At 30.4% G+C, this 115,343-nt stretch carries 97 protein-coding genes and 1 tRNA gene (2 of these 98 running past the window's edge); 36 read left to right on the plus strand and 62 right to left on the minus strand.

Going from position 1 to position 115,343, the window contains the following annotated elements; translation table 11 throughout:
• Both AC2D6T_RS00640 and AC2D6T_RS00645 read left to right on the plus strand, forming a co-directional pair.
• Positions 1-275: the 3' portion of a hypothetical protein gene (locus AC2D6T_RS00640; protein WP_438989304.1), read on the plus strand. The gene continues 43 nt to the left of window position 1, outside the view; 275 of the gene's 318 nt are visible here — the last part of the coding sequence; its start codon lies beyond the left edge, outside the window; it ends in the stop codon at positions 273-275.
• A 76-nt stretch (positions 276-351) separates the two neighbouring features.
• Positions 352-2,436 carry a TonB-dependent receptor domain-containing protein gene (locus AC2D6T_RS00645; protein WP_484680111.1) on the plus strand — a complete coding sequence of 695 codons (2,085 nt, stop codon included), beginning with the start codon at positions 352-354 and terminating at the stop codon, positions 2,434-2,436.
• Positions 2,437-2,523: 87 nt separating this feature from the next.
• Here AC2D6T_RS00645 and AC2D6T_RS00650 read toward each other — a convergent pair whose 3' ends face one another.
• The 3 genes from AC2D6T_RS00650 to AC2D6T_RS00660 form a co-directional block, all read right to left on the minus strand.
• Positions 2,524-4,134: a T9SS type A sorting domain-containing protein gene (locus AC2D6T_RS00650; protein ID WP_484680112.1), complete on the minus strand. Its 1,611-nt coding sequence runs from the start codon at positions 4,132-4,134 to the stop codon at positions 2,524-2,526.
• 151 nt (positions 4,135-4,285) lie between these two features.
• The gene (locus tag AC2D6T_RS00655; RefSeq protein WP_484680113.1) at positions 4,286-5,548 is read right to left on the minus strand and encodes an NAD(P)/FAD-dependent oxidoreductase; all 1,263 of its coding nucleotides are present in this window, start codon (positions 5,546-5,548) and stop codon (positions 4,286-4,288) included.
• A 160-nt stretch (positions 5,549-5,708) separates the two neighbouring features.
• Positions 5,709-6,302 carry a methyltransferase domain-containing protein gene (locus AC2D6T_RS00660; protein ID WP_484680114.1) on the minus strand — a complete coding sequence of 198 codons (594 nt, stop codon included), beginning with the start codon at positions 6,300-6,302 and terminating at the stop codon, positions 5,709-5,711.
• Between the two features lie 92 nt (positions 6,303-6,394).
• Between AC2D6T_RS00660 and nadA the strand changes: the two genes are divergently transcribed.
• Together nadA and nadB are read left to right on the plus strand one after the other, a co-directional pair.
• Positions 6,395-7,390 carry a quinolinate synthase NadA gene (nadA, locus tag AC2D6T_RS00665; RefSeq protein WP_484680115.1) on the plus strand — a complete coding sequence of 332 codons (996 nt, stop codon included), beginning with the start codon at positions 6,395-6,397 and terminating at the stop codon, positions 7,388-7,390.
• 4 nt (positions 7,391-7,394) lie between these two features.
• Positions 7,395-8,978 (plus strand): L-aspartate oxidase, encoded by a 1,584-nt coding sequence (gene nadB, locus AC2D6T_RS00670; RefSeq protein WP_438989301.1) that lies wholly within the window; start codon positions 7,395-7,397, stop codon positions 8,976-8,978.
• Positions 8,979-9,031: 53 nt separating this feature from the next.
• Here nadB and trxA read toward each other — a convergent pair whose 3' ends face one another.
• The 7 genes from trxA to AC2D6T_RS00705 form a co-directional block, all read right to left on the minus strand.
• Complete coding sequence (trxA, locus tag AC2D6T_RS00675) at positions 9,032-9,328, minus strand: thioredoxin (protein ID WP_484680116.1); 297 nt, start codon at positions 9,326-9,328, stop codon at positions 9,032-9,034.
• A 12-nt stretch (positions 9,329-9,340) separates the two neighbouring features.
• A complete protein-coding gene (locus tag AC2D6T_RS00680) occupies positions 9,341-10,324 on the minus strand; it encodes a c-type heme family protein (RefSeq protein ID WP_484680117.1) in 984 nt (327 codons plus the stop codon).
• Between the two features lie 50 nt (positions 10,325-10,374).
• Positions 10,375-11,007 carry a Crp/Fnr family transcriptional regulator gene (locus AC2D6T_RS00685; protein ID WP_298946066.1) on the minus strand — a complete coding sequence of 211 codons (633 nt, stop codon included), beginning with the start codon at positions 11,005-11,007 and terminating at the stop codon, positions 10,375-10,377.
• A 107-nt stretch (positions 11,008-11,114) separates the two neighbouring features.
• Complete coding sequence (locus tag AC2D6T_RS00690; protein WP_438989297.1) at positions 11,115-11,249, minus strand: hypothetical protein; 135 nt, start codon at positions 11,247-11,249, stop codon at positions 11,115-11,117.
• Between the two features lie 65 nt (positions 11,250-11,314).
• Positions 11,315-12,658, minus strand: a complete 1,344-nt coding sequence (locus tag AC2D6T_RS00695) for a TolC family protein (protein ID WP_484680118.1) — start codon at positions 12,656-12,658, stop codon at positions 11,315-11,317.
• A complete protein-coding gene (locus AC2D6T_RS00700; protein ID WP_484680119.1) occupies positions 12,645-15,908 on the minus strand; it encodes an efflux RND transporter permease subunit in 3,264 nt (1,087 codons plus the stop codon). The genes AC2D6T_RS00695 and AC2D6T_RS00700 overlap by 14 nt, the downstream gene beginning before the upstream one ends.
• A 4-nt stretch (positions 15,909-15,912) precedes the next feature.
• Complete coding sequence (locus AC2D6T_RS00705; protein WP_484680120.1) at positions 15,913-17,025, minus strand: efflux RND transporter periplasmic adaptor subunit; 1,113 nt, start codon at positions 17,023-17,025, stop codon at positions 15,913-15,915.
• 218 nt (positions 17,026-17,243) lie between these two features.
• On the opposite strand from AC2D6T_RS00705, the gene AC2D6T_RS00710 reads away from it, so the two are divergent.
• Genes AC2D6T_RS00710 through AC2D6T_RS00720 form a run of 3 tightly spaced genes read left to right on the plus strand, consistent with a single transcriptional unit; the run spans position 17,244 to position 19,678 of the window.
• Complete coding sequence (locus tag AC2D6T_RS00710; protein ID WP_484680121.1) at positions 17,244-18,410, plus strand: GNAT family N-acetyltransferase; 1,167 nt, start codon at positions 17,244-17,246, stop codon at positions 18,408-18,410.
• Between the two features lie 4 nt (positions 18,411-18,414).
• Positions 18,415-19,281, plus strand: coding sequence for an acyl-CoA thioesterase (locus AC2D6T_RS00715; protein WP_438989293.1), 867 nt, complete (start codon positions 18,415-18,417; stop codon positions 19,279-19,281).
• Positions 19,282-19,324: 43 nt separating this feature from the next.
• Positions 19,325-19,678 (plus strand): SdpI family protein, encoded by a 354-nt coding sequence (locus AC2D6T_RS00720; protein ID WP_484680122.1) that lies wholly within the window; start codon positions 19,325-19,327, stop codon positions 19,676-19,678.
• On the opposite strand, the gene AC2D6T_RS00725 is transcribed toward AC2D6T_RS00720, so the two are convergent.
• From AC2D6T_RS00725 to porZ, 3 genes are read right to left on the minus strand one after another with little or no spacing between them, the layout of a single operon-like run.
• A complete protein-coding gene (locus AC2D6T_RS00725; RefSeq protein WP_484680123.1) occupies positions 19,679-22,162 on the minus strand; it encodes a TonB-dependent receptor plug domain-containing protein in 2,484 nt (827 codons plus the stop codon).
• Positions 22,163-22,885 carry a DNA repair protein RecO gene (gene recO / locus AC2D6T_RS00730; RefSeq protein ID WP_484680124.1) on the minus strand — a complete coding sequence of 241 codons (723 nt, stop codon included), beginning with the start codon at positions 22,883-22,885 and terminating at the stop codon, positions 22,163-22,165. It abuts the gene before it with no gap.
• A complete protein-coding gene (gene porZ, locus AC2D6T_RS00735; RefSeq protein WP_484680125.1) occupies positions 22,886-25,219 on the minus strand; it encodes a type IX secretion system anionic LPS delivery protein PorZ in 2,334 nt (777 codons plus the stop codon).
• A 151-nt stretch (positions 25,220-25,370) separates the two neighbouring features.
• On the opposite strand from porZ, the gene AC2D6T_RS00740 reads away from it, so the two are divergent.
• Positions 25,371-26,348 carry a class I SAM-dependent methyltransferase gene (locus AC2D6T_RS00740; RefSeq protein WP_484680126.1) on the plus strand — a complete coding sequence of 326 codons (978 nt, stop codon included), beginning with the start codon at positions 25,371-25,373 and terminating at the stop codon, positions 26,346-26,348.
• A 5-nt stretch (positions 26,349-26,353) separates the two neighbouring features.
• Complete coding sequence (locus AC2D6T_RS00745; RefSeq protein ID WP_484680127.1) at positions 26,354-26,827, plus strand: CYTH domain-containing protein; 474 nt, start codon at positions 26,354-26,356, stop codon at positions 26,825-26,827.
• Positions 26,828-26,875: 48 nt separating this feature from the next.
• Here the strand turns inward: AC2D6T_RS00745 and trhA are convergent, their stop codons facing one another.
• Both trhA and AC2D6T_RS00755 read right to left on the minus strand, forming a co-directional pair.
• Positions 26,876-27,517 (minus strand): PAQR family membrane homeostasis protein TrhA, encoded by a 642-nt coding sequence (trhA, locus tag AC2D6T_RS00750; RefSeq protein WP_484680128.1) that lies wholly within the window; start codon positions 27,515-27,517, stop codon positions 26,876-26,878.
• The gene (locus AC2D6T_RS00755) at positions 27,495-28,280 is read right to left on the minus strand and encodes a lysophospholipid acyltransferase family protein (RefSeq protein WP_484680129.1); all 786 of its coding nucleotides are present in this window, start codon (positions 28,278-28,280) and stop codon (positions 27,495-27,497) included. Before AC2D6T_RS00755 ends, trhA begins: the two co-directional genes overlap by 23 nt.
• 174 nt (positions 28,281-28,454) lie before the next feature.
• Between AC2D6T_RS00755 and trpS the strand changes: the two genes are divergently transcribed.
• Positions 28,455-29,423 carry a tryptophan--tRNA ligase gene (gene trpS, locus AC2D6T_RS00760; RefSeq protein ID WP_484680130.1) on the plus strand — a complete coding sequence of 323 codons (969 nt, stop codon included), beginning with the start codon at positions 28,455-28,457 and terminating at the stop codon, positions 29,421-29,423.
• 49 nt (positions 29,424-29,472) lie between these two features.
• Here the strand turns inward: trpS and AC2D6T_RS00765 are convergent, their stop codons facing one another.
• The 10 genes from AC2D6T_RS00765 to trhO all read right to left on the minus strand — a co-directional run bounded on the left by AC2D6T_RS00765 (position 29,473) and on the right by trhO (position 40,934).
• Positions 29,473-29,877 carry a DUF1761 domain-containing protein gene (locus AC2D6T_RS00765; RefSeq protein ID WP_484680131.1) on the minus strand — a complete coding sequence of 135 codons (405 nt, stop codon included), beginning with the start codon at positions 29,875-29,877 and terminating at the stop codon, positions 29,473-29,475.
• Between the two features lie 220 nt (positions 29,878-30,097).
• Positions 30,098-31,081 carry a DUF4837 family protein gene (locus tag AC2D6T_RS00770; RefSeq protein WP_438989885.1) on the minus strand — a complete coding sequence of 328 codons (984 nt, stop codon included), beginning with the start codon at positions 31,079-31,081 and terminating at the stop codon, positions 30,098-30,100.
• A gap of 6 nt (positions 31,082-31,087) precedes the next feature.
• Positions 31,088-32,572 (minus strand): lytic transglycosylase domain-containing protein, encoded by a 1,485-nt coding sequence (locus AC2D6T_RS00775; RefSeq protein ID WP_484680132.1) that lies wholly within the window; start codon positions 32,570-32,572, stop codon positions 31,088-31,090.
• 41 nt (positions 32,573-32,613) lie between these two features.
• A complete protein-coding gene (locus AC2D6T_RS00780) occupies positions 32,614-33,375 on the minus strand; it encodes an exodeoxyribonuclease III (RefSeq protein WP_347186676.1) in 762 nt (253 codons plus the stop codon).
• Positions 33,376-33,418: 43 nt separating this feature from the next.
• A complete protein-coding gene (locus tag AC2D6T_RS00785; protein WP_484680133.1) occupies positions 33,419-33,649 on the minus strand; it encodes a hypothetical protein in 231 nt (76 codons plus the stop codon).
• Positions 33,650-33,654: 5 nt separating this feature from the next.
• Complete coding sequence (locus AC2D6T_RS00790; protein WP_484680134.1) at positions 33,655-35,460, minus strand: AMP-binding protein; 1,806 nt, start codon at positions 35,458-35,460, stop codon at positions 33,655-33,657.
• 12 nt (positions 35,461-35,472) lie between these two features.
• Positions 35,473-37,761, minus strand: coding sequence for a transglycosylase domain-containing protein (locus AC2D6T_RS00795; protein WP_298946111.1), 2,289 nt, complete (start codon positions 37,759-37,761; stop codon positions 35,473-35,475).
• 62 nt (positions 37,762-37,823) lie between these two features.
• Entirely contained in the window at positions 37,824-38,324 is a 501-nt protein-coding gene (locus tag AC2D6T_RS00800) for a gliding motility lipoprotein GldH (RefSeq protein ID WP_484680135.1), read from the minus strand.
• Entirely contained in the window at positions 38,302-39,672 is a 1,371-nt protein-coding gene (locus AC2D6T_RS00805; RefSeq protein WP_298946115.1) for a PSP1 domain-containing protein, read from the minus strand. The genes AC2D6T_RS00800 and AC2D6T_RS00805 overlap by 23 nt, the downstream gene beginning before the upstream one ends.
• 230 nt (positions 39,673-39,902) lie before the next feature.
• Complete coding sequence (gene trhO / locus AC2D6T_RS00810; RefSeq protein ID WP_484680136.1) at positions 39,903-40,934, minus strand: oxygen-dependent tRNA uridine(34) hydroxylase TrhO; 1,032 nt, start codon at positions 40,932-40,934, stop codon at positions 39,903-39,905.
• A gap of 236 nt (positions 40,935-41,170) precedes the next feature.
• On the opposite strand from trhO, the gene AC2D6T_RS00815 reads away from it, so the two are divergent.
• From AC2D6T_RS00815 to AC2D6T_RS00825, 3 genes are all read left to right on the plus strand, one after another.
• Positions 41,171-42,160: an aspartate-semialdehyde dehydrogenase gene (locus AC2D6T_RS00815; RefSeq protein WP_484680137.1), complete on the plus strand. Its 990-nt coding sequence runs from the start codon at positions 41,171-41,173 to the stop codon at positions 42,158-42,160.
• A 78-nt stretch (positions 42,161-42,238) separates the two neighbouring features.
• A complete protein-coding gene (locus tag AC2D6T_RS00820; RefSeq protein WP_484680138.1) occupies positions 42,239-43,282 on the plus strand; it encodes an FAD-binding oxidoreductase in 1,044 nt (347 codons plus the stop codon).
• Between the two features lie 21 nt (positions 43,283-43,303).
• Positions 43,304-43,969, plus strand: a complete 666-nt coding sequence (locus tag AC2D6T_RS00825) for a LysE family translocator (protein WP_484680139.1) — start codon at positions 43,304-43,306, stop codon at positions 43,967-43,969.
• A gap of 67 nt (positions 43,970-44,036) precedes the next feature.
• On the opposite strand, the gene AC2D6T_RS00830 is transcribed toward AC2D6T_RS00825, so the two are convergent.
• The 7 genes from AC2D6T_RS00830 to AC2D6T_RS00860 form a co-directional block, all read right to left on the minus strand.
• A complete protein-coding gene (locus AC2D6T_RS00830) occupies positions 44,037-45,881 on the minus strand; it encodes a M1 family metallopeptidase (protein ID WP_484680140.1) in 1,845 nt (614 codons plus the stop codon).
• 69 nt (positions 45,882-45,950) lie between these two features.
• The gene (locus AC2D6T_RS00835; protein WP_484680141.1) at positions 45,951-47,666 is read right to left on the minus strand and encodes a S8 family peptidase; all 1,716 of its coding nucleotides are present in this window, start codon (positions 47,664-47,666) and stop codon (positions 45,951-45,953) included.
• Positions 47,667-47,679: 13 nt separating this feature from the next.
• Entirely contained in the window at positions 47,680-48,525 is an 846-nt protein-coding gene (locus AC2D6T_RS00840; RefSeq protein WP_484680142.1) for an MBL fold metallo-hydrolase, read from the minus strand.
• Between the two features lie 371 nt (positions 48,526-48,896).
• Positions 48,897-48,967: transfer RNA gene (locus tag AC2D6T_RS00845), tRNA-Cys, on the minus strand.
• Positions 48,968-49,087: 120 nt separating this feature from the next.
• Positions 49,088-49,444 (minus strand): dihydroneopterin aldolase, encoded by a 357-nt coding sequence (folB, locus tag AC2D6T_RS00850; RefSeq protein ID WP_298946239.1) that lies wholly within the window; start codon positions 49,442-49,444, stop codon positions 49,088-49,090.
• A 69-nt stretch (positions 49,445-49,513) separates the two neighbouring features.
• A complete protein-coding gene (locus AC2D6T_RS00855) occupies positions 49,514-49,927 on the minus strand; it encodes a DUF2452 domain-containing protein (protein WP_298946242.1) in 414 nt (137 codons plus the stop codon).
• A 139-nt stretch (positions 49,928-50,066) separates the two neighbouring features.
• A complete protein-coding gene (locus tag AC2D6T_RS00860; protein WP_298946244.1) occupies positions 50,067-50,282 on the minus strand; it encodes a zinc ribbon domain-containing protein in 216 nt (71 codons plus the stop codon).
• Between the two features lie 273 nt (positions 50,283-50,555).
• Between AC2D6T_RS00860 and AC2D6T_RS00865 the strand changes: the two genes are divergently transcribed.
• On the plus strand, positions 50,556-52,241 hold the full coding sequence (locus AC2D6T_RS00865) for a glutamine--tRNA ligase/YqeY domain fusion protein (RefSeq protein WP_484680143.1): 1,686 nt from the start codon (positions 50,556-50,558) through the stop codon (positions 52,239-52,241).
• Positions 52,242-52,441: 200 nt separating this feature from the next.
• On the opposite strand, the gene AC2D6T_RS00870 is transcribed toward AC2D6T_RS00865, so the two are convergent.
• The 3 genes from AC2D6T_RS00870 to AC2D6T_RS00880 all read right to left on the minus strand — a co-directional run bounded on the left by AC2D6T_RS00870 (position 52,442) and on the right by AC2D6T_RS00880 (position 55,774).
• Complete coding sequence (locus AC2D6T_RS00870) at positions 52,442-53,482, minus strand: aldo/keto reductase (RefSeq protein WP_484680144.1); 1,041 nt, start codon at positions 53,480-53,482, stop codon at positions 52,442-52,444.
• Positions 53,483-53,708: 226 nt separating this feature from the next.
• Positions 53,709-54,896 (minus strand): phosphoglycerate kinase, encoded by a 1,188-nt coding sequence (locus tag AC2D6T_RS00875; RefSeq protein WP_484680145.1) that lies wholly within the window; start codon positions 54,894-54,896, stop codon positions 53,709-53,711.
• 107 nt (positions 54,897-55,003) lie between these two features.
• Complete coding sequence (locus AC2D6T_RS00880; protein ID WP_484680146.1) at positions 55,004-55,774, minus strand: tryptophan-rich sensory protein; 771 nt, start codon at positions 55,772-55,774, stop codon at positions 55,004-55,006.
• Between the two features lie 65 nt (positions 55,775-55,839).
• Between AC2D6T_RS00880 and AC2D6T_RS00885 the strand changes: the two genes are divergently transcribed.
• The gene (locus AC2D6T_RS00885) at positions 55,840-56,982 is read left to right on the plus strand and encodes a DNA polymerase III subunit (RefSeq protein ID WP_484680147.1); all 1,143 of its coding nucleotides are present in this window, start codon (positions 55,840-55,842) and stop codon (positions 56,980-56,982) included.
• A 77-nt stretch (positions 56,983-57,059) separates the two neighbouring features.
• Here the strand turns inward: AC2D6T_RS00885 and AC2D6T_RS00890 are convergent, their stop codons facing one another.
• The 3 genes from AC2D6T_RS00890 to AC2D6T_RS00900 form a co-directional block, all read right to left on the minus strand.
• Positions 57,060-57,617 (minus strand): MOSC domain-containing protein, encoded by a 558-nt coding sequence (locus AC2D6T_RS00890; RefSeq protein WP_484680148.1) that lies wholly within the window; start codon positions 57,615-57,617, stop codon positions 57,060-57,062.
• A gap of 4 nt (positions 57,618-57,621) precedes the next feature.
• Positions 57,622-58,389, minus strand: a complete 768-nt coding sequence (locus tag AC2D6T_RS00895; RefSeq protein ID WP_484680149.1) for an enoyl-CoA hydratase/isomerase family protein — start codon at positions 58,387-58,389, stop codon at positions 57,622-57,624.
• A 95-nt stretch (positions 58,390-58,484) separates the two neighbouring features.
• On the minus strand, positions 58,485-59,819 hold the full coding sequence (locus AC2D6T_RS00900; RefSeq protein ID WP_347186833.1) for an MATE family efflux transporter: 1,335 nt from the start codon (positions 59,817-59,819) through the stop codon (positions 58,485-58,487).
• 92 nt (positions 59,820-59,911) lie between these two features.
• On the opposite strand from AC2D6T_RS00900, the gene AC2D6T_RS00905 reads away from it, so the two are divergent.
• The gene (locus tag AC2D6T_RS00905; RefSeq protein WP_347186832.1) at positions 59,912-60,703 is read left to right on the plus strand and encodes a universal stress protein; all 792 of its coding nucleotides are present in this window, start codon (positions 59,912-59,914) and stop codon (positions 60,701-60,703) included.
• 261 nt (positions 60,704-60,964) lie between these two features.
• Here the strand turns inward: AC2D6T_RS00905 and AC2D6T_RS00910 are convergent, their stop codons facing one another.
• A complete protein-coding gene (locus tag AC2D6T_RS00910; RefSeq protein WP_484680150.1) occupies positions 60,965-63,718 on the minus strand; it encodes a PD-(D/E)XK nuclease family protein in 2,754 nt (917 codons plus the stop codon).
• A gap of 80 nt (positions 63,719-63,798) precedes the next feature.
• On the opposite strand from AC2D6T_RS00910, the gene AC2D6T_RS00915 reads away from it, so the two are divergent.
• Positions 63,799-64,578 carry an amidohydrolase gene (locus AC2D6T_RS00915; protein WP_347186830.1) on the plus strand — a complete coding sequence of 260 codons (780 nt, stop codon included), beginning with the start codon at positions 63,799-63,801 and terminating at the stop codon, positions 64,576-64,578.
• 54 nt (positions 64,579-64,632) lie between these two features.
• Here the strand turns inward: AC2D6T_RS00915 and AC2D6T_RS00920 are convergent, their stop codons facing one another.
• The 13 genes from AC2D6T_RS00920 to AC2D6T_RS00980 all read right to left on the minus strand — a co-directional run bounded on the left by AC2D6T_RS00920 (position 64,633) and on the right by AC2D6T_RS00980 (position 80,135).
• Positions 64,633-65,616 (minus strand): acyl-ACP desaturase, encoded by a 984-nt coding sequence (locus AC2D6T_RS00920; protein WP_484680151.1) that lies wholly within the window; start codon positions 65,614-65,616, stop codon positions 64,633-64,635.
• A gap of 4 nt (positions 65,617-65,620) precedes the next feature.
• Entirely contained in the window at positions 65,621-66,349 is a 729-nt protein-coding gene (locus AC2D6T_RS00925) for a lysophospholipid acyltransferase family protein (protein ID WP_347186828.1), read from the minus strand.
• A gap of 9 nt (positions 66,350-66,358) precedes the next feature.
• Complete coding sequence (locus AC2D6T_RS00930) at positions 66,359-66,781, minus strand: hypothetical protein (RefSeq protein ID WP_298946279.1); 423 nt, start codon at positions 66,779-66,781, stop codon at positions 66,359-66,361.
• A gap of 101 nt (positions 66,782-66,882) precedes the next feature.
• On the minus strand, positions 66,883-69,486 hold the full coding sequence (locus tag AC2D6T_RS00935; protein WP_484680152.1) for a TonB-dependent receptor: 2,604 nt from the start codon (positions 69,484-69,486) through the stop codon (positions 66,883-66,885).
• Between the two features lie 207 nt (positions 69,487-69,693).
• Positions 69,694-71,262 (minus strand): glucose-6-phosphate isomerase, encoded by a 1,569-nt coding sequence (pgi, locus tag AC2D6T_RS00940; RefSeq protein WP_298946282.1) that lies wholly within the window; start codon positions 71,260-71,262, stop codon positions 69,694-69,696.
• A 4-nt stretch (positions 71,263-71,266) separates the two neighbouring features.
• The gene (locus tag AC2D6T_RS00945) at positions 71,267-72,538 is read right to left on the minus strand and encodes a peptidoglycan DD-metalloendopeptidase family protein (RefSeq protein ID WP_484680153.1); all 1,272 of its coding nucleotides are present in this window, start codon (positions 72,536-72,538) and stop codon (positions 71,267-71,269) included.
• 124 nt (positions 72,539-72,662) lie between these two features.
• Positions 72,663-73,430, minus strand: a complete 768-nt coding sequence (locus tag AC2D6T_RS00950) for a DUF3108 domain-containing protein (RefSeq protein ID WP_484680154.1) — start codon at positions 73,428-73,430, stop codon at positions 72,663-72,665.
• Positions 73,431-73,526: 96 nt separating this feature from the next.
• Positions 73,527-74,444 carry a tryptophan 2,3-dioxygenase family protein gene (locus tag AC2D6T_RS00955; protein WP_484680155.1) on the minus strand — a complete coding sequence of 306 codons (918 nt, stop codon included), beginning with the start codon at positions 74,442-74,444 and terminating at the stop codon, positions 73,527-73,529.
• Positions 74,445-74,578: 134 nt separating this feature from the next.
• Positions 74,579-75,715 carry a 4-hydroxyphenylpyruvate dioxygenase gene (hppD, locus tag AC2D6T_RS00960; protein WP_438989622.1) on the minus strand — a complete coding sequence of 379 codons (1,137 nt, stop codon included), beginning with the start codon at positions 75,713-75,715 and terminating at the stop codon, positions 74,579-74,581.
• A gap of 251 nt (positions 75,716-75,966) precedes the next feature.
• A complete protein-coding gene (locus AC2D6T_RS00965; protein ID WP_484680156.1) occupies positions 75,967-77,121 on the minus strand; it encodes a homogentisate 1,2-dioxygenase in 1,155 nt (384 codons plus the stop codon).
• A 368-nt stretch (positions 77,122-77,489) separates the two neighbouring features.
• The gene (locus AC2D6T_RS00970; protein WP_298946294.1) at positions 77,490-78,545 is read right to left on the minus strand and encodes an NAD(P)/FAD-dependent oxidoreductase; all 1,056 of its coding nucleotides are present in this window, start codon (positions 78,543-78,545) and stop codon (positions 77,490-77,492) included.
• 73 nt (positions 78,546-78,618) lie between these two features.
• On the minus strand, positions 78,619-78,855 hold the full coding sequence (locus AC2D6T_RS00975) for a NifU family protein (protein WP_298946296.1): 237 nt from the start codon (positions 78,853-78,855) through the stop codon (positions 78,619-78,621).
• Between the two features lie 143 nt (positions 78,856-78,998).
• A complete protein-coding gene (locus AC2D6T_RS00980; protein ID WP_484680157.1) occupies positions 78,999-80,135 on the minus strand; it encodes an Mrp/NBP35 family ATP-binding protein in 1,137 nt (378 codons plus the stop codon).
• 189 nt (positions 80,136-80,324) lie between these two features.
• On the opposite strand from AC2D6T_RS00980, the gene AC2D6T_RS00985 reads away from it, so the two are divergent.
• A complete protein-coding gene (locus AC2D6T_RS00985; protein WP_484680158.1) occupies positions 80,325-80,597 on the plus strand; it encodes a DUF3817 domain-containing protein in 273 nt (90 codons plus the stop codon).
• Positions 80,598-80,685: 88 nt separating this feature from the next.
• On the opposite strand, the gene AC2D6T_RS00990 is transcribed toward AC2D6T_RS00985, so the two are convergent.
• The 3 genes from AC2D6T_RS00990 to AC2D6T_RS01000 all read right to left on the minus strand — a co-directional run bounded on the left by AC2D6T_RS00990 (position 80,686) and on the right by AC2D6T_RS01000 (position 84,561).
• Entirely contained in the window at positions 80,686-80,931 is a 246-nt protein-coding gene (locus AC2D6T_RS00990) for a MoaD/ThiS family protein (protein WP_298946302.1), read from the minus strand.
• A 9-nt stretch (positions 80,932-80,940) separates the two neighbouring features.
• Positions 80,941-83,406 (minus strand): DUF5686 and carboxypeptidase regulatory-like domain-containing protein, encoded by a 2,466-nt coding sequence (locus tag AC2D6T_RS00995; protein ID WP_484680159.1) that lies wholly within the window; start codon positions 83,404-83,406, stop codon positions 80,941-80,943.
• A gap of 141 nt (positions 83,407-83,547) precedes the next feature.
• Complete coding sequence (locus AC2D6T_RS01000; protein WP_298946307.1) at positions 83,548-84,561, minus strand: LacI family DNA-binding transcriptional regulator; 1,014 nt, start codon at positions 84,559-84,561, stop codon at positions 83,548-83,550.
• 186 nt (positions 84,562-84,747) lie between these two features.
• Between AC2D6T_RS01000 and AC2D6T_RS01005 the strand changes: the two genes are divergently transcribed.
• From AC2D6T_RS01005 to AC2D6T_RS01055, 11 genes are all read left to right on the plus strand, one after another.
• Complete coding sequence (locus AC2D6T_RS01005) at positions 84,748-87,372, plus strand: TonB-dependent receptor (RefSeq protein ID WP_484680160.1); 2,625 nt, start codon at positions 84,748-84,750, stop codon at positions 87,370-87,372.
• A gap of 115 nt (positions 87,373-87,487) precedes the next feature.
• Positions 87,488-87,853, plus strand: a complete 366-nt coding sequence (locus AC2D6T_RS01010; protein WP_298946310.1) for a glutaredoxin family protein — start codon at positions 87,488-87,490, stop codon at positions 87,851-87,853.
• Positions 87,843-89,159, plus strand: coding sequence for an MFS transporter (locus tag AC2D6T_RS01015; protein WP_484680161.1), 1,317 nt, complete (start codon positions 87,843-87,845; stop codon positions 89,157-89,159). Before AC2D6T_RS01010 ends, AC2D6T_RS01015 begins: the two co-directional genes overlap by 11 nt.
• A gap of 52 nt (positions 89,160-89,211) precedes the next feature.
• The gene (locus tag AC2D6T_RS01020; RefSeq protein WP_484680162.1) at positions 89,212-90,150 is read left to right on the plus strand and encodes a carbohydrate kinase family protein; all 939 of its coding nucleotides are present in this window, start codon (positions 89,212-89,214) and stop codon (positions 90,148-90,150) included.
• A gap of 24 nt (positions 90,151-90,174) precedes the next feature.
• A complete protein-coding gene (locus tag AC2D6T_RS01025; RefSeq protein WP_484680163.1) occupies positions 90,175-91,914 on the plus strand; it encodes an alpha-amylase family protein in 1,740 nt (579 codons plus the stop codon).
• A gap of 90 nt (positions 91,915-92,004) precedes the next feature.
• Entirely contained in the window at positions 92,005-94,287 is a 2,283-nt protein-coding gene (locus tag AC2D6T_RS01030) for an NADP-dependent malic enzyme (protein ID WP_484680164.1), read from the plus strand.
• Positions 94,288-94,447: 160 nt separating this feature from the next.
• Positions 94,448-95,029, plus strand: coding sequence for a Holliday junction branch migration protein RuvA (ruvA, locus tag AC2D6T_RS01035; RefSeq protein WP_298946320.1), 582 nt, complete (start codon positions 94,448-94,450; stop codon positions 95,027-95,029).
• Positions 95,030-95,033: 4 nt separating this feature from the next.
• The gene (gene sov, locus AC2D6T_RS01040) at positions 95,034-102,152 is read left to right on the plus strand and encodes a T9SS outer membrane translocon Sov/SprA (RefSeq protein ID WP_484680165.1); all 7,119 of its coding nucleotides are present in this window, start codon (positions 95,034-95,036) and stop codon (positions 102,150-102,152) included.
• A 22-nt stretch (positions 102,153-102,174) separates the two neighbouring features.
• The gene (gene gcvH / locus AC2D6T_RS01045; RefSeq protein ID WP_438989634.1) at positions 102,175-102,555 is read left to right on the plus strand and encodes a glycine cleavage system protein GcvH; all 381 of its coding nucleotides are present in this window, start codon (positions 102,175-102,177) and stop codon (positions 102,553-102,555) included.
• Positions 102,556-102,613: 58 nt separating this feature from the next.
• Positions 102,614-102,895, plus strand: coding sequence for a VanZ family protein (locus tag AC2D6T_RS01050; RefSeq protein WP_438989635.1), 282 nt, complete (start codon positions 102,614-102,616; stop codon positions 102,893-102,895).
• Positions 102,896-102,959: 64 nt separating this feature from the next.
• Positions 102,960-103,679, plus strand: a complete 720-nt coding sequence (locus AC2D6T_RS01055) for an energy transducer TonB (protein WP_438989636.1) — start codon at positions 102,960-102,962, stop codon at positions 103,677-103,679.
• 631 nt (positions 103,680-104,310) lie between these two features.
• Here AC2D6T_RS01055 and AC2D6T_RS01060 read toward each other — a convergent pair.
• The gene (locus AC2D6T_RS01060) at positions 104,311-104,664 is read right to left on the minus strand and encodes a toxin-antitoxin system YwqK family antitoxin (RefSeq protein ID WP_298946332.1); all 354 of its coding nucleotides are present in this window, start codon (positions 104,662-104,664) and stop codon (positions 104,311-104,313) included.
• A 465-nt stretch (positions 104,665-105,129) separates the two neighbouring features.
• Here AC2D6T_RS01060 and AC2D6T_RS01065 point away from each other — a divergent pair, with 465 nt between their 5' ends.
• From AC2D6T_RS01065 to kwaB, 7 genes are all read left to right on the plus strand, one after another.
• A complete protein-coding gene (locus AC2D6T_RS01065) occupies positions 105,130-105,672 on the plus strand; it encodes a toll/interleukin-1 receptor domain-containing protein (protein ID WP_484680166.1) in 543 nt (180 codons plus the stop codon).
• Positions 105,657-106,094 (plus strand): hypothetical protein, encoded by a 438-nt coding sequence (locus AC2D6T_RS01070; RefSeq protein WP_484680167.1) that lies wholly within the window; start codon positions 105,657-105,659, stop codon positions 106,092-106,094. Before AC2D6T_RS01065 ends, AC2D6T_RS01070 begins: the two co-directional genes overlap by 16 nt.
• A complete protein-coding gene (locus AC2D6T_RS01075; RefSeq protein WP_484680168.1) occupies positions 106,094-106,669 on the plus strand; it encodes a TIR domain-containing protein in 576 nt (191 codons plus the stop codon). The genes AC2D6T_RS01070 and AC2D6T_RS01075 overlap by 1 nt, the downstream gene beginning before the upstream one ends.
• Before the next feature lie 437 nt (positions 106,670-107,106).
• On the plus strand, positions 107,107-108,699 hold the full coding sequence (locus AC2D6T_RS01080; protein ID WP_484680169.1) for a hypothetical protein: 1,593 nt from the start codon (positions 107,107-107,109) through the stop codon (positions 108,697-108,699).
• Positions 108,700-108,711: 12 nt separating this feature from the next.
• Positions 108,712-109,293, plus strand: coding sequence for a hypothetical protein (locus AC2D6T_RS01085; protein WP_484680170.1), 582 nt, complete (start codon positions 108,712-108,714; stop codon positions 109,291-109,293).
• A 181-nt stretch (positions 109,294-109,474) separates the two neighbouring features.
• Positions 109,475-110,059 (plus strand): anti-phage protein KwaA, encoded by a 585-nt coding sequence (gene kwaA / locus AC2D6T_RS01090; RefSeq protein ID WP_484680171.1) that lies wholly within the window; start codon positions 109,475-109,477, stop codon positions 110,057-110,059.
• A complete protein-coding gene (gene kwaB / locus AC2D6T_RS01095; protein ID WP_484680172.1) occupies positions 110,052-111,032 on the plus strand; it encodes an anti-phage protein KwaB in 981 nt (326 codons plus the stop codon). Before kwaA ends, kwaB begins: the two co-directional genes overlap by 8 nt.
• A 218-nt stretch (positions 111,033-111,250) precedes the next feature.
• Here kwaB and tsaB read toward each other — a convergent pair whose 3' ends face one another.
• The 6 genes from tsaB to AC2D6T_RS01125 form a co-directional block, all read right to left on the minus strand.
• A complete protein-coding gene (gene tsaB, locus AC2D6T_RS01100) occupies positions 111,251-111,937 on the minus strand; it encodes a tRNA (adenosine(37)-N6)-threonylcarbamoyltransferase complex dimerization subunit type 1 TsaB (protein ID WP_484680173.1) in 687 nt (228 codons plus the stop codon).
• A gap of 92 nt (positions 111,938-112,029) precedes the next feature.
• A complete protein-coding gene (locus tag AC2D6T_RS01105) occupies positions 112,030-113,361 on the minus strand; it encodes a TolC family protein (protein ID WP_298949847.1) in 1,332 nt (443 codons plus the stop codon).
• A 182-nt stretch (positions 113,362-113,543) separates the two neighbouring features.
• Entirely contained in the window at positions 113,544-113,765 is a 222-nt protein-coding gene (locus AC2D6T_RS01110; RefSeq protein WP_438989384.1) for a hypothetical protein, read from the minus strand.
• Positions 113,758-114,321 (minus strand): DUF420 domain-containing protein, encoded by a 564-nt coding sequence (locus AC2D6T_RS01115; RefSeq protein WP_484680174.1) that lies wholly within the window; start codon positions 114,319-114,321, stop codon positions 113,758-113,760. Before AC2D6T_RS01115 ends, AC2D6T_RS01110 begins: the two co-directional genes overlap by 8 nt.
• Positions 114,314-114,961, minus strand: a complete 648-nt coding sequence (locus tag AC2D6T_RS01120; RefSeq protein WP_484680175.1) for an SCO family protein — start codon at positions 114,959-114,961, stop codon at positions 114,314-114,316. Before AC2D6T_RS01120 ends, AC2D6T_RS01115 begins: the two co-directional genes overlap by 8 nt.
• Positions 114,962-114,967: 6 nt before the next feature.
• On the minus strand, positions 114,968-115,343 hold the 3' portion of the coding sequence (locus AC2D6T_RS01125; RefSeq protein ID WP_484680176.1) for a hypothetical protein. Its footprint extends 278 nt past the window's final position; only the last 376 of its 654 coding nucleotides appear in the window; its start codon lies off the right edge, out of view; the stop codon is at positions 114,968-114,970.

Here is a 115,343-nt window from a genome sequence, read left to right on the forward strand (position 1 = left end):
CTATTGGTTTTATTGAAGAGTTGTGTGAAAACAAAGACCAACCCCAATTACAATGTAATGGTAAATGTCATTTAAAAAAAGTTACAGAAAGTAGTAAAAGTTCAGAGGAAGCTCCTCTTCAAATTATTGATTTTAAAGATATTTTATTGCAGCAAAATACAACTTTAGCAATAGATTTTAAGATAAAACCAACTACCAAAAAAACAGATTTTGGTTATCAAAATTATTACAAATACTTAGCTAGCCATTCCAGTTTCCATCCACCACGAGTTTAGTTTTTTTACTATTTAAAAAATCTCTTATTAAATAATTAAGAGTATACAATTTTATAAAAAAACTAAAAATTTAAAAATGAAAACAATTTGTAGTGTGCTTTTATGCGCACTTATTTCTACGATCTCTTTTTCTCAAGACAAAAAAGAGACTAAAAAAGACACCATAAAAAGAGTAAAACTAGATGAAGTAATCGTAACTGGAAAATTACAAAAAGACCCTATACATACTATTATTTCTAACAGATATGCTAAAAACGTTGTGCAGCCTAAAAACGTGGCAGATTTATTTAATAACATCAATGGTTTTTCTGTAATCAAGAGAGGAAATTATGCGATAGATCCCTCTTTTAGAGGAAGCCAGTATGAACAATTAAACATACAATATGATGGAGGAACCAAAGCAATGCACGCTTGCCCAAACAGAATGGATCCTATTACAACGCATATTATTCCTGAAGAAATTTCTAAAATAGAAATTATAAAAGGACCTTATACAGTGCGTTATGGAGCTACTTTTGGCGGTATTGTAAATATGGTTTCTAAACAAACTAATTATTTAGAAAATGGCTTTCATGGTAGGTTTTCTTCGGGTTTTGAAACCAACGGAAATGCTACCGTAAACATGCTGCAATTACAGTATGTGAAAGACAAATATGATGTGGTAGGTAATTTTGGTTACAGAGATTTTGGAAGTTATAAAGATGGGGATGGTACAGAAATTCCGTCTTCTTTTTTAAGCACAGATTATGGTGTAAAAATAGGTTATAATTTTACCGATTTTGAGCGTTTACAATTTCATTGGAGACAATCTTTTGGACGTGATGTTTTACACGCAGGTTTACCTATGGATACAGAGTATGACAATAGTAACATTGCTTCTTTAGACTATAAAAAAACGAATTTATCAGGAAAATTAAATAGTATTTCTGCCAAAGCATATTATAGCTATGTAGATCATTTAATGACGAATACCAACAGACCATCTTTTATGATGATGGAAGCTTCTTCTGCTGTAGAAGCTACAACAATGGGAGGAAAAATAGAATTGAATTGGCAACCTTCTAAAAATATAGATATTTTTACTGGTGTAGATGCAATGCTTATTGCTAGAGATGGTGAAAGAACACGTTTGATAAAAGTAATGAATGGAAACATGTTACCAACACCTAGAGAATTTAACGATAAAGTTTGGCAAGATTCTTACGTAAATGATTTTGGCTTATTTACAGAAGCAAAATGGTTATTTACAAAAAACACCTTGTTAACTGCTGGGGTAAGATATGATAGAATAATTTCTGATATTAAAGACCCAGAAGCAGATTTTGCAGCACTTTATGACCTAGAAAAAAGAACAGAAAATAATATTAGTGGTACAGTTTCATTAAAAAAAATGGTTTCTAAAAACTTTACATTAGAAGCTGCTTTTGGTAGAGGAGTTCGTTCTGCAAATATGATTGAACGCTACATCAATCACTTTACCATCAATCAAGATCCTTATGAATATATTGGAAATCCAGATTTAAAAGCAGAAGTAAACAATCAATTTGAAGTTGGTTTTAAAGCAAAAAACAGCAAAAACAGCATTAAATATGCTGCTTCTGTGTATTATTCTGATTTGCAAAACTTTATTGTAGGGATTGTAGATCCAACAAAAAACAGAAAGTTTATGCCAACTGCACAACCTGTAAACCCTAAAGTGTTTCAAAATTTAAACAACGCTTATAGAACAGGTTTTGAAGCTTCTTTTGAAACTGCAATTTCAACTGATTATTATTTTAAATCTGAAATGGCTTATGTATATGCAAAAAATAAAGATTTAGATGAATCTTTACCATTAACTCCGCCTTTTAATGCAAGATTAATTTTAGGAACAAATAAAGAAAAATACTGGGCAAATGTGCAGTATAATAGTACCAGTTCTCAAAATGAAATTGCCCCAAGCTTTGGAGAAACAAGCACAGATGGTTACCAAACTGTTGATGTTCGTTTTGGATTTAAACCTTTTAAAAATGCAAATTTAGGTTTTGCGGCTATTAATGTTTTTGACAAAACCTATAACAACCATTTAAACTTTAGTTTTACCAATCAAGCTAATTTTGGTAGGGTTGCTATTACTGAACCTGGAAGAAATTTTACTGCTTTTTTTCAGTATAATTTTTAAACTATTCATAAAAAAGGGGGCTACAAAAAGCCCTCTTTTTTTTATTAAACTTATCTTGCTATAAAACAACAAACAATCTTATTAAAGTTATTGTTTAAGTAATTTTTGCCTAATCGTTTTATTGTTATTTTTAAAAACCAATATATATTCACCAGAAGCTTCTTTAGTTAGATCTAAAGAAACTTTTTTTATTCCAATTGTATTTTTTAAAGTGATGGTCTTTATTTTTTTCCCTATCATATCAAAGACTTCGATACTACTTTTTTCTGTATTTGGTATAAAAACCTCCATAGAAAAAAGACCTAATGATGGGTTTGGATATACTTTTACATTATAAATATTGTTTAATTTAAGTGCAACCTCACTTGTATTTAATGTTGATTTTTTATCGATAAATACTTTAAAAGCTAAATTACTTGCTGAACTTTGCGAACCGTCATTAATAAAAAAAATATTTTCTTGTGTACTTTCTATTCCTCCAAAAATATAACCAACTAATGTTTTGCCTTCTTGTAAATTATTCAAATCTACAATTTCATCAGACACATAATTAGTTTCATTATGTAATGGAATAAACTCTGCTCCAGAACCTAAAAAAGTTGGCATTTCTATTCCTAAACTACTTTCTTCCATAGTGCCATCATTAAACCTAGATACTTTACTTATGGTTTTTACAAATGGTACATTATCATCTTGTATTAGATTATTATTGGCATCTAATTTATATTGACTCAAACCTCCAAAGAATAAGGTGTGCATTGTATTATTTTCTTCATCAAAAACAGGAATTTTTGCACTGTGATATTGACTTAAATATTGGTTAAAAGTATTATTAACAGTGTAACCAGAGGCTGTAACATCTACTGTATTTAACCAAGGCAAATTAGCTGTATGCTGAAAAACGCCACTAAACATGGTAAAACCTTCTGTACCATCTGGAAAAATTTGATAAGCCATATTGTAGTCTCTTCTATGTAAATTATTAGTATCTTGTTGTGCCGAATAATTTACAATACTTAGGTTCGTACCATCATCATTGATTTGAAAGGTTCTAATTTCATCTGTATATTTTTGAATAAATCCAGGCCCATTACTTGGTCCTTGGGGATTATATCTACCTTCAAAATATTGTCCTCCACATAAATAAAACACATCGTTTAACAAGCCCAATTGTCCACCAGTTACAGCAAGATTTGTATCGGTAATTTGTCTAAAAAAAGACGTAATACTTGTATTATTTATAACTGCATTAGCTAAGCCATCAATATTTACTGCTGTTAATTTATCGTAAGTAATATGGTCATTTTGTGTGGCACTAAAACCATATCCACCAATAATATACAAGGTGTTACCTCTTTGTAAAAATTCTTGATTTGTAGATTGTAGTTGCTCAAATAATGATGCTGGTAAAACACTTATTGAAGTACTCCAGGTTTGCTTTGCTACTGGATCTATTACAAATACATTTTTATTATTATCATTTTCTAAAAAGGAAGCAAAAGGCTGCCTTTGATGCAAACCGTCAATTCTACCTCCAAAAACCACCCATTTCCCGTCAGAAGTTTTACCCCATGAAAAAGAATGAACACTTGGCGCATTTGTAATTTCTAATGGCTCTATTTGAACTGTAAACTGATCTTGAGATAAACTTGAACTTATTATTAAAATTGAAAATAGAAAGGCAACAATAATTTTCATAATGCTAAAGTAATTTTGAATTTGTCAAATTTCTAAAAAGCAGTTATTACTTAGTGCAACTTTTGTTACATTAAAAAAAGCTGTCTGAAAAGTAGTGAAATTTATGATACTTTTTAGACAGCCATGATCTACTATTAATACTTTGAGTATCTTATACTTCTTTTCCTTTCATCATTTTATTCCAGTATAAGTATGGAAGTCCGTATTTTTTTAGCATCCATAAACGCCAATGTTCTTTTTCGCTATTAAAAACTAACATTTGTTTAAGTTTTGGATCTGGGATAAAATTATTATCGTAATCAAATTCGGCTAAAATCATTTTTCCGTATCCTGTAACTAAAGGACAAGAAGAATAGCCATTATATGATTTATTACCTTTTTTACTATATGCTATTAATTGCAATATGTTATCTGAAACTACAGGTACTTGCTTACGTATTGCAGCTCCGGTTTTTGCTGTTGGCAATGCTGCAACATCACCTAAACCAAATATGTTAGCAAATTTATTATGCTGTAAAGTATTTTTATCTACATCTAACCAACCTGCATCATTAACTAATGGTGATTCTTTAACAAATTTGGGTGCTGTTTGAGGTGGTGCTAAATGAAGCATATCAAAAGGCATTTCTATAATAGACTCGCCAGACATGGTTTCCTTTAGCTCATTATCTTGATTAATAATACATGTGTTTTCTCCTGTTCCAACAACTTTAAAAGTAACTATTTGATTTGCGCCATCAATTTTAATTGGCGCATAAAATGGTTTAAAATGAATACCATATTTACTTATAACTTGCATTAAACTTTCTCTTATTTCTTTAACACCAAAAATTACAGAACCTGGTGTTGCAAACACCACATTTGATTTATTTTTAAGTCCATTTTTCTTGATATAATCTGCTGCTAAATAAGCTATTTTTTGAGGTGCTCCACCACATTTAATTGGTGTTGTTGGTTGTGTAAATACAGCATTTCCGCCTTTAAAACTCTTTAATACTTCCCAAGTGTGTTTTGGATCTGTATAATTACTACATACCACGCCTTTTCCTAAAGATTCTGTTAAACCGTCTATTAAAGAAGTATCCATTACTAATCCTGGAGATACAATTAAGAAATCATAGGTAATTGCACCGTTTTCTTTAGTTTCTACAGTGTTGTCTTCTGGTTTAAATACGGTAGCATAATCTTTTATCCAGTCTGCTCCACTTGGCATTACAGAAGACATAGAGCGTCTTGATTTTTCATAATCATACGTTCCTGCACCCACTAAAGTCCAAGCAGGCTGGTAGTAATGCCATTCTGCAGGTTCTATAATACCTATTTCTAGTGATTTTTTTTTAGAAAGTAAATTGGCAGCAGTCATAATTCCTCCTGTTCCTCCTCCAATTACTAAAATTTGATAGTGAGATTTCATTTTTATTCTTTTTAGTTATTAGTTAGTAATCTAGATGGCTAAAAATAATAGGCTTTTAAGAATTTTTATGTAACTTTTGTTACAAAAGACGATAAATTTTAATTTTTTAATATATTAAACACTCTTTTTTTATTAAAATATAAAAAATTTATGAGTATTTTTAACATTTATCTAGCCTAAAGAATAATTCTCTTCCTACTCTTGGTTGTATAGAATTGTATGATTCTTCGATTATAGTAATATTAAAATAAGGTTTAAAGTGGTTAATATACTCTTCCTTACATCCACCAAATGGAGGTTTATCTGTATTTAAGGGTTCATTAAATAATAAACCTACGACTTTTCCATTCGTATTTAATAACTCAAAAGCCTTAGCTACATAAGCTGCTCTCAATTTGGGGTTTATTGCACAGAAAAAGGTCTGTTCGATAATCAAATCAAATTGATTGTCAACATCAAAAAAATTAGCATGAATTAACTGAGAATCTGGAAAATCTGGGACTCTTAATTTTATATTGTTTAAAGGTTGTTTAGCAATATCTACTACATAAACATTATGAAATCCTTTATTAAAAAGATACTCAGCCTCATAAGAATTTCCACCTCCAGGAATCAATATTTTTAGTTCTTTGTTCTGTAATTGATCAAAATAATTTTTTAAAGGTGGAGATACTTCTCCTAAATCCCAACCAATTTTGTTTGTTTCGTACTTATTTGTCCAAAAATTTTGGGATAAATTCAACATTTCTTCCATAATAGTTATAATTTAATAGAATAACTCTAATCATTTTCTTACCAATAAAATAGAGTTTATATTTGTATATTAGTTAAAATTAAACAATTTTTATGGAAACTTTAAGCGCTGCTAAAGAAAAACTTAACGAAAAAGGTTTTTTAGATATCGAAACTCCTAATATTAACTGTGTTAAAGAAATTCTTCGATTAAAAAAAGAGAAAAACGCAGTCTTATTAGCTCATTATTATCAAATTGATGAGATTCAAGAAATTGCAGATTTTGTTGGTGATAGTTTAGCATTGGCACAGCAAGCTGCTAAAACAGATGCAGATATAATTGTTTTTGCTGGTGTGCATTTTATGGCAGAAACTGCTAAAATTTTAAATCCTGATAAAAAAGTTTTGTTACCCGATTTATTAGCAGGTTGCTCGTTAGCAGATTCTTGTCCACCAGAAGAGTTTTCTGCTTTTAAAGCAAAGCACCCAAATCATGTTGTTGTAACCTACATCAACTGTTCTGCAGAAATTAAGGCTTTAAGCGATTATGTGTGTACCTCATCTAATGCTAGAAAAATAATTGATGCGATTCCTAAAGAGCAACCTATTATTTTTGCTCCAGACAGAAATTTAGGTGATTATTTAAACAAAGAAACTGGAAGAGAAATGCTACTTTGGGATGGAGCATGCATGGTTCACGAAGCTTTTTCTATGGAAAAATTGATTGATTTGTACAAAGAACATCCAGATGCAGAATTAATTGCACATCCAGAATCTGAAGCGCATATGTTAAAAGTTGCCAAATATATTGGCTCTACTTCTGGACTTTTAAATCATGTTAGAAATAGCGATAAAAATAAATTTATTGTAGCCACAGAAGCTGGTATATTGTATCAAATGATGCAAGAAAATCCAGATAAAACCATTATTCCTGCCCCTGCAAAAGAAGATAATACTTGTGCTTGCAGTGAATGTGCGTATATGAAAATGAATACGATGAAAAAATTATACTTGTGTTTAAAACACGAGTTACCTAACATTGAAGTAGCTGCTGAATTGTGCCAAAAAGCTATTGTACCCATTCAAAGAATGTTAGAAATCTCTAAATAACAATATGCCTTCTGAACAAAAAATACTTACTACCGACTTTTTAGTGATTGGTTCTGGAATTGCAGGATTAACCTTTGCTTTAAAAACAGCAAAAAAATTTGAAGCAGCTAAAATTACCATCATCACTAAAGATGAACAAAGCGAATCTAACACCAAATATGCGCAAGGTGGTATTGCCTCTGTATATAACAAAACTGTAGATACTTTTGAACAGCATATTAAAGACACTTTAATTGCAGGCGATGGTTTATGTAATGAAGAAGTAGTAAAAATGGTGGTTGAAGATGCACCAAAAAGATTACAAGAATTAATTGATTGGGGGGCTCAATTTGATGAAAACGAACAAGGAGATTATGACTTAGGTCGTGAAGGTGGACATTCTCAAAACCGAATTTTACATCATGCAGATATTACTGGAGCAGAAATTGAACGCACTCTATTAGCACAAATAAATGCACAACCAAATATTGATTTTTTAACATATCATTATGCCATTGACTTGATAACAGAACATCAAGTTAAACAGAAAAAAACTAAAAGAAACTCTAAAGTTTCTTGTTTTGGAGCCTATGTGTTAGACATAAAAAAAGATAGCGTAAAAACCATCATCAGTAAATTTACCATTTTAGCTGCTGGCGGTAATGGCCAAGTTTATGAAACCACCACAAATCCTACAATAGCAACTGGAGATGGAGTTGCCATGGCTTATAGGGCTAAAGCTGAAATTTCTGAAATGGAATTTATTCAATTTCATCCAACTGCTCTATATAACCCAGGAGAATATCCTGCCTTTTTAATTTCTGAAGCAGTAAGAGGTTTTGGTGCAAAATTAAGAGATTTTAATGGTAATTTCTTTATGCATAATTATGATGAACGTGAAGAATTAGCATCTAGAGATATTGTTGCAAGAGCAATAGATAACGAACTTAAAAAAAGCGGTAAACCACACCTGTATTTAGATTGTACACACTTAGATATGGAAAAATTTGCGGCGCATTTTCCAAACATCACCAAAAAGTGTTTGTCTTTAAATATTGATGTATCTAAAGATTATATTCCTGTGGTACCAGCTGCTCATTACATTTGTGGGGGCGTAAATGTGAACAAAAAAGCAAAAACTTCTATAAAAAAACTATATGCTTGTGGAGAAATTACTAGAACGGGTTTACATGGTGGAAACCGGTTAGCTTCTAACTCTTTGTTAGAGGGTTTGGTTTATGCACATAATGCCTTTAAAAATGTTTCTAAGAAGTTTAACAAGGTAAAATTACCTGAAAATATTCCTGTTTGGAATGATAGTGGTCTGAAAAAAAATATGGAAAATGTATTAATTTCTCACGCTAGAAATGAGGTTAAAACCATTATGACCAACTATGTTGGTATTGTACGTTCTAATGAACGTTTAAATCGTGCAGAAAAACGATTACGTGTTTTATACGAAGACAATAAGCGTTTGTATGATTATTCTGAACTTTCTATGGATTTATGTGAATTGAGAAACCTAATTACAACTGCGTATTTAATTACTCAATTCTCTAAAAAAAGAACAAAAAATTGTGGTGGATTTTATAGTTTAGATTGTATCTAAAGTAAAAAAGCACCTGCATACACAAGTGCTTTTAAAATCAACTACTAGAAAAACTAACTAAAACTATTTAAAATTCTAATTAACTCATTTTTTTGTACAACTCCAGATTGTCTCCAAACTTGTTTCCCTGCTTTATAAATTATTAATGTTGGCACCCCTCTAACTTGGTATTTTGCTGCAATAGCATGGTTTTTATCCACATCAATTTTAAGAATTGCAACTTTATCTTGCAATGTGTCTTTTACTTCTTTTAAAATAGGACTCATCATTTTACAAGGTCCACACCATTCTGCAAAAAAATCTACTAAAACGGGTTTTTCTTGATTTATTATTTCTGAAAATTTGCTCATGTCAAAGAACTATTATTTACTGAATGAAACATTCCAAATTCCACGAACTTGGTTTAAACTATAGCCCAAAGCTTTATCATTTGGGTATAATTTTTTTAAGGCAGCAAGTGTATTTACTGTAATATCTGTTTTAGGTGTACCATGACATTGCAAACACATACTATTTGTTTTTATAGGATAATATACATTTACGTGATTTGAAGATTCTACAACTATGGGTTTTGAATATTTGTTTGTGGCTACATCATTTTTAAATGAATTAATTATTTTTAGTTCCTCTACATTGGCTGCATTTTTAGGGTTTCTAGGTTTATCTGATACTCTTTTGATTGTTGCATTGTGGTAAACAGACATACTATCTGTTAAAGGATATGCTTTTACATTACAAAATTTTAATGCTGCTAAAGTGCCTTCTTTTTGAATTTTACCCATTAAATTTTTACCTAAAACCGCTTTTGTAGAAAGTACATATTGCAAACCTCTTTCTGAAGTTGGTAAATCTTTTAAATTTTCACCCATTTTGTGTTTTTGCTTTCCTTTTCCCTTTCCTTTTCCTCTTTCTTCATTAAAGTGAGACTCAAACCATTCTGGTTCTTCAATAGCATTCTCAAAAATGTAATCGGCAATTTTTTTAATATCGTCTGCTGCAAAAGCTTGTTTTGGCATTACTCCAAATCTTTTAACAGCACCTCTCATTTCGGTAGCTTCTTTGGTTGGATTTTTTACAAAATTTTGTACAGATTTTATAAACTCTTCTTTAGTGGTTTTAGAAGATATGTAGTGTTTCTTAATAGCTACCATGGGCGGTGCAATTCTATCATCATGCGAAGCAGAAGGACTATGGCAAACATAACATTTGTTTTCCATAAGTTTTCTACCTTCATGTTGTTGTATGTTTTTTGCAGTTGCCACATTCTTTTTAGAATAAGTAGGCCTGTTAGTATCTTTACAACTAAAAAATACTGTAAATGCTAAAAGTAATGTAAGTAATCTCATCTTTTTTTTACAAAAATAAGATGTAGCTTTCTTGTCTACAGTAACCTAAGTTACAGTTCTAAAACTTTTATACTGTTTCTAAAAAGCTGAATTTTCTCTTCGTTTTCTAGCTTTTTTAACAACCTAGAAATTACAACTCTAGAGGTATGTAAATCTTCTGAAATTTGTTTATGAGTTACTTGCAAAACATCATTATGTGTAACCATAGCTTTGTCTTTTAAGTATTTAAACAAACGCTCGTCCATTTTATAAAAAGCAATGGTATCTACTGCTTGCAAAAGTTCTTCTACTCTATTATGATAGCTTTGTAATATAAAAGATTGCCAAGTTTTATATGAAGTTAACCAATCTGCCATTTTTTCTTTTGGTAATAAAACTAAAGAAACATCAGTTTCTGCAACTGCTCTAATTTTACTTTTGGTTTGTCCCATACAGCAAGACAATGTCATGGCACAAGTATCTCCTTTTTCTAAATAATAGAGTACTAATTCTTCTCCTTTATCGTCTTCTCTAAGTATTTTTATAGCACCCGATATTAGTAATGGCATAGACTTTATATAATCTCCTAACTCTATAATTGTGCTCTCTGCCTTAAATTTTTTTGTAATGCCTATTTTACTTATTTCTTCTAACAATTCTTTTTCGAATAAATAACCGAAATTGGCAATCATATCTGTATTCATCTTAAAACTATTTTAAAAGATAAATTTACAGAAAAGTTATCTAACTAGAGCATAAAACACAAAAAACCCAAGTAGATACTTGAGCCTAAAAAATACGAACCAAATTATTATTTTGTGGATTTCTTATCGCTATTCATCAACAAGAATATTGCAGCAACTAAGCCAATTACTACCAATGCAAATACACCAATCATTATTGTACCATTTGTCCACGAAACTAAGGGTATGTTTAAAAATTTCATCTTTTCTAATTTATTGGTAAAATTAAAATGAATGACTTTTTTATACTATGACAAATATCAGTTTTTTAAAAAGTTACATTTAAAATATCTCCACTCAACTGTAAGAGTTGCAATTCAATTAATTTGGCATCAAATTTAGCATTGTTATAGGCTGTTTTTGCATTAATTAAATTAATTTGAGCTTGTCTAAATTCTATAGAAGTTACTTGCCCTAGTTTAAAACGCTCTTGTGTTCTATCAAAGTTATTTTGTGTAGTTAACACGTTTTGTTCTTGTGCTTTTAATATAAAAAGTTGATTATTGTAGTTTTCCCAAGTGTTTTTTAGGGTATTTTTAATAGTAACTTTTTGTTGCTCTAATAAAATTTCTTGATTTTCTAATGCAATTTTAGCGTTAGCAACTCGTGTTTTTGTGGTTCCACCATCAAAAATATTCCAAGATAGAGTTACACCTGCATTTAAACCATCAGAAGTTATTAAGCGCGCACCAAAAGGATTTACTAAGTTTTCATTTTCTGTTCTATTGAATCCATAAGAGGCATTAAAGTTTAACGATGGAAAATAATTTGCCTTGTTTATTTTGATGTTAAACTCGCTAATAGCAATGTTTTGTTCGTTTTGTTTTAACAAACTATTGTTTGCCAAAGTTTTTTGTTCTAGCTCACCAAAAACTAACATTTTATTAAAATCGACTTGAGTTTCTACAACATAGTTTACGTCTTTTTCTACTCCTAAAACTACGTTTAAGCCTCTTTTTGCGTTACTTAATTGTTGTTGTGCAGTAATTAAAGAGATGCTATCGTTATTTACATCTACTTCTGCGTTTAACATTTCTAGTTTTGTAGATTGCCCATAATCATATTGATATTTGGCTCTTTTTAAACGTTTTTTAGAAATGCCTAAAGCTTCTTTTAAATTATTGGTGTTTTCTGATAAACGTGCAATTTGAAAATACAAAGTAAACAACTGTAAATAGGTGTTTTCTATAGTTTCTCTGGCTTGTAACTCTGTTAAATTATAAGTTTCTTTTAGTTGTTTGTAGTTGTATTTTCTGCCCAAACCATCAAAAATAGTATAATTTAAACCCATAGATGCATTGTAGTTTTTAGTTACTACACCATTACCAACTCTTTCAGAATCGTTACCAGTTTGTGGATCTGTAAAAACAATTTTTTGATTGTTGGTTCTATAATCTGCACCAGAATTTAAGGTGGCTGTTGGTAAATATCTAGTATTAAAAATACTGGTATTATTTTTAGCAACTTCTAAATTATTGTTGGCAATTTTAATACCGAAATTTTTTTCTAAGGCAATTTCTAAGGCTTCCTTTTTGGTTAAAATTTCTTGAGAAAATCCTTGGAAAGCAACAAAAACTAAAAGGTATATAATGCTGTTTTTATTCAATTTCATTTGTACTATTTTTAGCATTTATATTTAAAGGTTGTTCTGCAGCAGGCAATTCTTCTATATCATCTTCATCATACGCTGCTTCTATAATAGCTCTTTCTACTTCTTCTTTGGTGATTTTATTACCTGTTTTAAGCCACTTTATATGTACTTTAATTTTGTTAGAAGCTGCCAACATCATAGGTAACATAACCAGAGTTAATACTGTTGCAATGGCAATACCGTATGCAATAGAAATTGCCATAGGTATTAAAAATTGTGCTTGTCTACTTTTTTCGAAAATTAACGGTGCTAAACCGGCAACTGTTGTTAAAGAAGTTAAGAAAATAGCTCTAAATCGAGATTGGCCTGCTTTTATCAAAGCTTCATCATATTTAAAACCTTCTTTTAAATAATTGTTGAATTTTCCAATTAATACCAAGCCATCATTTACCATAATTCCTATTAGAGCTATAATACCTAAAAAGGATAAAATACCAATTGAAAAATTATGAACATAATGCCCCCAAATAACACCAATCATACTAAAAGGTATCATTAAAATTAGTAGAATTGGTTGGCTGTAAGAACGGAATGTAAATGCAATTACAATGTAAATTAATAACAAAATAATTGGACCAACTAGGTTTACAGAATCTGTTGTTTTTTTAGCTTCTCTATTTTGCCCTTCATACAAAGGTGAAACAGTTGGATATTTAGACAGAATTTCTGTCATAATATTGTTTTTAATATTGTCTAAAACTTCTGTTTCACTGGTTTCTAAATCTTTTAAATCTGCAGTAATTTGTATTTCTCTTTTCCCCTCTAAATGATTGATAGCAATATCTCCTCTTTCTATGATATACGTTGCAATTTCAGAAAACGGAACCCTAGAGCCATTTGGCGTTACAATACGCATATTATCTAAATCGTTTATAGAAGATCTGTCTTTTTTATCGTAACGAACCCACACTTTAATTTCGTCTTGACCTCGTTGAAAACGTTGTGCTTGAAAACCAAAAAAACCTGCACGTACTTGAGACATGATAGACTGTAAATTTAGTCCTAGTAAATAAGCATTGTCTTTTAGTTGTATACGAACTTCTTTAATTCCTGCAGGATCGTTATCTGTTACGTCTTTTAGTAATGGGTTGTTTTCTAAAATTTGTTTCAGCTCATCTTTAACTGCTTTTAGCTCTGTAATGTTATTTCCTAAGAGAGAAACTGCAACTGGACTTCCTCCAAAATTACCACCAGAACCAAAAACCAAACTTTCTACACCATAAACTTTTCCTACTAATTTTTGTATTGCATTTGTAATTTCTGGTGATGAAAAATCTCTAGTTTCTCCAGGTAAAAGGTTTACACTTAATGTTGCATTTGCGCTTCCTGGACCAACTCTTTTTATTACGTTTTCTACCACATCTGCATCTCCAGTTTGCTTTGCAGAATATTCTTTATTTACCACCCAAACTTTTTCTTCTATCATAGAAATGATAGAATCTGTAATTTTTTCGTTGGTGCCTTGTGGCATGTTTAAAGTAATTTGCACTCTATCACTAGCAATTCTTGGAAAAAAAGAACTTTTAATAATACCACCTCTTAAAGCATAAAAACTTAAAAGTAAGGTTGCTACAAACAAACAGAAAACAAAGATTTTATTGTTTAAAGAAAACTTTAAAAAAGGTACATAATAATTGTCTCTAAATTTACCTAAATACTTATCTGCACCTTTATTTATTTTTGTAAAAAAAACATCTATTTTATTATTTTTTTTAAGGTGACCACTTTCTGATTTTTTTCTATCTAAAGCCTTAGAATGTGCAATATGTGCTGGTAAAATAATTAAAGCTTCTACTAAAGAAACTGTTAGTGTTAATAATACAATAGTAGATACTTCTCCAAAGAAACTCCCAATTCTACCATCTACAAAAAAGAAGGTTGAAAAAGCGATAATTGTGGTTAAGATTGCAGAAACAATTGGTGGAATTACTTCCATTGTACCATCTATGGCTGCTCTAATTTTAGATTTTCCTAAATCGTAATAATGATGATAAATATTTTCTCCAATTACAATACCATCATCTACCAAAATTCCGATAACAATAATCATCCCAAAAAGAGACAAAACATTGATGGTTACATTAAATTGGGCTGCAAAAATAAACATCCCTAAAAAAGCAACTGGCAAACCAAAAGCTACCCAAATTGCCAAGCGTAAGTTTAAGAAAAGTGCTAAAAAGAAAAGTACTAAGAGTATACCTGAAATTGCATTTTTAGTTAGTAACGAAGTTCTATCTTTTAATGTTGTACTTCTATCACTAGTAACACTTAATTGTACGTTTTGTTGTTGTTGATTGTATTTGTAAATGTAGTCTTTAATTTTATCTGCAGAAGATATTAAATCTTCATTATTGGTATTGCTTACAGTAATATCTATCCCTAAATTTCCATTATAATACAATCTGTCTGGGTTTTCTGACCAAGTATCTCTTAAAGTAGCAATATCTTTTAACCGAATAATATTTCCGTTAGTTTCTGTTCTAACAATTAAATTTTGCAACTCTATACCATAATAATAACGGTTACTTGCTCTAATTAAATAATCTTCTTCTGCTGTTTTTATGTTACCTCCTGTAATTAAAATGTTAGAGTTTCTAACAGCATTTGCCACTTCTGTAAACGATAAATTATAGGCCCGTAAATCATTTTCACGTACAGCAATTTCTATTTCTTCTTCTGGAAAACCAGAAATTTCTACCTGAGAAATACCCTCGATACTACGTATATCGTTTTCTACATTTCTAGCGTATTGCTTTAAAGCTTTTAAAGAAACATTTTCTCCACTAACGGTAAAACTAATGGTAGGCCTTATGTTTTCTACCTTAGCAATTACAGGTGGTTCCATGCCAGATGGAAAAGAAGGAACTCTATCTACTGCATTTTTTACATCTGATAAAACAATGTCTATATTTTTTCCTTTTTCTACTTCTACATTTACGTTTGCAGTGTTTTCTCTTGAAACAGAGGTTACTCTTTCTACCCCAACAATCCCTTTTAAATTGTCTTCAATTTTAAGCACTACACCTTCTTCCATTTCTGCTGGTGATGCTCCTGGATATGCCAAGGTAATTCTAATTAACTGCGAATCTACCAATGGAAAAAAGGAAGATTTCATGCTAATAGCACCAATAACTCCAAATACAAAAAAGGCAAAAACAATTACATTTACAGCAACATGGTATTTAATAAAATAGGCAATTATCTTTCTCATATAATTACTTTTTATTTGTTTTAACAACCATACCATCAAATGCGCCAGGTAAAGGTTGTGTAATAATTTTGTTGTTGTTTTCTAAGCCTTTAATAACCACATTTTCTGCGCCAAAATAAACAGGGTTTATAGTAGTTAAAGTTAAAATACTATCGTTTTTTACAGTATAAACAGCAGCATTATCTACCAATAATTTTCTAGAAATTTCGATGGCTTCTGGTATCGATTTTGCAACTAAATTGGCTTCTAAAAACATACCTTCTTTTAAATCTGGATGTTTTACATCTATATAAGCTTTAATAGTTTGCGATACTTGATCTACACTACCATTTACACGAACTACTTTACCAGTATATTTTTTTGTTTTTTCTAAGTTGGTTAAGTCTACAGAATTCCCCGCTTTTAATAAATCTGCATAAGCAGCATTTACAGAAACTTCTAACTCGTAAATACTTGGATCTATAAACTCTCCTAATTTTTGTCCAGATCTAACCAAGGTTCCTGGGCTTACTAAAGCTTCTGTTAAAACACCAGAATAAGGAGCTCTTATTTGATATTTAGTATACCTAACTTCTAAATTTTTTACATTGTAATATGCTGTTAAAATACCGCTACCCGAAATAAAATATTTTTCTTTATCAGTAGAAAAATTTGGCAGTTTAGGCACAGATTTATTAAGATCAAAACCATTTAAATAGGTTTGCCATTTAGAAAACTCATCAGGATAATCTAACCTAATATCTGGCATAATAGCCGTTATTAAGTTGTATAAATTACTTTTTTGAGATTGTAAACTTGCGTAAAACTCTTCGCTATTAATACTTAAAAGTGTTTCACCTATATCATATTTTGTGCCTGGTTTAAATGCTTTGTTGGCTGTTTTTAAAACACCTTGTACTTCAGAAAATATTTCTATTCTATTTTTTGCAGTTAAATTACCACTTGCAGTTAAAATAACAGGGATATTTTTGTTTTGTACGTCTGTTACAAAAACAGTTTTTATTTGCTTTTTAAATTTTGGTTTTGGTTTCTGATTTTTAGCTACAATATAATTACCTAAAAGTATAGCTCCTATAATAGCTAAAACGCCAAGTATGGCAAGAATAATTTTTCTCATAAATTTATTAGTTGTACTCGATTGTATAAATCGAATAAATATTTTTAATTGTTACAAAGATAGTTTTTTAGAATTTTGCCCTACTTAAACACTTAAAGCAACTTTGTTAAAGAAACGTTATAATTAGATAATATATTCTTAAAAACCTTACAACCACAAATTATAAACTAAAAGCCCTATTTTAGAGGTTTGTAATTTAACTAATTTAGTATATAAATTTGATTTCTTGTAAGCCTACAAATACAGCTTTATTTTTTACTTCTATTGATAAAATTCACCAAAAAATTTGGGAAACCTTAGATTGTGAAAATAATATTTATTTTCATAGAGATTTTTTAAAGTCAATTGAAAAAAATCATCCAAAAATTACATTTTCTTATATTGTTTTGGTTGATGAAAACGAAACACCCATTGCTTTTTCAACCATTAAAATTATTAACTTTTACATACATGCATTGCAAAACGATTTTGATTTTTTAAAAATTTTAGGCAGAAAACTTGGTATATTAAAAGAAAACAAACCTTTACGTTTGTTAATTTCTGGTAATACTTTTGTAAGTGGAGAACATGGATTATTTATTGCCGAAAATCAAGAAAAACAAAAGGTTATTTTAAAATTGGCAAAGGCCATTAATCATTTTGTAAAATCGAATGCTACCTTAAAAAATAATATCGATGCATATTTACTAAAAGATTTTACAAATGAATCTTTATTTATAACAGACGAATTAAAAAAAGTAAGTTACAATCCGTTTTCTGTAGAACCCAATATGCTATTAAAAATAGATGAAAATTGGCAAAATTTTGCAGATTATTTGGCTGCTATGAAAACCAAATTTAGAGTAAAAGCTAAAAAAGCCTTCAAACAAAGTGCTGTTTTAAACATAGAAAACATTACAGCAAAAAATATTGAAACAACCTTGCCAGAAATGACAAGTTTGTATAAAAAAGTAGCTGAAAACTCTAATTTTAATTTGGGTGAATTTAATTTAGAAACCTACATTGATTTAAAGCAACATTTTGGCAAGAATTATATTTTAAAAGCCTTTTATTTAGAAGAAAAGCTTGTGGGTTTTATGTCTGGAATCATCAACAATAACAATTTAGATGCACATTTTGTGGGGATAAATTATAAATGGAATAAACCATATGCAATTTACCAAAGAATGTTATACACCTATATAGAAATTGCCATAGAACGTAAATTATCTAAAATTAATTTTGGCAGAACTGCTAGCGATATTAAAAGTTCTGTAGGTGCTGTACCACAAGATTTAACGATGTATCTTCGTCATAAAAAAAATATTACAAACAAAATATTAAAGTTATTTTTGCAAAAGATACAACCAACGCCGTTTCAACAAAAATTTCCATTTAAAAATTAAAAAAATGCAAACAAGTACAGAATTAATTGCACTTTTAAACTTAACTGATGTAGGAGAAAATAATTTTAGCGGAGAAAGTTATACCATTGGTAGCCCCAATGTTTTTGGTGGGCAAGTATTAGCACAGGCAGTAAACGCAGCGTATAGAACCATACCAGAAAATAGGTTTTTACACTCTTTACATTCTTATTTTTTAGAAGCAGGAGATTTAGCTGTGCCAATAAATTATCATGTGGCAGAAATGAGAGATGGTGGTAGTTTTTCTACAAGAAGAGTTACTGCAAGCCAAAAAGGAAAAACAATTTTTATTTTGGCTGCCTCTTTTCATCAAAAAGAAGATGGTTTTGAGCATCAAACAACATTTAATAAAGACCTAAAACAACCCGAAGAATTATTAAGTTGGGATGATATGTTAGATCAATTTGGTGATTTTTTACCAAAATCTACCAAAGCTTTTTTAAGTGTAAAAAGGCCTATAGAGTTTAAACCTGTTAGAGTTCCAAATCCATTAGACCCAAAAGATCTACCTGCTAACGAGCAAGTTTGGTTTCGTTTAAAAGGAAGTTCTAAGAATTTAGATTACAGAACTAAACAAGAAATATTAACCTATATTTCTGATTACAATGTTTTAAATGCAGCTTTTAACCCGAATGCTAGCAAATATAATTTTAGCAATACTCAAACGGCAAGTTTAGATCATTCTATGTGGTTTTTTAGAGACTTTAATTTTGATGATTGGATGCTTTTTTCGGCAGAATCTCCCAACGCATTTGGTGCAAGAGGATTGGCAAAAGGTAATATTTATACTAGAAAAGGAACCTTAGTAGCTTCTTTTGCTCAAGAGGGATTGTTACGACCTAAGAAGCAGTAAGCAGTAAGCAGTAAGCAGTAAGCAGTAAGCAAAACAAAAAAATATGAGTGAATCTTTAATTTATGTAACAACTACAAACGGATTGTTGTTTTTATTAAGTATTATTTTTTGGAAATTTCCTCCGAAAAAAATTAATGGTTGGTATGGTTACAGAACACCAAAAGCAATGGAAAATCAACAAATTTGGGATTTTGCCAATAGCGTTTTTAATAAAAATCTATTAATTTATGCTGGTATTTCTTTTTTAGCAGGTTTGTTTTTTGCCAATTTTACCAACAAAGAACTTTCTTGGCAACCCATGCTTTTAGTACTTTTATCAATTATAGTAAGTATTATTAAAACAGAACGTGCTTTAAATGATAATTTTACTGACGAAGGAAAACCAAAGCGTAAATAATTAAAAAACGGCCATTAAAGAAACAGATAGATTTCTTCCAGGTGCTGCAACCCCAGAAGCAAACTCTATGTAATTTTTGTCTAGTAAATTATCTAATCTTGCTTGTAGAGAAAAATTAGGATTTACCACATATCTTCCATTAAAACCAACAGTAAACCAACTTGGTGAGCCGAAATAAGTAGCTACTTCTTCAGTAGCATTTGCATTTACAATGGGTGTTAAATCATGATTGTCGATACCTTCTGTAATATTAAAGTCCTCAATATCTTTCTTACAATTAAATCTAAAATCTGCTCCTAACTCTAATTTATCCTTTTTATAACTTACTAGAAATTGACCAAATAAAGGCGGAATTGATGACATTGGTTCTTTTGTATCATAAGTTCTACCTTTTGTGTAGGTGATAAATCCTGAAGTATTCCATTGATTAGACAACTTCCCTAAATAATTTAAAGTATATCCCCAAATGTATGCAGTACCCTTATTTTGATTAGAAACAGCATTACCTAAATCACCATCGAACTCTACTTGTTTTATGCTACCATCTGTATTATATACAAAATCTCTTTGTATGTAATTATCTAATAATGTGTAATAAATATTGGCACCTATTCTAAATTTTTTATCGTTAAAAAACTTTAAAATACTAAACTCTCCATTGTAAGCGAATTCTGGTGTAACAGAAATATTAGGGATGGTAACATTTCCAGCTTTTTCTCTAACTCTTCCAATATCATCTATATTTGGTGCTCTAAAACCCGAAGAAACCACACTATTTATTTGCCAATTTTTATTGGGTTTGTATACATAACCAGCTGTTGCAGTAACTGCAGAATGATTTGCAGAAATATCTTTATCTTCAAACTGAAGAAAAGTTTCGTCTATCCAAGTTGCATTTAGTTGTGTATTCGTAAAACGGATGCCTGTGTTTAACGTAGCTTTTCTGCTAACATCTTGTCTGTAATCTACATATACAGCAGAACTTAAGTAATTACTATTACCATCTGGATAACGAGATTGTACTTTAAAATCGTTGGAAAACCCATTAATTTCTCCGTTTACAATTTTTAATTCTTTTCCATAAGAATTAGAAGCCACATCGTTATAAGCTATCTCAAAACCATAAGATAAATTTCTGGTTTTATCTGTAGTTAAAGGCACAGAAAAATCGCCATTCAAACTAAAAACATCTACAGATTCTTCTCTGTAAGACCTGTTTAAACTACCAAATTTACGCTGTATTCTACTTTCTTGTAGGTTTTGGTAAGCTGCAGTTATACTTCCTTCTTCTAACCAATTTTTATGGGGATTTAGTATTAATTGTGTAGATGCTAAAAACCTATTTTGTGGTCCATAATACCATTCTGCAAACTTTAAAGAAGAGGTATCTGTTAGGTCTGTTAGCTCCATTAATCTATCAAACCTTGGTATGTCTGATGATGTTGAGTATTGTAAATTTACGTTTAAGTCTGTGCTTTTAGATAGAGGTACAAAAAACTTTTGTAAAACATCTGTTTGATTATAGCCTGTATTTCTTAGTAAATCTGGATTCGAATTTTTTGTGGGACTTGCTTTATAATTACCATGTAAATTTTCTGAATAATAGTAAACCCTACCCCAATTATCAAAGCCATGAGAACGATTTTTACCTGCCATTAAATCGCCAAAATCACTGTACGAAATACTGGTTAAAGACGCCCATTTTTCTCTTCTAACCTCTGCAGTTACATTGGTTGTAATTTCTTGATTTACAGAAGAAAATCTAGAAAAAAACTGACTTTTTACTTCATTTTCATCAGAAAGTCTAGGTGTTTTTGTGTAATAATGAATTACACCTCCTAAAGCGTCAGAACCATAAATTACAGACGATGGTCCAAAAACAACTTCTGTCTTTTCTAACATATTTGGTGTTACAGTAATAGCATTTTGTAAATGGCCTTTTCTGTAAATAGCATTGTTCATTCTTACACCATCTACCACTAATAAAACCCTATTAGACTCCATACCTCTAATTACAGGACTACCACCACCAAATTGAGATTTTTGCACTTTTACACCAGGTATTGTTGCCAATAAATCTGCCGATGTTTGTGGAGATACTTTTTGAATTTCTCTAGCATTTAATACCGCAATTTGTTCTGCAATTTTGCTAGACTTTTGGTCTTTTTTAAATAGAGAAATTACGATTTCATCTAACTGTTCTGATTCTTTGGTTAAATAAACTATATTATTAGTTGCTAATATGGTTGCTTTTTTAATTCTTAGAACAGCATAAGAAAGATGAGAAAAAACAATAATTTCGTTTTTTCTAAAGTCAGAAATATCTGCAAAACCATTATTTGTAGTAGTATTTATAGTTTGTAGATCATTAAAAACACTAACATTTCTAACAGTTTTACCAGTTTGTTTATCTACAACTTTTACGTTTTGGCTATAAGCCAAACAACTAACAAAAATGCTTATTATAAAAAGGAATTTTTTCATTTAACTAAATACTGTTTCTAATATTTGTAAAGATTTTGGTTTTCTAAAACCGTCCAAATGTAATTCAAAATATTGTATGATGATTTGTAATACCATTTGCCTTTCTGTTTTACTAAAAGACACGTTTTCTATAGCATCAAAATTTATGCCTAACAGCTTTTTAAATTGATAAAATTTATTACCTGTAATTACATTTTTGTTTGTTGCTGATTCTGAGAAACTTCCATTTAATAAATCGAAACCCATTTTTTCTTTCTCTGATAAATCTGGATAAAAACCAAGGTATTTTGAGGTGTTTAATAAAAACAATAAATGAAAATTGGCAATTTTATCATGTACATCTAACCAAATAAGTGCCGTTTCTAAATAGTTATAAAAGCCTTCGTTTTTTTCTTCTTCTTGTATACTACTTGCTAAAACTTCAGAAATAAATAATACTACAGATTGTTTAACAATATCTTTATAAATAGTTTTATAAGGATTTAGTATTTGTACTTCTTTTAGGTTGTTTAACGTACTTTTATTATTGTGATTTGCAACAATAGTTAATTGGGTAAGTGGTTGAAAATAAGCAATTTTAATTCCTCCTTTTTTAGCTTTTAAAATGCCTTTTATGATGTAAGATTTTAAACCTTCTTGTGCTGTGTAGCATTTTACAATTAAGCTAGTATCACTATACTTTAGTGCGCTTAAAACAATTGCTTTGGTGGTTACAATTGCCATTTAATTTACAATGGCAATTTTAGTAACTGAGGTTTCAGAAGCATCGTCATTAGAAAGTAAAACAATGTACACACCAGATGCTACACTTTTACCCGCTAAATTTTTCTTATTCCAAACTACTTTACCTCCTTGTAATTCTTGTCCTTCTACAACATTGGTTTCGTAAACCAAATTACCTGCTACATCTAATATTTTTACGTTGGTTCCTTTTGGCAAATGTGTGCCATTTCTACCATCTATAGTTACGGTTGAATGATTTATTAAAGCTGGATTGGGGTACGCATAAACATCACCTAAAACATCACCAAAAGGTGCTACATTACTATTGTAGGCTACAATACCTTTATTTGTAGCAAAAAATACTTTACCATTTATATCATCAACAGCAATTTTTACAATCTTATTTGATGGTAAAGGCGAATTTTTTTTACTAAAATTAGCTATAGTTGTTTGTCCACTTGGGTTTGTACACAAAACACCACCATTATCTGTTCCAAACCATTTGTTATCTGCACCATCAACCTTAATAGAATTTATTGTTTGGTCTCCTAAAAGTCTATCTCCAAAACCATCTTCATTTGCGTTTACAACAATTGGACTTGCATTGGGTGTAGCATCATCAAAAATACCAGAAGCATTTTTGTAAACTACCAAACCAGATTTGGTTCCTAACCAAATTTGGTTGCTTCTATCTACAGCTACTGTTCTAACAGTTCCATCTGGCAAATTACCTAAATTTGGTGTGGCAATTAACGATTTTTTTCTATTTCCGTTTTCGTTAAAAACAAAAGCTCCATTGTTTCTAGAACCATACCAAATACTATTGTTTCTATCTACAATCATTTCACTTAAACCAAATGCAGGATTTGTTTTTACAGAACTCATATCAATACTAGACCATTGCTCATTTGCAGAGAGTTTTTTTAACTCATTGGGCACTCCAATATTTGTAACCCACAAATTACCTTGAGAGTCTAATGCTGTACCACTAATTCTAATAGTTACTCTATTTGGATCTAAAGCAACAATATCTTCTAAAGGACTATTTAAGTGATTGTAAAATGTTGTAATTTGATCATTTTCTACTACTAAGAGACCTCCTGTTAGAGGTGAATTAACCTTTCTTGTATCTCCAAAAGAACTTATATAAACTTTGTTTTCTGCATTGGTATCTATAGTTATATGACTTAAATCTGTTAAAGGAAAATCTGGATTATATTTTGTATTAATCCAACTTTCTCCATTAAAATGACTAAAGCCTTTTCTATTAAAAGAAGGTCCAAAAACAGCTGAATATCCACCATAAACCACCCATAAATTTTTGTTATGTGCTGCAATAGAAAAAGCTTCATTAGAAAGCGGTCCTTCTGGATGAATTTCTAAAAAATTTGTTGGCTCGGATGCTGTAACCGCTAAAACACCTAATTCATTTGTACCTAAATAGGCTAAATTATTTTCGAAGAAAGCTGTGTTTAAGGTAAAAACTGTATTTGTATTTGATTCAAATTGTGCAACTTGATTCATACTTGCACCTAATATAACCGCACTATTATTTAGGGCAATTGCTAAATTTGTTATAGAAGGTTTTAGGCTTTGTATGGTTTCAGAAAAACTATTTATGGGTAATATTGTAGTTCCATCAAAACGGAATAAGGTATTATTTTCTGCAAGGTACACTGTGTTATTAAACAATGCAATATTGCTAAATTTTTTGGTAGGAAAAGCTTGTTGCCAGTTATTAAAATCTATTAAAACACTATTAGTTGCATCTGCAGTAAAAAGGCCGTTTTGTGTTGCTGCATAAATAGTATTGTTAAAAACAATTGTTTTATTTATTTGTATTGATGATGAATTGGCTCCGATAAAATATGTGTCTCCAAATTCTAAATTTTCTATATCATACACTACAATTGCAAAAGGCGTTGCTAAATAAAGTTTGTTGTTTAATTCGCTAATATGGTTGATACTTTTTTCTCCAGATTGATTAAAATTTACAATATCTGATGAAATGGTGATGGTACCATTATCATCTACTACTTCTACCAAACCATTTTGATAACCAATTACCAGTCTTTTAAATTCCTTATTGTAGTGTATTGCAGTAGTAGTTTCTCCAGACAAGCCTTGTACAGAAGATAGTTTCGAAATTTCGCCATCTATGGTATTATAAGTAAAAACAGCATTGTCTGAAAGCGCATAAATAACATTATCTACTTTTACAAAATCTTTTACATTGTTGTAAGAATAAAAATCTTCCCAAGAAGTACTGTAATCTGTTTGCGAGTTGATTATAGTACTCAGAAATAATAAAAAAATAAAAAAAAAATTCTTCATTTTATGAGTTCATATTTGAAATCTATTAACTTCTAAACGTCAAAATTAATAAATTTGTTATCTAATAAACAGCTTTTAAGTTTAAAATTAAGATTATTAAAACAATAGTATCTTTACTGAGAATAAAAAAAGCCTAAAATATTGGAAAATAATGAGACTAATAACATTAGATGATTTTATAGATACTTATTTTAAGATAAAGCAAAGAGGAAAACAGTTTTTCTTTTCAAAATTTACTTTAAATAGAGAAAAAAGAACAAAAAGTGCATTTAATGACAGTTCATTTATATCTTCTAATTTTTGGTCTATTCCAATGGTTAATGAACGTTGGAATTTTTTAATCTCTGGAAATAAAAATAAAAATTATCTAGATTTTTTAAAAGATAACTTTTTAAAAGATAAAACTGAGTTGCGCCTATTATCTTTAGGCTCTGGAATTTCTAATCCAGAAATTGAATTAGCAAAAAAATCACTAATTTTTAAAGAAATTGTTTGTGTAGATATTGCAACGAATTTATTAAAAAAAGCAGCAAAAAAAGCTTCTGAAAACAATCTAACTAACATCACTTTTATAGCCAAAAATATTAATGAATTTGATTTTAAAGAAAATGATTTTGATATCGTTTTTTTTAAATCTTCACTTCATCATTTTAATAATATAGATTTACTATTATCTAAACAAATAAAAAAAACACTAAAACCAAATGGCTTTCTTATTATTAATGAATTTGTTGGTGCAACAAGACATCAATTTTCTAGAAATCAAATTAAAAACATAAATGAAACCATCAAATTAATCCCAAAAAAATTTAGAACACGTTACAAAACATCAATCCATAAAAATAAATATAGAGGCGTAGGATTATTTAGAATGATAATGGCAGATCCTTCTGAATGTGTAGATTCTAGTAGTATTATGCCTTCAATACATAAACATTACAAAGTTGTTTTAGAAAAGCCTTATGGTGGAAACTTATTAATGAGCGCTTTGAGAGACATATCTCATCACTTTTTTAATTTAGATAAAGAAAAAAAGGAAGTATTAGAAAAGGTTTTTTTATTTGAAGACAATTACCTTTTAAGTAATTCTTCAGACTTTGTGTTTGGTATTTACCAAAATAACAGCTAACAATTATGAATTTAGAAATAGAGAGAAAATTTTTAGTAAAAAATGATGACTTTAAAAAAGAGAAACATCAAAAAAAATACATAAAACAAGGATATTTAAATTCTAATAAAAGTAGAACTGTTAGAGTTAGAATTGCAGAGAATAAAGCTTTTTTAACAATAAAGGGAAAGTCTAACAAAACAGGAACTAGCAGATACGAATGGGAAAAAGAAATACAACTTACTGAAGCTGAAGATTTATTACTTTTATGTGAACCTACCATTATTGAGAAAAACAGGTATCTTATAAAAAAAGGAAAACACCTTTTTGAAGTTGATGAATTTTTGGGAGAAAACGAGGGTTTACGTATTGCAGAAATAGAATTACAAGAGGAAGACGAAAAATTTGAAAAACCAGATTGGTTGTCTAAAGAAGTAACTGGAATTATTAAGTATTACAATTCTTATATCAGTAAAAATTCATTTAAAAAATGGGTATAAAAAACCTCGAAAAAAAAGTTCTAAGAAATTTCATAAAACTACTGCTATCTATAAAATATTATATACGGATAAGAAATGACTAATACTACCCAAAAGTACAAATAAGTGAAAGATTGCATGGTTGTATGAAAGTTTTTTTATCACATATAAAATGGCTCCAATACTATAAAAAACACCTCCTAAAAAAAGTAAATTTAGGCTGTAAGAAGACAAATTTTCTATTAAAGGTTTTATAAAAAACACCACTTGCCACCCCATTAACAAATACATTGCTGTAGAAATTATATTGAATTTTCCTGTAAAAAAAAGTTTTAAAATAATACCCACCAAAGCAAAAAGCCAAACAAAAATTACCATGTAATTGCCCAAAGTACTATCTAAGGCAACCAAACAATAAGGTGTATAGCTACCCGCAATTAAAACATAAATGGCTGCATGATCAAAAATATTTAACCTTCGTCTTTTAATGGCATTTTTTGCAGCGTGATAAAAAGTAGAAGCTGCATATAAAATAATCAAACTTGTGCCATAAATTATAAAACTTATAGGTTTTAAAAAACCGCTAAACTGAAGCGCTTTTATAATTAAAAATGGAAATGCAATAAGACTTAATAGTAAACCAAATGCATGAGACCAAATATTTAGCTTTTCTTCAGAATCTGAATAGTTATGATTTAATTTTTCGCTCATTTTGTCTAATGGTATCTTTCATATACTTTTTATCATTTGTCAATTCTTGGTAAATGGTTGCAAATGTTTTGTCTTTTAACTGATTCATATCATTTACTACAGACATCTCTTTAGTTTCTATAAATTTATGCTGTTTAATCCTTAATTTTCCTGGCCTCCCTTTAAAAACATCCCAAGAAAAAAAACGTTTACAATCGTAATAAGTTTGTGGCACAATGGGTATTGTAAACTCAATAGCTAAACTAAAAGCTCCTTGTTTAAAAGGTGCTAAAACAACATCTTCAGTAGGGACTAATCCTTCAGGAAAAATTGCCATGCTTACTCCATTTTGCAACCTTTCTTTAGCCATTTTAAAAACTCTTTTTCTACTTTCTAAACTACTTCTATCTACCATTATTACCACTCTTTTGTAGAAAAAACCAAATACAGGAATTTTAACTAGTTCTTTTTTACCCACAAAAACAATTGGATTTTTACTAATTGCAATTAACACAAAAGGATCTAACAACGATGCATGATTTGGGCAAAACATATAACTTTTATTAGGCTCTATTTCTTGTTCTGCTGTTAAATCTAACCTAAAACCCATTCCGTAAATTAGAATTTTAGATATAATTCTTGCTAATTTCCAAAATATAGGGTATTGATTTTCTTTAAATGTGAATACCAATAATAAAGGCGATAAAATTAAGATGGAGGCAAACATTAGTAGGTAAAACCATAAGCGCCAAACAAGTAAAAAAGGTATTTTTAAAATCTTCACGAATAGAATTGTAGTTAAATTATGTAATATTTACATTTATATTAAAAAAACTAACGTAACAAAAATACTAATATTCTTATTGTTTATTGATTTTACTAATCAAAACCTTATTTTTGTGCTTTAACCACGAGCATATATCTAATACTCGTAAAAAAATCATATAAATAAAAATAAATGTCTAGAATTTTAACAGGTGTACAAAGTACGGGTACCCCGCATTTAGGAAATTTATTGGGTGCTATTTTACCAGCTGTAGAAATGGCAAACAACCCAGAAAATGAAGCTTTTCTTTTTATTGCAGATATGCATTCTTTAACTCAAATTAAAAATGGTACTATTTTAAGAGAAAACACTTATAGTACAGCAGCAACTTGGTTGGCTTGTGGTTTAGACATTCATAAAACTGTTTTTTACAGACAAAGTGATATACCACAAACTGCAGAGTTAACTTGGTATTTAAGCTGTTATTTTCCTTATCAAAGACTTACTTTGGCACATAGTTTTAAAGATAAATCTGATAGATTAGCAGACGTAAATGCAGGTTTATTTACCTACCCAATGTTAATGGCTGCAGATATTTTGTTGTACGATGCAGAAATTGTACCTGTTGGTAAAGACCAATTACAACATTTAGAAATTACTAGAGATGTTGCCAGCAGAATTAACAATGTTATAGGAGATACTTTGGTGCTGCCAAAAGCAAAAATACAAGAGCACACAAAACTTGTACCTGGTACAGATGGAGAAAAAATGAGTAAATCTAGAAATAATACCATTAATATATTTTTAACTGATAAAAAGTTAAGAAAACAAATAATGGGTATTAAAACAGATAGTTTGGCTTTAGAAGAGCCCAAAAATCCAGATACAGATAACGTTTTTGCTCTTTATAAATTAATTGCTAATGAAGAGCAAATTGAAAAGATGAGAGCAAATTATGTAGGTGGTAATTATGGTTATGGACATGCAAAACAAGCATTGTATGAATTAATTTTAGAAAAATTTGCTGCAGTTAGAGAACGTTATCATCATTTTATGGAGAATAAACACGAAATTGATGAAGCGCTAAATATAGGTGCTTCAAAAGCAAAAATTACTGCAGATTTAGTTTTAAAAAGACTAAGAAATAAAATAGGATACTAAAAAAAACCTCGCAAATTGCGAGGTTTTTTTTACATTATAAGTGTTTTTTTTATAACCACTCACAAATAATACCTCCCATTAACGCTAAAGTAACAATCCAATAACCAGCATTTATGGCTACATATTTAAATGATTTTTTTTCGAACATTGCTTGTATGCCTAAAATTGGTAAAATCAAAAAAACACCATATAATATACCATGAAAAGCACCGTGTTTAAAAGTTCTAAATCTGTCTCCATAAGTAGATACAAATTTTTCAAAATAAGAATAGGCTTCTCCTGTTTGTTCATTAAAACCAGGCTCGCCTGCTAATGTAGAGTAAGCGCCCATTTGATGGATAACCATTGGCATTAAAGCAAAAGCTATAAGTACACTTAAAATAAAACAAATAACTAGTGTTTTTGCCATATTTGTTCCTTCTAAAGACTCTTTGGTAAAACCCATTTGTCGCATCCAAGTATTACCAAATAAAGGTCCATACCAAAAAAACCGATAAACATTGGCAATAATGCCGCTACAAAAAAGATGTAAAAATTCATTTCCATAATATATAAAATTTTTTAGTTGAAAATCAAATATAGTAAATAAGAAATTGATATTTAGATGTTTACAAAAAAAATAAACCTAAAAGAAGTTTCTTTTAGGCTTGGATTAATTTTTAAATTAAAGATCTTTATTGAATCTTCATCGATTTTGCAATGGCTTCTAACTCAAACATAAAAGCTCTTTTATTTACAGAGGGTGCATAGGTAAAACCTTCGAAAACTAGAATTCTATTATTCTTTTTATCTACAATAGAATAGTTTAAAAAAGGACCTGCCATAAAATCGTTTTTAACCTCCCATTTACCTCTAGTTTCAAAAGCTTTTAAACCGTTAAAAGTTATTTCTGATGTGAAAGGTGTGTAGGCTTCTTCTGTAATCATGTGCATGGTTTCTGGATTTGAACCAGGAATGTATTTTGCACCAATACTATCTCTAACAGACACAATGTTTTCGGGTACTTTTTCTTCATCTTCTAAAGGAATTGCATACATTAATATATTGTTACTACCTGTTTTAGCAATACCACTAGTTAAATGTTGTCTTAACCATAAAAATTCACCTGTATCGTCTACAGTTTTAAAATTATCTGGTATGGTTAAAGTAACCCCTAAATTTTGTACTGTTTTATATTTACTTTCATCAAGCTTTCTCTTTTTAAAAAGATTTTGAGTCATAGAAATATCAGATGCTATAAAAGCAGCTATAATTTCATTTTCGTGTTTTTGAAACATTTTTATAACACCTTCATCATCTTTTGCATATACATATACAATGGTTTGTGGTTGCGCATAAACATTTTTCTTAATAAAAAAATCTTCTTTATCACCATTCCCTATTACTAGAACGTTTCTAGAAACCTTCATCATACTACCAAAACCATTGGGTGCTACTTGCGATATCGATAAGATGGGTTCTGGTTGTGGCAAACCAACCATTAGTTCTCCAAAAGAATTTCTAATTTTATCACCTAAATCTCCATTCCAATCACTCGCTTTAGTAACTACCATTACTTTATTTATTTTACCAATGGAGTTTCTTTGTACAAATTTATCATTACCTGTACAAGATGTTATTAAGATTACAAAGGTAAATAGAGTTATTATTTTTTTCATTTTGATTTAGCTTTTATATATTTTAAGTTTAGTTCCTGGTTTTAGACTTTTAGCACTCCAAATATTGTTCCACTTTTTAATTTCTTCTATAGAAACATTTTTAAATTTTCTAGAAATTGTCCATAAAGAATCTCCTTTTTGTACAGTATAAGTTTCAAACTTGGTTTTTTTAGTATATTTTATTGTTTTTTTATTGCTTGCAATTTGAACAGATTTTTTAGGAATTGCCAGTTTTTTAGGATAAATACTTAAACGTTGTCCGATTCTTAATCGACTAGTTTTTAAACGATTCCATCTTTTAATATCACTAACTCTTACACCATATCTGTTTGCAATTTTGCCTAAGAAATCGCCACTTTTTACTCTGTAACGAATGCGTTTATCCATTTCAAAATACTTAGGTAAAGGCTTTTCTCTTTTTGCTGCATCTTCTGCTGCCAAGGTATACATTGCTTCTTCTTTATCTAAAAAGTGAAATACGTTTTTTCTAGGCAAGGTTACAGCGTAATTTTTATTAGCAACAAAAGGAATAATATCTAATTTGTAAGAAGGATTTAAAAACTGAATTAACTCTGAACTAATGCCTGTAGTTTCTGAAATATGATCGAAACTAATGGTTTTTTTTATTTGAATAGTATCTGTTTCGAAATGACGAATTTGTGGTGATTCTGCAATTAATTGATGTTCTTTTTGATACTCAAACAAATACATGGTTGCATAAAATGCAGGCACATAACCTGCTGTTTCTCTTGGTAAAAAAGGTCTAATATTCCAGTAATTTCTATAACCTCCAGAGCGTTTTATAGCTTTTGCAACATTTCCAGGACCAGAGTTATAGGCTGCTAAAGCCAAATCCCAATCGCCAAAAATATTGTATAAATCTGATAAATATTTACATGCAGCAATGGTAGCTTTAACTGGGTCTTGACGCTCATCTACATAAGAACTTACTTTTAAATTGTATTGTATACCTGTTGTGTACATAAATTGCCACAAACCTGTGGCACCCACTCTAGATTTTGCAGTTGGGTTTAATGCAGATTCTACAATTGCCAAATATTTCATTTCTAAAGGAATATCGTACTGATCTAAATATTTCTCGAACATTGGAAAGTAAAAAACTGCTTTTGCCATTAAAGCTGGATAATATCTTTTTCTGTATTTTAAATACGATTTTATAACTTTTTCTAATGCAGGGTTGTAAGCAATATGAAAAGGTGTTTTGGTATCAATTTTTTGCAATCTTTCTTTTAAAATTGGGGTTGATAAGGGTACATCCTCTACTTTTTTATCGTTGATGTTTTTAATAAAATATTCAGAAGTATCGTACAAAGGCGATTTATACTTTGTATCCATTAACAAACTATCTATCAACACAATATCATAATCTGTAAACAAATCTGTACGTGATATTTTTTTAGGAATTGTATTTGTAGGTATTTGTGCAAAAATACTTGAAGAGATCAAAAAAAGGATCAAAAATTTTTTCATTATATAATTGTTAGCTTCTTTATAATTTAGCTAAATAGTGTTTAAAAAGTTAATTCTACAGCAATTGGGCAATGGTCTGAATGTTTGGCTTCACCCAAAATATACGCTCTAGAAATATTGTTTTTTAAAGGTTCTGAAACCATGGCATAATCTAAACGCCAACCTTTATTATTGGCTCTTGCGTTTGCTCTATAACTCCACCAAGAATATTCTTGCTTTTCTGGATTTAGATATCTAAAACTGTCAATAAATCCGCTTTCTATAAACTCGCCAATCCATTGTCTTTCTTCTGGTAAAAAGCCAGAAACACCTTTCATTTTTGGATTGTGTATATCTATTTCTTCGTGACAAATATTGTAATCTCCACAGATCACTAAATTGGGTATTTCTTGTTTTAAATGGTTAATGTATTCTTGGATTTCATCCATATAATTTAGCTTAAAACTCAATCTATCTAAATTTGTACCCGATGGCAAATACATGCTCATAATTGAGACATCATCAAAATCTACTCGTAGATTTCTACCTTCAAAATCCATTGTTTCTATGCCTGTACCATACACCACATTATTGGGTTTTTGTTTGCATAAAATTGCAACAGATGAATAGCCTTTTTTTTGTGCAGAAAACCAATAATGATATGGGTAACCTGCATTTTCGAAATCCTCTAAATTTAATTGTTCTTTGTGTGCTTTGGTTTCTTGTATGCAAATAACGTCTGGATTTGCGGCTTCTAACCAATTTAAAAATCCTTTTTTTAATGCTGCTCTAATTCCGTTTACGTTGTAAGATATTATTTTCATATTCTCATATTTATTTCTTCCTAAAGGAAAGAAAACTGAATCTCTAAAGTTTTTTATGAATTACTTTTTTAAAAAATAACCATTTAATTTGTGCTTCTTTACCGTTTTGTTTTTCTACAATTTTTACTTTTGGTGATAAAATGTAGGCCAAACCTACTGCAATTGCTGTATTAATTAAAATTTCTTTTACGTTAAAAACTTTATCTAACAACAATATAAAAACCAGAATTAAAAATGGAGTTATCAACCAATATGTTTTTTTAAAAAGCTCCATTCGTTTTATTTAACTTTATAATTATCTCTTAAGGTTCTTCTCATAATTTTATTAGATGCAGTTCTTGGCAACACATCAATCTTTAGCAAATCTGCAACTTTGAATAAAGGATTCAGTTCTGTTTTTACAATTTTTTGGGCTGCTTTTAATCGATCTTCATCGTTATTTTGGTTTTTATTCTCTACATAAAACACCACTAATTTTGCAGGACCTCCATCTTCTGGAGCAGCTGCAATGGCAGCAGATTCTAACACAAAATTTAATTGATTGATAGCCGCCTCTATTTGAGTAGCGCTTACTTTTATTCCGCCTAAATTCATAGCATCGTCTACGCGTCCTAAAATTTTAAAATAGCCGTTTTCTAATTGCCTTAACTCATCTCCATGCCTTCTTAAAACTTTTTGATGTTTAGGTGTGTCATCATAATATATTTTTTGATGATTTTTATTGAGCAACTCTGTAGAAAGTCCCATAATTGGCGGAATTAAAAAAACTTCTCCTTGCGTAGTTTCCTGATAATTTTCATTTAACAAAACAAAATCGCTACCTAAAGCTTTGGTAGAAAAAGTACTTGGTATATTTTCTTGCACAACTGTACTTGTTATGTAACCACCACCAATTTCTGTACCTCCACAATACTCTATAACTGGTTTGTTGTTTGCCAGTTGCATTAAATAGTTCATTTCTGTAGGGTTAGAAACCTCTCCTGTAGAACTATAATTTTTAATTGCATTCCAATTAAATGGCTCCATACAACCTGAATTCTTCCAATGTTTTACAATACTAGGTATTACTCCCAACATAGATACTTTTGCATTTTGAACAAATTCTCCAAAACCTGCACCTAAAGGTGCATCATAATACAAACCTATAGCTGCTTTATTTATTAAGGTTGCAAAAATTAACCAAGGTCCCATCATCCAACCTAAGTTGGTGGGCCAACAAACTACATCATTTTCTTGTATATTTTGATGATAGAAGCCGTCTGAAGCTGCCTTTATTGCTGTGGTATGATTCCAAGGAATTGCTTTAGGCTCTCCTGTTGTACCCGAAGAAAAAAGGATGGTTATACAATCTTGTGGTGATTGTTTTACAGAGGTAAAATTGGTGTTTTCTGATAGAAAATCATCCCAAGAAACATCTTGATTTCTTAGTGAAACAGCTGTTTCTTTTTGCGTTTTTAGAACAACTATTTTATGGGTATTGGCGGTTACAACTTTTTCATATAAAGGAAATATTTTACCAGCTCTCTCTAAAACATCTTGTGTAAAAACTACTTTTGGGTTTGTAATTTGTAATCGAACTTGAATTTCTTTTGGGGTAAAACTATCTACAATTGTAGCTACTTTAATACCCGCTTTTATGGCAGCTAAATAAATAGCTACACACTCAACTGTCATTGGTAAATCTATTGCAATGGTATCCCCTTTTTTTACTTGAATATTTTTAAAACTATTGGCAATTTTATTTACAAGATTTTCTAATTCTTTTTGTGTTACTTTTTGAACCTCTTTATTGGGTTTTTGAAACACAATTGCAGTAGCATTATCTTTATTTTGAAAACAAGAATCTATGATGTTTAATTGAGCACCAAACAACCATTTTGCTTTGGTTACTCCATCATCAATATTTAAAATTTGTTCAAATTTTTTATGTTGAATGATATGAAGATTTGCAACAGTTTCTTCCCAAAAAGTTTCTTTATGTGCAACAGACCACTCCCATAAATCTTTATAATTGGTAAATTGATGTTTTTTCATCAACGTATCAATATTTGAGTTTAGTGTTTTTTCTACTGTTGGTTGCCACATAGATGAATGGTATTAAAAATCTGTATCTTCTTCTGGAATTGTATCTATTTTGTCTTTCTCTTCTTCATCTGTTTTTTCATCACAATCTACTTTGATACTTAAATCTTCTGGTCTTTCAAAATCTTCTTTACTAATGTTTAAGCTTTTATCTGCATAACATTTTTTCATAAATAAAGCCCAAGAGGGTAAAGACATGGTTGCTCCTTGTCCATAACCAATTCCAGTGAAATGGGTTGATCTATCCTCTCCACCTGTCCAAACTCCTGTTGCCAAATTAGGCACAATTCCCATAAACCAACCATCTGACTGATTTTGTGTTGTACCTGTTTTTCCTGCAATTTCGTTTTCAAAATTATAAGGAAAACCCGTAACTATTTTTGGAAAGGTAGTGTAAGGAGAACGCAATCTAACACCAGAACCAGACTGTGTAACTCCTTTTAATAAATCGATAATTACATAAGCAGATTCTTCACTTAAAACCTCTTGAGTTTTTGGTGTAAATTGTTCTAAAACTGTTCCGTTTTTGTCTTCTATTCTAGTAATAATCATTGGGCTTACACGCAAACCACTATTGGCAAACGTAGCATAAGCACTTACCATTTCTAGTAAAGATAAATCTACAGCACCTAAAGCGATAGATGGTATAGCTTTAATCTCACTTTCTATACCGGCAGCTTTTGCCAAACGTACAACATTTGCTGGAGAAACCATATCTATTAATCTTGCAGACATCGTGTTTACAGAACTTGCTAAACCTTGTTTTAAAGTTAACATACCTCCATATTTTTCATTAGAATTTTTAGGCATCCATTCTTCTGGGATACCATATTTTCCTTGTGGTATGGTGTAAGGTACATTTGGAAACTGATCACAAGGAGACATTTTTAACTGATTGATAGCTGTTGCATACACAAAAGGTTTAAAGGTAGAGCCTACTTGCCTTTTTTGTTGCTTTACAGCATCATATTTAAAATGTTTGTAATTTACACCACCTACCCAAGCTTTTATATGACCTGTTTGTGGCTCTATAGATAGTAAACCTGAACGTAAAAAGAATTTATAATATTTAATTGAATCGTTTGGAGACATGATGGTATCTAAATCTCCTTTGTAAGAAAACACTCGCATTGCTGTTTTCTTGTTAAATACTTGGTCTATGTATTTTTTAGATTTTCCTGCGTTTTTTAAACGTTTGTATCTGTCTGAATTTCTTTTGGCCCTTTCTAAAATACCTTTAATTTGACTTTTTTCGATGTCGTAAAAAGGCGCTGTTTTGTTTTTCTTTTGTTCTTTAAAAAAGAATTTTTGCAAGTTGGCCAAATGTTCATTTACAGCTTCTTCTGCATATTGTTGCATTCTAGAATCTAAGGTTACGTATATTTTTAAACCATCTCTAAAAATATCATATTCTTCTCCATTAGGTTTTGGATGCCTTTCTACCCACTTACGCATTACTTTTTGTAGATGACCTCTAAAATAAGTAGCATAACCATCACTATGGCTTTCTGGAGTAAAGTTAATTTTTAAGGGTAATTTTTGTAAAGAATCTTTTTCTTTTTTTGATAAAAATTCATTCTTGTACATTTGTGCAAAAACCACGTTTCTTCTTATCAACGATTTTCCTTTAGAAATTTCTCTATTAGGATTGTATTGTCTGGGGTTTTTTAACATTCCAACTAAAATAGCCGCTTCTTGCACATCTAAATCTTTGGCTTCTTTACCAAAATAAATTCTTGCTGCAGAGCGTATGCCAGAGGCATTAAATAAAAAGCCTTGCGTATTTAAATACATAGCAATAATTTCTTGCTTTGTGTATTGGCGTTCTAATTTAATGGCAACAATCCACTCTTTTGATTTTTGTAATACTCTTTTAAAAATATTACTAGATGCTCTTTTGGTAAATAAATTTTTAGCTAATTGCTGCGTAATAGTACTTGCACCACCACTACCTGGTTTTAAAACAGCTCTTACAGTACCTCTAAAATCGATACCAGAATGTTCGTAAAAACGCTCGTCTTCTGTAGCAACCAAAGCATTTACTAAGTTTGTTGGCAACTCTTTAAAGTGTATAGGCGTTCTGTTTTCTTTAGCGTATTTACCAATGGTTTTACCATCTATAGAAATTACTTCTGTAGCTAAGTTAGTTTGTGGGTTTTCTAATTCTTCAAAAGTTGGTAAAGCACCAAAACCACCTACTGAGGCAATAAAGAAAAGTAGTAAGATAATTCCAAAACCGCCTAAAATAATTCCCCAAAACCATTTTACATATTTTTTATAGCTTGTTTTTTCTTTTTTTTTCATGATAAAAAATTGTTCTCAACATGGTGTTGAGCTTTTATATATTGATATTTTCTATGTATGTTTTATTCGATTTTTTCGATACTAAAACCCACATCTTGTATACCTTTTAAATTATTTAGTGGTTCTATTTCTCCGTTTTTTCTCATAGCTTGAAAAATCTCTACAGCATAACTACCCGATTTTGGAAAAACTTTACGTTCCTTATAAAATAGTTTATTTTCTTTAATTTCAGAAAAACCGCTTCCTAAATAAGCACCTTTTTCATCTGCCATTTTATATTGTAAAGTATCTACAACTTTTGTGCTATCTGGAAATTTTAAAACCGTTATTAAGTATAAATTACTAAACTCGTAAGCACTATTATTGCGTATGTTTATAAATAAGTTTTTGGGCGATAGCGTATCTGTAATATTAAAATTAAAACTTATTTTCTTTGATGCTTTCCAAGAACTATCTTTAAGGGTTTTATATTGACTAAATTCTACTTTATCATTACAGGAAATGCACATTGTGCACACCACAAAAAGTAAACAAAAAAGTTTATTTTTCTGAATCGTTTCCATTTTTTGGATTATTATTTGCACGATTTCTGTTATTCTTTCTTCTTGGTTGATTTGTTTTTGTTATTTCGCCTGTTGGCTTGTTTTTAGTATTGTTTTGTTTTCTAGGATTTGGATTATTTTTATTTTGTTGTTTTGCCTGAGGTTTTCTCTTCGTATTTGTTTTTGGCGCTACTTTTGTAGCATCAGCTCCTACAGGTTTTTTCTTTTTTCTATTTCTATTATTTCTTCTACGTTTACTTGTTTTTGGAGCATCAAAACGTGTTAAACTATCTTGCCCAACTGCATCTTCAAAATCTACCTTTTCTGGAATTACCACATCAGATTCGTATTCTTCTAGCGTTGCAGACTTTTTGTTGTTTTTATTAAGTTCTATAATTTCTAAAACCTGTTCTAAAGTTAAACGAAACCATTTAAAACGCTCTTCTTTGTAGGTATACCAAAGGTGATTTTTAAAAATATCCATCTTTACAAAAACAGCCTCTCCTTTTTCTGTTTTTAAAACAACATCTTGTTTAGGAAAGGATTTTAAGGCATCTAAATAGGTGTCTAACTCAAAATTTAAACAACATTTTAATTTACCACATTGCCCTGCTAATTTTAAGGGGTTTAAAGATAATTGCTGATAACGTGCTGCAGATGTTGTTACTTTTCTAAAGTCTGTTAACCAGGTAGAACAACACAGCTCTCTACCACAAGAACCTACACCACCTAAACGTGCTGCTTCTTGTCTGGCACCCACTTGTTTCATTTCTACACGAATAGAAAATGCGCTTGCCAAATCTCTAATCAACTGTCTAAAATCTACCCTAGATTCTGCTGTGTAGTAAAAAGTAGCCTTATTACCATCTCCTTGATATTCTACATCAGACAATTTCATTTGCAAACCTAAACGTCCTAAAATTTCTCTTCCTCTTCTTTGGGTTTCTTCTTCTTTAGCTCTTGCTTGTTGCCAAACATCAATATCTCTTTGGCTTGCTTTTCGGTAAATTTTCTTTACATCTTCACTATCTTCGGTAATTTTGCGTTTTTTCATTTGCACTTTTACCAATTCTCCTGCCAAAGAAACTGTACCAATATCGTGCCCAGGATTTCCTTCAACAGCCACAATATCTCCCATAGTTATGGGTAAATTATCTACATTTTTATAAAAATGTTTTCTTCCGTTTTTAAAACGGACTTCAAAAATATTAAAACGCTCTTGTCCACTAGGTAAGGTCATGTTAGACAACCAATCAAAAACGGCTAGTTTATTACTACCGCTTCCACAAGTTCCTGTGCCACAATTACCATTACTTTTACATCCTCTTGGTACTCCATTTTCTGTTGTACCACAACTTCCACATGCCATATATATTGTTAGTTTTTAGTTGTTAATTTTTAGTTGTTTGCAAACTTTTATAATAAGTTTACATACATAACTAAATAACGAACACCACAAACTTTTATTTAAATTGATTACTAAATAGTTACAATAAAATTTACTTTTATTGCTTAACGAGTAAAGATATAAAATTTGATTGACCCATAAAATTTAATTTTTTGATAAAAAAAAGACCTCAAAAATGAGGTCTCATAAAATTACTTCTTGAACTTTAGGACTTCACTTCTACCTTTTTTAAAAATTTTATTGCTATTTCCTTTCCCTTTTCTGAGCTGTTTTTGCTCTTCAAAAGGTAAAAGAATAATTTCTTGGCAATCTGTAGAGCAAGTATTTTCCATTTTTTCTGAGCATTCATCACACTGTATAAATAATAAATGACAGGCTTCATTAGCACAATTGGTATGTGTATCACAGGGTTTTCCGCACTGATGACAATTGGAAATTATATCGTCTGTAATTTTTTCTGCTCTTCTATGATCAAATACAAAATTTTTACCAATAAATTTATTTTCTATGCCTTGTGCATTTACTTGGCGTGTGTATTCTATAATACCACCTTCTAACTGAAACACATTTTTAAAGCCTTTATGTTTGTAGTATGCAGAGGCTTTTTCGCAACGAATTCCGCCAGTACAATACATCAATAAATTTTTATCTTCTTTGTTGTCTTTTAAATCTTCTTCTATAATATCTAAAGAATCTCTAAAAGTATCTACATCTGGAGTTATAGCTCCATCAAAATGCCCAATTTCACTCTCATAATGATTGCGCATATCTACACAAACAGTATCAGGATTTGCCAACATTTCGTTAAACTCTTTTGCGTTTAAATGTACTCCTTTATTGGTTACATTAAACGTATCATCATTTAAACCATCTGCCACAATTTTGTTTCTAACTTTTACTTTAAGTTTTAAAAACGACTTGTTATCTTGCTCTACAGCAATATTTAAACGAATATTTTTTAAAAAAGCAATGTTGTCTAATTGCTTTTTTAACGCAAGCATATTTTCTGATGGAACGGATAGTTGCGCATTAATACCCTCGTAAGAAACATAAATTCTACCTAAGACATCTAAAGCATTCCATTCTAGAAAAAGTTTATCTCGTAATAATTGTGGGTTTTCTATCTTATGGTATTGATAAAAAGAAATTGTAAGACGGTCTTTACCAGCCTTATCTATTAATGCAGCGCGTTCTTTTGCGCTTAATTTATTGTACAGTTGCATGCTATACCTTTTTTTAAGCTGAACTAGATTCAGGTTGTTATGAATAAATAATTTTTGCAAATGTAGTTAAATATTAGAAACCAGATTCAACCTCTAAAAAAGGTTTTTAATTTATAAATTATATCAATTTGTTAAAATTTAAACATTACAAATTATTTTGGTAAATATTTAATAAAAAAAAGGTTAGCATTAATTTTGTTAGCATCTTTGCAACATCAATAAAAAAATTTAAACTGATGAAAATAGCAGTAGTTGGCGCAACTGGAATGGTTGGCACAGTAATGTTAAAAGTTTTAGAAGAACGTAATTTACCAATTACAGAATTAATTCCTGTAGCTTCAGAAAGATCTGCAGGTAAAAAATTATCTTATAAAGGAAACAACTATACTGTTGTTACCTTAGAAGATGCAGTAAAAATGCAACCAGATGTGGCATTATTTTCTGCTGGTGGAGATACTTCTTTAGAATGGGCCCCAAAATTTGCAGCAGTAGGTACCACTGTTATAGATAATTCTTCTGCTTGGAGAATGGATCCAACCAAAAAATTGGTAGTGCCAGAAATTAATGGAGATGTTTTAACTGCCGAGGATAAAATTATTGCAAATCCAAATTGCTCTACGATTCAGTTAGTAATGGCTTTAGCGCCTTTACATTCAAAATACAAAATGAAACGTGTGGTAATTTCTACCTATCAATCTGTTTCTGGAACTGGTGTAAAAGCAGTACAACAATTAGATAATGAAGAAGCTGGTATTGATGGCGAAATGGCTTATCCACATAAAATTGGTAGAAACGCTTTACCACATTGCGATATTTTCTTAGAAAATGGCTACACCAAAGAAGAAATGAAATTGGTAAAAGAACCAAAGAAAATTTTACGCGACGATTCTTTTTCGGTAACCGCAACTGCAGTTCGTATTCCTACAGCTGGCGGGCATTCTGAAGCTGTAAATGTACAGTTCGAAAATGATTTTGATCTGGCCAAAGTACGTCAGATTTTAAATGAAACTTCTGGAGTTATTGTAGAAGATGATTTAGCAAATAACGTGTACCCTATGCCTGTAAATGCTCACAATAAAGATGAGGTGTTTGTAGGGCGAATTAGACGTGACGAGTCTCAAGAAAATACCTTAAATTTGTGGATAGTTGCTGACAACCTTAGAAAAGGTGCTGCAACAAATACTGTGCAAATTGCAGAGTATTTAATTGAGAAAAATTTAGTTTAATTTTTAAGATTTCTCTCCAGTTTAGAAATTGCAATAAAGCCGAGAAATCTAAAAATTTACAAAAACAAAAAATATAAAATGGCAACATTTCAAAACGTAACCATACAAGAAATAAAAACAGAAACCGCAAATGCGGTTTCTGTTGTTTTTAACATTCCTGAAAATCTAAAATCAGATTTTAATTTTACTGCAGGTCAATACATAACTCTACAAACAAAAATTAATAACCAAGAAATTAGAAGAGCTTACTCTATTTGTTCTACACCACAAAGTGGCGAAATTAGAGTAGCTGTAAAAGCTGTAGAAAACGGAACATTTTCTGTTTATGCAACTTCTAATTTAAAAGTAGGAGATGCTATAGAAATTTCTGCTCCAGAAGGTAGATTTCAACTAAAACCAGAAGCCAACAAAAACTATATTGCTTTTGCAGCTGGTTCTGGTATTACACCTATTTTATCTATGGTAAAAACGGTTTTAGAAAACCAACCAACAGCTACTTTTACATTGGTATATGGTAATAAATCTATTGCAGATACTATTTTTTATGATGAATTATTGGCTTTAGATACTAAATACGATAACTTTAATTTAGAATTTGTTTGTAGTAGAGAACGTCAAGAAAACATGTTATTTGGTAGAATAGACACTGCTTTTACCAACTTTTTTATCAAAAATAAATACAAAGACATTGCTTTTGATGCTGCTTTTTTATGTGGTCCAGAAGAAATGATACAAACAGTTTCTAATACTTTAAAAGAAGCTGGTTTTTCTGATGAAAATATTCATTTTGAATTATTTACAGTTACAGAAGATGAAAACGCAGTTTCTGAAATTAAAGAAGGTACTACAGAAATAACTGTCATGTTAGATGATGAAGAAACTACCTTTACTATGTCTCAAACAGACAATGTTTTGGCAGCAAGTTTACGAAACGAATTAGACCCACCTTACTCTTGTCAAGGCGGAGTTTGTAGTTCTTGTTTAGCTAAGGTTACAGAAGGTAATGCAGTAATGACTAAGAATTCTATTTTAACTGATGGCGAAGTTAAAGATGGTTTCGTGTTAACTTGTCAAGCACATCCAACCACTGCTAAATTAAAAATTGATTTTGATGATGTGTAAAATTCCGTATTTTTGTTAAATATGGATTTTTACGACTTTAAAAATGCTTTTCTAATAGGTTTTTTCATGGCTTTTATGATAGGACCTGTTTTTTTTATGCTGATACAAACCAGCATTTTAAAAGGTGCAAGAGCTGCAATTGCTTTTGATATAGGTGTTATTTTAGGCGATATTTCTTTTATTTTAATTGCTTATTATGGAAGTAGGTCTTTATTAGAAAAAATAAAAGACGATTCTAGGTTATTTTTTTTAGGTGGGTTGGCTTTAATTATTTACGGATTAATTACTTACCTAGATAAATCTAACAAAAAGGAAGCTATAGAAACTTCTAAAATTGTAAACGTCCCTATAAGAAACAACTATTTAAAACTTTTTTTTAAAGGCTTTTTTTTAAACTTTATAAATATTGGAGTTTTGGCATTTTGGCTAGGCACAATTTTAGTAATTGGGCCGACTTTAAACATGAATCAAAATGCTATTTTTTCATATTTTGGCGTCATTATACTTGGATATTTTACAACAGACATTGTAAAAATTATACTTGCAAAGCAATTAAAAAATAAAATGACTCCTTTTGTAATTTATAAAGTAAAAAAAATAATGGGTGTTATTTTAATTGTTTTTGGTTTTTTATTAATGCTTAAAGGCTTTATACCTAATGAAAGATTAGAGGAGTTTATTCATTAAACTTTTTAAGAAATAAAAAAAGCGAAGTTTAGTAACTTCGCTTTTTTTTGTATCTATAATTAAGTTGCTAATTTTTACCAAATACGTTGTTATCTAAATTAACATCTGCCATTAATTTACTTTTATCAATTTCTACTGCTTTTACTGTTTTAGAAGTTGTAAAAGTATAGGTTGGATATGCCCAACCCCAATCTTTAATAATGGTTGCAGAAGTTGGTTTGTGTCCTCTCATCATTCTTAAAGGAATATTGAAATTCTCTTTAGAACCATCTGTATACGTAACCTCTAAATCTATTGGCATTGGCATTTGCCCAATTCTTTCTAAAGTTATTATTTTATCATCAACAGACTTGATTCCATAATCTATGGTGTGTAAAGTTTGTGTCCATTCGTTTAAATACCAATCTAAATGAATCCCAGAAATCTTTTCCATAGAACGTTTTACATCATTTGGTGTTGGATGTTTAAAACTAAAATCTACAAAATATTTTTTAAGCCCTTTTGCTGTATTTTCTGCTCCAATAATATATTCTAATTGAGCTAAAAACATGCTTCCTTTTCCGTAAGCTGCAAAACTATAGCCTCTGTTTGTATTAAATCTATCAGAATGTGTTGTTAACACCTCTTCAGTTCCAGAGTTTACCATGTAATTGTATCCTCTGTAGGGTCCAGCATTTGGGTTTTTATCGCCTTTATTTACTATTGCTGCAGATGCTTTAGCAGAAATATAACTTGTAAAACCTTCATCCATCCAAGAATGTTTACTTTCATTAGTTGCTAACAAAAACTGAAACCAAGTGTGCGCCATTTCGTGCGCTGTAACCCCAAATAAACTACCAAAATTTCTTTTTCCTGTAATTAATGTAGACATTGCATACTCCATACCACCATCTCCACCTTGTATTACAGAGTATTGTTTGTAAGGATATTGACCAACATTTTTAGAAAAATAATGCATCAATTCTGCTGTTTTTGGTTGTAAATCTTTCCAGTTTTTTAAATATTTTTCCTCTAAGTTTTTCTTGTACAAAAAGTGTAAATCAATACCATTTTTCATGGTATAAATGTCGTGTTTGTATTCTGGATCTGCAGCCCACATAAAATCGTGCACATTGGGTGCTTTAAAATGCCAAGTAAGTTTATCTGTATTAGGTACATTTAATGGCTTGCTTTTATCTTGATAACCGTGCCCAATTTCTTGTGGATTTTGTAAATAACCTGTACCACCAACAATATAATTTCTATCAATAGAAATTTTTACATCAAAATTACCCCAAACTCCATGAAATTCTCTAGCTATGTAAGGTGGTGTGTGCCATCCTTCAAAATCGTATTCTGCCATTTTAGGATACCATTGAGCCATAGAAAGTGCAATATCTTCTTTACTATCTCTACCAGATCTACGAATTTGTAAAGGTACTTGTGCATCAAAAATCATATCAAAAGTTACACTTTCGCCAGATTTTATAGGTTTATTTAACGTTACTTCTAAAATTGTACCTACGGTTTCAAAAGAAACTGCAGCCCCATTTTGTTTTAAAGAATTTACTTTAATGTACCCAATTTCTTCTGGTTTTAATTTGCTAATTCTATCTTTTACTCTGCTATCTGGATCTTTAATATTTAAAGATCTTACATCCATTTGAGAGCCAGGTTGAAAGGCATTAAAATATAAATGATAATACACCTTATCTAATTCGTCTGGAGAATTATTGGTGTACACTACTTTTTGGATTCCTTTGTATTGATGTTTTTCTGCATCTACATCAATATCCATAGCATAATCTATATGCTGTTGCCAGTAGGTTGTAAATTTGGGTACTGTTTTATTTGTTACGGTATGTACTTCTTTGGTTAGTGCACAAGCTGCAAAAAACAATATAAGACTACCTAAAAGAACTAATTTTTTCATGAATAAGATTGATTTAATTTGTGATAAAAATAAAAAACAACGATAATTAAATCGTTGTTTTTTAAGTATTTATTTTTTTGAGTTCAAAATTCTATCTGCCATAAGTAAAGCATTATAAGCATTTACAACTCTACCTGAAACAGATAAATCTGAAAAGGGAACTTTTATACCCGTTGGGTTTTCTCTAGATTGAGAACCTGGTTTGATAACATCGAAATTAATTTTTAAACCAGAGTTCATTAAAATATGTTTTACCTGACTTGCAGATAATTGTGGATAATAAGAACGAACCAAAGCTGCAACACCTGCTGCAGAAGGTGCAGCCATAGAAGTACCACTATTTGGCGCATATTCATCTTTTGGCATTGTAGAGTACACCTCTACACCAGGTGCAAAAACATCTACATTTATTTTGCCATAATTAGAAAAACTTGCGGGTAATTTTTCGTCGTAATGTAAACTCATTGCTCCCACAGTTAAAACATTGTCAGTAATTTCGTTTAATAAATCTTTAGAATCGTTTGGATAGGTTTTATCTACATCTATATTTTTACCATCATTACCAGCTGCATTTACAATTAAAACATCATTTTTTGCTGCGTATTTTATAGCATCATAAACCCATTCTTTATTGGGTGAGTAAGCTTTACCAAAACTTGTATTGATTACTTTTGCGCCATTATCTACGGCATATCTAATTCCTAAAGCTACATCTTTATCATGCTCATCGCCATCTGGCACAACCCTAACAGGCATAATTTTTACATTTGTTGCTACACCATTTACACCTTTGCCATTGTTTCTTGTTGCTGCAACAATACCAGATACATGTGTACCGTGACTTTCTAAATCTTTAGAACCAATTACGTTATTATTTCCGTAAAATTTATCATTAATATCATATAAATTGTCTGGTAAAGATTGGCGAGCGTTAAAATCTAAATCGTAACTTTTTGCGCCATCTTGGGTTTTTAAATAATCTGCTAATTGTTTTTTATAATCTAACAAGCCTTTTTCTGTCATTCCTCTTTGTAAAAGACCTGTAACGTCTGCAATTTTTGCAGCCATAAGATCGTCTGATGGTTTTAAGGTTTTTAAAACATCTACCGTTAAATTATTTGTACCTGCTAGTTTTTTAACATCCTTAAAATTGCTTTCTATTTGATTTATTCTTTCAGCTGTTTTCTTTAAGTTTTCTATTTCTGTCTTTTTTTCTGCAGCCCTAGCTTCAAAAGTTTCTTTTAATTTTAAATATTGTTGATAGGTTTCTTTATCTTTTTCAGAAATTTCTGATGCTTTTTTATCACCAAAATTTTCCATGCCTCTTTTTACAATTCTAGTAATTTCTAATTGGTCTGCATTTACAATGGTACCATCTTTGCTTCCTAGAAAATTCCATCCATGTATATCATCTGCATAACCGTTTTTATCATCATCTATATTATTACCAGCTATTTCTTTTGGGTTGGTCCAAACAACATCTTTTAAATCTTCATGTTCTATATCTGTACCAGAATCTGCAATGGCAACAATTACTGTGGTACCTTTTTTACCTTCTAAAAATTGATAAGCTTTGTCTAAACTCATACCAGGTATAGAGTCTGTTTCTACGTCCATATGGCTCCAAGTTTGCAACTGGTCTTCTGTTAAAGTTCCTTTTTTTGCAGGAATATTTATTACGGTATCTGTACCTTTTGGTACTGGAATTGTGTTGATTGATGATTTACAACTTGCAAACAATAGGCCTGCTACAGCTGTATACATTACTGGTTTTAATACGTTCATTTCTCTCTTTGTCTTAATTAAATATGTCTGTAAATTTGAATGTTTGATCTAATCTTACTCCTTTTTCTGTATGTTTTACTGTGCAAATTTCGTGATGTGCATCGTGTTCTAAAAAAAGGTAATAATTATTGTCTGCAGCTTCGTTTAAAAAAGCGGCTTTTTCTTTAATAGTTAATAAAGGTCTTGTATCATAGCCCATTACATAAGGCAGTGGAATATGCCCAACAGTGGGTAATAAATCTGCCATAAAAATAAGTGTTTTATCTTGATAGGTTAATTTTGGCAACATTTGTTTTTCTGTATGTCCATCCATAAATAAAACATCAAAACCAATTTGATCTATGGCATTTCTATGGATAAACTCTAACTGATCATTTTCTTTTATTGGGTTGATATTTTCTTTTAAAAAGGATGCTTTTTCTCTTGGATTGGGTTCTGTGGCCCATTTCCAGTGTTTATCATTAGACCAAACTTTTGCATTTTTAAATGCAGGCTGTAAAAGTGTTTTATTGACATTCCATTCAATTACACCTCCACAATGATCAAAATGTAAATGGGTTAAAAATACATCTGTAATATCATCTCGATGAAAACCAAATTTTGCCAATGAAGTATCTAAAGAAAAATCTCCAAATAAATAATAATACCCAAAAAATTTATCAGATTGTTTATTCCCTAAACCTGTATCTATTAAAATTAAACGGTTGCCATCTTCTATAAGCATACAACGCATGCTCATTTCTATTAAGTTATTGGCATCTGCAGGATTTGTTTTTTGCCAAATGGTTTTAGGAACAACCCCAAACATTGCACCACCATCTAACTTAAAATTACCTGTTTCTATTGGGTAAATTTTCATACTTCTAAATTAAAAAAATCATTAAAATAATTTGATACAAATAATTTAATGATTTATAAATAGTAAACCAAATAAACTGGTTTACAAATATGAAAAAAAAAGTGTTATTTTCTGTTAAGAAAAATCTAATTCTTAAGAAGTATAACTTGGATTTTCTACTTTATTTGTAGCAGTTTTAGAAATTTTTACGGTTTTTAAATACTTTGCAACTTTTCTAAATTTTTTATGAATTGCCAATCCTAAAACAACATTACTTTTTAACTAATTTTTACAAAAAATAAGCTTAAAACTTCTAACCTCATAATAATCATTCAAATTCAAAAACAATAAAACCTCAACTCGCCTAATATTAGCGTATTGAGGTTTTTTTGAGGTGTCTAGCGGATTCGAACCGCTGTACATGGTTTTGCAAACCATTGCCTAGCCACTCGGCCAAGACACCTTAAAATTGCTCGAAGATTTTACTTCGATTCCTAAAACAGTCATTCTTGTAAAAACAAGAATCTTAATTTAGGATTGCAAATTTACGTAAATTTATAAATTTTACAAGATTTTATTTTGCTTATCTCTTTTTTGTAAGAATTACAGCAACTTCTTCTACATTACCACCTATTGGCGGATTTATTTTTGCTACTGAAACCGTTGCTTTTCTAAGCATTTTAATTTCTTTAAAAAAACGATTTAAAATACGTTGTGCAACTTCTTCTAATAACTTAGAACGAATGGCCATTTCTTCTTTTACAATATGATTTAAATGAACATAATCTACTGTGTCTGCTAAATTATCTGTTTTAGCAGATTTTTTTAAGTCTGCTTTTACTGTAACATCTACTCTGTATTCTGATCCTATTTTGGCTTCTTCATCTAAACAACCATGGTATGCATAGAGTTTAATGTTATTTACTTGTATAGTTCCCATTTTGATATTTTTAGACACTGGTACTTGTCCTGTATTAATTTTAGTACTTAAACCTGTGAAATCTTGTAATTATTTATCTACTTTTTCCCACATTTTGTCTGTATTTAGTCTGAATGTGCCTAAATACTCAAAATTACATTGTTCTGGTGCAATAATAGATAAAAAAGGTTCTTTGTTTTTGTTATGGTATAAATGATAGTTTTCACCAAAAACTGGCTCGAAACTAAATTTTGCATTGTAAATTAAATCATTATACTCAAACTTTTGCATTAAAGCTTCGTATTCTTTTTTAACCTCGTCAAATTTAGATTTTAGTTGTTTGTTTACACGTTGTATACCATCGTTTTTCCAACTTGCTGTATTTAACGGTTTAATTACTGGCGAACTTGCAGAAGTACCATAAGGTTTTAAAGCAGCGTCATACTGCTTTGTTTCTTCATTAAAAACAACCAAATCTGGTTTTTTTGCATCGTCTTTTTTCATTATTGCAAAAATACAATATTAAATAGTTAGGAATATTATTTTGTTAAAATTTTAACGGGTAATATTTAAGAGCTCTTCACAAAATAGAGTTTATAAACGAATGAAAAGATAAACTATCAATAATAAATGAAAATAGGAATTAATTCGTAAAAAAGTCGAACACGTTGCTTATTGCACTTGTTTTGGTTTTGTAAAACTCGGTATATGTACAGCGCTCACAAGTTACGCTTGTAAATTTTTGGTTTTGGATATCGAAAATTTTTGATAATGTACCACCTGTTGCACGCATTTGACCTAATTTATAGTGTTTTGACTGGCATTTTGGGCAGGTGTAGTTTCTAATTTGATTGCTCATACTTTTGTTTGTTTCACTAATTAGTAATTATTTTTTGATTTTGTTACAATTTAAGAAGAAAAACTAACTTTTATAGACTAGCTGCGTTAGGGATTGCAATGGCATCCTTTTTATGCTAAACTTAATTCAGCAGCTATTAAATAGCAAAAAATAAGTATTTAAAAAGCAAACTGATAAAATAAATTCTGCATAAAAAGATATAATGGAAAGCCCGTTTAAACGCCCAAAAAACAATTATTATTATGTAATTTTGCATTTCAATTTATTTACAATATGTCTGAAGATAAAAAGTCGCTCAATTTTATAGAGCATATTATAGAGGAGGATTTGGCAAATGGAATGCCAAAAGAAAACTTACGTTTTCGTTTTCCACCAGAACCAAATGGATATTTGCACATTGGGCACACCAAAGCAATTGGCATTAGTTTTGGTTTAGGACAAAAATATAATGCGCCTGTAAATTTACGTTTTGATGATACAAACCCTGCAAAAGAGGAGCAAGAATATGTAGATGCAATTAAGAATGATATTGCTTGGTTGGGTTACAATTGGGCAGAAGAGTGTTATTCTTCCGACTATTTTCAGCAATTGTATGATTGGGCAATTTTATTGATTAAAGATGGAAAAGCGTATGTAGATAGCCAAACGTCTGAAGAGATGCGTGTGCAAAAAGGAACCCCTACTGAGGCTGGAACCAACAGCCCTTTTAGAGATAGATCTGTAGCAGAAAACTTGGAGTTATTTCAAGAAATGAAAAATGGTAAGTTTAATGAAGGTGAGCATACTTTGCGTGCAAAGATTGATATGAGTTCGCCAAATATGTTAATGCGTGATCCTTTGATGTACAGAATTATGTACAAAACGCATCATAGAACTGGTGATGATTGGTGTATTTACCCAATGTACGATTGGACACATGGTGAGAGTGATTATATTGAGCAAATATCGCATTCTTTGTGTTCTTTAGAGTTTAAACCTCATAGAGAATTGTATAATTGGTTTAGAGATCATGTGTATGAATACAGTTCATCTAATTTTCCTTTACCACCAAAACAACGCGAGTTTTCTCGTTTGAATTTGAGTTATACCATAATGAGTAAACGTAAGTTGCTAACTTTGGTTGAAAAAAATATTGTTTCTGGTTGGGATGACCCAAGAATGCCTACTATTTCTGGTTTACGTAGACGTGGTTACACGCCTGGATCTATTAGAAGTTTTGTAGAAACTGTTGGAGTTTCTAAACGTGAAAATGTAATTGATGTGGCTCTTTTAGAATTTAAAATTCGTGAAGATTTAAATAAAAATGCACCAAGAGTAATGGCTGTTTTAGACCCTGTAAAGGTGGTAATTACCAATTATCCAGAAGATAAAACAGAGCTTTTAGATGCTAGTTATAACGATTATGAAGAGGGTTTTGGCAGCAGAGAAGTGCCTTTTTCTAGAGAAATTTATATAGAACGAGAAGATTTTAGAGAGCAAGCAAATAAGAAGTTTTTCCGTTTAAAATTAGGGAAAGAAGTGCGTTTAAAAAACGCGTATTTTATTACTGCCAATAGCTGTACTAAAGATGCTGATGGAAATATTACAGAAATACAATGTACGTATGATCCGTTAACAAAATCTGGCAGTGGCACAGAAGAAAGCAAACGAAAAGTAAAAGGTACTTTGCATTGGGTTTCTGTAAAACACGCTGTAAAAGCAACAGTAAGAGCTTATGATAGATTGTTTTTAGATGAAGCACCAGATGCCCATAAAGACAAAGATTTTATAGAGTTTTTAAATCCGAATTCTTTAGAAATTATCAATGCTTTTGTAGAACCAAGTTTGCAATCTGCAAAGGTTGGAGAGCGTTTTCAATTTCAACGTTTAGGGTATTTTAATGTAGATGATGACTCAACAAGTGAGAATTTAGTATTTAACAAAACGGTTGGATTGCGAGATTCTTGGGGAGGAAAATAATTTTTTTAGAATAGAGAAATCTCTGGTAAAGTTATAGGTGGAAGGTTTGTTGCGAGTTCTATTAAGTTGGTAGATTCTGAAATAGAGTAAAATAGTATATTATAGATACCTGCCTTCGCGGGAATGACAAAAAAATCCGAAGTTTGTTGACTTCGGATTTTTTATGCTATAAATTCAGGGTAGAAAATCAATCTAGTTAATTACGGCGCAGGATTAGGGTTTGTGTTATGAACTGCGTTTATTTCTTTAATTATTTCATCAGATAAGTCAATATCTATAGAATTGATGTTTTCTTTTAATTGACTCATTTTTGTAGCGCCAATAATATTACTTGTTACAAATGGTAATTGATTGATAAATGCCAACGACAATTCTGTTAATGTTAGTCCGTTTTTCTTAGCAATTTCGTTGTACTGTTTTACTGCATTTTCTGGATTTGCACCCATATAACGTGCAATAAATCTTGGAAAAAGATTACCTCTAGAACCTTCTGGACTGCCACCATCTAAATACTTACCTGTTAAAACACCTTGAGCTAATGGAGAATAAGCTAACAAACCAATATTTTCTCTTAAACAAACTTCAGAAGAACCTGTTTCAAACTTTCTTAAAATTAAAGAATAGGCATTTTGGATAGTTACCGGTTGTGCTAAATTTAAGTTTCTAGCAGTTTCCATGTATTTCATCATTCCCCAAGGTGTCTCGTTAGACAAACCATAACTTTTAATTTTTCCTTGTTTTATTAAATCGTTTAAAGTTTCTATAATTCCAGCAAAATCTTCTGCCTTATTTTTGGCATTATCTGTAATAAAGTCTCTAGTTCCAAAAACGTTTACACCTCTATTTGGCCAATGCAGTTGGTATACATCTATATAATCTGTTTTTAAGCGTTTTAAACTGCCTTCAATGGCTTCTAAAATGTTTTCTTTTGTAATTCCTCCTTTTCTTATGTGTGCTGTGTAGTCTCCTCCACCAGCAATTTTAGTTGCTAAAACTACTTTTTCTCTGTTGCCTGTTTTTGCAAACCAATTACCAATAATACGTTCTGTATCTGCGTAGGTTTCTGGAGTTGCTGGAACAGGATATAATTCTGCTACATCAAAAAAGTTTACACCTTGTTCTAAGGCATAATCCATTTGTTCAAAAGCTTCTTCTTGTGTGTTTTGGTTTCCCCAAGTCATAGTTCCTAAACAGATCTTACTAACTTTTATATTGGTATTTGGTAAGTGTGTGTATTTCATATTTTAATTTGTAAACGTGTAAGTGTTTATTTGTATAAATGTTCAAAGGTTAAAAACAAAACTATAACTTATAGCTCTTAAAAACAATAAGCGTATAATTATAAAAATTATACGCTTATAGGAATATGTTATAATTGAACTTTTAAAAGCTCATTTTAATGTTAAAATTATTAATTGTTTTGTTTTCAATTTAGGTTTAAAAACTAAGCAAAATCAACTATTATAATTATTTCTGAATCGCTTCTATACCAGGTAAAGTTTTACCTTCTAACATTTCTAACATAGCACCACCGCCTGTAGAAACATAGCTTACTTTGTCTGCAAAACCAAATTGTTTAACGGCCGCCACAGAATCGCCACCACCTACTAATGAAAAAGCCCCATTTTTAGTTGCATTGTCTATAGAATGACCTAAAGCAATTGTACCTGCAGCAAAAGATTCCATTTCAAAAACACCTAAAGGACCATTCCATAAAATGGTTTTAGATTTGTTTACAATTCCATCAAAAATTTCTCTTGATTTTGGTCCAGCATCAACACCTTCCCATCCATCAGGAATTGCATTTATATCGCAAACTTGCGTATTTGCATCGTTAGAAAAATCATCAGCAGCAACTACATCTACAGGAATATGAACTTGAACTCCTTTTGCTTTTGCCTGCTTTAAAATATCTAACGCTAATTCTTGTTTATCATCTTCGCAAATAGAATTACCAATTTTACCACCTTGTGCTTTTATAAAAGTAAAACTCATACCACCACCAATAATTAAATGGTCTACTTTGTCTAAAATATTTTCGATAACTGTAATTTTAGATGATACTTTTGCACCTCCTAAAATGGCCAATACGGGTTTTTCTGAATTGTTTAATACCTTATCTATACTTTCTATTTCTCTTGCTAATAAGTTACCAAAACACTTATTTTCTTGAAAAAATTGTGCAATAATTGTGGTTGATGCATGTGCTCTGTGAGCTGTACCAAAAGCATCGTTTACATAAATGTCTCCTAATTTAGATAATTTTTCTGCAAACCCAACGTCACCCTTTTTTTCTTCTTCATAAAAACGAAGATTTTCTAATAATAAAATTTCACCAGGTTCTAAACTAGCAACGGCTTCTTCTACTTTACTACCTATACAATCTTCTACAAATTTTACATTGCAACCAATAATGTTTACAACAGATTTAACAATGTGTTTTAAAGAAAATGCTTTTTCAAAGCCTTTTGGGCGTCCTAAATGGGACATTAAAACACAGCTTCCACCTTGTTCTAAAATATCAATTATTGTAGATTTTGCAGCTTGTATTCTAGTAGTATCTGTTACTTCAAATTTATCATTTAAAGGCACATTAAAATCTACACGAATAATTGCTTTTTTATTTTCGAAATTAAAATCTTTTAGTGTTTTCATTTTTTGGTTCTTCTATTTTTAACAAAAATACCGATTTCTTTAGGTTTTAGAAAACCCAATGCTTAAAAGTTAAGATAACGTTTGCGTAATTTTAAATGCTGATAGCATTAATCATTCTTTAAATTTCTATTTTTTAAATATCTGAAAACTGTATAAATAATTAAAATTGCTCCACCCATATAAGCAAATTTATCTATCAAATAGGGTTTTGACTGGTTGGCAACTGCTATTGCAATTAGTGCCCAAGCCCCTATCAATGCAAACCCAAAAAGGTTTCTATTTTTTACCATTTTTAGATTTAGCCAGGTTGCAATTAGTATCATAATAATGGTCCATAATTGAGGTTGTATACCGAAACCATTCCAATTTATTTTTACTAAATAAGAAGAAACATTGGCGATACTTGCTACAGCTACCCAACCACTATATATAACAAAAGGAAGCACTAAAAATAATAATGTTGTTTTTGAAACTTTTGTTAATTGCATTTGATTTGCCAGTACAATTTTTAATAATGAAAAAAGTAACATGAAAATAAAAACACAAGAAAGCCCTGTATATTCATAAATCCAAGCAAAAACCCAAGCACTATTTACAACACAAGAAACAATAAACCAAGGGCCTATTTTTAATATAAAATCATCATTTTTAACTTTGACAAATAAACTTCTACCTTGATACATTATAAAACCTAAAAGGGATAAATAAATGAATCCCCAAATAGAAAAAGCGTAACCTGCTGGTGTAAAAAGAGAATTTAAATTTCTAGATATTTTACCAATAGTTGTATGGTTTAATGCGCCTGTGTTTGATAAGTAATTTACAAAAACTGTAGCTGTAAATGCTATGCTATTTCCAATTTGATATACTTTTTTCATATGGTTAAATTAGTATTTAAAAGTACAAAATTCGAAATACGTTTAGGAAAAACTTATATTTGTGCATGCTTTTCAACCAAATTATAGGTCAAGAACATATAAAAAACCATCTAAAAATTTCTGCCGAAAATGGCAGAATACCACACGCACAATTGTTTGTAGGTAAAGAAGGTAGCGGTACTTTACCAATGGCAATTGCTTATGCACAATTTTTGTTGTGTAGCTTTTCTGAAAATACAGAGGTTTGTAACTTAAAATGCGAAAAATTACAGCATCCAGATTTGCATTTTTCTTTTCCAGTTACAACAAATGACAACGTAAAAAAACATCCTGTAAGTAATTTGTTTTTAGAAGATTGGCGTAACTTTATTGCAGAACAACCTTATGCTAGTTTGTTTAATTGGCTACAATATATTGGCGTAGAAAATAAGCAAGGTAATATTGGTGTAGATGAAGCAGAAGATATTGTAAAAAAACTACAATTAAAGTCTTACGAAGGTGGGTTTAAAGTGATGATTATTTGGATGGCAGAAAAAATGAATATTGCTGCTGCCAATAAACTTTTAAAGCTAATTGAAGAGCCACCAAATAAAACAGTTTTTATTTTAGTTACAGAAAATGAAGAGCAAATCATCAACACCATAAAGTCGCGTTGTCAGGCATTACATTTTCCTGTTTTGGCAGAACAAGATATTGCAAAAGCATTAACGGAAAGAGAAAATTGTGCTGAAAATGAGGCTGCAAAAATTGCACATCAAGCAGAGGGTAATTATAATAAAGCCCTTCATTTAGTGCGCAACGATTCTTCTGATTTGATTTTTGAAGAATGGTTTATAGCTTGGATTAGAACCGCTTTTAGGGCCAAAGGAAATGCTGCTGTTGTGCAACAACTAGTTTCTTGGTCAGAAACCATTGCAAAAACAGGACGTGAAACTCAAAAACGTTTTTTAGAATATTGTTTGCAGTTTTTTAGACAAGCATTGTTGTTAAATTACAAATCTGAACAGTTGGTCTTTATGGAAACAAAAACGGGTTTCGATTTGTCTAAATTTGCACCTTTTGTGCATGCTGGGAATATTTTAAATATCGAGAAGGAGTTAAATGATGCTATGTATCATATAGAAAGAAATGGAAACGCAAAAATTATTTTATTAGATCTTTCTATGAAATTAACGCGTTTTTTACATCAAAAAGAAGAGCAGGTTTAGATTAAAAAAGTTCTCGATACAATTTTTGATTTCGTTTTCACTTCATCAAAAATTACTCGAACTGACAAACTCATAAATCATATCTTTTTCTCAACACGTTTGGCAACATACAAATCTGCAATAGTAGGGTTTTCTGGCCAAGATTTTATTGGTTCAAAAACATCACCAGCTTTTACAAACCCTGTTTGTAAGACTTTAAAATACACACCACAAAAAGTGGTGTTCCAAAATTGTTTTACAATTTTCATGTTATTAAAACGGATGCCTAATTTATAACAGGGATTTCTTTGCACTGTAGCTTCTAAAATAGCAGTACCCACTTTAAAAGTATCTCCTTGATGAATTTTGGTTTCGTCTAAATCATCAATAGTTAAATTCTCACCAAACATACCATTTTGCCAATCTAAATCTGGATAATTTGGTTTAAAAAAGCTGTAGTGTTTTAAAGAATAACCATAAATGGCTTGTAATATGCCTCCATGATGTTTTCTATCAGAAATCTCATCACCTTTTACTTCTTCTATATCTAAAAAAATAGGTTTGTTTACTGGAAATTTAAAAATACCTGTAGTTACTTTTTTGCCTTTCCAGTTTATTTCTTTGGGTTCTCCAATATTTGTTGAAATTATTTTCAAAAATCTATTTTTTAAATTTTGTCAATGCTTTTTTTGTAAAATCAGACAGTACTAACTCACCAGAAACTGCGGCTCTTTGTGCCAATAAAGTATTCCAATTTTCGGTTCCTTCCCACAAAGCTTTTTTCATTTCTGATAAAGCATCAGGATTGTAAGAAGCTAATTTTTGTGCAAGTAAATCTACTTCTTTATCTAATTCTTTTAAAGTTTCAAAAACTTTGGCGTACAAACCTTTTTCTTTAGCCCAATAAGCATTTTTCCAACTTGTGGCATCTAACGTAAGTTCTGCTGTACCAGCAACACCTATTTTTCTAGAAACCGCAGGTTCTATAACAAAAGGACCAATACCAATGGTAAATTCTGATAATTTTATAGCAGCATGTTCTGTTGCTAAAACATAATCGCAAGCTGCTGCTAACCCAACTCCACCACCAACTGTTTTACCTTGAATTCTTGCTATTACCAATTTACCACAAGTTCTTATGGCATTTATTACGTTTGCAAAACCTGCAAAAAATTGTTTGCCTTCTTCTAAATTAGAAATGGCTACCAATTCATCAAAAGAAGCACCAGCACAAAAAGCTCTTTCACCTTCCGATTTTAAAACAATTACAGCAACATCATCATTATTACCAACAGTAAATAACTCTTTTGTGAGTCTTTCTAACAGTTCACTTGGAAAAGAATTACTAGCTGGATGCCCAAACTCTATAGTTGCAATATTAGTTTGAATGTTGGTGTATAAACTTCCGTTTTGTCTTGAGGTGGTCATAAACGTATCTTTTTGTAAAAATATGATTTAATTCTTAATAGTTCTCGATACATTTTTCTTCATACCTAAGAAAAGTACTCGAACTGATCGGAACATTAATCATTATTTATTAATGGCAAAAACTTGCTTCTAAATTTAAAAACTAATGGCAATCCTCTTGCTAAAATCCAAAATGTAAAAGCAATCCAAATGGCAATTAGTTTGTAATCTAAATAATCAAAAATTAATAATGTTGGTAAAAAAACCAAGCCAGTTGCTAAAATTAGTAAGTTTCTTAAATATTTCATTTCGCCCATTCCTTTAAACATTCCATCAAAAATAAATGTAATAGAATTTATAGGTTGGGTTATTAAAACAATCCAAAAAATGGTATAAAATTGCTCTAAAACAGCTGGTTCTTGGGTAAATATTTTTCCTATTGAATTGTAAAATAAAAAACCTATTGCTGCCATAATTGTGCCAGTTACTACACCATATTTAAATAGTTTATTACTTAAACTAATAAGTGCTTTGTAATTATTTGCCCCTAATAATTTACCAGATAAAATATTGCCTGCGCTAGCATAACCATCTATCATAAAAGCAGCTAATAGCCATATATTTAAGCTAATAGTATAGGCGGCAATATAGGCGGCACCATAACCTGTTGCGTAAGAAGTGGCAAAATAAAGCGCCACATTTAAGGCTATAGTTCTTATAAAAAGATTACCAATCATGCCTAACAATCTTGGTATTTCTGGATGAATATCAAAAGACAATTTTAAAGAAATAGATGTTTTTTTTATCAATAAAACCAAAGAAATAATAGCCATTGTAATTTGTGCAATTACACTGGCATAGGCTGCTCCTTTTATATTCATTGCTGGTATAAAACCTTCTATACCATACACCAAAATAATATCTAAAACGATGTTTACACTTGCTCCTACTATAGCTATTATCATAGGATAAAAAGTGTTTTGCAAACCTCTAAACGTACCAAAAATGGCAAACACAAAAAGCGCAAAAGGAAACCCGAAAATTCTTATGTTAAAGTAATCTATGCAATAGTTTAAGATAACACCAGATGCATTATAAAATTGAAAAATCTGCTTAGAAAAAGGATAAGAAATTAGTAAAACCAATACACTACCCAAAACAACTATAGCAATAGCTTGTGCAGGTAGGCTTTTTACTTCGTTTAATTTATTTGCCCCAACATATTGAGATACAATAGAAGAAATAGCACTTCTAATTTGCCCAAACACCCAAACCAACATAGATATAAATGCGCCAACAATACCAACAGCCGCTATACTTTCGGTTGCATTTTCATCAATATTACCAATAATTGCAGTATCTGTAATAGATAAAATAGGTTCTGCTATACCTGCAATTAAAGCCGGTATTGCCAATCTATTTATGTGCTTTAGGCTGATATCTGTTGTCAAATTTTATTTTTTTACAAAGGTACACATCAAAAAACAGAAAAAATTTTATTCATTTAAAAAAATAGTAACTTTGCACCTAAAAATAAACGATTATGAAACATATTTTAGTACCTATTGGATCTACAGAAAGCGCACAAAAAACCTTGCAATATGCCATTGATTTTGCAAGTGAAATTAAAGCTAAGATTTTTGTGTTTAGGGCTTATAGTGCACAATCTAAAGCAGGTACAATTATAAATATTGATACCATTATTGAGCGCGAAACCAATTTATACTTAAGAACAATGGTAAGTGCTTGTCATCAAAAAGATGTAGAGATAAAACTAATTTCTGCAAAAGGAAGTGTTTTAGATAGTGTAGATGCTATTGATAGGGAATTGGGCATTGATTTAATTATTGTTGGTGCTAAAAGTAACTCAATTAAAGAAGGTTTATTTTTAGGAAATACTGCTGGTAGTTTGGTTAAAAAAAGTAATTTGCCAGTTTTAGCTGTGCCAGAAAACTATGTTTATCGTCCAGTTACAAGTGTATTAATGGCTTTTAAATCTGGTATTATTAAAAGTAAAACTGTTTTAAATCCTTTACAATTTATAATTGATAAATTTAAAGCCAATATAAATTTACTACTCGTAAAAACTCCAGAATATACTGAAGAAGATTTAGTATTACACAAAGATATTGAAGCATTGAAAACAACACTTACAGTTACAGAAAATGCTACTACTTTTCAAGGGGTTTTAGAACATATTAAAACGCATAATCCAGATATGTTGTGTGTGTTTAGGCGTAATAGAGGGTTTTTTAAGAAGCTTTGGGAAAAAAATACAATTTTAAAAGAGGAGTTTAACTCTAAAGTTCCTTTATTGGTTTTAAAAGGGAAGTAGATTTTATTTTATTTCTTTAAAAGATAAAGGCTCAAAAGGATAATCAAAAGCACAAAATTTAATTGTTGACTGATAACTTGATTGATTATATTTAAAACCTGTTACTATTTCTGCCAAAGGAATAAAAGCGAAAACTAATACAAGAAAAATAGAAACTATTCTTACTGAAGGTGTTTGTTTATCAGTCTTTGAAAACTGAATATTAATTTGGTCCTAAGTTTCTTTCATAATATAAAGATAGTAAGATTAAATAAAAGTAAATTAATACCTCAAATCAGCAGGTTCAATAAAATCTATTTCTAAATTGTAAATTTCTGAGATATAGCTTTTAATTTCAGTTATAAAGTCTTCTAATTTTTCTGATGTAATATTGGTTTCTGCTTTTCTTCTTGGCAATGCAAAATCTACCGATAAAAAACCACTGTTTAAGTTTTTAAAAGAGTAAATTCCTGCTTCTAAAGGTTGGTTAAAATTATAGTTTTTACTTTGTGTATATAAATAAGCATACAACAAAACTTGGATAGCTTTTAAGTGTTTTTCGTCTCTTAAATTCTCAAATTCTGGAACACGCAAATTACTGCTAGTAACCATACCTGTTTTATAATCTATAATTCTTAAAACACCATTCAACTCATCTACTCTATCTACTTGTCCATGCAATTTTACGGGGTATTCTAAACCATTAATTTTAATTTCTGTAGATAAGTTTTCTTCTGTAGCAATAATTTTAAGTTGATTATTTTTATGCTGCAACAAGGCCTTTTCTTTCTTTAAAAAGTTGGTTACAAATCGGTTTGCGACTTCAAAAATTAAACGGTTTTTGCCTGTGGTTAAATTTCCATTTTTAAAATGTATTTTAAAGTGTTTTGCCACTAAATCTTTTGCCTGTTCTTGCATTGCTAAAATAGCTTCTACCGTCAAAAATTTACCAACAAAAGGTGTATATAATTCGTCTAAAGTTTCATGTACAACAGTACCTAAGGTATTAAAAGCAACTGTTTCTTCTACATCATCAAACTCTTTTATTTTTAAAATTTTTTGCTTGTAAAAACTTACAGGATTGTGCAAATAATTGGTTAAAGCAGATGGTGATATTCCTTTTGCTGCCAATTCTTTTAATCTTTGTAAAGTAGTTTTTGTTTTACCAATTTGTTTTAATTCGGTTTTATTGGCAATTACTTTGGGTGCAATTGTTTTATGCACAATGTCTGGCCTTAACATTTCTAATTGGGTTACAAATCGGCTTTTTTCTCCACTTCCAAAAACATCATGTTCTGTGTTATAGAGTATAAAAACATTTTTTGCTCTTTGTAATAACCTAAAAAAGTGATAAGAAAAAATAGCGTCTTTTTCTCTGTAAGTTGGCAAACCAAATTCTAATTTAACATCAAAGGGAATAAAAGAATTTTGCTGAGAACTTGCTGGTAAAATTCCTTCGTTTGTAGAGGTTAAAATAATGTTTTCGAAATCTAAAACACGGGTTTCTAACATCCCCATTAATTGCAACCCTTTTAGGGGTTCACCTTGAAAAGAAAGGGTTTCTGAGGCTATTAACTGTTTAAAAAACAATGCCAATGTTTTTAAATCTGTAAAATAATTAAACTCACTTTGCAGTGTTTTTAATTGTGTAAAAGCTGTATAAAAACGGAATAAATATTCTTTTTCTAAGTCTGTAGTTTCTTCTTTTAAAAGTGCTATTACACTTAAAATTCTATCTAAAAAATTATGAATAGTTGTATACTTTTTAAATAAGCCTAGTAGTACATTTTTAACGGATGCCTCTGTAGATTCTAATAAAGTTGTAAGCTGATTTTTGGTGATAAAAATATAGTTTTCTTTACCAATTTCTTCTGTAAAATCATCAACCAAATTAGTGTTAGTTGTAGACAACAGTTTGTAGATAGATTGATGTTTTAAAAAACGAATTACATCTTTGTAATAAAACTGATTATCTGCTGTTTTTTGTAACTTTTCTTGTGAAATAAACAGCTGAAAAATAGAAAACAACAAATTGGTTGTTGGGATATCTTTTAAAGGATATCCCATAGTTATGTTTATTGCATTGATGTTTTTAGGTAAAGAATTTAAGGTAATTGGCAGCAACGTTTCATCGGATAAAATAAGTGCTGTATTTTTAAAATCTGAAAATGTTTCTAAAATTTCGCCAGCATATTTTATTTGCGTAGTGTTTTTAGAAGCACCAATTACTTGAATATTTTTATCTGAAGAAAAATGATTACTCAGATTTTTTAAACTGTTTTTCTCATAAAACTTCCACTCTTTTTTATACTTTCTAATAAAAGTACCTGCTTGGTGATTGTTTTTGTAAAACGTTTCATCTAAATCCCAATAAATATCAGAATTTCCAGTTGATAACACTTTTTGAAACAAAAATTCTTCTGCTTTATTTAAAGCATTAAAACCTATAAAAATATACTTTTTATGGGTGTTTCCCTCAAGAAATTGGTCTATATTATTGCAAGCTTCTCTATACATTAAACCTTGATAACCAATCTTATTTTCGAGTAAAAACTGATAAAGAGGTGCGTAAAAATTATGTAACTTTTCTAAAAAAGAGTAATGATCTTTCATGAACTCTGTTTCTTTAAAAGTACCTGTTACAGACCATTTTTTTAACCTTTGTAGGTCTCTTAAATAAACAAATATTTCTTTTGTATCTACCAAATGTTGGTCTATTTCATTAAAATCTTGCAGTACAGTAAACGCCCAAGATGCAAACGTATCAAAAGTATCTGGTGCTTTTTCTAAACTTTTATAAATGGTATAAAAGTGAAATAATAATTGAATGCTATCTGCTTTTTTTATACCAGAAACTTGTTGAATAAACTGTTCTATATTTAAGGTTTCTGGTAAAAACCCAACCGAAATTTTATCTTTTAAAGTTTGTTTTAAAAAAACCTTTGCTCTTTGAGATGGTAAAATAAAAACCACATTATCAAAAGACTTGGTCTCTTTTAAAATAGCATCTAAAGTTTCTGAAATAAAGGTTTGCATAGAATTTTTTATATTGAATTGGATTTTCTAAATTACAAAAACTAACTTTTATACTAGTTACATCTTTAAAATAAATTTTAATGAAAAACGAATTAAATATTGTAGGCATTCAGGCAGATTTGGTTTGGGAAAACCCAGCAAAAAATATTACTTTTTTTAATGATACCCTAAACAACTTAAAAAGTAAGGTTGATCTTGTTGTTTTGCCAGAAATGTTTGCTACCGGTTTTACAATGGAGCCTTCAACAATTGCAGAAAAAATGGATGGTTTTTCTATTTCTTGGATGCAAAAAGTTGCAAAAGAAAAACAGCTTGCCCTTTGTGGTAGTTTGGTAATATCTGAAGATAATAATTTTTACAATCGATTTGTTTTTGTGCATCCTTCTGGAAAACTTGAAACGTATGATAAAAGACATACTTTTACTTTGGCTGGAGAGGATAAAAAATACACAGCTGGCACAAAAAAAGTAATAATAAATTATAAGGGATGGAAAATTTGCCCATTAATTTGTTACGATTTGCGTTTTCCTGTTTGGGCTAGAAATACAGACAATTACGATATTTTAATTTATATGGCAAATTGGCCTGTTGCAAGAATAAAAGCATGGAAAACCCTCTTAAAAGCACGTGCTATAGAAAATATGTGTTACACAATTGGTGTAAACAGAATAGGAAAAGATGCCAATGATTCTATATATTCTGGTAACTCTATAGCCATCGATTATTTAGGTGAAGAATTATCGGGGCTAGCTAAAAATAAAGTTGGAATTATTAGCGCTCGTTTTTATAAAGATAAACAAGATGAAATTAGACAAAAACTAGGTTTTTTAAATGATAGAGATTTTTTTAAAATTGTGTAATCGTGTAATTGTTTTGAATAAACGTTGTAACAATTACACGATTAAACAGTTTTTTTAAGCTGGTAACATCCATTTGAATTGAAACTTTGTATCTGGCACAGAAATACGTTCTGTAATTCTGTACATTCTATCTGGAAGTTTCATTAAATAATCTCTGGCTTTTTCTGCCTCTGGAGTTAAATTGGTAATTTTATCGATTTCCCACATGGTGTTTAATTTCTTTAAAATATCTACATAATCAAAACCTGTGTAAACACCTACTCTTTGTGCTATTGTAGAAAAATCATCAAACAAACTGCCCTTTGCGCCAAAAGATTCTCTAAGGTGCATTGCAGGCATTACTATTTTGTGTTTCATCATGTGTTGGAAAGCCAACATCATTTCACTTGGGTCTATTTTAAAAATTTCTTTTACAAAATGTGCGTATGCTTGGTGGTGTCGCATCTCATCACCAGCAATAATTTTAGACATTTTTGCTAAGGCTTTATGTCCTTTTTTTCGTGCAATTTTTGCTACGTTGTTATGAGATATATAGGTTGCTAATTCTTGAAACGTAGTGTACACAAAGTTTTTATAGGGGTCTGTTGAGGTACCAATATCAAAACCATCTGAAATTAAATGTTGGGTAGATATTTCTACTTCGCGCATGTTTACTCTGCCAGATAAATACAAATATTTATTTAAAACATCTCCATGTCTGTTTTCTTCTGCTGTCCAAGTTCTTACCCATTTTGCCCAAGAATTGTCTGGGTCTTGAGAAACTCCATCAAGATCTAACAACCAAGATTCGTAGGTTGGTAATGCTTCTTCTGTAATGGTATCTCCTACTAAAACTACCCAAAAATCGTCGTGTAATTCTTTAGATAGTTCTCTAATTTCTTCTACTTCTGTGATAAAAGAATCTTTTTGGGAATTTGGTAAAAAGTCTGTTGGTTGCCAAATTTTTTCGGCAGGTATTAAATAGGTTTCCATAAAATGCTGCATCTTTTTTTCTAATGTTAGCATTACTTCTTTCCTAATATTTTTTATTGTAGACATATATCTATTTTATGTGTTCTTTAATTACGTTTTCTGTTTTTTCTAATAACTCATCAAAAGGTAATGAGTTAATTGGTATAGGCTTATGTGTTGTTATGGTTATTGGGTTGCCAATACCTAATGGAAATTTACCATATTTAAACACTTTCCAAGAATTGTTTATAGTTAAAGGTACAACATAACCATCTTTATTATATTTTGTAATGACTTTTAAGCCATTTGTAGCAAATTTTTTGGGCTGGCCATTTCTACTTCTTGTGCCTTCTGGAAAAATAATTGCGCCCCAATTATTTTCTTTTATTCTTTTAGAAAAGTTTGCCAAAGCTGATATGGCTTGTTTTGGGTCTTTTCTATTAATGAGTGCTGCACCTCCATTTCTTAAATTGTAGGATACACTTGGTATGCCTTTACCGAGCTCTATTTTAGCGACAAATTTTGGATGTTGTTTTCTAAAAAACCATCCTATTGGTGGAATATCAAAAGTAGATTGATGATTGGACACAAATATAACTGTGGTATTTTCTGGAATTTTATACTTGTTTTTTAAACGAACCGGTACTCCTATGATTAACATAGATTTTACTAAGAAAAAATTTAAAGCAGCTACTACTTTTGCGTGTGCATTATGCCCAAATAAATTTAAACTCACCCATTGCAATGGATGAAATATAAGTAGCAATAAAAAAAACACCAATACAAATATTGGTGATAATATATAACTTAGAATCTTCATTTTTTTAATTTACAACCAATTATTCCATGGAATTCTAGATAGTATTAAAACCAAACCTATTCCGTAAAATATTACAAAACTTTTAAACTTTGCAGCATCTTCTGTTTTTTTCTTGTGTTTAGACCATCCTATTGTGATAAATACAATCGCTAAAATCATTGTTATTGGATGTTCTACAGCTAACAACCTTACAGCTTTATCTTTCATTACCGCACCAGCATCTGAGGTTAATAAATCAAACCAAGGAGATATAAAGTACCAAGCCAAACCTATTAATAATTGAATATGAGATACAATTAGGGTAAACAAACCGATTCTTAAATCTTTATCTGTAAATTGTTTTTTTTGAGTAAGCCCAATTATGGCATTAATTACTGCAAATATTAAAATGATTAACACTAAATATGCCCAATAAGAATGTACTTCTTTCATAATATAAAGTTTATTTTAAGTCGGGTAAAGTTACTAAATTTTAGTCATAAAAAAACCACCTTTTGCAAGGTGGTTTTTTAAAATATTTATTGAGCTTGATATTAGAAGTTATATCTAACGCTTGCATTCCAAGTTCTACCCCAACCGAAATATCCTCTGTTTGAAGTATCAATACCTCTATATGTATCAGACCCAACAGTTGTTTGATTTGCAGATGTTAACTCTGAGATGTATTCTCTATCCAAAACGTTGTTAACATTTACTCTAAAATCTAACCATTTTGTTTTATCTGTACCAAGATCTAATCTGTAAGATGCTCCAAAATCTAATAATCCGTAAGAAGGTAATTTTAACTCACCTCTTGTTGGGCTAACATTTGCATATAAACGATCATAATATCTAAAATCTGAATCTACACTAAAACCATTAAAAATTGTATAATCGATACCTAAACCGTAAGAAGTTTGTGCAGCATCACCCACATTAATTCCATCTACACTCTCTACAGATTGATTAATTAGATTTCTATCTTCGTCAAGTGTTTGTGTTGTTAATTCACCTAAATATTTCCAATCTCCAAAAGAAGCAAATCCTTTAAGTTTAAAATTATATGCTAATTGAGCAATAAAGTCAAACTCTATACCTTTATGGTATTGATGTTGACCAAGTGTTTGTGTGTTAGTTACAACACCTGCATTTGTTACGTCAGTAAAACCATCTACTTTATCTCTCCAACTTGTACTATACAAGTTTACACTACCACTTAAAAATTCTGATTTATAGTTATATCCAAATTCTAAACCAAATATTTTTTCATTTTGAGAAAATGGATTTATTGAATTATCATAATTGTTAAAAATATTATCGTGATATGGTTGACGTGAGTAGTAACCAGTATTCATATATACAGAACTGCTTTCTGTCAAGTTAAAACCAGCACCAATTTTTAAATTATACCCTATATTATTTAATTTCTCTGAATCTTCGAACTCAGGTAGATAATCATATCTATCAAATCTTTGGTGAGATTGATTAGAAACAGCTCCCTGGAAAAATGCAGACATCACATCAGTTGAATATTCTAATTGTGTAAATAAACCTGCGTAAGAAATTCTCTCACTACTATCATAATCAATTCTTTGGTTTTCTGCCATCATATTAAAAGTGGCTGCCCATGGATTTGCTTTACCACTTTCTGTTGCAGTAACACTTACGGATGGTCCAGTTTTATTGTCATTATCGTCTTTTAAGGTTCTATCTTCTGTCCAAGAAGTTAAACCATGAAAATTCTCAACTTGTCTAAAGTGTGTACCATAATAAGTTCTCAAATCCGCTCCAACATTAAAAGTTAAATTGTCATTAATTTTTTGCTCAAAATTAGATACTACACCGTACCAACTATGTAAGTTCATTGATGCTCTAGTAATATATGCATCATTATCAAAGTTACCATCACCACCAGTAGCAGCATTGTTTGCATATATTGCATCATAATCTATTAAACCATCTGCAGTTCTTACTCTGTTTCCTCTATTTCCAGTTCCACCACCTCTACCAAAAGAAGCGTATAATACTGTGGATAAAGATGAGTTATCAGAAATTGTATAATCCCAGTTTAAGTTTAATACTGGTTTATGGTAAAAATTTCTTCTTTCAGTTAAATATTGACCATTATAAAAACCAAAATTATCATTATATTTTAACCCCTTATCTAGATATGTAGAAATACTTTTAGTAAAGTTTTGGTCATGCCATTGTGGTGCCCCTGTTATTAAAAAATTAAAGTTATGATTATCATTTGGCTTATAGCCAAATGAAATAAAGTATGTTTGTCCTTGAGCTCTTGTTCCATTATTGTAACCATCACCTTGCCAATGAGATAACATAATACTTGTTCCCCAACCTGAATCATTCATTCCAGTATTATACATAATAGTACTTTTAAGGTAACCATCGTTTGCTGTACCTGCATAAAAGGAACCACCTTGTTTTTTGTTTGTAGTTTTAGTTACGAAGTTCATTGACCCCCCTACAGAAGAAATAGCTAATTTAGATGCACCTAGTCCTCTTTGAATTTGAACAGCAGATGCTATATCATTAACACCAGACCAGTTAGACCAGTACATTTTACCATCTTCCATACCATTAATTGGCTGTCCATTTAATAAGAAAGCTGTATTAGTTTGATCAAATCCACGTACAGAGATTCTTGAATCTCCAAAACCCCCTGCTTGCCCAGAAACATAAATAGATGGAGTGTTTACTAATGTCATTGTAACATCTTGCGTACCAATTTTCTTTTGTATTTCTGCTGCTTTGACAGTAGAAACTGCAATTGGAGTTTTTCTACCCCCAGCTAAATCAATTACACCTTTCCCAACAACTACTATCTCATCTAAAGAGTTTTCATCAACTTTTAGTTGAATATTCCCTAAGTTAGCAATTGATGAAGAAAATGTAACAACTTTTGTCTTGTACCCAATAAAAGAAACTACAATAGTTCCTGAATTTGTTTTTGAATTTAACGAAAATTTCCCGTCAAAATCAGTTGAAGTACCATTGGTTGTTCCTTTTACTACAACACTTGCACCTGGTAAAGGTTGGTTAGATTCATCTACCACTTTACCTGTAATTTTAGTTTGTCCTAAAACTGTAGCTGTTACAAAAAACAGGGCTACAATTAACAAATTTTTAAAATTTTTCATTGTTTTAATTTATGATTTGAATTGTCTTACAAAATTCCTTTTTTTGAGGGACTGTAATGTTAATTTATTGTTAAGTTTTAACAAAAAAATTAGACAATAAAACACATACTAGCTACTGAAAATGAAACTATTATGCATCAAAATGCTTATTAATAAGAAGTCAATAAAGTGTTAAAAAAATGATATATTTAAGGTATAAATTTAGGCTTATTGTTTATTTAATAATTTCTTAGCTAATTCTTTTCCTAATTCTACACCAAATTGATCATAACTATAGATATTCCATAAAATTCCTTGTGTATAAATTTTATGTTCATATAGAGCGATTAACTTCCCCAAAGATTTTGGCGTTAGTTTGTCAAAAAGAATGGCATTGCTTGGTCTATTACCTTCAAAAACTTTAAATGGAAGTAATTGATTTATTTTAGCTTCATCTCCAGAAAATTTTAACTCTAAATGAACTTCTTCTTTAGTTTTACCAAATGCCAAAGCATCCATTTGTGCATAATAATTTGCCATTAATTTTTTATGATGATCTGTTAACCCATATAAAGATTCTTTGTATCCAATAAAATCTGCAGGAATTAACTTCGTACCTTGATGCACCAATTGCATAAAAGCATGTTGCATGTTAGTACCTGTACTACCCCAAACAATGGTTCCTGTTTGATAGTCTATTTTGTCTCCATTTCTATCTACTCCTTTACCATTGCTTTCCATAATGGCTTGTTGTAAATAATCTGGTAGTTTTTTTAAGTATTGTGAGTATGGTAAAACTGCTTCGGTTTCTGCACCGTAAAAATTGTTATACCAAATACTTAAAAGTGCTAAAATTACGGGTATATTTTGATTAAAATCTGTATTTCTAAAGTGGTTATCCATTTCTTCTGCACCCTCTAAAAGCGCTTTATAATTATCAAAACCAACTGATAAAGAGATCGATAAACCTACTGCAGACCAAAGTGAAAAACGACCTCCAACCCAGTTCCACATAGGAAATACGTTTGCTTTGTCTATACCAAAGCTATCTACTGCTTCTAAATTTGTAGATACTGCTACAAAGTGTTTTGGAATATCAAAAATAGTTGCTGATTTTAAAAACCAATTTTTTATGGTTTCTGCATTAGTAATGGTTTCTTGTGTTGTAAATGTTTTTGATACAATTACAAAAAGTGTTGTTTCTGGATTTAAGTTTTTAATAATTTCAGATACATGGTCTCCATCAATATTAGAAACAAAATGTGTGTTTAATTGATTTTTGTAGTATTGTAAAGATTCTACTACCATATCTGGTCCCAAATCTGAACCACCAATACCAATATTTACAACATCTGTAATAGATTTACCTGTGTAGCCTTTCCATTTACCAGAAATAACTTTATTACTAAAACTTCTTATTTTTCTTAAGGTAGTTTGTATTTGTGGCTTTATATTTTTTCCATTAACTAAAATTGGTTCTTCAGAAGTGCTTCTTAGTGCTGTATGCAATACTTCTCTACCTTCTGTAACATTAATTATTTCTCCGGTAAATTGCTTTTTTATAGCATCTTTTAGATCTACTTCATTTGCCAATTCTACCAATAAATCTATGGTTTCTTGCGTTATTTTATTTTTAGAAAAATCTACTAATAAATCATTAAACTGTATAGAAAAATCTGTTTGTCTATTAGAGTTTTTATACAAATCTTTTATAGAAATGTTTTTGTTTTCATTAAAATGATTTGTTAATTTTTTCCAAGCTTTTGTTTTGGTAGGGTTGATATTTTGTAATGCCATTGTTTTAATTTTGTGCAATTTCTTCTGTAATTACAGGAGGTTCTTCTATTTGTAACTGATTATTATCTAATTGATATTTTAAAGGAGCAATAAAATTTAAAAAATCTGGTAGTAAACTTTTCTTTAAGGGTTCTGCTTCTGGTAATTTGGTTTTAGGGCTTAAAGGATCTACTTGTCTGCCGTTTTTCCAGAAACGATAACACACATGTGGCCCACCAGTATTTCCTGTCATACCAACTGTACCAATAACCTGCCCTTGTTTTACATAGTCTCCTCTTTTTACTTTTCTTCTTTTCATATGTAAATATTGGGTAGTATAAGTACCATTATGTTTAATTTTTACATAATTACCATTACCACCTCTTCTTGCAGATTCTATGACAGTACCACTTGCGGTTGCAATAATTGGTGTTCCTATATTTGCAGCAAAATCTGTGCCTCTATGAGGTTTTACACGATTGCCATAATAGGCAATTCTTCTTCTTAAGTTGTATCTAGAAGAGATTCTATATTGAAATTTTATTGGTGCTTTTAAAAACTGACTTCGTAGCATATTTCCTTTTTGGTCATAATATTCTGGTATGCCTTTTATGGAATCTGCTACAAAACGAAACGCATATAAATCTTCTCCTTTATGATTAAAAACCGCAGATTTTATATTACCATAGCCAGCAAATAAAGAATCGTTTATAAATTTTTCTTCAAACACCAATTTAAAAGAATCTCCTTTTTGAAGTTTGTAAAAATCTAAAGTCCAGGCATAAATATCTGCCACTGCCCAAGTAAGATTTGGTGATAAATGCAAACTATCCATTGTGTTAGAGAGGTTTGTATTTATGTTACCCTCTACAATTCTTTCTTTGGTTTTTATAGGTTGTAAGTATGTGTAAGCTTGTATTATAGAGTCTTTAAAATCTACTACTGTGGCTTTTATTTTATTGTTTTTATAAATAAAAACCTTGGCTTTTTCTAAAGAATCTTTGCTAGATAAAATCATGTAGGGTTTTCCTGCTCTTACTCTTCTAACATCAAAAACCTCTTTTATGCTTCCTGCAATTTGGTATATTTTTGGGTAATCTACATGGTGTCTATCCATAATTTCGCCAAAACTTTCGCCGCTTTTGATAGTATCTAAAGTTACTTTATAATCATCTAATTTATAGCCGAATTTATATACAGGTTTGGGTTTTACGGTTTCTATTGCCTTTTTATCTTCGTTTTTACAAGCGTAAAAAAAGATGGATAATAATAAAATATAGGTTATTTTTTTTAACAATTGAAAGCGTATTAGATGAACGCTCAAAAATACAAATAAAATTGATTTATTTGAACTCTATTTTAGGAAGTTCCGATAACGGTTTCGTTAGAGTTTTAATAAATTTATCAAACATTATCTTTGTTTATTTAAAGTTGTTAGCTAACCCTTTATAAGCTTCTAGTTCTGCTCTAAGAGACCCTACAGATAATGATGCACTCATTTTAATTGGAATTTTATTTGCATCATCAGTAATCCAAATAGTAACACTTTCTTGTGCTTTAAAAATTCTACCAGATTGCACTAATGGTCTAAAAACTAACGTATTTATATCGCCAAATTTAGAGTCTAAAACCTGTTTGCCTAAAAATCGAAGTTTAAAAGGATAGATCTGCTCATCCATAAAAATATCTATGGCTATTTCATCTCCTTTTTTCATGTCTTTTACATCTTGATTTCTTAAATAATAAAATGCAGATAACATATCTTGTACATTTAAAACAGAAATTGTAGTATCTTTTTGTTTGATAAAATCTTGAACGTAAGCGTGATTCGCTTTTTTATTAAATGTGGTTATGGTGTGTTTTTTATAACCTCCTTCATTTATTTTTCTTTTAAATAAATAGGGCGATACTTCATTTTTATCAAAATAACTTTCATATAAATCGTCTACTTTAAAAAACCATTTTATCATACCAGATGTCCAACCAGAACCTTTTGTATGAAATACTTTTTTGCCATTTAAGGCTGTCTCTTCTACTTCTAAAACAGCAGTGCCAGCTCTTAAAAATCCGCTATAACTCATTTTATAACGCAACCATTCTCCACTTTTAAAAGCATGAATGTGTTGTTGTTGTGATACAATTGCAGTTGAGATAAAAAGAAAAGTAAATAATAGAATTTGTTTTTTCATAGTTTTTCAAACTTATAAAAAAGTATTGACAATTAGCGTTCCAAAAAAGAAAAATAGCGTAAGAAATCTTTGTAAACCACTTTTTAACAATTTTTTTTAAAATGTACCCCAGTCTTTTAGCTCTTTTTCTGACCATAAATATGGATAAAAAACTCTTCTCTGATATTTTGGGTGCATGTATTTACGCCAATTACTACCACCTGTTGCTTCTAAATCGGAGTCTTTACCACCAATATATTTTGCTGCTGTATTGTAATGTGCCATTACCCACTTTACGTTTACGGTATAATCGTAATGACGCATTGCTTTGATTAAATCTTCATTTTCTTGAACTTCTTTAGGCAATTGTTTGAATTTTAGAGATAAATTAATGTTGTTATAATCTTCCATAAAATCTATAAAATCTCCCATATATTTTTTCTCAAAAAGGTTTAATAAAGTTGATTTTTGACCGGTAGTATAATTTTTACCTGCTGCTTGCCAATATAAATGATTGTAAGCATTTCTAAAAGATGAATTTCTATCAATTGTATCTCTGTAACGTGCATCTATTAAATTAATTAATTCTGTAGATGCAAATTCTATTTTTCTGTATTGTGCTGATTGAAAACCACTTGCAGGTGTTAATGTATTTCTAAATTTTAGGTATTGTTCTTTTTCCATACCATCTGTCATTACTGTAAATGAGCTACAAAGCATGTCAAAATACCTGCTTATTCTGCCTAAATGCATGGTAAATTTATCTGCAGAAATATCTGTTGCTTTTGCAACCTGATCAATTTCCCATAAAATCATTTTAAACAATAATTCGTTTACCTGATGATACATAATAAACACCATTTCATCTGGCTGGTTGGTTCTTGGAGTTTGCAAGCCTAAAAGTGAATCTGTCTGAATATAATCCCAATACGTAATGGGTGTACTGTGCAGTAAACCTTCTAACATGGCATCTACAGGAACACCTAGTTTATCGTACTTTTCTTCTATGGCTTTTAAAATTTCTTCTCTATTCATGTATTGATATAAAAAAAATTACTAGGATTGATTGGTCTGGTATAAAGATACTAAATAAAGACCTTTCAGGTTTTTGAAACCTGAAAGGTTATTAATATTTAAAAATCGTAACTCAAACTAAAAATTAGTAAACTTTAAAGTGTTCCTCTTTTTGCTTGTTCTCTTTCTATAGATTCAAATAAGGCCTTAAAATTGCCTGCTCCAAACCCTTTGGCTCCCATTCTTTGAATGATTTCGAAAAACAAAGTTGGTCTATCTTCTACTGGTTTTGTAAAGATTTGCAACAAATAACCTTCTTCATCTGCATCTATCATAATACCCAACGCTTTTAAACTTTCGATATCTTCTCTTAATTCGTGACTAAATGCTTCTAATCTATCAGGAACAGCTTTGTAATATTCTTCTGGTGGTGTAGATAAAAACTCCACTCCATTTAAGCGTAATTGTGTAACTGTAGCAACAATATCATCTGTGGCAACAGCAATGTGTTGCACACCTGCACCTTCGTTAAAATCTAAATATTCTTCTATTTGTGATCTTTTTTTACCTTCTGCTGGTTCGTTTATTGGAAATTTAATGCGTCCATTTCCATTGGACATTACTTTACTCATTAATGCTGAATATTCTGTATGGATTTGCTTATCATCAAAAGATAAAAAGTTTTCGAAACCCATGACATCTTCGTACCATTTTACCCAAACATCCATTTGGTTCCAACCTACATTGCCCACCATATGATCTATATATTTTAAACCAGCAATTGGCGGATTGTAATCGGATTCCCATTTTTTAAAGCCTGGTAAAAATGCACCATTATAATTTTTACGCTCTACAAATAAATGTACAGTTTCACCATAAGTGTAAATTCCTGCTCTTACTACTTCTCCATGTTCATCTTTTTCTACGGTGGGTTCCATATACGATTTTGCACCTCTAGATGTAGTTTCTTTATACGCTTTTCTTGCATCTTCTACCCAAAGCGCTATTATTTTTACGCCATCACCATGCTTTACAATATAATTATTTATAGGCGATTTACTGGTTAATGGTGTTGTAAGCATTAACTTGATTTTGTCTTGGGTTAACACATAACTTACGGAATCTTTTGAACCTGTTTCTAACCCACGATAAGCATGCGATTGAAACCCAAATGCTGTTTTATAAAAATGTGCTGCTTGTTTTGCGTTGCCTACATAAAATTCTACATAATCTGTACCTAACAATGGAAGGAAATCTTGTGCTCCTTCGAATATTTTTTCTAATGTATACATAACTAAAGCCCATCCTAGCCTTCCCAAAGGGAAGGAACTCCTAACTGGGTATTAAAAGTCTTTATGTTTTTAATTGCTATTCGCTTGCAAACTAGTTTAGCCGTGATTGAAATGGCATCCTTTTTTTGCTGCCATAAATGGCAAAAAAAGATATAATGGAAAGCGCGAAATAGCTTCTTATTATTTTTAATTTTAATAAACTTTTTTGAGTTTGTTACTCATTCCCCTTCTTTGGAGGGGTTAGGGGAGGCTTATAACCAAGATTTATAATACTCTTTATCTGCTATTTTTATAGCTTCTTCTGTAACTTGTAAGGGTTTAAAAGTATCTACCATAACTGCTAATTCTTTGGTTTCGGTTTTACCAATACTGCGTTCTGTAGCTCCTGGATGTGGTCCATGAGGTATCCCTGCTGGATGTAGAGAAATATGACCTGCTTCTATATCGTTTCTGCTCATAAAATCGCCATCTACATAATACAAAACTTCGTCTGAATCTATATTACTGTGATTGTAAGGTGCTGGAATTGACTGTGGATGGTAATCGTACAAACGTGGTACAAAACTGCAAATTACAAAGGCATTAGTTTCAAAAGTTTGATGAACTGGTGGTGGTTGATGAATACGGCCTGTAATAGGTTCAAAATCGTGAATTGAAAATACATAGGGAAAGTTGTAACCATCGTAACCTACTACATCAAAAGGATGTGAGGCGTATACCATTTCTATAATTTCGTCTTGTTTTTTTACGTTGATGATAAAATTGCCCAACTCATTATGTGTTTCTAATTCTTGTGGTCTGCGTAAATCTCGTTCACAAAAGGGTGCGTGTTCTAACAACTGACCAAACCAATTTCTATAACGTTTTGGTGTGTAAACTGGTGAATAGGATTCTACAATAAACAATCTATTGTCTTTTGAATCGAAATCTAATTTATAGATAATTCCACGTGGAATTACCAAATAATCTCCATATTTAAAGTCGATATTTCCTAAATGCGTTCTTAGTTTTCCTGTTCCTTTATGGATAAAAATAACCTCGTCTGCATCTGTATTTTTATAAAAATAATCTTTAGTAGATTCTTTTGGAGCAGACAAAATAATATTACAATCTGAATTGGTTAACACCACTTTTCTGCTTTGTAAATAATCATTTTCTGGCTGTACTTGAAATCCGCGAAAGCTATAAGACTGAATATTATTTGCTTTGGCAATTTTAGGTTTTACAGAATATTGTTTTCTAATTTCTTTGACCATGGTTGGTCTATGTTCGTGATAGCTGTTGGTAGACATCCCGTCGAAACCAATAGTACCAAATAGTTGCTCGTAATACAAGCTACCATCTTTTTTACGAAATTGTGTGTGTCTTTTTGAAGGGATTGTTCCTAATTTATGATAAAAAGGCATAATGTTTAATTTGTTATTCCTGCGAAAGCAGGAATTTTGTGAATCGATTTTTGAGTTTTCTGAAATGCAATACCGCATTAAGTGCAAAATGAGAGTAAAAGAACATCACTCTGGATTGCGCTTAATTAAAAACTTTAAATACGTTAGTAAATCTGGATACATGTTACTAAATCGATTTCGTTACCTAGCAAAGATACAAAAAGTACATCAAAAAATTTTATTCTGTATTACAAAATGGGTTGTTGTATTCATGATTTTTTTAGACAGTAATTTTATGGTATAAAAAAACCGAAATAAAAGTTAATGAAATAAACTCAACAAGGATGAATCTAAAAAAGTCGAATCTAAATTTGTGCAGTCTGTAAAACTTACTCAATCTTTTTAACCACTGCTTTTGGTGCTTCTTTTCTAGAGCCATCAAAACCATCAACACCACCAACTGTGGTATATTTCATTACATATTTTTTATCTGGAAAAATACGTTTATATGCACTTTGACACATTAAAGTTGCTTCGTGAAATCCGCATAAAATCAACTTTAATTTACCAGGATAGGTATTTACATCGCCAATGGCATAAATGCCTGGTATATTGGTTTGGTAATCTAAAGCATTGTTTACTTTAATGGCGTTTTTTTCTATTTCTAAGCCCCAATTTGCAATAGGTCCTAATTTAGGTGACAACCCAAAAAGTGGAATGAAATGATCGGTTTTGATCATAAAAGCTTCGTCTCCTTTTTTAATAACAGAAACACCTTCTACTTTATTTGTACCAGCAATACCTACCACTTCTGCAGGTGTAATTAGATCTATTTTACCCGCATCTTTTAATTCTTGTACTTTGTCTACAGAATCTAAAGCGCCTCTAAACTCGTTTCTTCTGTGAATTAATGTTACAGAAGATGCTACATCAGTTAAAAAGATAGACCAGTCTAAAGCAGAGTCTCCACCACCAGCAATGACTACTTTTTTATCTCTATAAACTTCTGGGTCTTTAATAATATATTCGACCCCAACATTTTCGAAATTTGTAATGTTTGGTATCGGAGGTTTTCTTGGTTCAAAACTACCTAAACCACCAGCAATAGCGACTACTTTTGCTTGATGTTTGGTACCTTTATTTGTAGTTACAATAAAGGTTTCATCTTCTTGTTTTTCAATAGTATCTGCACGTTCTCCTAAGGTAAAACCTGGTTCAAATTGTTTAATTTGTTCCATTAATTTATCTGTTAAATCGCCTGCTAAAATTTCTGGATAAGCAGGAATGTCGTAAATGGGTTTTTTAGGATATATTTCTGAACACTGACCTCCTGGCTGTGGTAAAGCATCTATTAAATGACAGCGCAGTTTTAATAATCCTGCTTCAAAAACGGTAAACAAACCTGTAGGTCCTGCACCTATTATTAATATGTCTGTAGTAATCATTAATTTTAAAATATGTGAAAAACAAAAATAGATTTTTTATAGAAAAAAATAGGTGACATTTGTCACATACAAACTACGCTACATTTATAACTTCTTCTATTTGTGGGGCATACTTTTTTATGGTAGCTTCAACACCATTTTTTAAAGTCATTTGGTTTACAGAACAACCTGTACAAGCGCCTTCTAATTGTACTTTTACAATCGTATTTTCTATAGATAAGAGCTTAATATTACCACCATCGCTCATTAAAAACGGACGGATTTCATCTAAGGCTTTTTCTACATTTTCTTGTGTTTCTTGTGCTGTCATAACAGGGCCCTCTTAATCTCCCCAAAGGGGAGAAACTCAAAACGGGTATTTTGAGCTTATATTTTAAACTAAATTTATATTCAATATGTTCCACCTTATTGTTTTCACTTTTTATTCCTTCCCTTTGGGAAGGTTAGGATGGGCTATTTTACTGCACTACAACCACTCATTGTAGTAATTCTAACAATTTCTGTTAGTGGTAAGTTTGCATTTCTTTGTAATAATTGTGATACCATTTCTTTTGTAATATCATGAAAAGCTTTTTCTAAAACTGTGTCTTCTTGCAGTGCAACTGGGTGCCCAACATCGCCAGATTCTCTTATGCTTTGTACTAATGGTACTTCTCCTAAAAATTGAGTTTTAATATCTTCGGCTAAATTTTTAGCGCCATTTTGCCCAAAGATATAATATTTATTATTTGGTAATTCTTCTGGTGTAAAGTATGCCATATTTTCTATAATACCTAAAACTGGTACATTTATACTTTCTTGTTGAAACATCGCTACTCCTTTTTTAGCATCTGCCAAAGCAATATTTTGTGGCGTACTTACTACAACTGCACCATTTATGGGTAAAGCTTGTACTATAGATAGGTGCACATCTCCTGTTCCTGGAGGTAAATCAATTAAAAGAAAATCTAGTTCGCCCCAATCTGCATCAAAAATTAATTGTTTTAAAGCTTTAGATGCCATTGGTCCACGCCAAATTACAGCTTGGTCTGGGTTTGTAAAAAAGCCTAAAGACAATAATTTTACCCCATAACTTTCTATAGGTTTCATTTTTGAGCGTCCATCTACATTTACAGAAAGTGGTTTTTCTCTTTCTACATTAAACATAATATGTTGTGATGGCCCATATACATCTGCATCTAAAACACCAACATTAAAACCCATTTTTGCTAAAGAAATTGCTGTATTTGCTGTGATTGTAGATTTACCTACACCTCCTTTACCAGAGGCAATTGCAATAATATTTTTAATATTTGGTATTTCTTTACCTCTAATTAAATTAGGGTTTTCTTTAGCTGCTGGCTTTTCTACTGAAACAGTAACTTTTACCTGTAAAGTTTCTAAAACATTACTTTTAATAGCTTTCGTTATTTCTAATTCTATCTTCTTTTTTGCTTGTAATGTTGGGTTGCTAATCGTAACATCTACATTTACCTCATCTCCAAAAATTACTATATTTTTAACATTGTTGTTTTCTACCAAACTTTTACCTTCTCCGGGTGCTGTTATGGTTTCTAATGCTTTGTATATATCTTGTTTTTTAAAACCCACGTGTTATTTTTATTTAATCTTATTTGCAAAGATACATCTTCAAGAGGAGAAAAGAAAGCTACAAAATTCTAATTATTTATAGGTTAATAACTGCTAGTTATAGGTTAATAGTTGTTTTATTTACCTGATAAAGTAGCGTTTAAAAGAAAGTTTTTTAAGACATTTGTAGCGTACAATTAGTTTTATAAAATGAAGAATTTTTTTAGGGTTGTTAGTTTTTTAGAAGGGGTCTCTTACTTGCTACTTTTGTTTGTTGCTGTGCCCATTAAATATTTTAATGGAGATGATAGTTATGTGAAATTACTAGGAATGCCACATGGTTTGTTCTTTATGCTGTATATTGTTTTGGCAATTGTAATTCAGAAACAAATGAAATGGAATGCTAAAACTTTAGGAATTGTGATGCTTGCTTCTATCATTCCTTTTGGTACTTTTTATATTGATAAGAGGTATTTAAGATAGGTTTAAAACCTTAAAAGATTCATTATTTAGTAATTATACTAAATAAAATTGATGAGAAATCTTACCTTTAAGAGAGGCTAAATGGGAATTAACCACCACTAACTGGCGGAATTAGTGCAACAACATCATTCTTTTTTATAATTGATGTATCTTCTGCATATGATTCGTTTACAGCAATTGCATACGATGCTATATTTGTTAAACTTGGATACTTTTCTTTTAGTATGATTTTAAAATTAGCTACAGAAATTGGCTTTTCTATGGTAATTTCATCTTGATTACTATTCACCAAATCTGTTGTAATCCCAAAAAATAATACTTTAACTGTCATCATAAAATTGTTTTAAAACAAGCTTGCTCTAAATACAAAACCCCTTTCTTTGATACCTCCATAACGTGCGCTTACATACTCTACTCTTAAAAAACGCCACTTACCAAAACCTAAATTTGACAAACCTACAGAATACTCTGTGTATGGCTTTTTATCTGCCATAAACAAGGCTTTTCCACCTGCAACTAAATGAAAATTCAATTTATTTAATAAAGGTATTTTACCTAAAATTGCACCTCTAAAATTATGCTCTAAATGCATTTCTGCATATTTATCATTGGTGTAATATTTGTAATATTCTAGTAAATTAAAGCTATTTAAATCTCTATCTATAGGAAACAAAAGTTGATTTCCATTAGCTTGCAATTTATCCATAAAAGCAATGTCTTTCTTTTCTAAAAAAGCACCTGCTCTTAAATGATACTGAAACCTACCAAAATTACCTGCATTTAAATCTTGCCTAATATTTGCTATAAATAAATCTGAATTTAAGTTGGAATTATCTGAACCAAATCTTTTAATATAATTTAAACTAATTGTCGGGAATTTACTTTCACCTACATTAAATTTTCTATCTGGGTAAGATAAATATTTTTGACCAATCACAATGGTTGTACCTACGTTTAATGTGGCAATATTATGTTCTGTAAAAGCTGCATTTGTAAAATCTGTTGGGTCTAAAGGATTGTTAGATGTAAATCCATTTACATCTTGTTTTGCAAAAGAATAATTGGTAGTATTAAAAAGTGGTGTTCTTTTGGCATATTCTAAGAAAGTAGAAAAATAAATACCATTTTTAATTTCTTCTGAATATCTAACTTTTGCAGCTGTTTTCTCATAAATTTTAAGGAAATTTTGTCTATTAAACAAAGATGATATGGTGTTGTTTAATTTAAATATGGGGTCTCTATCATTAAATTGAGGGGTTTCTATTCCTCCAGAAATAGTTAATCTTGGTTTAGAAATGTTGTTCCATTTTTTTGTGAAGTAAAAAGTAGGTCTCAGCTTTTTTTCTGAAAAAGCATAATTAAAGTCCATACCTGCATTCCACCATTTCCCTTCATCATTTAATTGTTCAAAATAACTAAAACCCAAAGTTGTATAAAAACCTTGTACTGTATTAAAACCTGCTTGTAATAAAGGGCCATCGTAAGAAAACGACCTGTTTTTATAAGAGTCTCTATATGTATATCCTGTTAAAGGATTTAAAAAACCAAACTTATTCCCTTTTGCATCAAGAGAATCTAAATATTTTTTAGATTTTCGTATCAACTTTATACTATCTTTTAATTTATAGTCTGATACTTCTTCTTTTGTAAGAGGAACAGGTCTAAGCGTATTCCAAAAAACACTGTCTTTTTTTGTAGCATTTTCTTCAAAAGATAAAACCTCATTAGTAAACGTATTTTCTGTAAATGTTGGGTTAAAATTATAATCTGAATATATGTAGGAGAATTTTCCACTAGATTTAAATCCGAATATAGAAATATCAAAATCAATACTTTGGCTAATAAGTACCCAAGCACCTATTTCATCAGTATAATTGTAGCCTTGTTTTAATTTTAAAGTATTTACAATTGGTATATTTACTTGTGCACCTGTGGTAATTAAATCTGCACCATAAATAGCCCAATCGTTTTCTACAATATATATATGACCTTGAAAAACTCGATCGTTATTTCTTTTGGGTAGTAATTTTATTTTATTGATGAGCTTGCCATTTTTATCGTAAAAAGTACCCACTAATTTGTATCTGTAATAACTAAATGCATTGCCAGATACGGGCGAAACCAAATCGTTAAAAACTTCGATACTATTTTCATATAAGTCTATATTAGAGTCTTCTGCTCTATTAAAACTTACACCATTGTCTTGCCCAGAAACTTTAGAAGCTATAATTTTTTCTTTAAATTTTTTAGGATTCTTTTGAAAAGTAATCTTAGAAAATGTTTCAGATAAATAAATAATACCACTTCTTGTAGAGTCTAAACCACCACCAAAATCTCCAGTAGATTGCCCAAAAAACTTTTCTGGTGCATCTTTTATTCTTGTTAAACCTCTGGAGTAAAATTTTGCAGTATAATTAGCGTATTTGTCCGTATTTTTTTCTTTGCTTGCAATTACATTTCTTATAATTCTATTAGCAGGATTGTCTTTTGTAGATATAGTAATTTCTTTTAAACTTACAGATTCTTCTTCTAAAGTAACATCTAATATATAAGGAAATTTAGTAATTGTAACTTCTTTTTTAAGCGTTGTAAAACCAATAAATTGAAATACAATTGTGTATTTACCTGGCTTTTTTATATCTAAAATATAATCGCCATTATCGTTAGAAGTAGTTCCTGTAACAGTTTTGTTTAAATATACACTTACAAAAGAAAGTGGGTCTCCTTTTTTATCTATAATTTTCCCTTGTATTTGACCAATTGTTATCGATGAAATAAAGAGTGATAACAAAAAAAATACGCTTCTCATTCAGTTGGTTTTAGTAAGTAGACGCAAACTTATGGTTTATGTTACAATTTTATATTTATTTATTGTTAGAGGAATTTTACGCTAGTTGTTTAAAATAGACGCTTAAAAATCGATAATGGTTGTATTAAGAGTTGTATATAATTAGTTTTTAGTAGATTCTCTAACCACTATATTTGTCTCTAAAACTTCTTCTTTATAAATGATACTTTTATTTTTCTTTTTGTCTTTTATTTCTTTGTACAATATTTTAAATGCTTTTTTACCCATTTTAAAACCAGGTTGATTTATTGTTGTTAAAGAAGGAGAAATAACAGAAGACATAAACCAATTGCTAAACCCAACAATATTTATTTGTTCAGGTATTTTTACACCTTGCTTGTTAAAAGCTGCTATTGCTCCTATGGCTACCAAATCTGTATTGATAAATATCCCATCTACATCTTTATGGTCTTTTAATAACTTATTTGCGAAAAAACTTCCCTCTTCAAAACTCATATCATTTAATAAATAAACTAAAGAAGCATCGTATTTTATATTATTATCTGTTAAAGCCTGTTTATACCCTAAAAAACGATCTATAGAGTTTTGTGGTAACAATGGACCTCTAAAATGGGCAATTCTTTTACAACCAATATCTATTAAATGTTGTGTAGCCTTGTATGCTGCTTTTCTGTCATCTATAATTACTTTTGAGCATTTTACAATTTTTGCAATTTTATCGAACATTACTAAAGGCGTTCCTTGATCTAATATTTGATTTAAGTGTTTAAAATCTCCTGTTGCGTTTGCCAAAGAAATTAAAATACCATCTACTCTTTTATTTAATAGCAAATCTATCTGCTGTTTTTCTAGCTCGTAAGACTCATTAGATTGCAATGTAATTACTAAATACCCTTTTTTTTCAGCTTGAGAAATAATACCTTTAATTACACTAGAAAAAAAATGATGTACAATTTCTGGGATTATTAAACCAATGGTTTTAGACTCTTTTGTTCTTAAATTTACTGCAAAAGAATTGGGTTTATAATTTAATTTTGCAGCAGTTTCTCTTACTAACTTTCTTGTTTTTTTACTAACATCTGGGTATTCTTTTAATGCTTTAGAAACCGTTGTTATAGAAATACCTAATTCTTCTGCAATCTTTTTAAGTGTCATCAAAATAAAATTTTATTTTTAAAAAATTGTTTGTTTTATTACCTGATAAATATACTAAATTATCTTAATCGAAAACGTTTTCGGTAAATCGAAAACGTTTTCGATTTTTTAATTTGATAAAATTTTTGTTTATAAGAATACATTTGACAAAGAAACAATTAACTTTTTATTAAATTCACATTTAAAATGAAAAAACAATTACAATTTAGAATAGCTTTATTGATGGTATTTTTACTATCAACAACAGCTTTTGTTGCACAATCAACAATTTCTGGTACTGTAAAAGATCAAAAAGGTGAAATTATTCCAGGTGTAAGTATCTATTTAAAAGGTACTACAAAAGGAACTAGTTCTGATTTTGATGGTAACTACGAAATTAAAAATGTAGACAATGGAACCTACACTATTATTGCATCTTATATTGGATTCGATAATTTTAAAAAGGAAATTAATGTAAATGGTAAATTAACCTTAAACATTGTTATTAAAGAAAATGCACAATCTTTAGACGAAATTATTGTGACAGGAGTTGTAAATCCAAAATCTAAAATAGAATCAAGTATTTCTGTTTCTACTGTAGGTATAAAGCAAATAGAACAAGCATCTCCAAGATCTGCAGGTGAACTTTTTAGAAGTATTCCTGGTATTCGTGCAGAGTCTTCAGGTGGTGAAGGTAATGCAAACTTTAACGTACGTGGTGTACCAGTTTCTTCTGGTGGTTCAAGATACTTACAATTACAAGAAGATGGTTTACCAATTATGTTGTTTGGAGATACTTCTTTTGGTAATGCAGACAACTTTTTACGTATAGATTCTAATATTGGTAGAGTTGAAGCTATTAGAGGTGGTTCTGCTTCTACGCAAACATCTAATGGTCCTGCAGGTATTATAAATATGATTAGTAAAACTGGTAAAATAGAAGGTGGAACTATTGGAGCAACCTATGGTTTAGATTTTCAAACTAGTAGATTAGATTTCGAATATGGAACTCCAATTGGAGAAGGTTTATATTATCATATTGGTGGTTTTATGCGTGTTGGCGAAGGGCCAAGAAATATAGGTTACCAAGGTAATAAAGGTGGTCAAATAAAAGCAAATATTACAAAAGAGTTTAAAAAAGGGTACGTTCGTACGTATTTTAAATTTTTAAATGATAGAGCTGTAATGTATATGCCAATGCCAGTAAGATTAACAGGTACAAATGCGAATCCAACTTTTGGAAATTTACCAGGTTTTGATATTACTTCAGACACTCCACATTCTATAAACATTCAAAATACATATAGTGTGTATGATGGTAACCCAACTCAAAATGATATGAGAAATGGAAACAACCCAGTTAGTAAAGCTATTGGTGCAGAGTTTTCTTTTGACTTAGGTGATGATTGGAAAGTAAATGGTAAAGCTAGATACTCTAATAATTCTGGTCAATGGAACGCTCCATTTACTGCAAATGTTGGTACTGTAGCAGAAATAGAAGCTTTAGTAAGAGGTGCTTCTGGAGCAACTGGTGCTTTAACATATCAAGATGGTTCGCCATTTAACCCTTCAAATGGTTTAGCTCAAGATATTAGATATTTTGATGTAACTATAGAAGATTTAAGTAACTTTTTTAGCGATGTAAAAGTTACAAAAGCAATTAATGACAATATAGGAGTTACAGTAGGTATGTTCTCTGCAACTCAAAACACAAAAATAGGATGGCAATGGAGTTCTGCAATTTCTGAAGTAGCAGGAGGTGGTAAAGCTAGATTAGGTGTTTTTGATGGATTTTCTCAAGGAGGAGCTTACTCTTTTGGTCAGCCAGTTTGGGGTAACTGTTGTCAAAGAAAATATAACACTGTACATAATGTAAATTCTCCTTATATAGGTGTAGATGCAGAAATTTCTGAAAAATTAAATTTTGATGGTAGTATTCGTTTCGAAAACGTAAATGTAAACGGAACCATAAACTCTGGTCAATTAAGTAATTTAGATGCAAATGGAGATTTAATTGGTTTTGATTATAACAGTGATGGTGTAATTAGCCCTTTTGAAGAAACGATACCTACAATTGCTGGTAACCCAGGGCAAGCTATAAGCGACAATTATAATTTTGTTTCTTTCTCTGCAGGTTTAAACTATAAATTAAATGATGGTGCTGCTGTTTTTGGAAGATATAGTAAAGGTGCTTCAGGTAGAGCTGCAGATAGAAATAACTATGGTGCAGATGGCTTAGGAGATGTGCAATTTGATGAGATTTCTCAATTTGAAGTTGGTTTAAAAAAGAGACTAGATAATGGTGTTTTAAATGTTACAGGTTTTTTAAGTAATACAGATGAAGGTATTAGTAACGAATTAAATAGAACTGTTGGAAATCCTTTTAAAGCTTTAGGTTTAGAGGTAGAATCTGCTTATAGATTTGGAGATTTTAGTATAAATGGTTCTGTTACTTATACAAAAGCAGAAATTGATGGTGGAGCAAACAAAGGAAACAAACCAAGAAGACAAGCAGATTTTGTATATAATTTAGCACCAACATATTCTTTTGGAGCAGAAAAACAACACTTATTTGGAATTACAATTTTAGGTACATCTAAATCTTTTGCACAAGATGATAACGATCTAGTTATGCCAGGTTACGCTTATGTAAATGCAGTAGCAAGAGTTGGTTTAACTAAAGGATTATCTTTAAGCGTAAATGCTAATAATTTATTCGATACCATTGGTGTTACAGAAGTAGAAGAAAATGGAAATTTAGCTGGTGGTTTAGCCAGAGCAAGAACTATTTCTGGTCGTTCTACAACTATGACATTACAATACAGTTTTTAAAAGAAAGTTTGTTAATTTTTATTGATTTGAATTAAAAGTGGAGCCAATGATAAATTTATTGGCTCCACTTTTTAAAAACAAGACAATCATCATCAAATTCTAAAATTATTTTAAAATGAAACATTTCATAATTATTGTTCTTTTATTTACATCACTTCAAAGCAAAGCACAAAAAGTTTTTAATGTAGATAAAGAATCAAAAAAAGAAAAAATGATTGTATATGGTAGCGATAGTTGCCATAGTTGTTTAGATACAAAAGCTTTTTTAAAAGAAAAAAAAATTAAATTCACGTATTACGATATTGATGTAAATAAAGTAAAGGAACAAGAAATGTTACTAAAACTTCAAAAAAACAATATTTCTATTCATACGTTAAGTTTACCAGTGGTAGATAATAAAGGAGATGTTTTTTTAAACAAAGGTAATCTACAAGAGTTTTTAAAAGTTTTAGCTAAAAAAATAGAAAAAGATGAAAATTAAAAAACCTACACTTAGTTTCTGGCAAATATTTAATATGAATGTTGGTTTTTTAGGCATTCAATTTAGTTTTGGCTTACAGCAAACAGCTGTAAACCCAATCTTCTCTTTTTTAGGAGCAAATCACGAAGATTTACCACTATTAAATTTAGCTGGTCCTGTTACAGGTTTAATTATACAACCTATAATTGGTGCTATTTCAGATAAAACATGGTCTCCAAAATGGGGAAGAAGAAAACCCTTTTTCTTAATTGGAGCTTTAATTGGTAGTTTGTGTTTATTCGCTTTTCCTTACAGTCCATCTTTATGGTTTGCTGTAGGTTTACTTTGGATTTTAGATGTTGGTAACAATATGGCTATGGAACCATACAGGGCATTTGTTGGAGATAAACTACCAAATAAACAATTAAGTTTCGGTTATCAAATGCAAAGTTTATTTGTGGGTGCAGGTATTGTGTTGGCAAACGCATCTATATTTATTTTTCAAGATCAATTTGGTGGTGTAGAAAATGTAGATGAAACTGTAAAAGCAATTCCAAAATGGTTGTATTACTCCTTTTTTATCGGAGCAATTTTATCTGTTGCAACCATACTTTGGTCGGTTTTAAAAACCCCAGAAATTCCTCCTTCAGAAGAAGAATTAAAAGAAATAGAAAAACACAACAAACTATCTTTTGTAAATAGAGTAAAAACGCCTTTTAAAGAAATTGTTAGCGCAATAAAAGACATGCCAAAATTTATGTGGAAGTTAGCTGGTGTGTATCTTTTTCAATGGTATGCCCTATTTATTTACTGGCAATTTATCTCGCCAATGTTCGAAGAAAGTATGGGCTTTAACAAGTCAGAAGCATTAAGTCAAGCAGCAAAAATGAATACAACTTACAATATTTCTACCATTGTTTTTGCATTGGCACTAGTTCCTTTTGCATTAAAATGGGGAGGTAAAAAAGTATATGTACTTAGTTTATTTTTAACAGGTATCGCTATGCTTAGTATTCCAAACATACAAGACCCAACTTTGGCTATTTTACCAATGATTTTATTTGGTATTGGTTGGGCAGCAATGATGGGAATTCCATATTCTATGGTATCTAAAATTGTAATTCAAGAAAGACGTGGTGTATATATGGGGATTTTAAATATGATGATTGTAATCCCAATGGGAATACAAACATTAACTTTTGGACCAATTGTAAAAAACCTTTTAAACAACAGTGCAGTAAATGCTATTTTATTAGGAGGAATCTTTTTTATAATTGCCGCATTTTTAGCATTAAGGCTTAAAGAAACAAAATCAATTACAGAATAAAATTAAGATTCTATTAATACAAGAAATAGATAAAAAGATAAAGAAATTAATTTTGAAAAACAGTAATAAAAACATAGACATTTTATGTGTGGGAGAAGTTTTAGTAGACTTTATAGGCCATCAAAACAATGTGTTAATAAACGAAACTAGAGACTACCACAGATATTTAGGTGGTTCGCCTGCAAACGTAGCTATGAACTGCAAAAGATTGGGTTTATCCTCTACCTTAGTTTCCTCTGTTGGAAATGACGGCTTTGGAGAATACATTTTTAAAAGGTTAGAAGAAATTGGTATCAATACCTCAAATGTTAAAAAATTAGAAAACAAATCTACAAGTGTTATTTTTGTCTCAAAATCTAATGGAACACCCGATTTTATACCTTATAGAAATGCAGATTGTGATATTTCAGAAAATCAAATTACTACTGAAATGTTATCTCAAACAAAAATTTTTCATACAACTTGTTTTGCGCTAAGTAAAAATCCTGCACAAACAACTATACTTAAAAAAGCTGAAGAAGCTCACAAAAAAGGATGCAAATTAAGTATCGATGTCAATTACGCTAAAGAACTCTGGGAAACTAAAGAACAAGCTTTACAAGTAATTAAAAATTATTGTCAATTCAATCCATTAATAAAAATTAGTGAAGATGATATGTTGCGTCTTTTCGAAAAACAACTTCCACATAAAGAAATTTTTGAGTTCTTTCACAATTTAGGGGTAGAAACTGTATGCCTTACACTTGGAAGTAAAGGTGTAAAACTTTCTCAAAAAGGAAAAAATATGATTCAATTACCCGCTATAAAAATAGAAAAAGTAATGGATACCACTGGGGCTGGTGATGCTTTTTGGTCTGGCTTTTTATTTGCTTACATTAAAGCAAAAACTATTGAAGAGTGTTTGCAGATTGCTTTAAAATTAGCCGCTTTAAAACTACAAAACGTAGGTAGATTACCTAACAATATCAATATTTTATCAAAACTTTTATAAGTTTTACTTAAAAATACCTTTTTTATGTCATCAGAAAAAAATACTACTATTTCTAATGGTGTTATGTTAAATGCATATCCAGATAGTATTGGAACAAATTTAAGTGATACTATTAAAATGCTTCAAAAAAAAGATTTTAAAGATGTATTTTCTTTGTTTTATGTGTTACCTACTTTTTTTAATAGCGATTTAGACAGGGGTTTTTCTATTATAGATTACAATCTGAATGATGAATTGGTTTCTAAAAATGATTTAAATGCGTTAGAAAAATTAAAAATCGAATTAAAATTTGATATTGTTCTCAATCATTTATCTGTAAATTCCCCACAATTTAAAGACCTTTTAGAAAAAGGTGATGCATCTAAATACAAAGATTTTTTTATCAATTGGAATACTTTTTGGCAAGAAAACGGAACAAAAAATGAAGACGGAATTGTAATACCAAAAGAAGAATTTCTCAATAAATTATTTATGAGAAAATCTGGATTACCCATTTTAAAAGTTCCTTTTCCAGATGGTACAGAAAAACCATATTGGAACACCTTTTACCAAGAAATAAATTATCATAAAGTAGCTGCAGAAGATTTCATGAAAATTGATGGAATTTCATTATCACAATTAAAAAACATTACCAAAATAATAAATAAAGCTATTGATTCTAAAGAAAGCATAGAAAATATCGATTTTGGAAATTTGAATACGTTTAAAGATGAAATTATTAGAATTACTAACAAAAAAAGAACTTTTTTAGGGCAAATGGATGTCAATGCCAAATCTGAACTGGTTTGGGATTTTTATGAAAAAACCTTGGCAAAAGTAAAAAGTTTTGGGTGTAAAATATTACGCTTAGACGCCTTTGCATATTTGCATAAAGAAATTGGTCAAACCAACTTTTTTAATAAACCTGGTACCTGGAATTATTTAGAAAGAATTAATAAAATAGCTCAGAAAAATGATTTAGTACTACTTCCAGAAATTCATGCAGAATATGGTTTAAAGTTACATAATGAGGTTGCCAAAGAAGGTTATCAAATATATGATTTTTTCTTACCTGGTCTAATGATTCACACTTTAGAAAAAGCATCTAACAAAGCTTTACTTACTTGGGTAAATGAAATTGTAGAAAAAAAACACAAAACAGTAAATATGTTGGGTTGTCATGATGGTATACCTGTTTTAGATTTAAAAGGTAAAAAAGTAAATGGCAAGTATAATAAAGGTTTGTTAGAAGATAACGAGATAGAAACCATTATGGATACCATCATTAAACGTGGCGGAAGAGTTAAAAATTTATATGATCCTTCTGGGAAAAAAATATCCTATTATCAGGTAAATGCTACCTTTTTTAGTGCTTTGGGCGAAGATGAAAAAAAACTATTATTAGCCAGAGCCATTCAATTATTTATGCCTGGTATTCCTCAAGTTTGGTATTTAGATCTCTTTGCAGGTAAAAACAATTATAAAGCTGCAGATAAAGGTGGTAGTGGTGGCCATAAAGAAATAAACAGAACAACACTTTCTAATAGCGATATTGAAGAAGGTTTACAAAAACCAATCGTACAAAATCAACTAAAATTAATGCGGTTAAGAAATACTTCAAAAGCTTTTTCAGGTAGTTTAAACATCAATAATTCTAAAGAAAACGAATTAGATATTTCTTGGCAAAACAACCAAGATTTTGCACATTTAAAAGCCAACTTAACTTCATTAACTTTTTCTATAAGATATTTAGAAAACGATATAATAAAAAAAATGAGGTTTTAATACCAATCTAAACCTATTATTCTTTAGCTATTTCATTTTCTCTTTCATTGAAAACCATATATTTGTAGGCTCAAACCAACAGCAAATTTTATGAGCGATTCTAGAAAAAGACACGAGGCATTAGTATACCACGCAAAACCAAAACCAGGAAAAATAGAGGTTATTCCAACAAAAAAATATGCTACACAGCACGATTTAGCACTGGCATATTCTCCTGGTGTTGCAGAGCCTTGTTTAGAAATTGCAAAAGACAAAAACAACGTTTACAAATACACCTCTAAAGGTAATTTGGTAGCCGTAATTTCTAACGGAACAGCTGTTTTAGGTTTGGGTGATATTGGCGCTGAAGCATCTAAGCCAGTGATGGAAGGAAAAGGGTTGTTATTTAAAATTTTTGCAGACATCGATGTTTTTGATATCGAAGTAGACACCAAAGATGTAGAAAGATTTATAGATACTGTAAAAGCAATTGCGCCTACTTTTGGAGGTATTAATTTAGAAGACATTAAAGCCCCAGAAGCTTTTGAAATAGAAAGAAGATTAAAAGAAGAGTTAGATATTCCTGTAATGCATGATGATCAGCATGGAACAGCAATAATCTCTGCAGCAGCTCTAAAAAACGCAATAGACATTTCTGGCAAAGACATCTCTAATGTAAAAATAGTAGTTAGTGGTGCAGGGGCAGCAGCCATCTCTTGTACAAGATTGTATTTAAAATTAGGTGCAAAGAGAGAAAATGTGGTTATGTGCGATAGCAAAGGGGTTATCAGAAAAGATAGAGATAACTTAACTTCACAAAAAGCAGAATTTGCCACCCATAGAGATTTAAATACTTTAGAAGAAGCCATGCAAAATTCAGATGTATTTATTGGCTTATCTATGGGAAATGTAGTATCTCCAGAAATGCTATTGTCTATGGCAAAAAATCCAATTGTTTTTGCCATGGCAAACCCAATCCCAGAAATAGAATATAACTTAGCCGTTGCCACAAGAGAAGATATTATTATGGCAACAGGTAGATCAGACAATCCAAACCAAGTAAACAATGTATTAGGGTTTCCGTTTATTTTTAGAGGTGCTCTAGATGTTAGAGCAACTAAAATTAACGAAGAAATGAAAATGGCTGCAGTACATGCTTTAGCAGATTTAGCTAAAAAATCAGTACCAGAGCAAGTAAATATTGTGTATGATGAAGTAAGTTTAACCTATGGTAAAGAATACATTATTCCAAAACCATTCGATCCAAGATTAATTTACGAAATACCACCAGCCATTGCCAAAGCTGCAATTGAATCTGGTGTTGCCTTAGAACCCATTACAGATTGGGATAAATATAGAGAAGAATTAATGGAACGTTCGGGTTCTGGTAACAAAGAAATTAGGTTGCTACATAACAGAGCTAAAGGAAATCCAAAAAGTATTGTTTTTGCAGAAGCAGACCATTTAGATGTTTTAAAAGCAGCACAAAGAGTATATGAAGAAGGTTTAGGAAAACCAATCCTTTTAGGACGAAAAGAACTAATTTTAGAATTGAAAGAAGAAATCGGTTTTACTGCTGATGTGCCTATTATAGATCCAAAAACAGATGAAGAAGATGAAAGAAGAAATCGTTTTGGAGAGGTATATTGGAAAAATAGGCAACGTAAAGGACGTACTTTATCTGAAGCTAAAAAATTAATGCGAGAGCGCAATTATTTTGCTGCAATGATGGTAAATCAAGGAGAAGCAGATGCTTTAATTACAGGCTACTCAAGACCTTATCCTTCTGTTGTAAAACCTATGTTAGAGTTGGTCGAAAAAGATAAAGGTGTCTCTAGAATTGCAGCTTGTAATTTAATGTTAACCAAACAAGGTCCTTTATTTTTGGCAGATACAACCATTAATGAAAATCCGTCTTCAAAAGATTTGGCAAAAATTGCTCAAATGACAGGTAATTTTGCTAGTATGTTTGGTATGAAACCTAATATTGCTATGTTGTCTTTTTCTAACTTTGGTTCTTCAAATTCAGAAACATCTAAAAAAATTAGAGAAGCTGTTGCATATACCCATCGTCATTTTCCAAATACTGTGATCGATGGAGAAATACAAGCAGATTTTGCGTTAAACCCAGAAATGTTAGCAAAAGAATTTCCTTTTTCTAAACTAAATGGTAAAAAAGTAAACGTATTAATTTTCCCGAATTTAGAATCTGCAAACATTACATACAAACTACTAAAACAAGTAGACAAAGCAGAATCTATAGGACCCGTAATTTTAGGTTTTGATAAGCCTGTACATATTTTACAATTGGGCGCAAGTGTAGACGAGATGGTAAATATGGTAGCATTAGCCGTTGTAGATGCACAACAAAAAGAAAAGAGGAAAAAAAGGTAAAGGAAACCTAAAGTTAAAAGTGGGGCATTTCAAGTTGAGTATTGAAAATTAGATTTTTACAAATCGTTTTTGGTAAAAAATTATGTTATTTTGCCAATTGTTAAACTAGAAACTTCATCAACAAATAAAAACGGGTACTTTAGAAGCCTGAAAATAATTTATGATTACACAAATTAGAGGAAGATTAGTAGAGAAAAACCCAACAGAAGTGGTTGTAGACTGTAATGGTGTTGGATATTTATTACACATTTCATTAAACACCTTTTCTAGTTTACCAGACAATGAAAATGTAGTGTTATATACACATCTTTCTATTAGAGAAGACGCACACACTCTTTTTGGTTTTATCAATAAAACAGAAAGAGAAGTTTTTAAACTATTAATTTCTGTTTCTGGTGTGGGGCCAAGTATTGCAAGAACGATGTGTTCTTCTATGACTTCAGAAGAAATACAAAATGCCATTGCATCAGAAAATGTACCCTTAATACAATCTGTAAAAGGTATTGGAGCAAAAACTGCGCAAAGAGTAATTGTAGATTTAAAAGATAAAATTTTAAAGACGTTTGATGTAGACGAAGTTTCTGCAACAACAAGCAATACAAACAAAGATGAAGCGTTATCTGCTTTAGAAGTCTTAGGTTTTCAAAGAAAACAGTCAGATAAAATTGTGTCTTCTATCTTAAAACAAGATAAAGACGCCTCTGTAGAGACCATTATTAAATTAGCCTTAAAAAATTTATAATCAAGTGAGTACATTTTTTAAAAGCACTTTATTAGTCTTAACTTTTACGTTAGCAGTACAACTGCCTGCGTTTGCACAACAAAACACTAAAAAAGATAGTATTCGTGTTAAAAACGATTCTATAAAACTACGTTATGACTTTAAAAACACCCAAAAAGGAGGTTTATTTTTAAACGATTTAGCCGAAAAAGTAATCATTTTTGATAAGATTTTAAACAAATATGTTATTGTAGAAAAAATAGGAGATTACTACACAAGAACTCCTATTTATTTAACGCCAAGAGAATACGAAAAATACCGTTTAAAAAGAGACATGTTGCAATACTTTAAAGACAAAGTAAGCGCAACAAATAGTAAGAAAAAAGGTGCTGCAGACGCCCAAAAAGATTTGCTACCAACGTATTATGTTAACAATAAATTTTTTGAAACTATTTTTGGGGGTACAGAAGTAAAAGTTACACCAACTGGTAATTTAAACTTAAAGCTAGGTTTTATTTATCAGAATACAGAAAACCCACAAATTTCAGAAGAAAACAGAAGCAACTTTACTTTTGATTTTGATCAGCAAATAAACGCAAGTATTCGTGCAAAAGTGGGCGAACGCTTAGAATTTACTGCCAATTACGATACACAAGCTTCTTTTGACTTTCAAAACTTAGTAAAAATAGGTTTTACACCTACAGAAGACGATATTATACAAGGTTTAGAAGCAGGTAACGTTTCTATGCCCATTAAAAACTCTTTAATAAATGGTGCACAAAGTTTATTTGGGGTAAAAACAGATTTAAAGTTTGGAAATACAAACATAACAGCCGTTTTTTCTCAACAAAATTCAGAAAGTAAAACTGTGGTTGCAGAAGGTGGTGCCTCTATACAACCTTTCGAATTAAGAACTACAGATTATGATAACGATAGACACTTTTTCTTATCGCAATATTTTATAGATAATTATGCCAATTCGCTTGAAAATTATCCACTCATAAACAGTCCTATAAATATTACCAGAATAGAAGTTTGGATAACCAACAGAAATTCTAGTACAGAAGATTTTAGAAGTATCGTTGCCTTTGCAGATATTGGCGAGTCTGTTTCTAATGTTTTAGTAGATGAGAATGGTGTAGTTTTAAACCCATCTATAACGCAAGCACAAGTTTCTGGCAATAATTTACCTTTTAATGGGGCTAATAGAATTGGTACAGAAATTATTCCTGCTGGTGGCATTAGAGATGTATCTAGTATAGATGCTTCTTTAGCACCTTATAATATGCAAAATGGTACCAATTATTCTGTATTAGAAAATGCCAGAAAATTAGAGCAAAATGAATATCGATTAAACAGTCAGTTAGGGTTTATTTCTTTAAACAGAAGATTAAATGACGGTGAAGTTTTAGCTGTTGCTTATGAATATACAGTAGCTGGTAATGTAAATGGAAGTAGTAAAAATTCTTTTAAAGTTGGAGAGTTTTCTAATGATGGTATCCAAGCACCCAACAATTTAGCAGTAAAATTGTTACGTAGCGAAATTTTACAAACCAAAAGACCAGATGGAAATGGTGGTGAAGAATCTTTTCCAACTTGGCGTTTAATGATGAAAAACGTATATGCTTTAGGCGCGTTTCCTTTAACACAAAATGGTTTTCGTTTCGAAATACAATATAGAGATGACCAAACAGGTATCCCTTCTAATGTGTTACAAAACGCACAAACCCCAGGTATACCTAACAAACCATTATTACAGGTTTTAAATTTAGATCAGTTAGATCAAAGTCAGGCAAGAGAACCTGATGGTTTTTTCGATTATGTAGAAGGTATTACTGTAAATTCTGCAAACGGTTTTGTGTTTTTCCCAGAACCAGAACCTTTTGGTAACGATTTAGCAGATAGATTAACAAACCCTGCAGATGATATTTATTTATTTAAAGAATTATATTTAAACACAAAAATCAACATCAAAAATAACTTTCAAAATAAAGATAAATACTTTTTAAAAGGATATTTTAAATCAGAAAATTCAGGAGGTATCCCAATTGGAGCTTTTAACGTACCTAGAGGTTCTGTTAGAGTTACAGCTGGGGGAAGGCAATTGGTAGAAGGTATAGATTATGTGGTAGATTATCAATTAGGTCGTGTACAAATTATAGACCCAGGTTTACAAGCTTCTGGCGTACCTATTAGTGTTTCTACAGAAAATAATGCTGTTTTTAATCAACAAAGAAAAACCTTTTTTGGAGTAGATGTAGAACATAAATTTTCTGAAGATTTCGTTGTTGGGGCTACTTTTTTAAATGTAGAAGAAAGGCCTTTAACGCCCAAAATAAATTTTGGTTCAGACCCTATAAATAATACCATGTTAGGGTTTAATTTTGATTATTCTACAGAAGTACCGTTTTTTACAAAATTAGCAAACAAATTACCTTTTGTAGATACAGATGCACCTTCTAACCTATCTGTAAGAGCAGATATGGCTTACTTAATTCCTGGTACACCAAGTGGTATTGATGTAGCTGGTGCTGCAACTTCTTATATAGACGATTTTGAAGCATCACAAGTGCCTATTAGTTTATTATCTCCTCTAGATTGGTATGAAGCAAGTACACCTAAATATTTTCCTAATTTTAATGGAGAAAGAGACGATTTGTCCTACAATTACAAAAGAGCAAAATTAGCTTGGTACAGTGTAGATCAAATTTTTTATGGTATTGGCGAAACACCTGCAAGTATAGATGCAGATGAGCTTTCTAGAGCAGAAACTAGACAAATTAATTTCGGAGAATTATTTCCGAACATACAATTAGATATTACACAAAACTCTTTAGTTAGAACTTTAGATTTAGCCTATTTTCCACAAGAAAGAGGTTCTTATAATTTTGATCCATCTGCAAGCATACAAGATGGTAAAGTAACCTTACCCAACCCAGAAAGTAGATGGGCAGGTATTACAAGACCTTTAACTACCAATAATTTTGACCAAGCAAACGTAGAATACATTCAGTTTTGGATTATGGATCCTTACCAAAACTATTCGCTTACAGCAGAAGAAGGTTTACCACAAGGTATAGATCCAAACAATCCAATAAATCAAGTTGGAGATTTATACATCAACTTAGGAAACATTTCTGAAGACGTTTTAAAAGACAACCGTAAAATGTACGAAAACGGTTTACCAGAAGATGGTTTAAAGGTTCCTGGTAGCAATATTAACAATACTATTTGGGGTGATGTACCAAGAAATCCATCAATAATTTACGCATTTAATGAGCAAGATGCTGCCAGAACAAACCAAGATACTGGTTTTGATGGTTTAAATGATGATGAAGAAAAAAACCTTACAGGTATTGGGCAATATGCAACTTTAGATGATCCTGCAGCAGACAATTTTCAGTTTTTTAGAGGTGGTAATTTAGACGCCATAAATGCATCACTAATAAAAAGATATAAAGATTACAACAATACACAAGGCAACTCGCCCACTTTAAATCAGGGTGGAGAACCTTACCCAACATCGTCTACAACTTACCCAGATGTAGAAGATATTAATAGAGACCAAACCATGAATACTGTAGAGAGTTATTATGAATATAAAATTCCTCTAGACAGAAGTAGCTTAAGAAAAGGCTTTGGTTATGTAGTGGATGAAAAAACAACCAATGTAACTCTAGAAAACGGAAATACCCAACAAAGTAAATGGTATCAATTTAGAGTACCTGTTAGAAGTGGGACTCCAATTAATGGTATTTCAGATTTTAATAGCATTCGTTTTATGAGAATGTTTTTAACCAACTTTAAAATGCCTGTTGTAATTCGTTTTGGCGAGTTAGATTTGGTACGTGGAGATTGGAGACGTTATGTGAGAACATTAGACCCAGCTGAAAACCCTGATAGAGAATTAACACAAGACGAATTAAACGATTTTGAAGTAGGTGTTGTAAGTATAGAACAAAATGAAGGTAGCTATACACAACCACCAGGAATAGAAAGAGAGCGTTTACAAGGTAGTACAACTGTACAATTGCAAAACGAACAATCTGTAACTTTAAAAGTAAACAGATTAGAAACAGATAAAATACGTGCCATTTATAAAAACATTAGCATCGATTTAAGACGTTTTAAACGATTAAAAATGTTTATGCACTTGCAAGAAAACCAAGGGGAATCTGGTCTAAATGATAGTGATCTTTCTGCAATAATTAGATTAGGTACAGATTTAAATGAAAACTTTTATCAATTAGAATTACCATTATCAGTAACTAGAAACGGCACATCTGCCATAGAAATTTGGCCAGAAGCCAATAATTTAGACGCTTTTTTAGAATCTTTTGGTTTGGTTAAACTAGAAAGAGATGCTTTAGGGCCAACAGTTGCACCTATAAATGAATTGTACACCTCTACAAGTCAAGACGCCAGTTTACCTTACACCATTAGTGTAAAAGGAAATCCAACTTTAGCACAATTGAGAACCATTATGTTAGGTTTAAAAAACACCTCACTAACACCAAAAAGTGGAGAGGTTTGGTTTAATGAGTTACGATCTGCAGATTTTGACAACGATGGTGGTTGGGCTGCAGTAGTAAATGCAGATGCAAATTTTGCAGATGTTGCCAATGTAGCTTTAGCAGGTAGTATGTCTACCATTGGTTTTGGTAATGTAGAAGATAGGGTAAATCAACGTAGTTTAGATGAAACTAAACAATATGACATTGCTACAACAGTAAATTTAGGAAAGGTATTAACGCCAACAAATTGGGGCATACAATTGCCTATGAGTTATAGTATTGGCGAGAAGTTTATAGATCCAAAATTTGACCCACAGTACCAAGATGTTACCTTGGCAGATGCTTTAGAGCAAAATCCAAATAGTGAGTTTTCTAGAGACTATACCAAAAGAACGAGTATTAGTTTTATGAATGTTAAGAAGAATAGAAATCCTAATTCTACTAAAAAACCAAGGTTTTACGATGTCGAAAATTTAACAGTTTCTTACGCTCATAACAAAGAGTTTCATAGAGACTATAACATACAAAAATATATTAATGAAAATGTAACTGCAGGCGCAACTTACAATTATAATTTTCAAGGAAAACCAATAGAGCCATTTAAAAATGTTGGTTTCTTAAAAAGTAAATATCTTAAGCTTTTTAAAGATTTTAATTTTAATCCTGTGCCAACCACAATAGGTATAAACTCTAGAATTAATAGAAATTATACAGAGCAACAATCTAGAAATTTAGTTGCAGGTTTATCAGATCAACCAAAATTAACACAACGTAGGTTTTTATTTGATTGGGATTATACAGTTGGTTTCGATTTAACAAAATCTCTAACCCTTAACTTTAACGCTACCAACAGCTATATTTACGATACTTTTGGGAATACTGATGATATTCAAATATTTGACGAATTTTTTAACACTGGTAGAGCAAACCATTATCATCAAAAATTAAATGGTACTTACCAATTGCCTATAGATAAATTACCTTTTTTAAGTTGGGTAAAAGCAGATTACGCCTACACTGCAGATTTTGATTGGCAAGCTGCTGCACAAAGTGAAATTAACATTAATGGTGTAGATGTACCTTATGTAGATTTAGTAGGTAACGTATTACAAAATGCAAATACACATAATTTAAATACCACATTTACATTTGAGCGCTTTTATAAAAGTTTAGGTTTTGAAAAACTATTAATGACTAAAACCAAACGTAGAAACTCAAAAGGTATTTCAGAAAATGATTTACCAGCTGCACCAGGAAGAACTAACAAAAAGAAAAAATTACCTTTAGGAAAACAAATCTTAAAAAGTGTGTATGATGTAGTAACGTCTGTTAAACAAGGTAAAATAAGTTACTCAGAAAATAATGGACAATTTTTACCTGGTTATTCAGAAGGTGTTGGTTTTTTAGGAGGCGCACCCAGTTCTTTTGCTTTTGGTAGCCAAGTAGATATTAGAACAAAAGCTTTAGAAAACGGTTGGTTAGTAGGCCCAAGAGATCCTAATAACGATGATTACTACAACAAAACATACAGCAGAACACACTACAACAAACTAGATTATACTTTTACTGTTAAACCATTTAAAGATTTTAATATTGATGTAAGAGGAAATAAAATACAAACAAGAGATTTATCGCAACAATTAGATGTTATAGAAAACGGAACAACAAATGGTGCTTTAGACTTTAGTGCGCCTGCTTTTGAAACAGGTAATTTTAGTTCAAGTTACTCTATGATTGGTACTGCTTTTAAAGATGGTGATGCTTTATTTAACACTATGAGAAGCTACAGAGCAGCAATTGCGACTAGATTAGCTACAGAAACAGGAAATCCAGTTTCTGGTTATGGAGAAAACAGTCAGCAAGTATTGTTGCCAGCATTTATGGCTGCATATTCTGGTAGCAGTCCAGACAAAGTAAATACTGGTTTGTTTAGAAATATACCCATACCAAACTGGACTTTACGTTATAACGGATTAATGAAATTCGATTTCTTTAAAAAGAATTTTAGCAACTTTGTAGTGACGCATGGCTACAAATCATCATACACCATTTCTAGTTTTACAAACAACTTACAATTTGATAGTGCAAACCCAACTGCCACAAATTCAGCAGGTAATTTTGAACCTCAATTATTAATATCATCTGCAACTTTAGTAGACGAATTTTCTCCTTTAGTAAAAGTAGATATGAAAATGAAAAACTCTTTTTCTTTTAGAGGAGAAGTAAAAAGAGATAGAACTTTAACCATGAATTTTAACAATAGTACCCTAACTGATATTAAAGGTACAGAATACATATTTGGTTTAGGTTATGTTTTTAAAGATGTAAAGGTAAATACACGTTTTACAGGAAAGAAAACCACTTTAAAAGGCGATATTAATTTAAGAGGAGATATTTCTTTAAGAGATAATTTAACACAAATTAGAGCTGTAGACGAAGATAATAACCAAATTAGTGGTGGTCAAAGATTATTTTCTATTAAATTTACCGCAGATTATAGATTAAGTAATAGTTTAACAGCTTCTTTTTATTATAATCATCAAACATCTAGGTATGCTATATCTACCACTTTTCCAAGACAAGCAATAAATGGTGGGTTTAACATTATCTATAATTTAGGAGGAAACTAATCAATTAAAAATAAAATTAAAAATGAATATTCCAGCAGAATTAAAATATACAAAAGACCACGAGTGGATTAAAATTGAAGGCAACATTGCAACAGTGGGTATTACAGACTTTGCACAAGGTGAGTTAGGTGATATTGTTTATGTAGATGTAGATACCTTAGATGATACTGTAGAAGAAGGTGAAGTTTTTGGCTCTGTAGAAGCTGTAAAAACAGTTTCTGATTTATTTATGCCCTTAACTGGAGAAGTAACAGCATTTAACGAAGCTCTAGAAGACGAACCTGAATTAGTAAACTCAGATCCTTATAATAAAGGTTGGATGATTAAACTAGAAATTTCTGAAAGTTCTCAAATAGATGATTTATTAGATGCAGAAGCATATAAAACCCTTATTGAAGGATAAAATTTTTATAATTGCCATTTTGGTAAGCATTAGTATTCTCTATTTAAGTTTAATAAAAATGCCAAAATACGATGTGGAATTTAACCACTTAGACAAATGGCAGCACACATTTGCTTATTTTACATTAGCAATTTGCTGGTTGTTTGCACTTTATAAAAAAACAAATAAATACTTTATTGTTTTTGGTTGCATAATTTTTGGCATAATTATTGAAATTTTACAAAGCACAGTAACAAATTATAGAACAGGAGATTCCTTAGATGTAGTTGCAAATTCTATAGGCGTAATTATTGGTTTATTGTTTTTTAATCAGATTTCTAAAAAAAATCTGCTTAATTAACAAAAAGACTTGTATTTAACTCAATAATTTAATTAAATTAGCGAACTATTTAAAACTCTTTTACATGGAAATAAAGAAAAACCCAAAATCGAACTTAGAAAATTACAGTAAAATATTTTTACAAATAGGTCTAGTATTGGCTTTATTTGTAACATATGCTGCAATAGAAAAGAAAACGTACGATAAAATTATTGGAGACTTAGGTGTTGTAAATATGAATGCAGAAATGGAAGAAGAAATTCCAATTACTGAAAGAGTAGAACCCGTAAAACCAAAAACGCCACCACCACCAACTCCAGAAAAAATTGAAGTTGTTGAAGATGAGAAGGAAGTAGAAGAAACAGTTATTGAATCTACAGAAACAGACGAAACAGAAGCCGTAGAAGTAGAAGAAATTGTAGAGATTGTAGAGGAAGAAGAAGTTGTAGAGGATGTAAACTTTATGATTATTGAAGACTCTCCCGTATTTCCTGGCTGTAAGGGAAATAAAAGTCAATTAAAAGACTGTTTTAATAAAAAAGTGCAAAAACACTTCTCAAGAAAATTTGATGTAGACTTGCCAAATGAGTTAGGTTTATCACCAGGTAAAAAAAGAGTTTTTATTGGTTTTAAAATTGATAATAAAGGTAATATTGTAAATGTTAGAGCAAGAGGACCACACCCAAAAATTGAACAAGAAGTTATTAAAGTAATGAAGTTGCTTCCAAAAATGAAACCAGGAAGACAAAGAGGAAAACCAGTTGGCGTTAGCTACAACATTCCTTTCTCTTTATTAGTAGAATAACAAAAAAATATTAAATTTAAAAAAAGCTTAGAAATTCTCTAAGCTTTTTTTTTGCTTTAAATTCTAATAGGTAATAAATAGTATTAGTTTTACTAATTGTATTACTTATAAATGCAATCAACCAGATAAAACAAATAAAATCCTTTGGAAATACGAATTTTAAAATAGCGCCAAATCAAACTAAAGACATTTTATATATTTTTTTAAACCAACAAGTCATCTAATAAGGATGCAGGTAATAAAATAACTTTGATTATATTTAAGAGTTACCCTACTCTTATGTGATCTATGTAAATCAATTAAGAAAAAGTATAAACGCCAATGAAAATAGTGTTTACAAAAAATGCATCACCTAAAATGCTTATGGAAAATTAATTGGGAAATCTTTTGATAAAAATTGAAGATGGTATTGCTAAAGTTTGTTTATTATAGAAGATAACAACGAGATAAAACATACTTTCACGAGCAATAATAGCGATTTTGAGATAATAATCCTTGTAAATAATCAAAATAATACAACCACATAGAAACGAATAATATCATTGCTTTAAGATAAATATTAGTGATATTTAAACCCAAAAAAACTCCAAACTAATTGTCTGGAGTTTTTTTAATGATAATTTCGTTTCGTTTATTTATTGGATGCTAATTTAGTATCAGATTTCCATAAATTTACGTTTTCTATACTATTGTTATTGTAAGTAATTTCTTTTAGGGAATCATCAGACCAAATAAACCATTTACCAGTCTTTTTTCCTTCTTTGTAAAACGCTAATTGCGTTTTATTTCCCTTTTTATCAAAGCGAGTCCATTTTCCTGTAAGCTTTTTATCTTTAAAATATCCTTGTGTGCTAATAGCACCGTCTTCGTAATAATAAGTAGCTTTTACTAAATCACCCTCTGCTTCAAAAGTAGGATTTTTAGTTTCTTGAGAATATCCTATTGCAGCAATACAAAAAACAGCTATTGTAAGTAAATTTTTCATAATTTTTATTTTTAGGGTTTACATTATAGTTACAAATATATAAATTTTATAACAATTTACAAACATTTTGGTAACATTAAATTAACATTAAAAAATAATAAGACAAAAATCTGATTTACTCAACTTTAGAAAAGACAAAAATTAAATATATATTATGGTATTAAGCTATAAATATTAGTAACTAAAATTTCTTTTTCTAGCTTTTTCATTTTTTAAACCTTCTTTTTTTGCATAAAAAACACCAAAATATAAAACCTTAATTATCAAGTTATTAAAAACTTCATATCCCTGAATTCAGGGATAAATATCCCTGGATTCAGGGATGCCAAAATATCCCTGAATTCAGGGATTGACAACATCGTTTTTAGGGTTTATTTTTACAAGAGAAAAGATAACCCACTTTATAAACGGGATATAACAATTTTTTATTTGTTTATAAAGAGTTGGCAGTAAGCTGAAAAAACTATGAGCATAATATCAAAATCCAAACTAACAACCTACAGAAATAGTAATCGCTACTATAGTAAAACTATTAATGAAAGTTTACTTGAATTCAAGTCGGAAAGCAAGTATAGTAAAGTAACTATTTTTCTATCTCACAAACACGATGAAGTTGAGGAATTAGATAGTGCAATTAGTTTTTTAAAAAAGTTTGGAGTTGAAATTTATGTAGATTGGTTGGATGATGGAATGCCTAAAACTACAAGCGGAATTACGGCTAATCGAATTAAACAAAAAATTAAAGAAAATAGGAAGTTTATATTTTTAGCTACAGAAGGTGCAATCACTTCAAAATGGTGTAATTGGGAACTCGGTCACGGAGATGCTGAAAAGTATATAAATCATATAGCAATACTACCAATTAAAAACACTTATTCGGATTATACTGGAGCAGAATACTTACAAATTTACCCTTACATCTACGAAAGTGATTCGACACCAAATGCATTTTTTATTAAATATCCAAATGGAGATTTAAAAAACCTTCCTGAATGGTTAAAATCATAGATATTATGAAAGAAGAGAAAATTAAACATCTTGAGTTTATACAAAATATTATTACAAGACATAATACCAATTCTTTTCAAATAAAGGGTTTAACTGTTACTATTGTTTCTGCTTTACTAGCTGTTTATGCTTCTAACAATAATCTAGAATTCATTTGGATTGGTATTATACCAACAATTCTATTTTGGTTTTTAGATTCCTATTATTTACAACTTGAAAGAAAATTCAGAGGTCTTTACAATGATGTAGCAGGTGTGTCTAAGGAACCACAAGAAATAAAAGATATGGAAATGAGACCAGATTTATATAAAGGAGGTAAATACAAATTCATTAATGTTTTGTTTTCCAATACAATGTGTCCGTTATATCTATTTATTTCAATTGGATTAACAGCAGTCTACTTTTATTTAAAATGTAATTAATGGCAAAAAGAGTATTTTTTAGTTTTCATTATCAAGATATTATTGATTTTCGAGCGAATGTAGTAAGAAACCATTGGCGTCTTAAACCAAACAGAGAATCTGCGGGTTATTTTGATGCTTCTATATGGGAAAAAGCAAAAAAAGAGGGAAATATAGCTCTAAAACGTCTTATAAATGGAGCTATAAAGAATACCTCTAACACTTGTGTTTTGGTTGGTTCAGATACCTTCAATAGAAAATGGGTTAGTTATGAAATAATGCAAAGTATGAAAAGTGGTAATCACATTTTTGCGGTTCACATTAACGGAATTAAAGGAAAAGACGGAAAAACAAAATCTAAAGGCTCAAATCCACTTTACTATTTAGGTTATTCCTTTTCTGAAAACGGTAAAAAAATTAATCTACACGATTACATAAACAAGAAGTGGATAAAATATCCAGATTTAGAAGGTTGGACAGTGAAAGAAGTTGACGCAAAATATAGAAATAAGATATATAGACTATCGACTGATTACAAAATTTATGATTGGATTGATGACGATGGATATAATAAATTTACGGAGTGGGTTGAATAAAAGCCTACTGCCAACAATGTATAAAAAAATAGGGCAAAAAGTGCTTAATCGAGAGGTCTGTGTCTATTTGCCAAGTCGCCAAATTTTTAAATTTGGTATAATTAAAAACATAAAAGAGAATTAACAAAATTTAAAAATTCGGCTTTAGCTTAATCCGAAAAGTATCGCTTACAACTGCCCTACTTTTCTTATACTAGACCGTTATGCCACATTAAAAAATTATGGTCGAAAACGGACTGACCATCCAAAATCGGAAATGTGAGAGTTGAAACCGAAATAAAAGAAAAAGTAAAACGAGTTATCGAAAATCGAAAGAGTAGAAAAAGAAAATTTTATTAACTCAGAAAAGTCTAAACTAATGAAAAAGATTTTTCCCCTAAACATTAATTGAAATGAAAATATATAAATATCAAATCATATTAATTCTCATTCTAATTTTGACTTCCTGTCAAAATGAATTAGAATTGAACAACTTAGAGAGTAATCAACCCGAAGCGATAGTTGAAAAAACTGTCGAAAATGGGAGATTTATCTTTTCATCAAAAGAATCCTTAAAAACGACCATAGAGGATTTTCAAAATGATGAAATAGAAAATGTAGAAAAAGAGTTTGAAAAACTTTACGAAAGAGGTTTTCGTTCTCATAAACCAATTGTAAATTCTGAAAACGAGCAATTACAAGCTAGACTTTCAGAAGAAATTATTCAAAAGAGTAAATTACATAAATCTTCATCTAATTCTTTTAGTAAAACTACAAGTACAGAAGATGAAGACAATGAGGAAGAATTTATAGCTGACCCTTTGCTAGCTTCTCTTGTAAATGAAAACAATGAAATAATTGTAAAAGATACGCTTTATAAGTTTACGAAAGAAAAGGGGCTTTTCTTTACCCATGTAAAAGATTCAACGCATTTATTTAACTTCTTTAAGGAAAGTAACGAACAAGCAAATAGAATAAGTGCAAAATCAACTTCGGCTAATAGAATTTCTCCCTGTCAAGAAAGAGAAATGTATGGAGGTGTGTCTAGAATTGATGAAAGAATTTCGAGGTATATCCGACCTATTGAAGATGATTGTTATGGTGGCGGCGGTTCTGGTGGTGGAAATAATGGTGGAGGTTCTAGTGGAAGTAGTTTATCAGAAGATGAAAAATTACAACAAATCATCTCCAGTTTACCAATATGTCAGGGCAGTGATAACTGGTTTCAAAACATCTTTGGTAAAAGTTATTACTGTACTAATTATTATAATAGTAGAAACAGAATAAAAACAGAATTTTGGGATCAAAAATGGTTAATTTATGCTTCAGCAGGTATTCAAACGAAAACTCAAAAAAAACGATTTTGGATATGGTGGGCAACAGATTCTGACGAAATCCATTTAGGAATCAATAAAATTTATCTAAAATATAAAAGACCAGAGCCTGAAATTAACTCTTTTTCTCATCCTCAATTATTTTCTAATTTTGGAAAAGCTCCAATTTATATGTATAGCACAAAGTTTTATGTAAAACCAAATGCATCTAATACTTTCGTAAATACTTCTCTTAATGTAACTAAAAATAGAATTCCTTTTCTTGATTTTGATGATGATGATATTTTAAACATATACATACCTAGAGTGCCTATATTAGGGGATATTAATATAAATTTAACCACAGGAAACACAATTTATACAGAATCTAATATTAAAGCACTTTATACGGCTGGTGCCAAATTTTTGCAAAGTAACATATCTAATAATTCAAATAAAAAATTTGTTGTAACATATCAAAAGAGCGATAGTGAAATTGAAGTAATATATTTTGCCGATAGATTTAAAGCAACAAACACTAATAAAATAAAACATAAATTTTATTCCGATTTGAGTTTTAAAATAGGTTATACTGAATTACTTGATGGTTCTGGAGGTTCTAGTTTTAGTGTTGGGCCTTCTAGTGCTCCATTTAGAGATTATACCCATTATGAACTTGACTTTTACGGTATGGCAAGAAAAGGAAGTACTTGGAAAGGAAATAGAATGATAAGATAAATTTATAATATTATGAAATTATATTTAACTACAATTTTAATATTTTGTTTTGTTTGTGTTCACTCTCAAAGCAAGTGGGAAACGTCAATAGAATTAGATTTTATTTTTCCTAACAAAAAAGATTATTTCTATAATGATAGTAGTAATAGAATAAAAGAAGCAGAAATAAAAGATGATGGATTTTTATTAAACTCTTTTGGAATTCAAGCAAGTTACAACTATTTTTTATTCAAAAAAATGTCTATAGGTATTGTAGGTGGAATGCAAACACAATCAAATCCAAAACTTTCACTTATTAAATTAGGTGGAATTTTAAGGTTTTATTTTGTGGATAGAGATAATGTTTATATTTATTTACAAGATGCTAATAATTTCACTTTAAATAAAGAAAAATTTAAAAGTGGAAATAATTTAAGATTGGGATTAGGTTTTCCAATTAAAAAAAGAGGCAATTTTGACATTGTTGGAAATCTTTTTTTTGAACAAAACTATTTTAAGTTAGATGGATCAAAACCTTTGTTAAATTTGACAGATGAAATACCTCGTTCATTAACTGTTAAATCATTTGGAGTTAGTTTAGGCTTGAAATTCTAACAATAACGTGGCATAACACGGCATATAAAAAATAGCAGTTAAGAGCAAACTATAAAGTTTGTGCTTTTCTGTTATTTTTATTGCTAAACTGAAAGTAATAGCATTTTTACTCTGCTACTTTTCATATACCCAACCGTTATATGCAAGCTGAACCAACAAAATCGCAAAAACAAAAAACTGAATGACAAGAAAAATCGGATTATTCTTTCTCTCTCTTTGGTTATTATTTTTATTGATAATAATCATAACAGCAAAAATGCCATTTTGTCTTGGAGAAGAATGTGAATTTGTAGGATGGACTTATTTGTTTAAATCAAATATTATTCCTCTGTTTTGTATCATCGCCCTTGCAATCGGTTTCATCTCGTTTTTTGACTTTCGGTTTCAAATGAAAGGAACACCCGAATTATCATTAAAAATTACAGAAATAGAAAATATAGATTATGAACATCTAACTTTCTTAACAACTTATATTATACCACTTGTATGCTTTCAGTTTGAAAACCTAAGATATATTCTAACTTTTACAATCATTTTATTTGTTATTGGACTAATATACATAAGAACAGACTTATTTTACGCCAATCCTACATTGGCAATTTTAGGTTTTAGAATTTATAAAATTTCGGGAGAGTTTAGAAAAGGGGAAATCAGAACTGAAAAAATCTTGATTACCAAAAACAAACTACAACTAAATGACAGAATAAAATATTTCAAATTAGACGAGCGAATTTACTACGCTTCAAAAATAAATGCCAATGACTAAAGCTGAATTAGACCAGTCGCTCAATTTTGTCAACAATCCAGACGGAGAGCTTCAAATAATTATCTATGCAAACATTGAGGATGTTGCAGAACCAAGAAAATTGGACATAAGAGGAGATGACTTACCCGAATTAAGGCAAATATTCGTGGATGGAATTAATTCCCTCATAATAGAAAAAGATGATTATTCTGTTTTAAAATTATCTGATGCTGACGAGCGTGGAAAATGTTTTTACGAGTATGATTTAGAAGTACCAGAAGAATTAGAATTATTAGAAAATGTTATAGGCAATGATAATCTTCAAAACTTCAACTTTAACGATAGTAATTTAGCTTCTATTAAATCTCTTATTATTGTCTTAGCTGATAATGAGAATGAAGTCAGTCTGTATAAAAAATTATCCCCTGTAGAAGTTATTGGAAGAGGAGGACATATATTAAAAAGAGCCAATCAAAGATTAGAGAGATTTGAAGACCAATTATTAAGAATTACCGCTAGGTTTCAAGTTTTGAGAGTCAATGAGGAAATAATAATAACAGACTTAAATTCAATTGAAAAAAGTTTTGGTTTCCACGATGTTATAACACGAGAAGCTACGGCAAGCTTAGATGTTATTAGTCAAATGGCATTAATTCAAAATATCGAAAGTCTTCGAGAATTAGTAACTGATGTCAGCTTTGCAAGAAAGTTAACAAAAGTTGCTAAAAATTCACCTGTTATTAAAATGAATATCCCGAATGCAAGCATTATAATCTTTTCTAAACAACATCCACTAACTAAAAGAAAAATGAGATACAGCGAAGATGGAACTCAATTTAATTTAGACACAAGGGTATCTAAGGATTTGCTGATTAAAATATTAAATGACGACTTACTAACTTCTGAACTTACTAAGCTCTATTACGATAGTTTAGCAAAAGATGGAATTGAAGTTGAAGAAGAAAACGATGCAGAAAACAATGAAAATGAGTAATGCCTGCATATAACACGGTGTATAAGTAATAGCGGTTTAAGTGCAAACTACAAAGTTTGTGCTTTTCTGATATCTTTGTTTTTAAACTGAAAGTAATTGAATTTTTATTCTACTACTTTTCATATACAAAACAGTTGGTAGTCATTTGTACAAGGAAAGAGTCATTCAATAACCACTCAATTTAGGGAATGTCAAAAAAAGGGAATAAAATATACAGTTTAAAAAACAGGTTTTTTCTTTTTTTCTGGCACAACCACAAAGTCTTTTAAATAAAAGGGTTCAAAATAAGCGACATCTTCAAAGTCGCTTTTATTGTACTTAAAAAAAGACAACTGTGCCATTTCTTTGGCAGATGGAAATTTATCGTCTATAAAAACAGCATTTTTATGAGTAATTATAGGTTTGCATTTTGCAGCGCCATCACCTAAAAAATAAACTTTGTGATCTTTTAAATATTCTAAAAATGAAGTATCTTCTATGATTTCTGCTTTTGTATCTCTAACTTTCTGGTTTTGGTGATTAAAAACAGCTGCATATACCTCCATTCTTCTTGCATCTAAAAGAGGTACCATAAAACCACGCTCTATAGTTATTGCATGAGATAAAGAAGTTAATGTATCAATAGAAATTAACGGCTTGTTTAAGGCAAAACAAAGCCCTTTTGCAGCAGAAACTCCAATTCTTAAGCCTGTATAAGAACCGGGGCCTTTACTTACGGCTATGGCGTCTATTGAAGTTGAATCTATATTGGCTTCATTTAAAATATTATTTATAAAAGGATGTAAAACTTCTGCATGAGAGTAATTGCCATTATTCAATTCCTGAATTGCGATAATAGCTCCGTTTTCTGAGATACTTACAGAACAGTTTTTTGTAGCGGTTTCTATGTTTAAAATAATTGCCAAAATATAATTTTTTACAAAGATACTATTTCCCAAAAAAGAAAGAGGCTGTCTAAACTTCATTAAAACAGCCTCTTTATTTATAAATGCTTTTTTTAGTCGAATACCAACTCACCAGAATAAAACTGTAATACTTTTGTTTTAAATACATAATCGTACTTAGAACGTATCATTGCAGCCTCTGCATTTACTAAGCGTGTTCTTACCAAGTCAAAATCAAACAACGTCATGGCTCCATAATTGTAACGTTCTTGTGCATTTTTAAAAGCCTCATTTTGTGCTTCTAAAGATATTTTTGCAGCTTCATAGGTTTTTAAAGCGGTTTTAACATCTAAAAAAGCTTGTTCTATAGTTTGTTTTAATTGTAACTTTTGGTTTTCTAATCTAGTTTCTGAAACCTCTTTATTAATGTAAGACTGTGCAACTCTGTTTTTTGTTTGAAAACGATTAAAGATGGGGATGCTAAGATTAAAACCAAAACCATAACCAAAATTATCTTCTAACTGAGAACCAAAATCTGGATTACTAGCGCCATTTGGTAAGTTTAAATTAAAACCATAATTGGTAGATAAACCTGCAGATGCTGTTAAAGTTGGGTAAAAACTACTTTTTGCAATTTCTATATTAAAATCTGAATTTTCTATATCTAACTTTGCTCTCGCAATTTGTGGCATAGAGGTTAAAGATTTTTGATAAACCACAGAAGAGTTTGTATACAATAAGTTTGCAGAAGGCTTAGCAACTTCAATAGGAGCTACATCAAAATTTTCTGCGGGTTCTTGTAATAATTGTGCTAAATTTAACAAAGCTAATTCCAATGCATTTTCTTGCGCTACCACATTTTGCAAGTCGTTTGCTGCTGTAGATTGGAAATTTAATAAATCTCCTTTTGCAATGGCACCTGCTTTAAACCTGGCATCTGCTGCTTCTATTTGCTTTTTACTAATTTCTGCTTGTATTTTGGCTACTTCTAGGTTTTCTTTTGCAAATAATACGTTTAAATAGGTATTTAAAACTCTTAAAGAAATATCGTTTTCTATTTGTTTTAAATCGTACAAACTTGTTTCTACACCCAACTGTGCTTGTTTGTATGTGTTTGTATTTCTAAAACCGTTAAAAAGGGTAATACCAGAACTCAAATTCATAGATCCTCCGAAAAAACTAGTGTTTACCCTATCTTGAGATACAGGGTCAAAACCAGTACCAAAGTTAAAGTTACCACCTGTGTTACCATTTAAATTTGGTAAGAAATTCCCTTTTGTAATGGCTACATTTTTTTTTGCTAATTCTAAACTTAACTTGTTCTGCTGTATAGTAATGTTCTTTTTTAAAGCTTCATCTACACATTCTTTAAGCGTCCATTGTTTTTGAGAATAAGTAGCAATTGATGTAATAAATGCTACAAATAAAAGAAGTTTGGTTTTCAAAATATTTAATTTTTATATTGTTTTGGTTGATGTTTTTTACTGTTATATCAACAAAAGAAAATTACTTAGCACTATAAAAACAGCTCATTTTTAATCAAAAAAAGAAGACTTTTACCTTTGTTCGTTTTTATAAGACGACCAAAACTAAAATTTGTTACAGTCTTTTTGACCTTATTGGAATGTTAATTTTTAACTTTCTTATTATATCTGTAAATTGAATAGAACAAAACGCCAATTAATAAATAAGGAAATACCATTAAATACGTAATACCATTATTAACTCCTTCTGCCATAGAAACATCTCCATTTTCTACTACTGCCTTGCACATGGCACATTGAGAAAAAGTAGTCTTTGAAGAAAGTACTATAAAAAATAACCCTAAAATTAGTTTCTTTTTAAGCATAGTAAGGAGAAATCATTATATAAACTACAACACCTGTTACAGCTACATACAACCATATTGGAAAAGTTTTTTTAGCTATTTTTTTATGTGCTGGAAACTTACCCAGTTTTGCTCTCATATAGGTTATTAAAACAAAAGGTATAACTATTACAGATAATATAATATGAGTAATCAATATAAAATAATACACATATTTAACAATCCCTTGCCCACCAAAGGTTGTTGAGTCTGAAGTCATATGGTAAGCTATGTACATTACTAAGAACAGTAAAGAACAAGCAATAGCTGTTGTATTTAATTGTTCGTGTAATTTTCTATTTCCCTTTTTTATAGCCACAACTGCAGCAATTAATAAAACTGCTGTAAGACCGTTTATTGTTGCATAAATAGGCGGTAAAAAAGTTAGTGGTTCTACATTAAAACCTAACTTTCTTAAATTTATACCAAACAAACCTGCAACTGCTAGTGGAATTACTATAGAAAGTGCTGTAATTATTTTTTTATACTTTTTTTCTTGCGCTAAAACTTGTTCTGAATTTTTCTCGGTATTACTCATCTAATAAAATTTTTATGTCTTCTTTTAATTCTTTTATTTGATCTGGAAAACCTTGTTCTTCTAAGGCTCTATAGTACATTATTGGATTGCCAAACTGGTCTCTTCTAGATCTTATGTAACCCTTTTTATCTACCAAAGCAAATAGGCCAGAATGCTCAAAACCACCATGTGCTTTATCACCTTTACCTGCGTACAATTTAAAACCTTTGTTAGACAATTCATAAACTACATCATCACTTTTACCTGTTAGTAAATGCCAGTTTTTATGGGTAATTGCGTTGTTTTTTGCATACTCTTTTAAGGATTTTGGTGTGTCTATTTCTGGTGTTATAGAAATAGAAGCGATTCCAAAATTTGGATTGCCAAAAAAATCATCTTGAATGGTTAACATTTTCTGATTCATTATTGGACAAATAGTTGGACAGGTTGCAAAAAAAAACTCAACAACATATACTTTACCAAAATAAGTTTTGTTGCTTATTGTTTTACCTTCTTGATTTACAAATTCAAAATCTGGTACTTTATTAAATGTTACCAAATCATTAGAATTTTTAAAACGATCTACAACTTTTGGTATTGTGTAAATACCAAACAAAAGAATAATAAACGCAATACCTACGTAAGAATATTTTTTTTTCATTTAACGTTATATTTGTCTATCTGCATCATTCTTTTTTAATGCCAATCTATACTCTGCTAAGAGTACTTTAACATCATCTTTCATTTTATCTTTTAAAATAGCTACAGAATTCATATCATACCCAAAAAGCAAACCGTCTTTTTGGTCTTTATCATCTGTTCTACCTCTTAAATTTACTTCTTTGTCTACGATAAATGCTTTAGATGCTTGTAAATTATGTAAGCTTTCATTAATATTAAAACTTTCGTATAATGCGATAATTTCTTCCTCTGAACTTGCTACAAACTTCCATTTTACCATGTTTGTAAATGCACCAACTTCTTTTTTGAGTTGTTGTACCTCTGCTTCTTTATCTTTAGGATAAATAGCAATTACTTGAAAG

It is taken from the genome of Polaribacter sp. YIW18 (genome assembly GCF_057219325.1).

Coding starts and splice junctions, on each gene's coding strand:
- AC2D6T_RS00780 (WP_347186676.1), bottom strand. CDS start 33,375: ATGAAAATAATATCTTACAACGTAAACGGAATTAGAGCAGCATTAAAA.
- trpS (WP_484680130.1), top strand. CDS start 28,455: ATGTCTAGAATTTTAACAGGTGTACAAAGTACGGGTACCCCGCATTTA.
- AC2D6T_RS00770 (WP_438989885.1), bottom strand. CDS start 31,081: ATGAAAAAAATAATAACTCTATTTACCTTTGTAATCTTAATAACATCT.
- AC2D6T_RS01055 (WP_438989636.1), top strand. CDS start 102,960: ATGGAAATAAAGAAAAACCCAAAATCGAACTTAGAAAATTACAGTAAA.
- AC2D6T_RS01010 (WP_298946310.1), top strand. CDS start 87,488: ATGAAACATTTCATAATTATTGTTCTTTTATTTACATCACTTCAAAGC.
- hppD (WP_438989622.1), bottom strand. CDS start 75,715: ATGTATACATTAGAAAAAATATTCGAAGGAGCACAAGATTTCCTTCCA.
- AC2D6T_RS00835 (WP_484680141.1), bottom strand. CDS start 47,666: ATGAACGTATTAAAACCAGTAATGTATACAGCTGTAGCAGGCCTATTG.
- AC2D6T_RS01030 (WP_484680164.1), top strand. CDS start 92,005: ATGAGCGATTCTAGAAAAAGACACGAGGCATTAGTATACCACGCAAAA.
- porZ (WP_484680125.1), bottom strand. CDS start 25,219: ATGAAGAATTTTTTTTTTATTTTTTTATTATTTCTGAGTACTATAATC.
- nadB (WP_438989301.1), top strand. CDS start 7,395: ATGCCTTCTGAACAAAAAATACTTACTACCGACTTTTTAGTGATTGGT.
- AC2D6T_RS01005 (WP_484680160.1), top strand. CDS start 84,748: ATGAAAAAACAATTACAATTTAGAATAGCTTTATTGATGGTATTTTTA.
- AC2D6T_RS00695 (WP_484680118.1), bottom strand. CDS start 12,658: ATGAAATTGAATAAAAACAGCATTATATACCTTTTAGTTTTTGTTGCT.
- AC2D6T_RS00830 (WP_484680140.1), bottom strand. CDS start 45,881: ATGAAAAAATTAGTTCTTTTAGGTAGTCTTATATTGTTTTTTGCAGCT.
- AC2D6T_RS00970 (WP_298946294.1), bottom strand. CDS start 78,545: ATGATTACTACAGACATATTAATAATAGGTGCAGGACCTACAGGTTTG.
- pgi (WP_298946282.1), bottom strand. CDS start 71,262: ATGGCATTACAAAATATCAACCCTACCAAAACAAAAGCTTGGAAAAAA.
- AC2D6T_RS00915 (WP_347186830.1), top strand. CDS start 63,799: ATGAAAAACGAATTAAATATTGTAGGCATTCAGGCAGATTTGGTTTGG.
- AC2D6T_RS00860 (WP_298946244.1), bottom strand. CDS start 50,282: ATGAGCAATCAAATTAGAAACTACACCTGCCCAAAATGCCAGTCAAAA.
- AC2D6T_RS00720 (WP_484680122.1), top strand. CDS start 19,325: ATGAGTGAATCTTTAATTTATGTAACAACTACAAACGGATTGTTGTTT.
- AC2D6T_RS00885 (WP_484680147.1), top strand. CDS start 55,840: ATGCTTTTCAACCAAATTATAGGTCAAGAACATATAAAAAACCATCTA.
- AC2D6T_RS00790 (WP_484680134.1), bottom strand. CDS start 35,460: ATGTGGCAACCAACAGTAGAAAAAACACTAAACTCAAATATTGATACG.
- AC2D6T_RS01075 (WP_484680168.1), top strand. CDS start 106,094: ATGGCAAAAAGAGTATTTTTTAGTTTTCATTATCAAGATATTATTGAT.
- AC2D6T_RS00905 (WP_347186832.1), top strand. CDS start 59,912: ATGAAACATATTTTAGTACCTATTGGATCTACAGAAAGCGCACAAAAA.
- AC2D6T_RS00950 (WP_484680154.1), bottom strand. CDS start 73,430: ATGAAAAAACAAATTCTATTATTTACTTTTCTTTTTATCTCAACTGCA.
- AC2D6T_RS01085 (WP_484680170.1), top strand. CDS start 108,712: ATGAAATTATATTTAACTACAATTTTAATATTTTGTTTTGTTTGTGTT.
- AC2D6T_RS00690 (WP_438989297.1), bottom strand. CDS start 11,249: ATGAAATTTTTAAACATACCCTTAGTTTCGTGGACAAATGGTACAATA.
- AC2D6T_RS00740 (WP_484680126.1), top strand. CDS start 25,371: ATGAGACTAATAACATTAGATGATTTTATAGATACTTATTTTAAGATA.
- AC2D6T_RS00645 (WP_484680111.1), top strand. CDS start 352: ATGAAAACAATTTGTAGTGTGCTTTTATGCGCACTTATTTCTACGATC.
- gcvH (WP_438989634.1), top strand. CDS start 102,175: ATGAATATTCCAGCAGAATTAAAATATACAAAAGACCACGAGTGGATT.
- AC2D6T_RS00765 (WP_484680131.1), bottom strand. CDS start 29,877: ATGCGACAAATGGGTTTTACCAAAGAGTCTTTAGAAGGAACAAATATG.
- kwaA (WP_484680171.1), top strand. CDS start 109,475: ATGACAAGAAAAATCGGATTATTCTTTCTCTCTCTTTGGTTATTATTT.
- AC2D6T_RS00815 (WP_484680137.1), top strand. CDS start 41,171: ATGAAAATAGCAGTAGTTGGCGCAACTGGAATGGTTGGCACAGTAATG.
- AC2D6T_RS00925 (WP_347186828.1), bottom strand. CDS start 66,349: ATGAAGATTCTAAGTTATATATTATCACCAATATTTGTATTGGTGTTT.
- AC2D6T_RS01060 (WP_298946332.1), bottom strand. CDS start 104,664: ATGAAAAATTTACTTACAATAGCTGTTTTTTGTATTGCTGCAATAGGA.
- AC2D6T_RS00975 (WP_298946296.1), bottom strand. CDS start 78,855: ATGACAGCACAAGAAACACAAGAAAATGTAGAAAAAGCCTTAGATGAA.
- AC2D6T_RS00825 (WP_484680139.1), top strand. CDS start 43,304: ATGGATTTTTACGACTTTAAAAATGCTTTTCTAATAGGTTTTTTCATG.
- AC2D6T_RS00655 (WP_484680113.1), bottom strand. CDS start 5,548: ATGAAATCTCACTATCAAATTTTAGTAATTGGAGGAGGAACAGGAGGA.
- AC2D6T_RS00805 (WP_298946115.1), bottom strand. CDS start 39,672: ATGGCATGTGGAAGTTGTGGTACAACAGAAAATGGAGTACCAAGAGGA.
- AC2D6T_RS00795 (WP_298946111.1), bottom strand. CDS start 37,761: ATGAAAAAAAAAGAAAAAACAAGCTATAAAAAATATGTAAAATGGTTT.
- AC2D6T_RS00955 (WP_484680155.1), bottom strand. CDS start 74,444: ATGAATAGAGAAGAAATTTTAAAAGCCATAGAAGAAAAGTACGATAAA.
- AC2D6T_RS00775 (WP_484680132.1), bottom strand. CDS start 32,572: ATGAAAAAATTTTTGATCCTTTTTTTGATCTCTTCAAGTATTTTTGCA.
- AC2D6T_RS00700 (WP_484680119.1), bottom strand. CDS start 15,908: ATGAGAAAGATAATTGCCTATTTTATTAAATACCATGTTGCTGTAAAT.
- AC2D6T_RS00965 (WP_484680156.1), bottom strand. CDS start 77,121: ATGCCTTTTTATCATAAATTAGGAACAATCCCTTCAAAAAGACACACA.
- trhO (WP_484680136.1), bottom strand. CDS start 40,934: ATGCAACTGTACAATAAATTAAGCGCAAAAGAACGCGCTGCATTAATA.
- AC2D6T_RS00995 (WP_484680159.1), bottom strand. CDS start 83,406: ATGAGAAGCGTATTTTTTTTGTTATCACTCTTTATTTCATCGATAACA.
- AC2D6T_RS00680 (WP_484680117.1), bottom strand. CDS start 10,324: ATGAGATTACTTACATTACTTTTAGCATTTACAGTATTTTTTAGTTGT.
- AC2D6T_RS00855 (WP_298946242.1), bottom strand. CDS start 49,927: ATGAAAAAAGACGATGCAAAAAAACCAGATTTGGTTGTTTTTAATGAA.
- AC2D6T_RS00650 (WP_484680112.1), bottom strand. CDS start 4,134: ATGAAAATTATTGTTGCCTTTCTATTTTCAATTTTAATAATAAGTTCA.
- recO (WP_484680124.1), bottom strand. CDS start 22,885: ATGGCAATTGTAACCACCAAAGCAATTGTTTTAAGCGCACTAAAGTAT.
- AC2D6T_RS00660 (WP_484680114.1), bottom strand. CDS start 6,302: ATGGAAGAAATGTTGAATTTATCCCAAAATTTTTGGACAAATAAGTAC.
- AC2D6T_RS00800 (WP_484680135.1), bottom strand. CDS start 38,324: ATGGAAACGATTCAGAAAAATAAACTTTTTTGTTTACTTTTTGTGGTG.
- AC2D6T_RS00895 (WP_484680149.1), bottom strand. CDS start 58,389: ATGACCACCTCAAGACAAAACGGAAGTTTATACACCAACATTCAAACT.
- AC2D6T_RS00930 (WP_298946279.1), bottom strand. CDS start 66,781: ATGAAAGAAGTACATTCTTATTGGGCATATTTAGTGTTAATCATTTTA.
- AC2D6T_RS00880 (WP_484680146.1), bottom strand. CDS start 55,774: ATGAAAAAAGTATATCAAATTGGAAATAGCATAGCATTTACAGCTACA.
- AC2D6T_RS00785 (WP_484680133.1), bottom strand. CDS start 33,649: ATGGAGCTTTTTAAAAAAACATATTGGTTGATAACTCCATTTTTAATT.
- folB (WP_298946239.1), bottom strand. CDS start 49,444: ATGGGAACTATACAAGTAAATAACATTAAACTCTATGCATACCATGGT.
- trxA (WP_484680116.1), bottom strand. CDS start 9,328: ATGAGCAAATTTTCAGAAATAATAAATCAAGAAAAACCCGTTTTAGTA.
- AC2D6T_RS01050 (WP_438989635.1), top strand. CDS start 102,614: ATGCCAAAATACGATGTGGAATTTAACCACTTAGACAAATGGCAGCAC.
- AC2D6T_RS01120 (WP_484680175.1), bottom strand. CDS start 114,961: ATGAAAAAAAAATATTCTTACGTAGGTATTGCGTTTATTATTCTTTTG.
- kwaB (WP_484680172.1), top strand. CDS start 110,052: ATGACTAAAGCTGAATTAGACCAGTCGCTCAATTTTGTCAACAATCCA.
- AC2D6T_RS00820 (WP_484680138.1), top strand. CDS start 42,239: ATGGCAACATTTCAAAACGTAACCATACAAGAAATAAAAACAGAAACC.
- AC2D6T_RS01015 (WP_484680161.1), top strand. CDS start 87,843: ATGAAAATTAAAAAACCTACACTTAGTTTCTGGCAAATATTTAATATG.
- AC2D6T_RS01025 (WP_484680163.1), top strand. CDS start 90,175: ATGTCATCAGAAAAAAATACTACTATTTCTAATGGTGTTATGTTAAAT.
- AC2D6T_RS00685 (WP_298946066.1), bottom strand. CDS start 11,007: ATGAATACAGATATGATTGCCAATTTCGGTTATTTATTCGAAAAAGAA.
- AC2D6T_RS00705 (WP_484680120.1), bottom strand. CDS start 17,025: ATGAGAAAAATTATTCTTGCCATACTTGGCGTTTTAGCTATTATAGGA.
- AC2D6T_RS01070 (WP_484680167.1), top strand. CDS start 105,657: ATGGTTAAAATCATAGATATTATGAAAGAAGAGAAAATTAAACATCTT.
- AC2D6T_RS00840 (WP_484680142.1), bottom strand. CDS start 48,525: ATGAAAATTTACCCAATAGAAACAGGTAATTTTAAGTTAGATGGTGGT.
- AC2D6T_RS00865 (WP_484680143.1), top strand. CDS start 50,556: ATGTCTGAAGATAAAAAGTCGCTCAATTTTATAGAGCATATTATAGAG.
- AC2D6T_RS00875 (WP_484680145.1), bottom strand. CDS start 54,896: ATGAAAACACTAAAAGATTTTAATTTCGAAAATAAAAAAGCAATTATT.
- AC2D6T_RS00935 (WP_484680152.1), bottom strand. CDS start 69,486: ATGAAAAATTTTAAAAATTTGTTAATTGTAGCCCTGTTTTTTGTAACA.
- AC2D6T_RS00745 (WP_484680127.1), top strand. CDS start 26,354: ATGAATTTAGAAATAGAGAGAAAATTTTTAGTAAAAAATGATGACTTT.
- AC2D6T_RS01115 (WP_484680174.1), bottom strand. CDS start 114,321: ATGAGTAATACCGAGAAAAATTCAGAACAAGTTTTAGCGCAAGAAAAA.
- AC2D6T_RS00990 (WP_298946302.1), bottom strand. CDS start 80,931: ATGATGACAGTTAAAGTATTATTTTTTGGGATTACAACAGATTTGGTG.
- nadA (WP_484680115.1), top strand. CDS start 6,395: ATGGAAACTTTAAGCGCTGCTAAAGAAAAACTTAACGAAAAAGGTTTT.
- AC2D6T_RS01110 (WP_438989384.1), bottom strand. CDS start 113,765: ATGCTTAAAAAGAAACTAATTTTAGGGTTATTTTTTATAGTACTTTCT.
- AC2D6T_RS00920 (WP_484680151.1), bottom strand. CDS start 65,616: ATGTCTACAATAAAAAATATTAGGAAAGAAGTAATGCTAACATTAGAA.
- AC2D6T_RS00985 (WP_484680158.1), top strand. CDS start 80,325: ATGAAGAATTTTTTTAGGGTTGTTAGTTTTTTAGAAGGGGTCTCTTAC.
- AC2D6T_RS00870 (WP_484680144.1), bottom strand. CDS start 53,482: ATGAAATACACACACTTACCAAATACCAATATAAAAGTTAGTAAGATC.
- AC2D6T_RS01065 (WP_484680166.1), top strand. CDS start 105,130: ATGAGCATAATATCAAAATCCAAACTAACAACCTACAGAAATAGTAAT.
- AC2D6T_RS01000 (WP_298946307.1), bottom strand. CDS start 84,561: ATGACACTTAAAAAGATTGCAGAAGAATTAGGTATTTCTATAACAACG.
- trhA (WP_484680128.1), bottom strand. CDS start 27,517: ATGAGCGAAAAATTAAATCATAACTATTCAGATTCTGAAGAAAAGCTA.
- AC2D6T_RS00910 (WP_484680150.1), bottom strand. CDS start 63,718: ATGCAAACCTTTATTTCAGAAACTTTAGATGCTATTTTAAAAGAGACC.
- ruvA (WP_298946320.1), top strand. CDS start 94,448: ATGATTACACAAATTAGAGGAAGATTAGTAGAGAAAAACCCAACAGAA.
- AC2D6T_RS00715 (WP_438989293.1), top strand. CDS start 18,415: ATGCAAACAAGTACAGAATTAATTGCACTTTTAAACTTAACTGATGTA.
- AC2D6T_RS00725 (WP_484680123.1), bottom strand. CDS start 22,162: ATGAAAAAATTCCTTTTTATAATAAGCATTTTTGTTAGTTGTTTGGCT.